The 112,665-nt window shown below is 65.4% G+C and carries 105 protein-coding genes and 1 riboswitch (2 of these 106 only partly in view); of the genes, 42 read left to right on the top strand and 63 right to left on the bottom strand.

Translation table 11 applies throughout. The features are described from left to right. On the bottom strand, positions 1 to 229 hold the start of the coding sequence (locus AAFN84_RS20290; RefSeq protein ID WP_347516501.1) for an isocitrate lyase/phosphoenolpyruvate mutase family protein. The gene continues 644 nt to the left of window position 1, outside the view; only the first 229 of its 873 coding nucleotides appear in the window; it begins with the start codon at positions 227 to 229; its stop codon lies beyond the left edge, outside the window. 659 nt (positions 230 to 888) lie between these two features. Here AAFN84_RS20290 and AAFN84_RS20295 point away from each other — a divergent pair. Next, on the top strand, positions 889 to 1,971 hold the full coding sequence (locus AAFN84_RS20295; protein ID WP_347516638.1) for a DSD1 family PLP-dependent enzyme: 1,083 nt from the start codon (positions 889 to 891) through the stop codon (positions 1,969 to 1,971). Positions 1,972 to 2,001: 30 nt separating this feature from the next. Here the strand turns inward: AAFN84_RS20295 and AAFN84_RS20300 are convergent, their stop codons facing one another. The 6 genes from AAFN84_RS20300 to AAFN84_RS20325 all read right to left on the bottom strand — a co-directional run bounded on the left by AAFN84_RS20300 (position 2,002) and on the right by AAFN84_RS20325 (position 9,966). Next, entirely contained in the window at positions 2,002 to 3,600 is a 1,599-nt protein-coding gene (locus AAFN84_RS20300) for an FAD-dependent oxidoreductase (RefSeq protein WP_347516502.1), read from the bottom strand. A 29-nt stretch (positions 3,601 to 3,629) separates the two neighbouring features. Next, positions 3,630 to 5,081 carry an aldehyde dehydrogenase family protein gene (locus tag AAFN84_RS20305; RefSeq protein WP_347516503.1) on the bottom strand — a complete coding sequence of 484 codons (1,452 nt, stop codon included), beginning with the start codon at positions 5,079 to 5,081 and terminating at the stop codon, positions 3,630 to 3,632. A 10-nt stretch (positions 5,082 to 5,091) separates the two neighbouring features. Next, a complete protein-coding gene (locus AAFN84_RS20310; RefSeq protein WP_347516504.1) occupies positions 5,092 to 6,108 on the bottom strand; it encodes an amidohydrolase family protein in 1,017 nt (338 codons plus the stop codon). Positions 6,109 to 6,202: 94 nt separating this feature from the next. Beyond that, on the bottom strand, positions 6,203 to 6,973 hold the full coding sequence (locus AAFN84_RS20315; protein ID WP_347516505.1) for an IclR family transcriptional regulator: 771 nt from the start codon (positions 6,971 to 6,973) through the stop codon (positions 6,203 to 6,205). Next, positions 6,970 to 8,904: a TRAP transporter fused permease subunit gene (locus tag AAFN84_RS20320; RefSeq protein ID WP_347516506.1), complete on the bottom strand. Its 1,935-nt coding sequence runs from the start codon at positions 8,902 to 8,904 to the stop codon at positions 6,970 to 6,972. The genes AAFN84_RS20315 and AAFN84_RS20320 overlap by 4 nt, the downstream gene beginning before the upstream one ends. Positions 8,905 to 9,009: 105 nt before the next feature. Further along, complete coding sequence (locus tag AAFN84_RS20325; protein WP_347516507.1) at positions 9,010 to 9,966, bottom strand: TAXI family TRAP transporter solute-binding subunit; 957 nt, start codon at positions 9,964 to 9,966, stop codon at positions 9,010 to 9,012. Between the two features lie 239 nt (positions 9,967 to 10,205). Between AAFN84_RS20325 and AAFN84_RS20330 the strand changes: the two genes are divergently transcribed. Both AAFN84_RS20330 and AAFN84_RS20335 read left to right on the top strand, forming a co-directional pair. Further along, positions 10,206 to 11,936, top strand: coding sequence for a thiamine pyrophosphate-requiring protein (locus AAFN84_RS20330; protein ID WP_347516508.1), 1,731 nt, complete (start codon positions 10,206 to 10,208; stop codon positions 11,934 to 11,936). Positions 11,937 to 11,972: 36 nt separating this feature from the next. Beyond that, the gene (locus AAFN84_RS20335; RefSeq protein WP_347516509.1) at positions 11,973 to 12,728 is read left to right on the top strand and encodes a sulfite exporter TauE/SafE family protein; all 756 of its coding nucleotides are present in this window, start codon (positions 11,973 to 11,975) and stop codon (positions 12,726 to 12,728) included. 24 nt (positions 12,729 to 12,752) lie between these two features. On the opposite strand, the gene AAFN84_RS20340 is transcribed toward AAFN84_RS20335, so the two are convergent. Then, on the bottom strand, positions 12,753 to 13,721 hold the full coding sequence (locus AAFN84_RS20340; RefSeq protein WP_347516510.1) for a helix-turn-helix domain-containing protein: 969 nt from the start codon (positions 13,719 to 13,721) through the stop codon (positions 12,753 to 12,755). A gap of 263 nt (positions 13,722 to 13,984) precedes the next feature. Here AAFN84_RS20340 and AAFN84_RS20345 point away from each other — a divergent pair, with 263 nt between their 5' ends. The 3 genes from AAFN84_RS20345 to AAFN84_RS20355 all read left to right on the top strand — a co-directional run bounded on the left by AAFN84_RS20345 (position 13,985) and on the right by AAFN84_RS20355 (position 15,496). Further along, the gene (locus AAFN84_RS20345; protein ID WP_347516512.1) at positions 13,985 to 14,341 is read left to right on the top strand and encodes a hypothetical protein; all 357 of its coding nucleotides are present in this window, start codon (positions 13,985 to 13,987) and stop codon (positions 14,339 to 14,341) included. 8 nt (positions 14,342 to 14,349) lie between these two features. Then, complete coding sequence (locus tag AAFN84_RS20350; RefSeq protein WP_347516513.1) at positions 14,350 to 14,550, top strand: hypothetical protein; 201 nt, start codon at positions 14,350 to 14,352, stop codon at positions 14,548 to 14,550. Between the two features lie 178 nt (positions 14,551 to 14,728). After that, positions 14,729 to 15,496 (top strand): hypothetical protein, encoded by a 768-nt coding sequence (locus AAFN84_RS20355; protein WP_347516514.1) that lies wholly within the window; start codon positions 14,729 to 14,731, stop codon positions 15,494 to 15,496. A gap of 3 nt (positions 15,497 to 15,499) precedes the next feature. On the opposite strand, the gene AAFN84_RS20360 is transcribed toward AAFN84_RS20355, so the two are convergent. Beyond that, positions 15,500 to 16,018 carry a hypothetical protein gene (locus AAFN84_RS20360; protein ID WP_347516515.1) on the bottom strand — a complete coding sequence of 173 codons (519 nt, stop codon included), beginning with the start codon at positions 16,016 to 16,018 and terminating at the stop codon, positions 15,500 to 15,502. A 16-nt stretch (positions 16,019 to 16,034) separates the two neighbouring features. Then, on the bottom strand, positions 16,035 to 16,325 hold the full coding sequence (locus tag AAFN84_RS20365) for a hypothetical protein (RefSeq protein WP_347516516.1): 291 nt from the start codon (positions 16,323 to 16,325) through the stop codon (positions 16,035 to 16,037). A gap of 297 nt (positions 16,326 to 16,622) precedes the next feature. On the opposite strand from AAFN84_RS20365, the gene AAFN84_RS20370 reads away from it, so the two are divergent. Next, positions 16,623 to 18,149, top strand: a complete 1,527-nt coding sequence (locus tag AAFN84_RS20370) for a hypothetical protein (protein ID WP_347516517.1) — start codon at positions 16,623 to 16,625, stop codon at positions 18,147 to 18,149. A gap of 25 nt (positions 18,150 to 18,174) precedes the next feature. Here AAFN84_RS20370 and AAFN84_RS20375 read toward each other — a convergent pair whose 3' ends face one another. Further along, positions 18,175 to 18,609: a hypothetical protein gene (locus AAFN84_RS20375; RefSeq protein ID WP_347516518.1), complete on the bottom strand. Its 435-nt coding sequence runs from the start codon at positions 18,607 to 18,609 to the stop codon at positions 18,175 to 18,177. Between the two features lie 193 nt (positions 18,610 to 18,802). On the opposite strand from AAFN84_RS20375, the gene AAFN84_RS20380 reads away from it, so the two are divergent. The 4 genes from AAFN84_RS20380 to AAFN84_RS20395 all read left to right on the top strand — a co-directional run bounded on the left by AAFN84_RS20380 (position 18,803) and on the right by AAFN84_RS20395 (position 22,077). After that, on the top strand, positions 18,803 to 20,500 hold the full coding sequence (locus AAFN84_RS20380; RefSeq protein ID WP_347516519.1) for an alpha/beta fold hydrolase: 1,698 nt from the start codon (positions 18,803 to 18,805) through the stop codon (positions 20,498 to 20,500). A gap of 171 nt (positions 20,501 to 20,671) precedes the next feature. Further along, the gene (locus AAFN84_RS20385; protein WP_347516520.1) at positions 20,672 to 21,076 is read left to right on the top strand and encodes a hypothetical protein; all 405 of its coding nucleotides are present in this window, start codon (positions 20,672 to 20,674) and stop codon (positions 21,074 to 21,076) included. Positions 21,077 to 21,092: 16 nt separating this feature from the next. Next, positions 21,093 to 21,530, top strand: a complete 438-nt coding sequence (locus AAFN84_RS20390; RefSeq protein WP_347516521.1) for a hypothetical protein — start codon at positions 21,093 to 21,095, stop codon at positions 21,528 to 21,530. Between the two features lie 43 nt (positions 21,531 to 21,573). Then, positions 21,574 to 22,077, top strand: a complete 504-nt coding sequence (locus AAFN84_RS20395) for a DUF3592 domain-containing protein (RefSeq protein ID WP_347516522.1) — start codon at positions 21,574 to 21,576, stop codon at positions 22,075 to 22,077. Positions 22,078 to 22,084: 7 nt separating this feature from the next. Here the strand turns inward: AAFN84_RS20395 and AAFN84_RS20400 are convergent, their stop codons facing one another. The 6 genes from AAFN84_RS20400 to AAFN84_RS20425 all read right to left on the bottom strand — a co-directional run bounded on the left by AAFN84_RS20400 (position 22,085) and on the right by AAFN84_RS20425 (position 27,136). Beyond that, on the bottom strand, positions 22,085 to 22,822 hold the full coding sequence (locus AAFN84_RS20400) for an SMC-Scp complex subunit ScpB (protein WP_347516639.1): 738 nt from the start codon (positions 22,820 to 22,822) through the stop codon (positions 22,085 to 22,087). Positions 22,823 to 23,022: 200 nt separating this feature from the next. Beyond that, the gene (locus AAFN84_RS20405; RefSeq protein ID WP_347516523.1) at positions 23,023 to 23,787 is read right to left on the bottom strand and encodes a 3-oxoacyl-ACP reductase; all 765 of its coding nucleotides are present in this window, start codon (positions 23,785 to 23,787) and stop codon (positions 23,023 to 23,025) included. A gap of 13 nt (positions 23,788 to 23,800) precedes the next feature. Continuing rightward, positions 23,801 to 24,607 (bottom strand): bifunctional hydroxymethylpyrimidine kinase/phosphomethylpyrimidine kinase, encoded by an 807-nt coding sequence (gene thiD / locus AAFN84_RS20410; RefSeq protein ID WP_347516524.1) that lies wholly within the window; start codon positions 24,605 to 24,607, stop codon positions 23,801 to 23,803. Then, a complete protein-coding gene (gene thiE, locus AAFN84_RS20415) occupies positions 24,604 to 25,242 on the bottom strand; it encodes a thiamine phosphate synthase (protein WP_347516525.1) in 639 nt (212 codons plus the stop codon). The genes thiD and thiE overlap by 4 nt, the downstream gene beginning before the upstream one ends. After that, positions 25,239 to 26,042, bottom strand: a complete 804-nt coding sequence (gene thiM / locus AAFN84_RS20420) for a hydroxyethylthiazole kinase (protein ID WP_347516526.1) — start codon at positions 26,040 to 26,042, stop codon at positions 25,239 to 25,241. The genes thiE and thiM overlap by 4 nt, the downstream gene beginning before the upstream one ends. 50 nt (positions 26,043 to 26,092) lie before the next feature. Next, positions 26,093 to 26,189: riboswitch (TPP riboswitch) on the bottom strand. Positions 26,190 to 26,239: 50 nt separating this feature from the next. Beyond that, a complete protein-coding gene (locus AAFN84_RS20425) occupies positions 26,240 to 27,136 on the bottom strand; it encodes a LysR family transcriptional regulator (protein WP_347516527.1) in 897 nt (298 codons plus the stop codon). Positions 27,137 to 27,251: 115 nt separating this feature from the next. On the opposite strand from AAFN84_RS20425, the gene AAFN84_RS20430 reads away from it, so the two are divergent. The 4 genes from AAFN84_RS20430 to AAFN84_RS20445 all read left to right on the top strand — a co-directional run bounded on the left by AAFN84_RS20430 (position 27,252) and on the right by AAFN84_RS20445 (position 31,332). Continuing rightward, positions 27,252 to 28,265 (top strand): D-cysteine desulfhydrase, encoded by a 1,014-nt coding sequence (locus AAFN84_RS20430; protein WP_347516529.1) that lies wholly within the window; start codon positions 27,252 to 27,254, stop codon positions 28,263 to 28,265. 41 nt (positions 28,266 to 28,306) lie between these two features. Then, positions 28,307 to 29,017 (top strand): amino acid racemase, encoded by a 711-nt coding sequence (locus AAFN84_RS20435; protein WP_347516530.1) that lies wholly within the window; start codon positions 28,307 to 28,309, stop codon positions 29,015 to 29,017. Then, complete coding sequence (locus tag AAFN84_RS20440; protein WP_347516531.1) at positions 29,004 to 30,029, top strand: putative sulfate exporter family transporter; 1,026 nt, start codon at positions 29,004 to 29,006, stop codon at positions 30,027 to 30,029. Before AAFN84_RS20435 ends, AAFN84_RS20440 begins: the two co-directional genes overlap by 14 nt. 115 nt (positions 30,030 to 30,144) lie before the next feature. Further along, positions 30,145 to 31,332 carry an amidohydrolase gene (locus tag AAFN84_RS20445; protein WP_347516532.1) on the top strand — a complete coding sequence of 396 codons (1,188 nt, stop codon included), beginning with the start codon at positions 30,145 to 30,147 and terminating at the stop codon, positions 31,330 to 31,332. A 16-nt stretch (positions 31,333 to 31,348) separates the two neighbouring features. Here AAFN84_RS20445 and AAFN84_RS20450 read toward each other — a convergent pair whose 3' ends face one another. From AAFN84_RS20450 to AAFN84_RS20490, 9 genes are all read right to left on the bottom strand, one after another. Continuing rightward, positions 31,349 to 32,608: an LLM class flavin-dependent oxidoreductase gene (locus AAFN84_RS20450; protein WP_347516533.1), complete on the bottom strand. Its 1,260-nt coding sequence runs from the start codon at positions 32,606 to 32,608 to the stop codon at positions 31,349 to 31,351. After that, positions 32,605 to 33,264, bottom strand: coding sequence for an LLM class flavin-dependent oxidoreductase (locus AAFN84_RS20455; protein WP_347516534.1), 660 nt, complete (start codon positions 33,262 to 33,264; stop codon positions 32,605 to 32,607). Before AAFN84_RS20455 ends, AAFN84_RS20450 begins: the two co-directional genes overlap by 4 nt. A gap of 2 nt (positions 33,265 to 33,266) precedes the next feature. Further along, positions 33,267 to 34,193, bottom strand: coding sequence for an ABC transporter ATP-binding protein (locus AAFN84_RS20460; RefSeq protein WP_347516535.1), 927 nt, complete (start codon positions 34,191 to 34,193; stop codon positions 33,267 to 33,269). Then, positions 34,190 to 34,837, bottom strand: a complete 648-nt coding sequence (locus AAFN84_RS20465; protein WP_347516536.1) for an ABC transporter permease — start codon at positions 34,835 to 34,837, stop codon at positions 34,190 to 34,192. The genes AAFN84_RS20460 and AAFN84_RS20465 overlap by 4 nt, the downstream gene beginning before the upstream one ends. Beyond that, positions 34,834 to 35,457: an ABC transporter permease gene (locus AAFN84_RS20470; RefSeq protein WP_347516537.1), complete on the bottom strand. Its 624-nt coding sequence runs from the start codon at positions 35,455 to 35,457 to the stop codon at positions 34,834 to 34,836. The genes AAFN84_RS20465 and AAFN84_RS20470 overlap by 4 nt, the downstream gene beginning before the upstream one ends. Positions 35,458 to 35,524: 67 nt before the next feature. Then, positions 35,525 to 36,406, bottom strand: coding sequence for a glycine betaine ABC transporter substrate-binding protein (locus AAFN84_RS20475; protein ID WP_347516538.1), 882 nt, complete (start codon positions 36,404 to 36,406; stop codon positions 35,525 to 35,527). A gap of 142 nt (positions 36,407 to 36,548) precedes the next feature. Then, positions 36,549 to 38,129, bottom strand: a complete 1,581-nt coding sequence (locus AAFN84_RS20480; RefSeq protein WP_347516540.1) for an alkaline phosphatase family protein — start codon at positions 38,127 to 38,129, stop codon at positions 36,549 to 36,551. A gap of 68 nt (positions 38,130 to 38,197) precedes the next feature. Then, positions 38,198 to 39,217, bottom strand: a complete 1,020-nt coding sequence (locus tag AAFN84_RS20485) for a TAXI family TRAP transporter solute-binding subunit (protein WP_347516542.1) — start codon at positions 39,215 to 39,217, stop codon at positions 38,198 to 38,200. After that, complete coding sequence (locus AAFN84_RS20490) at positions 39,214 to 41,184, bottom strand: TRAP transporter fused permease subunit (RefSeq protein WP_347516543.1); 1,971 nt, start codon at positions 41,182 to 41,184, stop codon at positions 39,214 to 39,216. Before AAFN84_RS20490 ends, AAFN84_RS20485 begins: the two co-directional genes overlap by 4 nt. Before the next feature lie 117 nt (positions 41,185 to 41,301). Between AAFN84_RS20490 and AAFN84_RS20495 the strand changes: the two genes are divergently transcribed. Then, on the top strand, positions 41,302 to 42,087 hold the full coding sequence (locus AAFN84_RS20495; RefSeq protein ID WP_347516545.1) for a helix-turn-helix domain-containing protein: 786 nt from the start codon (positions 41,302 to 41,304) through the stop codon (positions 42,085 to 42,087). 9 nt (positions 42,088 to 42,096) lie between these two features. Here AAFN84_RS20495 and AAFN84_RS20500 read toward each other — a convergent pair whose 3' ends face one another. After that, positions 42,097 to 42,759 carry a TetR/AcrR family transcriptional regulator gene (locus tag AAFN84_RS20500; protein WP_347516546.1) on the bottom strand — a complete coding sequence of 221 codons (663 nt, stop codon included), beginning with the start codon at positions 42,757 to 42,759 and terminating at the stop codon, positions 42,097 to 42,099. Positions 42,760 to 42,895: 136 nt separating this feature from the next. Between AAFN84_RS20500 and AAFN84_RS20505 the strand changes: the two genes are divergently transcribed. The 8 genes from AAFN84_RS20505 (at position 42,896) to AAFN84_RS20540 (ending at position 50,916) form a co-directional block, all read left to right on the top strand. Next, the gene (locus AAFN84_RS20505; RefSeq protein ID WP_347516547.1) at positions 42,896 to 43,807 is read left to right on the top strand and encodes a shikimate dehydrogenase; all 912 of its coding nucleotides are present in this window, start codon (positions 42,896 to 42,898) and stop codon (positions 43,805 to 43,807) included. Next, positions 43,804 to 44,703, top strand: a complete 900-nt coding sequence (locus AAFN84_RS20510) for an SMP-30/gluconolactonase/LRE family protein (protein ID WP_347516548.1) — start codon at positions 43,804 to 43,806, stop codon at positions 44,701 to 44,703. Before AAFN84_RS20505 ends, AAFN84_RS20510 begins: the two co-directional genes overlap by 4 nt. Further along, complete coding sequence (gene dctP, locus AAFN84_RS20515) at positions 44,704 to 45,693, top strand: TRAP transporter substrate-binding protein DctP (protein ID WP_347516549.1); 990 nt, start codon at positions 44,704 to 44,706, stop codon at positions 45,691 to 45,693. It begins immediately after the preceding gene. 22 nt (positions 45,694 to 45,715) lie between these two features. Further along, positions 45,716 to 46,702 carry a TRAP transporter substrate-binding protein DctP gene (dctP, locus tag AAFN84_RS20520; protein WP_347516550.1) on the top strand — a complete coding sequence of 329 codons (987 nt, stop codon included), beginning with the start codon at positions 45,716 to 45,718 and terminating at the stop codon, positions 46,700 to 46,702. A 73-nt stretch (positions 46,703 to 46,775) separates the two neighbouring features. Next, a complete protein-coding gene (locus AAFN84_RS20525; RefSeq protein WP_347516551.1) occupies positions 46,776 to 47,294 on the top strand; it encodes a TRAP transporter small permease subunit in 519 nt (172 codons plus the stop codon). Next, on the top strand, positions 47,291 to 48,589 hold the full coding sequence (locus tag AAFN84_RS20530; RefSeq protein ID WP_347516552.1) for a TRAP transporter large permease: 1,299 nt from the start codon (positions 47,291 to 47,293) through the stop codon (positions 48,587 to 48,589). The genes AAFN84_RS20525 and AAFN84_RS20530 overlap by 4 nt, the downstream gene beginning before the upstream one ends. Before the next feature lie 3 nt (positions 48,590 to 48,592). Next, the gene (locus tag AAFN84_RS20535) at positions 48,593 to 49,033 is read left to right on the top strand and encodes a type II 3-dehydroquinate dehydratase (RefSeq protein ID WP_347516553.1); all 441 of its coding nucleotides are present in this window, start codon (positions 48,593 to 48,595) and stop codon (positions 49,031 to 49,033) included. Then, positions 49,030 to 50,916, top strand: a complete 1,887-nt coding sequence (locus tag AAFN84_RS20540; RefSeq protein ID WP_347516554.1) for a TIM barrel protein — start codon at positions 49,030 to 49,032, stop codon at positions 50,914 to 50,916. The genes AAFN84_RS20535 and AAFN84_RS20540 overlap by 4 nt, the downstream gene beginning before the upstream one ends. A gap of 1 nt (position 50,917) precedes the next feature. On the opposite strand, the gene AAFN84_RS20545 is transcribed toward AAFN84_RS20540, so the two are convergent. The 9 genes from AAFN84_RS20545 to AAFN84_RS20585 all read right to left on the bottom strand — a co-directional run bounded on the left by AAFN84_RS20545 (position 50,918) and on the right by AAFN84_RS20585 (position 60,507). Continuing rightward, a complete protein-coding gene (locus AAFN84_RS20545; protein ID WP_347516555.1) occupies positions 50,918 to 51,862 on the bottom strand; it encodes an acetamidase/formamidase family protein in 945 nt (314 codons plus the stop codon). 103 nt (positions 51,863 to 51,965) lie between these two features. Then, positions 51,966 to 52,733, bottom strand: a complete 768-nt coding sequence (locus AAFN84_RS20550; protein ID WP_347516556.1) for an SDR family oxidoreductase — start codon at positions 52,731 to 52,733, stop codon at positions 51,966 to 51,968. 12 nt (positions 52,734 to 52,745) lie between these two features. Further along, positions 52,746 to 53,537: an SDR family NAD(P)-dependent oxidoreductase gene (locus AAFN84_RS20555; protein WP_347516557.1), complete on the bottom strand. Its 792-nt coding sequence runs from the start codon at positions 53,535 to 53,537 to the stop codon at positions 52,746 to 52,748. Between the two features lie 8 nt (positions 53,538 to 53,545). Then, positions 53,546 to 54,385 carry a purine-nucleoside phosphorylase gene (locus AAFN84_RS20560; RefSeq protein WP_347516558.1) on the bottom strand — a complete coding sequence of 280 codons (840 nt, stop codon included), beginning with the start codon at positions 54,383 to 54,385 and terminating at the stop codon, positions 53,546 to 53,548. 237 nt (positions 54,386 to 54,622) lie between these two features. Further along, positions 54,623 to 55,939: an amidohydrolase gene (locus AAFN84_RS20565; protein ID WP_347516559.1), complete on the bottom strand. Its 1,317-nt coding sequence runs from the start codon at positions 55,937 to 55,939 to the stop codon at positions 54,623 to 54,625. After that, positions 55,936 to 56,838, bottom strand: coding sequence for an ABC transporter permease (locus AAFN84_RS20570; protein ID WP_347516560.1), 903 nt, complete (start codon positions 56,836 to 56,838; stop codon positions 55,936 to 55,938). The genes AAFN84_RS20565 and AAFN84_RS20570 overlap by 4 nt, the downstream gene beginning before the upstream one ends. Further along, entirely contained in the window at positions 56,831 to 57,901 is a 1,071-nt protein-coding gene (locus AAFN84_RS20575) for an ABC transporter permease (protein ID WP_347516561.1), read from the bottom strand. Before AAFN84_RS20575 ends, AAFN84_RS20570 begins: the two co-directional genes overlap by 8 nt. Beyond that, positions 57,898 to 59,415: an ABC transporter ATP-binding protein gene (locus tag AAFN84_RS20580; RefSeq protein ID WP_347516562.1), complete on the bottom strand. Its 1,518-nt coding sequence runs from the start codon at positions 59,413 to 59,415 to the stop codon at positions 57,898 to 57,900. The genes AAFN84_RS20575 and AAFN84_RS20580 overlap by 4 nt, the downstream gene beginning before the upstream one ends. A gap of 81 nt (positions 59,416 to 59,496) precedes the next feature. Further along, a complete protein-coding gene (locus tag AAFN84_RS20585) occupies positions 59,497 to 60,507 on the bottom strand; it encodes a BMP family ABC transporter substrate-binding protein (RefSeq protein WP_347516563.1) in 1,011 nt (336 codons plus the stop codon). Positions 60,508 to 60,704: 197 nt separating this feature from the next. On the opposite strand from AAFN84_RS20585, the gene AAFN84_RS20590 reads away from it, so the two are divergent. Beyond that, positions 60,705 to 61,073, top strand: a complete 369-nt coding sequence (locus AAFN84_RS20590; RefSeq protein ID WP_347516564.1) for a cupin domain-containing protein — start codon at positions 60,705 to 60,707, stop codon at positions 61,071 to 61,073. Here the strand turns inward: AAFN84_RS20590 and AAFN84_RS20595 are convergent, their stop codons facing one another. From AAFN84_RS20595 to AAFN84_RS20620, 6 genes are all read right to left on the bottom strand, one after another. Next, positions 61,074 to 62,177 (bottom strand): LLM class flavin-dependent oxidoreductase, encoded by a 1,104-nt coding sequence (locus AAFN84_RS20595; protein ID WP_347516566.1) that lies wholly within the window; start codon positions 62,175 to 62,177, stop codon positions 61,074 to 61,076. A 102-nt stretch (positions 62,178 to 62,279) separates the two neighbouring features. Further along, entirely contained in the window at positions 62,280 to 63,146 is an 867-nt protein-coding gene (locus AAFN84_RS20600) for a polysaccharide deacetylase family protein (protein WP_347516567.1), read from the bottom strand. A 40-nt stretch (positions 63,147 to 63,186) separates the two neighbouring features. Then, positions 63,187 to 63,990, bottom strand: coding sequence for an ABC transporter permease subunit (locus AAFN84_RS20605; protein WP_347516568.1), 804 nt, complete (start codon positions 63,988 to 63,990; stop codon positions 63,187 to 63,189). After that, positions 63,983 to 64,810, bottom strand: coding sequence for an ABC transporter permease subunit (locus AAFN84_RS20610; protein WP_347516570.1), 828 nt, complete (start codon positions 64,808 to 64,810; stop codon positions 63,983 to 63,985). Before AAFN84_RS20610 ends, AAFN84_RS20605 begins: the two co-directional genes overlap by 8 nt. A gap of 80 nt (positions 64,811 to 64,890) precedes the next feature. Then, positions 64,891 to 65,883 (bottom strand): ABC transporter substrate-binding protein, encoded by a 993-nt coding sequence (locus AAFN84_RS20615; protein ID WP_347516571.1) that lies wholly within the window; start codon positions 65,881 to 65,883, stop codon positions 64,891 to 64,893. A gap of 48 nt (positions 65,884 to 65,931) precedes the next feature. Beyond that, a complete protein-coding gene (locus tag AAFN84_RS20620) occupies positions 65,932 to 66,687 on the bottom strand; it encodes an ABC transporter ATP-binding protein (RefSeq protein ID WP_347516572.1) in 756 nt (251 codons plus the stop codon). A 241-nt stretch (positions 66,688 to 66,928) separates the two neighbouring features. On the opposite strand from AAFN84_RS20620, the gene AAFN84_RS20625 reads away from it, so the two are divergent. The 4 genes from AAFN84_RS20625 to AAFN84_RS20640 all read left to right on the top strand — a co-directional run bounded on the left by AAFN84_RS20625 (position 66,929) and on the right by AAFN84_RS20640 (position 69,712). After that, positions 66,929 to 67,474, top strand: coding sequence for a flavin reductase family protein (locus tag AAFN84_RS20625; RefSeq protein WP_347516573.1), 546 nt, complete (start codon positions 66,929 to 66,931; stop codon positions 67,472 to 67,474). Between the two features lie 266 nt (positions 67,475 to 67,740). Next, positions 67,741 to 68,304: a MarR family transcriptional regulator gene (locus AAFN84_RS20630; protein ID WP_347516574.1), complete on the top strand. Its 564-nt coding sequence runs from the start codon at positions 67,741 to 67,743 to the stop codon at positions 68,302 to 68,304. Between the two features lie 128 nt (positions 68,305 to 68,432). Next, positions 68,433 to 69,209, top strand: a complete 777-nt coding sequence (locus tag AAFN84_RS20635) for an SDR family NAD(P)-dependent oxidoreductase (RefSeq protein WP_347516575.1) — start codon at positions 68,433 to 68,435, stop codon at positions 69,207 to 69,209. An 8-nt stretch (positions 69,210 to 69,217) separates the two neighbouring features. Beyond that, positions 69,218 to 69,712, top strand: a complete 495-nt coding sequence (locus AAFN84_RS20640) for a flavin reductase family protein (RefSeq protein ID WP_347516576.1) — start codon at positions 69,218 to 69,220, stop codon at positions 69,710 to 69,712. 23 nt (positions 69,713 to 69,735) lie between these two features. Here the strand turns inward: AAFN84_RS20640 and AAFN84_RS20645 are convergent, their stop codons facing one another. Next, positions 69,736 to 70,461, bottom strand: coding sequence for a class II aldolase/adducin family protein (locus AAFN84_RS20645; RefSeq protein ID WP_347516577.1), 726 nt, complete (start codon positions 70,459 to 70,461; stop codon positions 69,736 to 69,738). Between the two features lie 274 nt (positions 70,462 to 70,735). Between AAFN84_RS20645 and AAFN84_RS20650 the strand changes: the two genes are divergently transcribed. Both AAFN84_RS20650 and AAFN84_RS20655 read left to right on the top strand, forming a co-directional pair. Then, complete coding sequence (locus tag AAFN84_RS20650; protein ID WP_347516578.1) at positions 70,736 to 71,212, top strand: MarR family transcriptional regulator; 477 nt, start codon at positions 70,736 to 70,738, stop codon at positions 71,210 to 71,212. Positions 71,213 to 71,364: 152 nt separating this feature from the next. Then, positions 71,365 to 73,296 carry an FAD-binding monooxygenase gene (locus AAFN84_RS20655; protein WP_347516579.1) on the top strand — a complete coding sequence of 644 codons (1,932 nt, stop codon included), beginning with the start codon at positions 71,365 to 71,367 and terminating at the stop codon, positions 73,294 to 73,296. Positions 73,297 to 73,312: 16 nt separating this feature from the next. Here AAFN84_RS20655 and AAFN84_RS20660 read toward each other — a convergent pair whose 3' ends face one another. From AAFN84_RS20660 to AAFN84_RS20685, 6 genes are all read right to left on the bottom strand, one after another. After that, entirely contained in the window at positions 73,313 to 74,215 is a 903-nt protein-coding gene (locus AAFN84_RS20660; RefSeq protein ID WP_347516580.1) for a dihydrodipicolinate synthase family protein, read from the bottom strand. A 28-nt stretch (positions 74,216 to 74,243) separates the two neighbouring features. Further along, positions 74,244 to 76,001, bottom strand: coding sequence for an L-arabinonate dehydratase (araD, locus tag AAFN84_RS20665; RefSeq protein WP_347516581.1), 1,758 nt, complete (start codon positions 75,999 to 76,001; stop codon positions 74,244 to 74,246). Next, a complete protein-coding gene (locus AAFN84_RS20670) occupies positions 75,988 to 77,151 on the bottom strand; it encodes an enolase C-terminal domain-like protein (RefSeq protein WP_347516582.1) in 1,164 nt (387 codons plus the stop codon). Before AAFN84_RS20670 ends, araD begins: the two co-directional genes overlap by 14 nt. 14 nt (positions 77,152 to 77,165) lie before the next feature. Then, positions 77,166 to 78,452, bottom strand: a complete 1,287-nt coding sequence (locus AAFN84_RS20675) for a TRAP transporter large permease (protein WP_347516583.1) — start codon at positions 78,450 to 78,452, stop codon at positions 77,166 to 77,168. 15 nt (positions 78,453 to 78,467) lie between these two features. Continuing rightward, positions 78,468 to 78,989 (bottom strand): TRAP transporter small permease, encoded by a 522-nt coding sequence (locus AAFN84_RS20680; protein WP_347516584.1) that lies wholly within the window; start codon positions 78,987 to 78,989, stop codon positions 78,468 to 78,470. 67 nt (positions 78,990 to 79,056) lie between these two features. After that, on the bottom strand, positions 79,057 to 80,043 hold the full coding sequence (locus tag AAFN84_RS20685) for a TRAP transporter substrate-binding protein (RefSeq protein ID WP_347516585.1): 987 nt from the start codon (positions 80,041 to 80,043) through the stop codon (positions 79,057 to 79,059). A 256-nt stretch (positions 80,044 to 80,299) separates the two neighbouring features. Between AAFN84_RS20685 and AAFN84_RS20690 the strand changes: the two genes are divergently transcribed. Beyond that, complete coding sequence (locus tag AAFN84_RS20690) at positions 80,300 to 81,139, top strand: NAD(P)-dependent oxidoreductase (protein WP_347516586.1); 840 nt, start codon at positions 80,300 to 80,302, stop codon at positions 81,137 to 81,139. On the opposite strand, the gene AAFN84_RS20695 is transcribed toward AAFN84_RS20690, so the two are convergent. Further along, positions 81,099 to 81,845 carry a FadR/GntR family transcriptional regulator gene (locus tag AAFN84_RS20695; RefSeq protein ID WP_347516587.1) on the bottom strand — a complete coding sequence of 249 codons (747 nt, stop codon included), beginning with the start codon at positions 81,843 to 81,845 and terminating at the stop codon, positions 81,099 to 81,101. The genes AAFN84_RS20690 and AAFN84_RS20695 overlap by 41 nt on opposite strands. An 80-nt stretch (positions 81,846 to 81,925) precedes the next feature. On the opposite strand from AAFN84_RS20695, the gene AAFN84_RS20700 reads away from it, so the two are divergent. Both AAFN84_RS20700 and AAFN84_RS20705 read left to right on the top strand, forming a co-directional pair. Further along, the gene (locus AAFN84_RS20700) at positions 81,926 to 82,786 is read left to right on the top strand and encodes an SMP-30/gluconolactonase/LRE family protein (protein ID WP_347516588.1); all 861 of its coding nucleotides are present in this window, start codon (positions 81,926 to 81,928) and stop codon (positions 82,784 to 82,786) included. 21 nt (positions 82,787 to 82,807) lie between these two features. Beyond that, complete coding sequence (locus AAFN84_RS20705; protein WP_347516589.1) at positions 82,808 to 83,521, top strand: FadR/GntR family transcriptional regulator; 714 nt, start codon at positions 82,808 to 82,810, stop codon at positions 83,519 to 83,521. Between the two features lie 5 nt (positions 83,522 to 83,526). On the opposite strand, the gene AAFN84_RS20710 is transcribed toward AAFN84_RS20705, so the two are convergent. Then, entirely contained in the window at positions 83,527 to 84,159 is a 633-nt protein-coding gene (locus AAFN84_RS20710; protein WP_347516590.1) for an SGNH/GDSL hydrolase family protein, read from the bottom strand. A gap of 65 nt (positions 84,160 to 84,224) precedes the next feature. Here AAFN84_RS20710 and AAFN84_RS20715 point away from each other — a divergent pair, with 65 nt between their 5' ends. Then, a complete protein-coding gene (locus tag AAFN84_RS20715; RefSeq protein ID WP_347516591.1) occupies positions 84,225 to 85,232 on the top strand; it encodes an aldose epimerase family protein in 1,008 nt (335 codons plus the stop codon). Between the two features lie 12 nt (positions 85,233 to 85,244). Here AAFN84_RS20715 and lhgO read toward each other — a convergent pair whose 3' ends face one another. Beyond that, the gene (lhgO, locus tag AAFN84_RS20720) at positions 85,245 to 86,426 is read right to left on the bottom strand and encodes an L-2-hydroxyglutarate oxidase (RefSeq protein ID WP_347516592.1); all 1,182 of its coding nucleotides are present in this window, start codon (positions 86,424 to 86,426) and stop codon (positions 85,245 to 85,247) included. A gap of 329 nt (positions 86,427 to 86,755) precedes the next feature. Here lhgO and AAFN84_RS20725 point away from each other — a divergent pair, with 329 nt between their 5' ends. Then, entirely contained in the window at positions 86,756 to 89,716 is a 2,961-nt protein-coding gene (locus tag AAFN84_RS20725) for a DUF4214 domain-containing protein (protein WP_347516593.1), read from the top strand. Here AAFN84_RS20725 and AAFN84_RS20730 read toward each other — a convergent pair. Genes AAFN84_RS20730 through AAFN84_RS20760 form a run of 7 tightly spaced genes read right to left on the bottom strand, consistent with a single transcriptional unit; the run spans position 89,713 to position 98,755 of the window. Continuing rightward, a complete protein-coding gene (locus tag AAFN84_RS20730) occupies positions 89,713 to 91,146 on the bottom strand; it encodes a mannitol dehydrogenase family protein (protein ID WP_347516594.1) in 1,434 nt (477 codons plus the stop codon). The genes AAFN84_RS20725 and AAFN84_RS20730 overlap by 4 nt on opposite strands. After that, entirely contained in the window at positions 91,143 to 92,558 is a 1,416-nt protein-coding gene (gene uxaC, locus AAFN84_RS20735) for a glucuronate isomerase (protein ID WP_347516595.1), read from the bottom strand. Before uxaC ends, AAFN84_RS20730 begins: the two co-directional genes overlap by 4 nt. Beyond that, on the bottom strand, positions 92,555 to 93,769 hold the full coding sequence (gene uxuA, locus AAFN84_RS20740) for a mannonate dehydratase (protein ID WP_347516596.1): 1,215 nt from the start codon (positions 93,767 to 93,769) through the stop codon (positions 92,555 to 92,557). The genes uxaC and uxuA overlap by 4 nt, the downstream gene beginning before the upstream one ends. After that, positions 93,766 to 94,791, bottom strand: a complete 1,026-nt coding sequence (locus AAFN84_RS20745) for a Gfo/Idh/MocA family oxidoreductase (RefSeq protein WP_347516597.1) — start codon at positions 94,789 to 94,791, stop codon at positions 93,766 to 93,768. Before AAFN84_RS20745 ends, uxuA begins: the two co-directional genes overlap by 4 nt. Next, positions 94,788 to 95,816 (bottom strand): Gfo/Idh/MocA family oxidoreductase, encoded by a 1,029-nt coding sequence (locus AAFN84_RS20750; protein ID WP_347516598.1) that lies wholly within the window; start codon positions 95,814 to 95,816, stop codon positions 94,788 to 94,790. The genes AAFN84_RS20745 and AAFN84_RS20750 overlap by 4 nt, the downstream gene beginning before the upstream one ends. 16 nt (positions 95,817 to 95,832) lie before the next feature. Then, positions 95,833 to 97,710 (bottom strand): TRAP transporter large permease subunit, encoded by a 1,878-nt coding sequence (locus AAFN84_RS20755; RefSeq protein WP_347516599.1) that lies wholly within the window; start codon positions 97,708 to 97,710, stop codon positions 95,833 to 95,835. 10 nt (positions 97,711 to 97,720) lie between these two features. Further along, positions 97,721 to 98,755 carry a TRAP transporter substrate-binding protein gene (locus tag AAFN84_RS20760; protein ID WP_347516600.1) on the bottom strand — a complete coding sequence of 345 codons (1,035 nt, stop codon included), beginning with the start codon at positions 98,753 to 98,755 and terminating at the stop codon, positions 97,721 to 97,723. Between the two features lie 134 nt (positions 98,756 to 98,889). Between AAFN84_RS20760 and AAFN84_RS20765 the strand changes: the two genes are divergently transcribed. Then, positions 98,890 to 99,606, top strand: a complete 717-nt coding sequence (locus AAFN84_RS20765) for a GntR family transcriptional regulator (RefSeq protein WP_347516601.1) — start codon at positions 98,890 to 98,892, stop codon at positions 99,604 to 99,606. 44 nt (positions 99,607 to 99,650) lie between these two features. Here the strand turns inward: AAFN84_RS20765 and AAFN84_RS20770 are convergent, their stop codons facing one another. The 3 genes from AAFN84_RS20770 to AAFN84_RS20780 all read right to left on the bottom strand — a co-directional run bounded on the left by AAFN84_RS20770 (position 99,651) and on the right by AAFN84_RS20780 (position 106,384). After that, on the bottom strand, positions 99,651 to 101,387 hold the full coding sequence (locus AAFN84_RS20770; RefSeq protein ID WP_347516602.1) for a methyl-accepting chemotaxis protein: 1,737 nt from the start codon (positions 101,385 to 101,387) through the stop codon (positions 99,651 to 99,653). 545 nt (positions 101,388 to 101,932) lie between these two features. After that, positions 101,933 to 105,352 carry a VCBS domain-containing protein gene (locus AAFN84_RS20775; protein ID WP_347516603.1) on the bottom strand — a complete coding sequence of 1,140 codons (3,420 nt, stop codon included), beginning with the start codon at positions 105,350 to 105,352 and terminating at the stop codon, positions 101,933 to 101,935. 414 nt (positions 105,353 to 105,766) lie between these two features. After that, a complete protein-coding gene (locus AAFN84_RS20780) occupies positions 105,767 to 106,384 on the bottom strand; it encodes a TetR/AcrR family transcriptional regulator (protein WP_347516604.1) in 618 nt (205 codons plus the stop codon). A 137-nt stretch (positions 106,385 to 106,521) separates the two neighbouring features. Between AAFN84_RS20780 and AAFN84_RS20785 the strand changes: the two genes are divergently transcribed. The 3 genes from AAFN84_RS20785 to AAFN84_RS20795 all read left to right on the top strand — a co-directional run bounded on the left by AAFN84_RS20785 (position 106,522) and on the right by AAFN84_RS20795 (position 109,992). Then, positions 106,522 to 106,998 (top strand): MarR family transcriptional regulator, encoded by a 477-nt coding sequence (locus AAFN84_RS20785; protein ID WP_347516605.1) that lies wholly within the window; start codon positions 106,522 to 106,524, stop codon positions 106,996 to 106,998. After that, positions 106,995 to 108,206, top strand: coding sequence for an HlyD family secretion protein (locus AAFN84_RS20790; protein ID WP_347516606.1), 1,212 nt, complete (start codon positions 106,995 to 106,997; stop codon positions 108,204 to 108,206). Before AAFN84_RS20785 ends, AAFN84_RS20790 begins: the two co-directional genes overlap by 4 nt. Before the next feature lie 247 nt (positions 108,207 to 108,453). Continuing rightward, positions 108,454 to 109,992, top strand: coding sequence for a DHA2 family efflux MFS transporter permease subunit (locus AAFN84_RS20795; protein ID WP_347516607.1), 1,539 nt, complete (start codon positions 108,454 to 108,456; stop codon positions 109,990 to 109,992). A 247-nt stretch (positions 109,993 to 110,239) separates the two neighbouring features. On the opposite strand, the gene AAFN84_RS20800 is transcribed toward AAFN84_RS20795, so the two are convergent. Continuing rightward, positions 110,240 to 110,473 (bottom strand): WGR domain-containing protein, encoded by a 234-nt coding sequence (locus AAFN84_RS20800; protein ID WP_347516608.1) that lies wholly within the window; start codon positions 110,471 to 110,473, stop codon positions 110,240 to 110,242. 348 nt (positions 110,474 to 110,821) lie between these two features. Between AAFN84_RS20800 and repA the strand changes: the two genes are divergently transcribed. Together repA and repB are read left to right on the top strand one after the other, a co-directional pair. Beyond that, a complete protein-coding gene (gene repA, locus AAFN84_RS20805; protein WP_347516609.1) occupies positions 110,822 to 112,036 on the top strand; it encodes a plasmid partitioning protein RepA in 1,215 nt (404 codons plus the stop codon). Positions 112,037 to 112,175: 139 nt separating this feature from the next. Beyond that, positions 112,176 to 112,665 carry the start of a plasmid partitioning protein RepB gene (gene repB, locus AAFN84_RS20810; protein WP_347516610.1) on the top strand. The gene runs 572 nt beyond the window's last position, so 490 of the gene's 1,062 nt are visible here — the first part of the coding sequence; its start codon is at positions 112,176 to 112,178; its stop codon lies beyond the right edge, outside the window.

Here is a 112,665-nt window from a genome sequence, read left to right on the forward strand (position 1 = left end):
TCGGCAGGTGGATGCGGTCGCGCACGACAGCGACCGTATCGGCCACCTCGCTCATCGACACGAGCCCGATGTCGGAACGCCCGAAGCGGGTGTAGGCGATGGAGGCGCCGGAGAGATAGACGGCCTCCGCCCCCGCCTGCTCGGCGATCAGGGCCGAGAGTGCATCGTAGACGCCCGGCGCGACCAGGATCCGATCTTCGGCCAGGCGCTGTTTCAACGTTGTTTTCATTGGGGCCGATCTTTCCCGCGCTGGGCTGCAACGCGCGTCGTCAGAAGGGGAAAGAGCCCCTCGTCTGAAAGCATTGAAACTTGGGATATGTGTCGTGAATGCACCGGCACCTTCGTGCCGTCGACGGGTGCAGCGCGGCAAGCCACTTCAAGCTCGCCACCGACTGCGTAAGCCAGAATCTCGTACGGCAGGGTAGCGGCCATTCGATGCATTTTCCGTTCGTGGCAGCGTCGGCTGTGCCGACCGGCGGGACCATCACCCCACCAGCCAGACCAAGCGCGTACCACGTCTTCCCTCTTCTAACTCTAATGGTATATCAATATACCATTATGTCAATTTCCCCCGACAGCGATACCGGGGTTTCGGGCTCTTCACAACCTAGGGGGACGAACGGCTCTGCAGCGATCGAGCATGTGCGGGGCCGGCGATGTCGACGCGACTGCCTTCAAGCCATTCGCAAACGGGAATTGGCGTCGCTCCGGTCGATCGGCACGACATGCTGACGACGCCTCTATCTTTTGGGTGGCCACTTTGGAAAACTGCCCGCTGCGGCGACCACATCGTCCGCGAATCGCCAAGGAGAAGTGTGCGTGCACCATTCGATCCATCCGTCCCTCGCCGGCGCAGAACCCGGTTTCGATGTTCCCGCACTGCCCGGCATGGCCTTGCACGAGATCCAGACCCCTGCCCTGATCATCGATCTCGACGCGATGGAACGCAATCTGGACCGGATGCGCCAGGCCGCCGAGCCGAAAGGCGTGCGTCTGCGCGCGCATGCCAAGACGCACAAATCCGCGGACATCGCGCGGCTGCAGATGGAGCGTGGCGGAGCCTGCGGCATATGCTGCCAGAAGGTGTCCGAAGCAGAGGCCATGGTCCGCGCCGGCATCACCGACATTCTCGTCGCCAACGAGGTTCGCCAACCCGCGAAGCTGGCGCGTCTGGCCAAGCTCGCCGAACGCGCTCGTATTCTCGTCTGCGTTGACGATCCCGCAGCGGTTGGCGATCTGTCAGCCGCCGCCGTCGCTGCGGGTACGACGCTCGAAGTTCTGGTCGAAATCGACTGCGGCGCGGGACGCTGTGGTATCGCGCCGGGCGAAGCAGCCCGCGACCTTGCACTGGCGATCGACGCGGCTGCCGGACTGCGTTTTTCCGGCATCCAGGCCTATCACGGGCGGGCCCAGCATCTGGCGACGGAATCCGAACGCAGGAATGCCATCGCGCATGCCGAAGCGCTCACCAAGGAGACGGTCACGCTGATCGCGGCGAGCGGACTGGAATGCGACATCGTCGGCGGGGCGGGCACCGGCACCTATCCGTTCGAGGCCGCGAGCGGCGTGTGGAACGAGCTTCAGTGCGGCTCCTACGTCTTCATGGATGCGGACTATCGCCGCGCTCTGGGCGAAACGGCCAATGACGGCTTCGAGCACGCGCTGTTCGTGCTTACGTCGGTGATGAGCGTTTCGTCCGGCAGGGCCGTGGCGGATGCCGGGCTCAAGGCGCTTGCTGTCGACAGCGGGCTGCCGACGGTTCACGGCATCGACGGCGTGACCTGCACCGGACTGTCGGACGAGCACGTGCAGTTCGCCGATCCCGCAGGCCGGTTGCGCATCAACGAGCAGGTGAGACTCGTGCCTGGCCATTGCGACCCGACTTGCAATCTTTACGACTGGTATGTCGGCATGCGGGGCGACCGCGTCGAAACGCTCTGGCCGGTGACGGCGCGCGGCAAGCTCTACTGACGGTCAGCCAGCGCTGCGCAACTGGCCCACCTAATTGTCCGACATGCTGCCGCTGGCCTGCCGAAGCAGCGCGTCCGCATCCGCCGGTGGCGTATCGGAGGCCCAGGCGACGAACTGGTCCGGCCGCACCAGCACGTAGCGCGCCTTGTACTTGGCGCATTCCCCGTCGGCGGTGTCCCGCATCAGCGCCAGAGGAATGCCGCAGGCCTTAGCGGCTGCCTCGAAGGCCGCGGCCACGCCCGCCTCGCCATCGAACGTCAGCAAGGTGAAACCCTCGCCCAGCGTCTCGTAGACATTGCGCCCATCCGACAGGACGAGCGGCGCCAGATGATGCCCGGCCCGCGCTTCGAAAACGTGGCTGCCGACGGCATTCGTTTTCGCGCCAGGCGTGCCGGCGACGATCGGCGAGCCGCGATAGTTCGGCTCGAAGGCATTGACCTCTCCTCGGGCCCCGGAACCGCGCTCGGCCCATTCGGCCTCGAACGCCTTGCGATCGCGCTCAGGATCATGGGTCGCCAGAAAAGACCGGTCGCTTTCGATCGCCTTTTCGATGAAGTCGCGTGCCGTCGAGGCGAAGACCGGGCGACGTTCCGCATCGTATGTGTCGAGCAGGCTGGCACCACCCCAGCCCTGCAGCGTGGCGGCAAGCTTCCAGCCGAGGTTGCGCGCGTCCTCCAGGCCGGTGTTGATGCCATAGCCGCCATAGGGCGGGTGACTGTGCGCGGCATCGCCGGCGATGAAGACGCGGCCGTTGCGGTAGCTGTCGGCAATGGCGACCCGCAGGTCCCAGAAACCGATATGCTCGAACTCGACGTCGAACGGCGCGCCGACGGCGCGGTGAAGATACGATTCGAAGTCGAAATTGTCGGCGGTGGTTCCCGGCGGCACCGGGGCATGGAAGAACCAGGTGTTTCCCAGGTCGACGCGCCCGAAGAACTGCCAGTAGCCTTCGAGGTCCGGGTGCAGCACGTTGTAGAAGCTCTTGCCGGGAAAACGCTTGAGCAGTTCATGCAGCCCGGTCGAGCGGAACACCAGCAGCACCATCAGCCGGTCGTGGTCGGAGCGCGTCTGGGTGATGCCCGCAGCCTCGCGCAGCGACGACTTGCTGCCATCGCAACCCACCGCATAGTCGGCGCGTATCCTGATGCGCTCCCCGCTCTCGCGGTTCAGCGCGGTCACGACCACGCCGCCGGTGTCCTGCTCGACGTCGTCGCCGCTCCATCCGTAGAGGAGCTCGATCGAGGGCAGTTGTGCCGCGCGCGCGCGCAAGACCTCTTCCGTCGCATATTGCGGCAGGCGCTCGTTGTCGGTGAGGTAATAGGGCCGAACGAGTTCGCGCTGCAGCCAGTCATAGTGGTAGTCGCCGAGCAGGGTTCCGTATGCTGTCAACCCGCCAATGCCGTATTCCTTCGGCACGGTGCGTGCCGCGCGCAGTTCCTTTTCCGCATGCCAGAAATGGAAATGTTCCATGGTGCGCTGGGTCAGGTTCTGGCCCTTCGGCACCGGCTGCGGTGTCGGGTACTTCTCGACGACGACGACGGCAACGCCGCGCTGGCCGAGCTCGATGGCAAGTCCCATCCCCACCGGGCCGCCGCCGACGATGACGACCTGCGTTGCTCGTTCCTGCATGATCATGCTCTCAGGGCTGCGGCGGGCGGTCAGACCGCGCCCGCCTCCAGATAGACGTGTTTGGTTTCGAGGAAGTCGTTGAGCCCCTCGACGCCATGAAGCCGACCGAGACCGGAATGGCGATAGCCGCCCGTCTCTCCCTCGGCGAAGAGCCGTCCGTGACAATTGAGCCAGACGGTGCCGGCGCGGATGGCGCGCGAGATCCGCGTTGCACGGTTCAGGTTCTGCGTGAACACGCTGGCGGCGAGCCCGTAGCGCGTCGCATTCGCCTTGGCGACCGCTTCCTGCTCGTCCTCGAAGGTCTCGACCGAGACGATGGGGCCGAACAGTTCTTCCTGGACCAGCGGCGACCGGACATCGTCGATGCTGAACAGCGTCGGGGTGATGAAGGCACCCTTCGCCAGCGGTCCGTTTGGTGCGCCACCCTTGAGAATGAGCTGGCCCTCGTCGCCCGCCTGCTCCACCAGTTGCGCGACGCGCTTCTGGTTCGCATGGTCGATGAGAGATCCCATCTGGCTCGCAGGATCTGCGCCCGGTCCGGTCCTGACGGCCTCGAAGGCCGCCTTGACCCGCGCGGTAAACGCCGCCTCGATCGGCTTGGCCACCAGGAAACGCGTCGCCGCGACGCAGATCTGGCCGGCCATCATCAGCGAAGCGGCAGTCAGTTCACGCACCGCCTGGTCGAGATCGGCATCCTCGAACACCACGGCCGGGGCCTTGCCGCCAAGCTCCAGCGACAGCCGCTTGAGCGTGGGCGCGGCGCCCGCCATGATGCGCTTGCCGGTGGCGCTGGAACCCGTGAAGGAGATGACGTCGATGTCTTCCGAAGCGACCAGCGCCTCGCCGACCTCGATGCCGTTCTCGTTGACCGAATTGACCACGCCTTTTGGAAGCGACGCGCACCCGTCGACGCAGCGCATCACCAGGGCATGGATCAGCGGCGTCTGCGGCGCCGGCTTGATCACCACCGTGCAACCCGCCGCCAGGGCAGGCCCGAGCGAGCGGACGAGCAGGGTGACCGGGGCGTTCCACGGCACGATGATCGCGGTGACACCGGCCGCTTCGCGGTTCATCATCGAAAAATTGCCCGGCGCTGTTTCCAGCGTTCGCCCGAGTACGGTGCGGGCAAGCCCGGCGTAATAGCGCGTCTCGGAGATCGACCCCATGATCTCGCCGACGGCTTCGCGCTTGAGCTTGCCGTTTTCCGCGACGATCAGGTCGGCCAGTTCGTCCTTCACCTCTTCCAGGCGGTCGGCCAGTTCGTAGAGCGCGGCCGCACGCTGACGCGGCGACGACGACCAGCCAGTGGTCTCGAACGCCTGCTTTGCGCGCGCCACGGCCTGCTCGGCAAGCGCCTTGCTGCCGGGCTGCCAGGAACCCAGCACCGAACCGTCGGCGGGGTTGACGCTGTCCGAACTGGCGGCTCCGGCGATCCATTCGCCGCCGATGTAGTTTCGGGCTTCGGGGTATGTTGCCGTCATGATCCTACCCTCACTGCTTCAGGCCGAGCAGCGTCTGCGCATTGCCGTGGAAGAGCTTGGCCCGAACCTCCTCCGAGACGTCGAGGGCCTCGAGGATCTTGATCGTCTCGCGGATGTACATCGGACCGCCCTCGGGATCGAACGGCGCGTCGGAGGCGAAGAGAACGCGGTCCTCGCCGAAGAACTCCATGGCGTGCTCGATCGCCTTGCGCGAACCGAACGAGGCGGTATCGGCATAGAATTCCTTGAAATAGTCGAGATGCGGACGCTTCAGCGCCTTGCGGACTTCCGCCAGATCGCGGTCCGTCGTTCGCTTGCCCATCTGGTCCCAGCCGGGGCCGACACGGCCTTCGAAGAACGGCACCATGCCGCCGGCATGGTGCGTCACGACCTTCAGGCCCGGGAACTTGTCGAAGAAGCGCGAGAACACCATGCGCGCCATCGCGGCCGACGACTCGTAGGGCCAGCCGAACGTCCACCAGATTTCGTATTCCGAGCGCTTCTCATTGGAATAATCGCTGAAGTTCTCGCCGCGGGCGGGGTGCAGGAAGACCGGCTTGCCGGACTTCGCCATGTATTCGAAGAAGGGCTCGTATTTCGGCAGGTCGACCGGATCGCCGGCGATGTTGGTGAAGATCTGCATGCCGACGGCGCCGAGATCCTCGATCGCGCGGCGGCTTTCCTCGATCACCGAGTCGAGGCTGTTCATCGGCGCCGTGCCGATGAAGCCGGGGAAGCGTTCCGGATACTTCTCGACCAGCTCGGCCATAGAATCCGATCCGATGCGCGAAAGCTCCAGCGCCTTTTCGGGACCGGCCAGCTTCTCGAGCGGCGGCGAGGCGAGCGAGAGCACCTGCTGATACTCCTCGCCGAACATGTCCATCACTTCAAAGCGGCGGTCGAGCTCGGTCATCATCGGCACCGCGCCGGAGCGCATGGTGATGTCCGTCATCGTGCCGATATGGTCGATCAGGGCGTCAAAAAAGGGCTTTGGCCAGATGTGGTTGAATGCATCGATCTTTTTCATGGGGAAGCTCCTCCTTGCACGCTCGCTGATGCATGCAAAATGCGCACCTCTCCCGCAGAAGTCAATTCCATTCTCACGTTATGAGATTAGTGAATCAGTTCTTGTGGCGGTTGCGAGACAGCGCGTCGCTGATATCGGCGGCCGCCTGCCGCACCTGGCCGCTGATCTGGTCGATCGCATTGCCATCGACGAGATTGCCCTTGATGGTCACGCAGATGCTCGCGACGGGGCTTTGGCCGGCATCGAAGATCGGCGCGGCGATCCCCACGACGCCGGGCGTGACCTCGCCGAACGCCACGGCGCAGCCGGCCTTTCGAACGCGGCGCAGGCTTTCCACCACGTCCTCGATTGTATCGCCGAGGCCCACGGCGCGGAACTCGTCGATGCTCTGCTGGATGAGCGGCAGAAGCCTGCGCTTCGGCAGGAAGGCAAGGATCGAGCGTGCGATCGCGCCCCTGCCCAGCGGCATCGGGCGGCCGCGCGGATAGCTGCTGATCGGGTTCTTCGTCGAGGAAACCGAGTCGACGCAAAGGATGCGCGTGCCGTACCAGCGCACCACGAGCGCCGTGCACGAATACTGGTTGGTGAGATTCTCGAGATAGCCATGGCCGCGGATGATGACCGGATCCGACTTGCGCATCAGGTAGTCCATCTCGACTACTTTGGGACCCAGCGTGAAGCCCGCATTCGGCATCGAGACCAGCAGGCCGGCATCCTTCAGGGTCTTGAGATAGCGATAGAGCGTGGGCCGGCTATAGCCCAGCTCGTCCATCAGTTCTTCCGGCGTCCATTCGAGACGATCCTCGCTGAAGACCTCCAGCACCGCGAGCACGCGCTCGAGACTGTTGGAAGCCTTCTTCGTCAAGACACCGCCTGTACCGATCGGGCCCGCCGCCAGTCTGCGGCCATCAACAGCAGGCCGCCGATCACACCGACGAGGTCCGTGTATTCGGCTCCGGGGAACGTCCCTGCGGGGACGAGTGCCAAAAGACCGAAGAAGATGAAGAGCGCACGATATGCCAGCGAGAGCTTGGACATGAAATAACTGGCGAGGCCAGCCGAGACGAGCCAGACGCCCAGCGTCGCCGTGACGATCGCGACAGCAATGTCGACCGGTTCTCCGACCATGATCAGCGTCGGGGAATAGACGAACAGGAACGGTATCACGAACGCCGCCCAGCCGAACTTCATCGATGCGAAACCGGTTGCCATGGCGGAGGCCTTGGCGATGCCCGCGGCCGCGAAAGCCGCGATGGCGATCGGAGGTGTGATCATCGACATCATGCCGAGATAGAGGATGAACAGGTGAGCGGCAATGGGATTGATGCCGACTTCGATCAGTGCGGGCGCCACCAGCGCGGCCAGCAGCACGTAGACGCCGAGTGTCGGCAGGCCCATGCCGAGCACGATGCAGATGACCGCGGAAAGCAGCAGAAGGACGAGCTTGTTGCCGCCTCCGAGCTGCACCAGCGCATAGGTCAGGTTGAAGGACAGACCCGTCACGTTGAGAATGCCGATGACGATGCCCGCCGCCGCCGAGATCAGGATGATCTCCACCACGTTCTGGCCGGTGAGCGGGATGGTGCGCAACACCTCGCGTAGGCTGGGCCGGGTGGACTGGTAGCCGAAGATGAACGAGGTCAGGATCACGACGAGGCACGAAACCAGCGCCGCCCGTTCCGGCTGCCAGTTGAGCGCGAACAGCCCGTAGATCAGGACCGCGAAGCCCAGCACGAAATGCCAACCGCTGAGGACCGACTTTCTGTCGGGAATGTCGGACTTGGCCACGCGGGAAATGCCCAGACGCGCGGCGTCGAGATCCGCCTGGATGAAAAGCGCTGCGTAGTAGAGCAGCGACGGCACGACGGCGGCCACGACGACCTCCGCATAGGACATCTGCAGGAATTCCGCCATCAGGAAGGCGGCGGCGCCCATCACCGGCGGCATCATCTGGCCACCGGTCGATGCCACCGCCTCGATCGCGCCGGCCTTGTGAGCCGGATAACCATCGCGCTTGATCATCGGGATGGTGACGATGCCGGTGGCCACGACGTTGGCCACGGCCGATCCGGAAATCGAACCGAACAGCGCCGATGCCACCACGGAGATCTTCATCGAGCCACCGCGGAAGCGGCCCATGCCCAGCAATGCGGCGTCGGTGAAGAACTTGGAACCGCCGGTCGCCGCCAGCAGGTTTCCAAACAGGATGAAGGTGACGACGACGGTGGCGGCGATGCCGAGAGGCAGGCCGAGGATGCCGTTGGAATCCAGCGCCATGTAGCCCGCCAGCCGTTCCCAATCCTGGGATCGCCCTTGCAGGCGGCCGGGCATGAGGTGGCCCAGCAGGCCATACAGCAGGAAAACGGCGATGATAATCACCAGCGCCCAGCCCGTTGCGCGGCGCACGGCCTCGAGCAGAAGCAGAATGACGACGATGCCCGGCAGCCAGGCCTGGATCGGACCGGCGAAGATCAGGTTGACGATCGCGGGATAGTTCCAGGTGATGTAGGCGAGCGCTGCAAACGACGATGCGGCGGCCAAGAGGTCGTACCAGGGAACGAGCTCTCGCTCGGTCCCGCGTCGCGCGGGCAGGATCAGGAAGGCGAGCGGCAAGGCAAGCGCCAGCATGGCGCCCATGAACTGCTGCGGATAGACCGCGATGCCGAGCGCACGCGGAATTGACAGCGCCCAGGCGACCGCGAGCAAGGTCAGGCAAATGGCCAGCCCGTCGGCGATCGGCCGCCAGACGCCCACGGGCAGCGCCGCCCCGAAACTTTGCCGTTCGTTGGATGTCATCTTCGCTCTTTTCCGGACTTCGAATCGTTCCGCGGTTGCGATACGCGCGCTACCCGGCCACGTACCGAAGCGGCGCCGCTCTCGCGAGCAGCGCCGCCCTCGGTGCTATTCCTGCCAGATGCCGACTTCCTTGTAGAAGCGGATCGCGCCCGGATGGAACTCCGATACGCCGATTTCGCCGGCCATGTCGTCCGGATTGAACGCGTTGAAGGGCGGGAAGGTCTGCGCCATCTGTTCCTTGCCTTCATACATCGCCTTGGTGAGCTGGTAGACGGTTTCCTCGTCGACGCCCGCATGGGTGAAGATCACCTGCGGGTAGGCGAAGTAGGTCGAGGTTTCCTCGACGCCCGGCGCGTTCGGGCCCGGCTCCATGGTGGCGAAGAAGCCGACTGGCCAATGCTCGCGAATGGTGGCGAGGTTTTCGTCGTTCTCCTCGATGGACAGCGCGCGCAGGCCGCCCACGGCCGCGTCCGCTTCACGCACCTTGCCCGCGCCATGGGCGAAGATGAAGCCGACCGCGTCACCCGCGATGAACGCATCGGCGCCGCCGACCACGCTGGGAACGTTCACCGGCTGCATGTCGGCTCGCGTCATTCCCGCGGTGGCGTACATGGCGTCGAGCTGGGGCAGGATGGTGTTCTGGGCGGTGTAGCCGTCGACCATCGGCTGGCCGCGAAGATCCTCGATCGAGCGGATGTCGGAGTCGGCCCGCACGAAGATCGCCTCGACCAGAGGCATCACGAGGCCGACGATCCGCAGGTCGGGATTGACCGATCCTTCGAACCATTCCTTGCCTTCGAGGGCGTAGTTGACTTCCTGGAGATTGGCGGCGCCAAACTCGATCCCGCCAGACGCCACGAAGGGAATGTACTGGTTGGGGCTGGTGGCCGGCTGGATGGTGGCGTTGATCCCGGCACGGTTGGCGGCATTGGCCACCGCGGTCCCGATATTGTGAAAGATCGAGCCGGGGTTCGACGTCGCAAAGCCGACCGTCTGGGCTGACGCTGCGCCACTGAACGCGATTCCGGCGGCAAGCACGACAGGTGCAAGTAGGGCTTTCATAGGTTCTCCTCCGTTGATTGCGCCTGTATCGCCCACTCCTTGGCGATACAAAATCCCATAAAAAGAGATTATTGACGCAATATGCACTTGCAATCGCCGTCATTACAAGGGCATTTTTTTGCCGCGCCGCATCGCCCCTGCTCCGCATGGCTCGATCCATGGTGGACCGGCCGAGCGCTTCCGGGACCGCCAGGCACGCTCGCGGTGCGACGGATTTGAGACTGTGGAGGAGTTTTCGGATGACCAACGACACTGCGGGGCAGGCCCGCTACACCACCCGTGCCGGGTTGACCGGTGCCGAAACACTGCTGCTCGGGCTCAAGCGTGCGGGCATCGACTACGTCTTCGCCAATGCAGGCACCGACTTTCCGCCGATCATCGAAGCCTTCGTCGCGCTCGACCCCGCCTCCGTGCCGCAGCCGGTGACCGTGCCGCACGAGACCGCCGGCGTGGCGATGGCGCATGGCTACTATCTCGCCACGGGCACGGTGCAGGCGGCGATGGTGCACGTCAATGTCGGGCTGGCCAATTCCGCGATGGGCATCATCAACGCCGCCAGCGACAACGTGCCGGTGCTGATGATGTCGGGGCGCACGCCGATCACCGAAAGCGGCCGGCTGGGCGCACGGATGACGCCCATCCAGTACGGCCAGGAGATGTACGACCAGAACTCGCTGGTCAGCAACGTCACGAAATTCTCCTACGAGATGCGCTATCCCGAGCAGGGCGACACGCTGGCCATTCGCGCCACCACGCTCGCGATGAGCGAACCGCGCGGGCCGGTCTATGTCAGCCTGCCGCGCGAACCGCTGATGGAAAAGGTTGCGGAAAAGGCGGCGCGGCCGACCGCGAGCCAGGTGGCGTCTTCCGCGCCATATCCGGATCCCGCTCTCATCGAGTTGGCAGCGGGTTGGCTCTCAGCCGCCAAGAACCCGCTGATCGTGTGTCAGCGCGGTGACACCGCCGGCCGCGTCGCCAGGGCAATCGAGCAACTCGCCACGTCGCACGCCATTCCGGTCGTCGAACCGTTCACGATCCGAAACGTCATGCCGTCCGACCACCCGATGTTCCTCGGCTACGACATCAAGGCGCCGCTCGCGGAGGCCGACGTCGTGCTCGTCGTCGACAGCGCGGTCCCGTGGATGGAGGCCGTACATCGTCCCGGCGACGAGACGAAGGTCATTCATATCGGCGCCGACCCGCATTTCCAGCGCATGCCGGCGCGGGGCTATCAGGCCGACCTTGCCATCACCAGCGATGCGGCGGCGGGCGTCGAGGCCCTGGCACGCTCCATGGAAGCGCCGGGTCCCCAGGTCGATGCCAGGCGGTCACAGATCGAGGCACTGTCGAAGGCGCGGGTGGCGGCGGCCGACGACCTCGCAAACCAAGGCCGCGCTGGCCCGATGAGCGCCGAATGGCTGAGCCGGTGCATCTCGGACGTGATGGACGATCGTGCCATCGTGTTCGGCGAGCTCGGTGTGGTGCCGAGCGCGATGCGCGTCAAGAACGCCAACCAGATAATGACCAACCCGCATTCCGGCGGGCTCGGCTGGGCGATGCCTGCCGCCCTCGGCGCACAACTTGCCGACCGCGATCGGCTCGTCATCGCCTGCATCGGCGACGGCTCCTACATGTTTGCCAACCCCACCGCTTGCCACCAGATCGCCGAGGCGCTAGGCCTGCCGATACTGACGATCGTCAAGAACAATGGAATGTGGAACGCGGTGCGGCGATCGGTGATCAACAGCTACCCCGACGGCCTCGCCGCCAAGACCAATGCGATGCCCCTCACCTCGCTTGAACCCGCGCCCGACTACTGCATGATCGCGGCCGCCAGCCGCGCGCATGTGGAGAAGGTCGAGCATGGCGACGACCTGCCCGCTGCCCTGGAGCGCGCCCTTGCCGTGATCAGGAACGAACGGCGGCAGGCCTTCATCGAGGTCCGCGCCGCAATATCGGACAAGCATTGATGGGCGCGCCCTGCCAGAAACCATGAAGACGACACCATGACCATAGACCCGGCGCAGTTCGCGATCGTCTTCGTTTGCCTCGCGCTTGGCGGTGTCCTGAAGGGCGCGACGGGCGCCGGCGCGCCGATCCTGGCTGTGCCCGCGCTGGCCGCCGTCTTCAACGTCAAGCTGGCGGTGGTCATCATGATGATGCCGAACCTGCTGCCCAATGTCTGGCAATGCTGGCGGTTCCGGGCCGACCGGCTCCCGAACAACTTCGCCTGGATATTCGCCGTGGCTGGCGGCGCCGGCGCGTTCGTCGGCACCGCCATGCTCGCAGCGCTGCCGCACGAGACGCTGTCGCTGATCGTCGCCATGGCGGTCTTCGGTTATGTCGTATTGCGCCTGGCCAAACCGGACTGGAAGCTCGCCTTCGAAACCGGAATGCGCTTCGCCGCGCCGGCCGCCTTCGTGGCGGGCATTCTCCAGGGCTCGTCCGGCGTCTCGGCGCCCGTGTCCATTTCCTACCTGAACGCGCTGCGGCTGAAACGTGAGACCTACATCTTCACGATCTCGGTGTTCTTCACCGCGATGACGCTTGTGCAATTGCCGGCCCAGGCCTGGTTCGGCATGCTGACGCCAACGCTGATCGGCCTCAGCCTCGCCGCCGTGGTGCCGATCCTCGCTTTCATGCCCGTCGGCGCGGCCCTGGCACGCCGCATGTCGCCGGCTGCCTTCGACCGCGCCATCCTGCTGCTGCTGGCGGCTCTTGCATGCAAGCTCGTCTACGAGGCGCTTGCCGGGGCAGCCTGATCGGGCTCGTCGAATACCCGCGAGCTACGGGACTGCGCCGCCATCGGCCCTGACGTCCGTCGGGGTTCGTCCAAAACGGCGCTTGAAAGCATGGTTGAACCAGGACAGGTCACTGAAGCCGCAGCCATAGGCGATGGCGCTTATGCTTGATCGCTCCGTCGTGCGGTCGCTCAAGCGCCGGAAGGCGGCGAGCAGCCGCTGCTCGCGCACATAGTCGGTGAAGGCGATGCCGCCCGAATTGAACAGGGCACGAATGTAATGCGGCGAGATCGAATGGCGCGCCGCCATCGAATCGATGGAAAGAGCCGGGTCTGCGAGGGATTGCAGCACGTCACGCTTGATCGCATCGAGCCTGGCTGCGCGCACCCCGCGTGAGCCCTCGCGCTGCGTCGCACCCGCCTTCGCTCCCAACGCCGCGATGATCAGGTCGCGCATGTGCGAGCCGGCCAGCATGGCGATCTCGGGAGAAAGCGCGGTGTCGGCCATCAGGCCTTCGGCATAGCTTGTCAGCAGGGCCAGTTCCATGGAGGACGGTAGCGGGTCCCGCAGCACCGCATCGATGTCGGCGACCACCGGTTCGACAAGCCTGCGCGGGATGGCAATGTTGAGGAAATGCGCTCCCTGCGGCGCGACAGCGACCATCCTCTTGTCGTTGAGCCAGAGATAGGCTTCGCCGGCGCCGAATTCCGCCTCGCGTCCCGGTTGCTGGGCGGCGATCCCGGCGCGCCTGGCGATCGTCAGCACGAAATCGTCGTTGCCGTCGATCGTCTGGGCGTGCGTGCGTTCGATGCGGTACGGCGAGGTCGAGATCGCGGCGATGCTCAGTCCCGGAAGCAGACGCAGCGACATTTCGACCTGCAAAGGAGCATCGCCGGCCGGTGCGATGTTCATGCGCGTCACGCTGGCATAGACATCCTCGACGCTCGCATCGCCCCGCGCGCCGCCACCCATGCCATTGGTGGAAAAACGGACCAGCCCTCCAGCGTCGTCCATGGCAGCTCCAGCACAGATCCGGCGCGTTCCCTGCCTGGAATGATCAAGCAGGACCGGATGCATGCTATTACGCTGCGTAACGAGAGCCAAGCAAATATCACCGCGCGCTGTGCGGGGCATCACGCGCTGCGATTGTCGTCGTCATGATTGCGACCGCGCAACACTCCTTCGAACAGGCGATCGCTTCATACCCCCGCCGGGGTATTCGGCACCGGCCCGCCGCATCTAGGCTTGCCCGTGAAGCATCAGCCGCGAGGAAGAGCATGAAGGCGCCCAGGATTGTTGCAGCGGTTCTTGTCGGAAGCCTCGGATCCGGCCTTGCCCACGCTCAAGCGCCGGTCAATCCCTACAGCTACACGTGCGGTGCCTACATCGCTGCCCAACAAGGGCAGGAACGGGGTCCGGCCAATGCCGTGCTTTACTGGGCGATTGGCTACCTGCAGGGCCGGCTGCCGCCATTGCCCACCAACCAGTATACTGCTGAAACTTTCGGCAAGGGCCTTCAGGAGGTCCATGTGGCGCTGATCCGTTTCTGTCCCAACATTCCCAACATGGTCATTGCAGAATTCATGAACAACCTGGCCGGCGACGTCGAGAAGTCGGCCACGGCTCAGCAGTAGGCTTGGCCATGGGCTTCCCCTTCAAGCTCTGGCTGGCAGCGATGATCCTTTGCCTCGGTTCCGCGCCACATGCCCTTGCGCAGTCACGGTCGGGCGTCAAGCATGGCGAAGGCTGGAGCGTGGAGCAGCGCCACCACACGGCGATCGAACCCTATCGGCTGGCGGCCGTGTGGGCCGCGCGGGCCAATCAAGCAGCGGGGACCAGATGACGTTTCCACATAGAGGTCCGCCCGGCCCTTGGAAAAGGCGCTTTGCGATCCTGCCGATGGAACTGACCTACGGCCCCGACAAGGGCAAGGAAGTGTGGCTCCGCTGGTATTATGCGCGATGGCGCTGGTTCCTTGGTGCGCAGGTGCTCGACCGCACGCTGCAGCCGATCGACTGATCGTGCGGTCGATTGGACAACGAAGCGGCGCGACCGCGGCACGCCTGGTGCGCATCGCCTTGTGCGGGATCATTCTCGGATCGGCTCTCCCCGCCATTGCCAAAGATGCGCAGCCGGGTGTCTTCGAGGATTGCGAGACGCACCTCGCGGCGAGCGGGCTGCAATTCACCATCATCGAGGCCACCGACCCGCATGGCTATCCCGGCGAACGAGGTAGCCTGGAGATAGACCATGCCGGCGCGCTTCAGCCGGTGTGCCTGACATGGCGCTACGAGGACGGCTCCATCCGGCATGGTCTGGGACTGACGCTCGCCCAGAGCGGTGTTCTCGCGGCCTTCTTTGGCGACGGCATCATGCGCATTCACGTTTATCGGCGTGAAGGCGGGGTTCTCGACGGGATCTCGGCAACAGCCTCGACGGACGCGGCCACCGCAGCCGTCAGGATGACCGAGACCGCCAGGCGCGAGGTCTACGACATCGACGGCGGTGACCGGTTCACCATTGCGAGGTTTCGAGGCGAGATTTCCACCGTCACATGGCACACGCCGCAAGGCGACATGCCCGGCATGGCGCTTGAACACGGCGCATACCTTGCCGCAATGGCGATCGATCCGGCACGCCACCATGGACTGGCTCTCTACGTTGCAGACGCCGATGGCGGACAGGCAACCGGACGCTGGACATCGAAAGGCGCCTGGGGGGTCGGGACCGAGACGCTGCACGTCCATGGGCCCTCCGACGCAGAATCGTTCTTCGAGCCAAATCGGTAGGTTCTATCTGCACGCGGTGTGCTCGCCGGTCGCGGCATCGTAGTCACGCCTGCAGCCGTCGAGCCCTCCTGCCGCCACCCAGAGACCGGTCGCGAATGCCAGACACCCGAAGGCGCACGCACCGAACGCATATGTCCTGCCTGCAAGGCGTGCGAGGTTCCAGATGACGACGATCAACGGTCCGAGAATCAGTGCAAACTGCATCGGCTCACGAGGCACGCGGAGGCCGTTGCCGGGGCCGGTCGACATGATGATGGCGAGCATTATGCAAACCGCGCCCGCGATCGTCAGGCCCACGACCAACGCCCGGCGCACCGCCATCCGCTCTTGCCAGCGCTGCGGCAGAACCACGGAAGCCAGAAGCGCGACCAATCCCGGCAGCGCCAGCAGGTTGAAGGCGGCGCCAAGCCACTTCTCCTCGGCAATCAGTTGCGGAACTGCCACGAAAAGCATCGGCAGCACACCGGCCACGAGAAGCGCCGGCAGCAGCAACACCACCTGTATCAAGACCCGCGCGGTCATGTTTCCGGCCGATACCTCAGTCCGTCCGCTCTATCGTGCTGACCGCGAAGGCGACCAGGATGAACATGAGAACCACGCCCCCCAGCAGCAGCAGCATCGTCCGTCGCATAGACTGCGTCCGGCCGTCGCGCGCGACATTCAGGTTGGTGATGGTGTGAAGCATCATGGCCCAGCGCGGAAAGCCCGTGCGGTTGACCAGGTCCGGAGAACGCTTCTCGATCCGGTATGAGAGAAGGATGGCCCCGATGAAGAGAGAGATCGTGACGAGTGGCCATATCGACATGAACGCGGATACCAGTGGCGTCATTGGCAGGCCCTCCTGAGAAGATTCCCCGGATCCCCCGGAATGCGGTGGGACGCGATATGCGAAGTTGCGTTCGCAGCCGCGCGTTTCCCTCTTGTGCCCAGCCATCGTCGACACTCGTCCTCCCATAGCCGACCGTCATACCCTTCGCGGGGTATGCCCCGTCGAAGGGGAGAATGAAGAATTGCCGGACGATTATCGAGGGACCAGATCATGCGCACCGGCAAGTGCCAGCTATCCTGGAGCGACCGCGTCGCTCGCCACTCTCGCGCGTTGCCAAGGCCTCGGCGTGGCGGTCTGTTGGCCGTCATCCTGATGTCCCTGGTGATGTTCCACGGGCCAGCGACCGCCCAGACCCCGCAGCAGAAGGCCGACATCGCGAGTGCCGTCGGTGAGCAGACGGCCGATGTCATCTTCACGGTTCGAGAGGCCATCAATGCGCTGGGCTCCGGCTGGGCCAATTCGCAGTTCGAAAGTGATCGCGCAGCCGAGCTGGCGGAGAGCTATCGATCGAGCGCGGAACTGGCGCTAAGCCTGGCCCGGCAATCGCTGTCGAAGAACGAGCGGACCGTTCGTGTCGTTGCCGCGGCGGAGATGCTGGTGAAACAGTCGGCCGCCCTCGTCGACTGGATCAAGACGGGCGATCGATCGCCCGCACCGAACTATGCCGTCATGCAGATGACGACCGATGCATTGCTGCTCGGTCAGAACGCGACCAGCGCGCCGCCGCAGGCAGCCGCGCAGAGGCAGGAAGTGTCGCTGCGCATCGTCAGGTCTCAGGCGCCAAACGGCGCCGCTGGCGATCTTGGAACATTGTCGGTGGTCCACACCGGCGTCACGGTTCCGGAACGGCTCAACTGGACCTATGAAGATGGTTCGGCCGATGAGGGCCTCGGCGTTCCTTTGCCTGGAACCGGCATGCTGGCCGCCTCTTTCGGGACCAGGGTCAAGAGCATCCATCTTTACCAACTGCGCGAGCCGGGCGTCGACGGACCTGCCATAGAGGGGCGCTGGGCGCCGGCGCAGTCGGGAACCACGATCCGCTCCATTCGAATGACGGCGGCGAACGATGCGATTCTGCCAACGGAATTTTCGATCGAGGGCGGCGGCACGTTTTCGATGCAGAACCGTGCGACGGGGGTGCCCCTTTCGGTCAAGTGGACGTTTCCCTCGGGGGCAATCTCCGGCGTCGGCGTGATGTCCGGCAATTTCCTTGCCGCCATCGCCACCGATCCCGGCGAAAGCAATGGCGTGGCCCTCTACAGCATGGCGCCTGACGCCTCCCGGGCGACAAGCCGCTGGGTCGTGACGGGCTCGCCGGGAGTGGGAGCGGAGGAACTCGTGGTGACACGAATTGCCGGCGCGAGCCCCCCTATCGAAGCACCGACACCGGCAAGCGCCCCTGCTCAAACCGGCGTGTCGATCGATCCTGTGTCGGAGATCCGGCAGATCGCAGAAGCTCTGCGTGACGACCTTGGAAACGCCTCGCAGTGGAGACCGACGACCTCGCAGATCAACGCCATCTCGGCCACCAAGGCCGACGCCGACAAGCTTCGCGCCTATGTCGAGATGGTCTATGCGGACCTCTCCCCCGGCCGGGCGGCAGCCAAGGGAGGGCAGACCGAGGTGGTCGTCACCGGCCCCGACTTGAGGGATCTGGCAGGCGGGTATCGCAAATATATCGAGCATTTCCGGCCCGGTACGACGATCTACGGCTTCAAATACGTCAAGCCGGGCGAGGACAGCGGCATGCGCTATGACGGCATCATCCGCGTCAACGACGCCTGGATATTCATACCCAAGGCATGGCGTGCATTCCGCGACTAGTCTTGACGCCATATCGGAGCTGCGCTCAGCGCCGGGTACCAGGAACAGGCTTCGGCCCCGCCGTCGTGGTGCGGTTCTCCCGGCTCTGCTCGGCGCGCGACAGCCGCACGATATTGTGGCCCCTCAGCGGAGCATTGTAAGGCTCGGCGACAAAGCCACCGAAACGTGCCTCTCGCACAATCACTTCGCGATTGCGGATCAGGCAAACTACCGCTGCACATTCAACGGCGCGTTCCGGGGCGTCCGCGTAGCGCCAGCTCATGCCACCCAGTGGCGCGGGGGACTGGAAGACCAGCCGCCGCCCCTGATGATCCTCGGCAAGCTTCAGACAGTCGGCGCAGAAATACCACGGATAGCGCGCAACCAATTGCTGGCGCGTACCGCAACCCGGGCAGAAATGGTCATCGTCGCCGCCCTCGCGCCGCCATGCGCTTGTCCCGACTTCCGGTACTTTTGCCATGAACCCACCCGCGCAACGCGCCCCAATTTCGCGATGAGAGCGCAGCAAACGAAATGCCGCGCAACGCGCGCTCGATCATACCCCCGGCGGTATAGTTTTTTCCTCGAAGCAACGGTTCTTGCTCCAATCCGCGACCAATCGGCGACCGGCGCGGCCTATTCTCGCCTTCCAACCAACTCAGCGGAGGCAGGGCGTGGAGGGAACACCGAGGCTCATCGATCTCGTCTATGCATCGACCATCGACCCGCATCGCTATGACGACCTCATGGCTTGCTGGCAGGTGCATCTCGACGAGGCGCTGTCGTCATCGCCGGAACCGGAGACGATCGATCCCGATGCCGGGCAGGAGGAGATCGAGCGCCACTTCAACCGGGCCTTCGCCATTCTCGAGAGGCTGGGCCGTCAGGGCACGGAAGCGCAATCCTTCAGCGCGCTGGTCGATGGAGAGTCCCGGCCGGCGGTGCTGGTGGATGCGACGGGTCGCATCGTCGCCGCGAACGGACGGGCGATTGCGCTGTTCGGCGTTACACCCGGCGACACGATCGATGTCCTCAGCCTCGAAGCGGCTGGCCTGAACAACATCCGAAAGGCGCTGTCGCGCATCTCACGCGAGCTGCCGGGCCGGTTGTTGACCGTCACGCGCGTGCTTTCCCCCGCCGACGGCACCACGCCGATCGTGGCGCTGACACGCGCGCCGGCGATCGGCGACAGGCCCGTGGCGCTGCTTTCGGTCGCCGACATCGCGTGGAGCGAGCGGATCGGCGACCTGCTGAGACAGGTCTTTGGCCTGACGCCGACGGAATGCGAAATCGCCAGGGGCATCATCGCGGGGCTGCCGCCACATCGGCTCGCCAGCGCGCGCGGCCGATCCGAGCAAACCGTGCGGACCCAGATGAAATCCGTGCTGCGCAAGCTTGGCCTGCGCAACCAGGCGGAACTGGTGCGCATGATCGCCGGCCTGATGCAGATGGACGCCGCGCCGGAACTTATGAACAGCCGGCCCGACAGTGGCATCGATGGTCGCTCGACCCTGATGATCGGCGGCACGCGTCTTCTGGACGTCGCCGTCATAGGCCCGGCGAACGGGCGCCCGGTCCTCTTCATCCATGGCATGCTCGACGGGCATGGGGTCTCGCGGACAACCCGCAGGATTCTCGACGAGCGCCGCATCAGGCTGATCTGCCCGGTGCGCCCGAACTTTGGCAGGTCGGCTCCCGATGGCGCCGCGCCCGGCGCACCGGATCGTTTCGCGCGGGATGCGGCCGCGGTCCTCGACCATCTCGGCATCGCCTCGTGTCCCGTCATCGGCCACATGGCCGGGTCGATCCACGCATTCGCGATTGCTGCGCGGCTGGGCCCCCGCATCACGCATGTCGTCAATGTGGCCGGCGGCGTACCGATCGTTTCGACCTCCCAGTTCGCACTGATGTCGCCACGACAGCGCGTGGTGGCGCATACGGCGCGTTTCGCGCCAAGACTTCTTCCGTTGATCCTGCGCGCCGGCATCGCGCTTCTGGATAGCGGCGGCGACGCTGCCTTCATGAAGGCGCTCTACAGTGCCGCGCCACTCGATTTCGGCGTGGCAAACCATCCCGAAATCTCCGCCATTCTCAGGGACGGCTACCGGTTCAGCATCGCGCAGGGCCACAGGGCGTTCGAGATCGACGCTCACCATGTCGTCCAGGACTGGACCGACCTTGCCGCCGCGTCGCGCCAGAATGTGCTGTTGCTTCATGGCCGGCATGACCCGGTCGTCGGCATGCAGACCGTGCGCGACTTTGCCGGGCGCCTGGGCGCACGGGCGGAGCATGTCGAGCATCCGGCGCAGGGTCAGTTGCTGTTCTACGCCGATCCCGCCTTCGTCTTCGACGCGCTCGAACGCGTGGTCTGATTCGAGCGTGGTTACGAGCGCTGCAGTTGGGTGACGGGACTATATCGAGCCGCAGGCGTCGGCGCATCGCGCCGCCTCGGCCAAAGCGACCTTACACGCGCCCTACACCGCCAAGGGTATGACGATGCTCGACGGTGATGGCTGAGTGGGACGGTAAAAGGAGAACGGGCGATGAGAATACTGCGGCTTCTTTCGGTGATTGCGATGGCGACGTTGGTCCCCGTGGCCCCAGCCATCGCTCAGGCAAAACTCGTGGCAAGCGAGCGGATAAATGGCGAAGGGGTCGCCTTCCAGTCCCGCAAATTCGGCCAGTTGCGGCTCGTCAAGATTTCGGTGCGCGATGACAACCGCCCGAAATGCATGGTCAGCCTGGATGGCGTGGAGGCCGTTCTGGCCGAGGCGCAGCGCGCGAAAAGCCTGGTGCCTCGCCGCATGCCCGGTGGCAACGGCGTCATCATCACGATCTACCTCAAGTTCAACTCCACGCCGTCCGTACCGACCTGCGACCGTCCCGGCGAGGACTGCCAGCTCGACATCGTGGTCAAAGACGCGAAATCGCTACTGGGTTCCATCTGATCTGGAGGAAAGCGCCATGAACAGGCGACATCTCATGCTTGCGGCAACAGTTGCGGCGGCGCTTTCGGCGCCGACGTCCCTGCGGGCCGAAACCTATCTGACGGGCGCGGAAATCAACGAGCGCGGCGCCCGCTTCACGCTCGCTCCATTCGGCGAGATGAGGATTTCGGGCATAAGCCTCGGTGGACGCAAGAGCAATGACTGCCTGGTCCAGGTCGAAGGCATGAAGAGAACGATCTCGGGGGCGATCAAGACCCGGACCCTGGCCTATTCGAAGGGCTCGGGACGCGGCATAACGATCACCATCGACATGCAAAGGGTGCTGGATCAATGCAAGCACCCGCAGACCGGCGATTTCACACCCTGCTGCCTTGGCAGTGGCGAAGGCTGCCGGGCCACCGTGGAAGTGCCGGACGAGGCATCGATCCGGATCATGAATGCCCTGGGTATCTGACGGCATTCCGGCGTTGCCCGCGGTCTGCTGAGTTCTCGGACCGATGACCAACCTGACGCAATCGGATGGCTTGCGCTGGCTGACGGCTGGCTGTTCGTTGATCCTCGTCTGCGCGGTGATGCTGCCGGTCGCATTGATGGACCTCGGTCACGCCCGGCTGCCGGAGGACTGGCCCGCTACCGCCGGCATCGTCGAGCAATCCGGGATCGGCTCGACATCGACCGGTTCGGGACGGCTCGGTGTCGACTGGTCGTACTTCCCAAGCATTCACTACCGCTATTCGGTGGGAGGACAGACCTATCTCGGCAATGTCGTGTATCGCGGCAAGGGCCCGGCAGGCGAAGCGGCGGTACGCGCGCTGGTAGAGCGCTATCCGGCCGGCGCAAGCGTGAACGTGTTCTACGACCCGCGAGACCCGACCCAGGCGGTGCTCTTGCCCGAGGTGCAGCTCAAGAACTACCATGCCATTCTAGCGATGACGCTGGGTCTCGTCGCAGGCATAAGCTGCCTGTTGCGGTTTCGCGCGATACGCCGCCGGGAGATCTGAGCCGGTTTCACTCGGGGTCCGGCGACCCCTCCGCCTCGTCCCTGTCTCCGTCGTCGTCGCCGATCTCGGCCTCGTCTCCACGCTCCTGCGACGATGCGACGGGAATATCCCCCTCCGCCAGCGATCGCCGGCTCAGCAGGCCGGCATCCTCCAGCGCCTCGTGGTCAGGCAGGTCTCTTAACGTATCCAGCCCGAAATGCGACAGGAACGTCTTCGTGGTGACGTAGGTGTAGGGTGCGCCAGGCTGCGGCGCGCGCGGACCGGATGCGATGAATCCCGTCGAGCGCAGGGTGGCGATCAGGTCGCGCGAGATTTCGCGGGCGAAGAAGGTCGACAGCTCCATCCGCGTGATCGGCTGGAAATAGGCGATGGTCATCAGCACCAGCGCTTCCTGCTGGCTGAGGTCCACGATCTGCTCGGCCGCGCCTGAAGCCGTGCGGATCGCGTCGGCGAATGACGGGCGCGTGCGATGCTGGAACCCGCCGGCAACGGCGACGATGTCGTAGGGTCTGCCGCGCAGCTCTTCACGGATATCGTCCACCAGGAGATCCAGGCTGCAGCCCTTGCCGACGACACGGGCCAGCGTTTCGCGGGGCACCGGTTCGCCAGAGGCAAAGATCACCGCCTCGACCCGGCCCATCCATTCGCGCCACCGTGCCTCGGGTGGCAGATGATCCAGTTCCGGGTCGAACAGCGGGCTTTCGCCCGTCCGCGCCCTGCCCTTGCGATTGACCGCCGCTCCCATCGTCAGGCCGGACCGGATCGGGCGCTCGACCGCCCGTTCCGGCCGCGCGGGCCCGCTGACGCCGTCGTCGACGACGCGCACAACACTACGTCCGGACACATGGGATGCTCGAGAATCATGGCCGCGAGAATGAATCGCGGCGCATCATTCTGCAACGCAAATGCACACAATCCAAAGCGTTGACGAGCGTGCCGTCGCGCTCAGTTGAAGACGAGCCCGCCGTCCACCACCAGATTCTGCCCGGTAATCGCGCGCGCCCAGGGGCTGGCGAAGAACAGCACCGCATCGGCGGCTTCCTGCGGGGTCGTCACGCGGCGCAGCGGCGTACTGCCGGCGATGAGGTCGAAGACGGCTTGAGGTGTCGCCGCGCTTGCGTCGGTGGTGCGCAGGAGCCCGCCCGACACCATGTTGACCGTGATGCCCGACGGTCCGAGTTCGGCCGCCGCCGTGCGGGTCAGCGACAGGAGCGCGGCCTTGGCTGCCGTATAGTCGTGATAGGGCACGACTGGGTTCTGGAAGAGGTTGGTGCCGATGGTGACGACGCGGCCGAAACCGGCCTGCGCCATTGCCGGCCGAACGGCACGGAGCAGGTTGAGCGCGCCCTTCGTTGCCGTCTCGAAATGGGGTGCAATGTCCTCCCACGACAGCGCGTCGAGCTTCTTGCGCGCATCGCCATTGAACGAGAAATCCGCGAGCGCATTGTGGACCACCGTGGTGGGGCTGCCAAGCGCGGCCGTCACGTCGGCAACCATTCGGTCGACCTCGCCGGCGTCGCGGACATCCGCGCCGAACGCGCGCGAACGGGTTCCCAGCCTGTCGGCCAGCGCTTCGGCCTTGTCCCTGCTGGTGCGGTAGTTGATGGCCACCCGGGCGCCCTCGCGCGCAAAGGCTTCGGCGATCGCGGCCCCAAGGCCCCGCCCTGCACCGGTGACCAGGACGGTCTGCTCGCTGATCGGCAATGTCATTGATGTATCCCTCTCACGATTGTTGCCAGAACTGATGAAAATGATGGACCGGCCCATGGCCCGAGCCGACCGATAGCCGCTCGGCATCGACGATCGCGCCGGCCAGATAGGCCTTCGCTGCTTGTGCCGCGCCGACGGGCGGCATCCCCCTCGCAAGAGAGGCGGAGAGTGCGCTGGACAAGGTGCAGCCGGTGCCGTGCGTGCTGGCGGTGGCGATGCGCGGTCCTTCAAGCCATTCCAGCTCCGTTTGGCTCGAGAAGACATCCGGGCTGTCGTTCCCGCCGAGGTGGCCACCCTTGAGAAGAACGGCGTGCGCTCCCGCCGTTCGCAACTGACGGGCCTGTTCGGCCATCTGTGCGCGGGTTTCCGCGACCGGCACCCCGATCAGCGCCGCTGCCTCCGGCAGGTTGGGCGTGATGATCGTCGCCAATGGAAGCAGCCTTTCGACAAGTGCGGCCACCGCGTCGGGGTCGAGCAGGCTTGCGCCGCCCTTGGCGACCATCACCGGATCAAGCACCACCGGCAAATTCGGATGCGGCGCCAGCGCGTCGGCAACGGCCTCGGCGATCCCGGCGCTGGCGACCATGCCGATCTTGACGGCATCGACGCGGATGTCGGCGAAAACCGCCTCGATCTGCCGCGCGACGAATGAAGGCGGCACGAGGTGAACTCCCGAGACGCCTTGCGTGTTCTGCGCCGTCAGCGCCGTGAGGACCGCCATTCCATAGACGCCGCAGGCGGAAAACGTCTTCAGGTCCGCCTGGATGCCGGCTCCGCCCGAAGGGTCGGAACCGGCAATGCTGAGGACGTTCCGGATCATCGGCATGCCCTTTTGATCGCGCCGGCGATGTCGCGGGCCGCCGCATGCGGATCCGGCTGGCCGCAAACCGCCGAAACCACGGCCAGACCCCTGGCACCGGCCTTGAAGACGTCGTTCGCATGACGGGCTTTCAGGCCGCCGATGGCGACTGCCGGAACGGGACAGGCCTCCACCATTCGCGCCAGCCCGTCGAAACCGATCGGCGGTTTGTGGTCCGGCTTGGTGGGCGTCGCGAAGACCGGCCCGATACCGGCATAGTCCACGATGGCCGTATCGAGCGCGGCGGCCAGGGCGGCCGTCTCCACCGTGACGCCGAGGATCATGTCGGGCCCTGTGCGGGCACGCGCGAGAGCCACATCGAGATCGCCCTGGCCGATATGCAGGCCATCGGCCCCGATCGCAACTGCCGCGTCCGCGTCGTCGTTGACCACGAGCAGCGCGTCTGTGCCCGCCAGTGCCTGCTTCAATGCACGCCCGGTCTCGACAAGTCGCGCCGTGTCGGCCTGCTTGTCGCGCAACTGGATCATGGTCGCTCCGGCCGTCGCCGCCTGGCGCGCTGTCTCGACCATACCAAGGTCGCCGCATAGCGCGGGATCGAGCACGAGATAGAAGGAGAGGTCGAACCGGGGTCTCATGCTGCTGCGACCCGCGAGCCGGCGTCGAGCGCATCACCGTCGACGGCTGCGAGCGCGTCGAGGAAGCGCCACCCGAACGAGCCCGGCCCCGCCGCATCCCTGGCGGCCTTTTCACCGGCGACGGCAAAGTGTGCCAGAGCCGCCGTCGTCGCCTCGAGAGGGTTGCGCGGAAATGCGGCGGCGAAGGCGCCGACAAGGCAGGTGAGCGAGCAGCCCAGCGCCGTGACTTGCGGCATAAAGGGCGAGCCACCCTCGACGCGGTAGGCGCGCTCGCCATCGGTGACGAAATCCACCGCGCCGGTGACCGCGACCACCGCGCCGTGCATGCGGGCGATGGACCGGGCCGCATCCTCGGCGGCCGTGACCGTGTCGCGGCTGTCGACGCCGCGCCCGTGGCCCGTGGCGCCCGACAGCGCGATGATCTCGGAGGCGTTGCCGCGCACGATGTTTGGCGACAGGCCGAGCAGGTCCAATGCCGCCTTGCGGCGGTACGCCGTGGCGTGGTGGGCGACCGGGTCGAGCACCCATGGGCGCCCGGCCTGCCGCGCGCCGTCCACGGCGGCGTGCATGCCTTGAAGCCATACCGGCGACAGCGTTCCGATATTGATCGTCAGCGCGCCGGCGATCGCCGCGAATTCCCCCGCCTCGGCCTCGGCGTGGATCATCGCCGGGGAGGCGCCCGCCGCCAGCAGCACGTTGGCCGCAACGTTCATCGCGACGAAATTGGTGATGCAGTGGACGAGCGGCGTCTCGCGCCGCATCGCCGTCAACATGGTTCCGGGGGAAAGGTCGTCCGTCATCTTGCTCCTTTCCAGCGGAGCAGAAGACGGAAGGGTACGAGCAACTCAAGCGGCCGACCCAAGCGACTCCCTCCGCCGGCATTATCCGGTTCAGGTTCGAAGGGTGCTTCTCAGCCCGCCTGTCGGCGAGCGCCCCTGTCTCTCATCCGGGTAGTGTTGCAAAGCGGGAAGGCATTGTCACGCGCAAATCGGTGGCGTCACCGCGATCGGGTCAACTGGTCCCAAAGGAGCTGCTCGGTGGCGGACGCGGCGCCAAGCGCACGCACTGCCGTCACCTCCAGCTCGCAATGTGGTATCGTGCGCGACAGATCCACCAGCCTGCCGTCGTCGAGGCGATCACGCGCCAGCGAACGGGGCACCCAGGCAACCGCAACCCCGACCGCGGCCAATTCGAGCGCCGCAAGGGTGAGCGACGTCTCAACCTTGGCCATAAGCTCGACCGTCGGCCGCAGACGCGCCAATATCTGACGTTCCATCACCTGTCCCATGAAGACGTCCCCTGGATAGGCGACATAGGGCAATCGGCCCTGCCTCATGAGGTCGAGCACTCGATCGTGGTGCCCTGCCCCGATCACCGGCACGAGCGTATCGGAGCTGATCGCGGCGACCTCGACAAAGTCCGCACGAACGGGATGTTCGGTTCCAGGCAGCCGGTAAACGATGGCGACGTCAGCCTCCCTGGCCAGCAATTGGGCGAAGCAATCGTCGAGGTTTGCGGAGCGGAGCCTCAGGAATATCCCGTCATTGCGGGACTGTATTTCATCGATGATGCCGGGCGCGATCGCGGTCGTCAGCGCATGCTGGCTGACGATGACGATGCGGTTGGCGGAGGCCCGTTCGCCCGAGCGGAGATCGAGCACGAGCTGCCGCAATCGTTCCGCGATGCCCTCGATGGCGTCGCGATGTTCAGCCGTCGCGCGGCGAAGCTCCACCGGCTTGCGGGAGCGATCGAAAAGTTCGATGCCGACATGCTCTTCGATGTTCTGGACACGCCTCGAAAACGCCGACGCCGTCAGCCCGCGACGCTGCGCGGCTTCTCCGAACGAGCCTGTCTCGGCCACCGCGAGGATGTCTTCCAGCCATTCGAGCCGCACAGCAGATTTCCTTAACTTGCATGGTATGCATCTTGTTTCAAAAATTTCGACCTTGATGCTGGAGGCATCGTATTGGATATGTCGCTCCATGCAACTTTTCTGATTGGAGACAGCCATGCACCTCTCCCGCTACCCCCGTGTCTTCCTGGCCCACCTGCCCACTCCGCTGGAGCGTCTCGACCGCTTGTCGGCTGAACTCGGAGGTCCGGAAATCTGGATCAAGCGGGACGACTGCACCGGGCTGTCGACAGGCGGCAACAAGACCCGCAAGCTCGAATTCCTGATGGCCGAGGCCATGCAGCAGGGCGCCGACATGGTGATTACGCAAGGCGCCACCCAGTCGAACCATGCGCGCCAGACGGCCGCCTTCGCCGCAAAGCTCGGGCTCGCATGTCACCTCCTGCTGGAAGATCGGACCGGCTCCAACGATGCCAACTACAACACCAACGGCAACGTGCTGCTCGACCATCTGCATGGCGCCACGACCGAGAAGCGGACGGGCGGCGCCGACATGCAGGGCGAGATGGAGAAGGTTGCGGAACGCTTTCGCGCCGAGGGCCGCAAGGTCTACCTGATCCCCGGCGGAGGGTCGAACGCGACGGGTGCGCTCGGCTATGTGAACTGCGCCTTCGAACTCGTCGGCCAGGCGAATGACCGCGGGCTGGTTATCGACCAGATCGTCACGGCGACCGGCAGTGCCGGTACCCAGGCCGGCCTCGTCACAGGACTCAAGGCCATCAATGCCAATATCCCGCTGCTCGGTATCGGCGTGCGCGCGCCAAAGGAGAAGCAGGAAGAAAACGTCTTCAACCTGTCGCTGAAGACCGCGGAAAAGCTCGGCTGCCCGGACGTGGTATCGCGCAGCGACGTTGTCGCCGACTGCAGCTATGTCGGACCGGGCTATGGCATCCCTCGCGCCGATACGCTGGAAGCGATCCGCATGTTCGCCGAACTGGAGGGCATCCTTCTCGACCCGGTCTACTCCGGCAAGGGCGCAGCCGGCCTCATCGACCTGTGCCGTAAGGGGACCTTCAAGAAGGGACAGAAGATCGTCTTTCTGCACACTGGCGGCTCGGCAGCCCTTTTCGGCTACGACGCCGTCCTCGCTGGCGAAGCTTCGGCCCAGTAGCTCGGACATCTCTCACCATTGGAACGAGCGGGATGAGCGCCATGAGCCTTCGCAAGATCGGCATTCTCGGTGGGATGGGGCCGGAAGCAACGGTGCTCTTCATGCAGAAGACCCTCGCGGCGGTGCCCGCGCGGGACGATGTCGACCATATTCCCCTGCTCGTCGACCAGAACCCGCAGGTGCCGTCGCGCATCCGCCATCTGATCGAGAAGCGTGGCGAAAGCCCGGCCCCGGTGCTCGCCGCGATGGCGCGGGGGCTCGAAGTCGCCGGCGCCGAGGCGCTCGCCATGCCCTGCAATACGGCCCACCACTACGCACCCGACATCAGATCGGCGGTCGCGATCCCGTTCATCGACATGGTCGCGCTGGCGGCCGACAGGGCACTGGAACAGGCGGGCGCGGGCGGCCGGGTGGGCATTCTCGCCTCGCCCGCCACGCGCCTAGTGGGATTGTTCGACCAGGTCCTCGCTGCACGCGGGCTCGAGGCGGTTTATCCGGCGCGCGACGAGGACGCGCTGGCGATCATTCGGCGCATCAAGGCAGGCGATCTCGGCGCCGAGACCCGCGCCGCCCTGCGCGCGCTGTCGAGCGGATTGCTGGAACGGGACGCCGAGGTCCAGATGATCGCCTGCACGGAGTTCTCGCTCATCCCGGATGCGGTCGATCCGCGCGCGCGCTGCTTCGATACGCTCGACCTGCTGGTCGACGCCGTCGTCGGGTTCTCGCGCTCGACGCCCGATGACCGGTCCTGAGCCTTTGCCGGAACGCTTTCAGGCCCAAAGCAGCCAGATCTTCGCTTGGATCGCGCTGCACAAGCGCGGGGTGGTGCTCGCCGCCACCATCGCGCTGGCCGCGAGTTTCCTGTCGGAGCACTACGGCGCGCCGGCCATGCTGTTTGCCCTGCTGATCGGCATGGCGTTCAACTTCATGACGGAGAATCCGGGCACGGCACCCGGGGTGGAGCTCTGCTCGAAGACCATCCTGCGGATCGGCGTCGCCCTGCTGGGGCTGCGGCTCACGTTCGCCGACGTGTCGCAACTTGGCCTTTCCAGCATTCTCGGCGTATGTGCGCTGACACTTCTGGTGCTGGCCAGCGGCACGCTGATCGCCAGATTGACGGGCCGGCCGATGGCGTTCGGCCTGCTGACCGGCGGCGCGGTTGCCATCTGTGGCGCATCGGCTGCCCTGGCAATCGCTGCGGTCATTCCGAAGCGGCATCTTCGCGAGGAAGACGTCCTCTTCACCGTCGTCGGCGTCACCGCGCTGTCGACCGCTGCCATGATCCTCTACCCGATCCTCTTCGCAGCGCTCGGCCTGTCGGAACTGGCCAGCGGCTACCTCATCGGAGCAACCATCCACGACGTCGCCCAGGTGGTCGGCGCTGGCTATTCGATCAGCGATCCGGCCGGCGAGATCGCGACCTTCACCAAGCTCCTGCGGGTGGCGCTGCTTCCGGTGGTGCTCGTCGCCGTCGGTCTGTGCTACCGGCGAGAGGCAGGCGGCGGCGTCTCGATGCCCTGGTTCGTCGTCGCGTTCATGGCGTTGATGCTGCTGCGCAACCTCCTTCCCCTCAATGAAGCCATCCTCGACATCCTCAACGAGGCGTCCCGCTTCATGCTGCTGACGGCAATCGCGGCGCTGGGCGTCAAGACCTCGCTGGCAAGGATATTCGCGGCCGGCAGCGGCGGAATGCTGATCCTGGGGGCAGAGACGATCTTCCTCCTCGGCCTCGCCCTGGCGTTCGTCTATCTCAATTTTGCCTGAACGCCCCGGGCTCAGATGCGTTGTCCCTGTGATTTCCTCAGCCGCGCCTTGCTGCGGCTAGCGCTTTGGTGGAAAAGTCGAGGTGCCGCGATACGACGATACCGAGGATTCCTTCATGCCATCCAGACCCATGCCCGCCGAGATCGAAACCCACCTGGCCGAGGCTCTCCCCCGGTTGGTGGAACTGCGGCAGGACCTGCATCGCAATCCCGAGATCGGGTTCAAGGAAGTGCGCACCGCCGGGATAGTCGCCGAACGGCTGCGCGAACTCGGGCTCGAGGTCAGCGAAGGCATCGGCGGCACCGGTGTGGTCGGCACCTTGCGCTCCGGCACCGGCAACCGCGTCATCGGCTTCCGCGCCGACATGGATGCCCTTGCGATGCAGGAGGCGACCGGTCTTCCCCATGCGTCCGAGATCGCCAACATGATGCACGGATGCGGCCATGACGGCCACACGACGATGCTCCTTGGCGCGGCCGAGATGCTGGCGCGGAACCCGGTCTTTTCCGGCACCATCCATTTCATCTTCCAGCCCGCCGAGGAGGGGCTGGGCGGGGCGCCGGCGATGATGCGCGACGGGCTGTTCGAGCGCTTTCCGGTCGACGCGGTCTATGGGCTGCACAACAAGCCCAACCTGCCGGAAGGCTCGTTCAACGTCGCCATCGGCGCGATGCTGGCGGCGGCCGATACGTTCACCGTCGCCTTCGGCGGGCAGGGCGGCCATGGCGGATCTGGCGCGCACCTGTCGATCGACCCGACGCTTGCGGCCGCGCAGTTCGTGACCAACCTGCAGGCCATCGTCGGGCGTAACGTCTCGCCGTTCGACCAGGGCGTCATCAGCGTCGGCCATATCAGCGGCGGCAACTACGATGCGCCGAACGTCATACCCTCCCGCGTCGTGGTGCGCGGCACCGTGCGCAGCTTTTCACCGGCGACCCGCGATCTGCTGGAGCGGCGTCTCAACCAGGTTGCCCGCGCGGCGGCGGACGCCTTCGGCACGACACTCGACGTCACCTATGAGCGGCTCTTCCCGTCGCTTCACAACCCACCGGAGGCCACGGGCAGGATCGTCTCCGCCCTGCGCGACCGTTTCGGCGCCGAGCGGGTGGACGACAAGGCGACGCCCGGCACCGGCGCGGAGGACTTCGCATACATGCTGGAGCAGTCGACCGGCTGCTTTTTCTTCCTCGGCGCCGGCAACGGACCAGCGCTGCATTCCGATCGCTACGACTTCAACGACAACATCCTTGCCGATGGCGTGCGCTACTGGGTGACGATCGCCCAGGAGGAATTGGCGGCCTAGCGAGGGCTGCCGGGCGTCAGCCCGGCGTTGCCAGTCCCAGATTTGCCCGCAATGTCGAGCCTTCATAGGCGGTGCGGAACAGTCCGCGCCGCTGCAGCTCGGGAATGACCAGATCGACGAAGCTGTCGAGTTCTCCCGGGAAGAAGGCGGGCATCACGTTGAAGCCGTCGCAGGCGCCACCGGTAAACCAGGCTTCGAGTTCGTCGGCGATGTCAGCGGCGGTGCCGATCAGCCGCCAGTGGCCGCGCGCGCCGGCGAAATGCTGCGCCACCTGCCGTATGCTCAACCCTTCGCGCCGCGACTGGTCGATCACGAGCTGCTGCCGGCTCTGCATGCCTTCGCTCGCCTTCAAGTCCGGCATCGGCCCGTCCAGCGGCAGGCCGTCCAGCGCGTCGGTCGCCAGATAGCTTGCCAGAAGCGCGAGGCCGACCTCGTCGGGAATCAACGCCTGGAGTTCGTCGAATTTCGCCTGCGCCTCCTCGCGGGTCCTGGCGACCACGGGCGAAACCCCCGGCATGATCTTCAGATGGTCGGGATTGCGCCCTGCGGCCTTCACCCGGGCCTTCACGTCGTCGTAGAACGCCTTGGCGGCATCGAAGGTCTGTGTCGCGACGAAGACGACATCGGCGGTGCGCGCCGCGAGATCACGGCCGACATCCGACGAGCCCGCCTGCACCACCACCGGCGCGCCTTGCGGGGATGCGGGTATCCCGAGCCCCTGTGCCACCATAAAGCTCTCGCCTTCATGGGCGATGGTACCGGTGCGGTTGGCAGGATCCCAGAGGCGCGCCACGACGTCAGCGAACTCGCTTGCCTTGGCGTAGCGGTCACGATGCGCGCGCAGGCCCTGTGCGCCGAAATTGGCCGCCTCGATCTCGCTGGCCGATGTGACGAGGTTCCATCCCGCCCGGCCGCCGCTGACAAGGTCGAGCGTGGCGAAGGCGCGCGCCAGCGCGTAGGGCTCGTTGTAGGATGACGACGCGGTGGCGACGAGGCCGACATTTTGCGTATTGGCCGCGAGCGCGGCAAGCAGGCTGATCGGCTCGAAGCCGATCGAGCGCGCGGCCTGCGATGCGAGTTCCACACGCGCCTCGCGCACGCCTGCGGCATCCTCGAAGAAGACGAGGTCGAAAAGGCCGCGTTCCGCCGTGCGGGCGATCGCAATCATGTGGTCGACATTGATGCCGGCGTCGGCTGCCGCCTGCGGATGCCGCCAGGCGGCGATGTGATGGCCGGTCGGCATCAGGAAGGCGCCGAGTTTCATCTGCGCGCTCATCGGCTCCACCCCTCGGTCAGTTTGGTGGCAGACCTCGCACTATCGATAACGACCGCGTCGCCAAGTTCGTTGTCGCGCAACAGGTCCGGCCTGCCGCGCGGCGAGCGCATGACGTTGAGCGGTCCGCGCACCGAAAAATACGCGCCGCGGTGATCGAGCGTGTGCATGGATTGGGGGTTGAAGAACCGCGCATTGTAACGGTCGAGCAGCAGCGCATCGCCATCCCAGCTTTCCCACAGGCCGGACACCACGTCGACGAACTCCTGCTGCCTTGCGCCGAAGTCCGCCCCCTCGAGGCGGGCCTTGCCACTGAACGCGGCGTAGGCGTCGCCGACATGCCCCTCGTCGACCACCCAGCCGGAACGGCCCCGGCTGATGAGTTCGAGCGACGCAAGGCGCCGGGCAAGATTGTATGGCTGGTGACCGAGAGTGGACACGCGCGCCAGCAGGCGTATGCGCGACGTCTTCGCCGCGAGCCAGCCGATCAGGATTAGGGCGTCGGGCCACGCCTCGCCGCCGTCTTCGGCTGCGATATCGTCGGGCAGGACCAGCGATCGGACGCCGGCTTCTTCAGCACTGGCGGCAAATTTTGCAAGCTCGTCCAGAGACCAGCCGCTGAATCGGCCCTGGATGACAATCGTTTCGGGAATGCTCATTCTCACACTGACATTATCTTTTCACGGCTGATGGTGCCGACGACCGTGCCCGCCCCATCCACGACCGCCGCTTCCTCGGCCCGTGCCGCGATGATGGCCGACAAGGCGTCGCGCAGGTCGCTTTCGGCCTCGACGCGCGGCAATGAGGGCGAAGCGTCGCCCGGCTCCATTTCATCCGCAACGCTGAACAGCGTCAACCGTTTCAAGGCGCGGTCGGCCCCGACGAAATTCTCCACGAAAGCATCGATCGGCCGTGACAATATCGTGTCGGGGGTATCGTACTGCACGATGCGTCCGTCGCGCATGATGGCGATGCGGTCGCCGAGGCGCACAGCCTCGTCGATATCGTGGGTCACCATCACCACCGTCTTTCTGACGCGCTGGAGAATCTGCTTGAACTCGTTCTGAAGCCGCATGCGGGCGATCGGGTCGATGGCGCCGAAGGGTTCGTCCATCAGCAGCACGGGCGGGTCGGCAGCCAGCGCGCGCGCCACGCCGACGCGCTGGCGCTGCCCGCCGGAAAGCTGGCGCGGATAGCGGTCGAGCATCACCGCGTCCAGTCCCACCAGTTCCATCAGCTCGCGATTGCGCTTGTCGATCCGCCCCTTGTCCCAGCCGAGCAGGTTGGGGACGGACGCGATGTTCTGCGCGATCGTCATATGCGGGAAAAGGCCCACCTGCTGGATCACATAGCCGATATGACGCCTCAACAGCACCGGGTTCCCGCTGCGCACATCCTCGCCGCCGACGCTGATCTCGCCGCTGGTCGGCTCGATCAGGCGGTTGATCATGCGCATCGTGGTCGTCTTGCCGCAACCCGATGGGCCGACGAGCGCGACCGTGATGCCGTCCGGCACTTCGAGCGTCAGGTCGTCCACCGCCGCACGGTCGGAGCCGAAACGCTTGGTGACGTTCTTCATGATGATCATGCGGCGCGTCTTTCTCCAAAGAAGATCCGCTCGGCCAGGCCAAGCAGGAATTCGGTGCCGAGCGCCAGCATCGCGATCGGAATCGCGCCAACCAGCAGGCGCGACTGGTCCATTCCCGCGATGCCCACGGCGATGAAGTCGCCGAGTCCTCCGCCGCCGATGAAGGGCGCGAGCGTGGCGCCGGCCAGCACCTGTACCGATGCCGTGCGCAGGCCGGCGAACATCGCCGGCGCGGCAAGCGGCACCCTGATCTTGCGCAGGATCTGTCCGTTGCTCATGCCCATGCCGGTGGCCGCCTCGATGGCGTCGGGCTCGACGTCGCGCAGGCCGACATAGGCGTTGATGAGGATCGGCGGCAGCGCGAGGATCGTCAGCGCCACGATCGAGGGCCAGAGCCCGATGCCGAGGATCGGCATCATGATCGCGAGGATCGCCAGGCTCGGCAGCGTGCGCAGCCCGTTGACCGCGTTGATCGCGACAGCCGCCCACCGGGCGCGGCGCAGGATGATGACCGCCAGCGGCAGGCCGATCGCAAGCGCGAAGGCGATCGCCGCCCCGGACATCAGCAAGTGCTGGTAGAGGGCACGGTTGAACTCGGCCGGATTCTCCAGAATCCAGGTAAAGGCTTGCGACAGCAGGTTCACGCCTGCCTCCAGCGCTGGAGCCGCCGCTCGAACCACGTCAGGAGGAGATCGAAGAATATGGCGATGAGCGCGGTGAGTACGCCACCGACAATGATCTTTTCCGGCCAGCTCTGGTCGATGCCCTGGAGGATTATCGAACCCAGCCCACCGGCATCGATGAAGGCGGCGATCGTGGCGATGCCGATGACCGTGACAAGCGCGATGCGGATGCCCGAGACGATCAGCGGCAGGGCAAGAGGCAGCTCGACCTTGACAAGGCGCTGCCAGCGGCTGAAGCCCATGCCGTCGGCCGCATCCAGCACGTCGTCGGGAATGCTGCGCAGACCCGTCACGACATTCCGCAGCAGGATGAGCAGGCAGTAGGACGACAATCCGGTCAGCGCCGGCTTCATGCCAAGCCCCATGATCGGGATCAGGAAGGCGAAAAGCGCCAGACTGGGAATGACGAATATGATGCCGGCGATGGTCAGGAAGACGACGTAGAGCCGCGGACGGCGCGCCGAGACGATGCCAAGCACGAGCGCCAGCACGCAGCCGATGAGAACCGCCAGGAACGACAGCAGGAGATGCTGCCCCGCCGCTTCAGCGATCAGGCCGAGGTTCTTGTGTGCCCAGGTCAAGCGTGGACCACCATCTCAATTCTGGCAAAGGTGACGTCCGCCCGCGGTGGCGGGCGGACATCCGTTATCAGAGACCTTCGGCGGCAATGAATTCGGCGGCGACTTCCGCCGGTTCCTTGCGGTCACGTTCCACCGCGGCATTCATCGCGCGCATCTTCTCGTTGGTCAGCAAGGGCGCGATCTTGTTCAGCACCTCGGCGATTTCGGGATTCGCGCTCATCGCATCCTGACGCACGATCGGCACCAGATAGTAGGGAGGGAACAGGTTCTTGTCGTCTTCGAGGACGGCCAGCTTGCTGTCCTCGATCTGCCAGTCGGTCGAGAACCCGAACGACACGTCGATCTGCTCGCTCGTCAGCGCGCTGTAGCGGATGCCGAGCTTGGCGAACTTGACGAATTCCTTGAACTTGATGCCGTAGACCTCTTCGAGACCGGGCAGACCGTCCTTGCGTTCGCCAAAGGTGCCCTCAGCGCCGAAGGTCAGGTCCTTCGAAGCGGGCCCCAGGTCGGACAGGGTCGTCAGCTTGTATTCCTCGGCCTTCTCGGGAAGCAGGATGATCGCATAGCCATTGTTGATCGCCGTCGGCTCCAGCAGCGTCAGGTCGAGCTCGTTTTCATAGTAGGTCTTGACGTCGGAATAGATCTTGTCGGCGTCGCTGGTGAGTTCACCCTTCACCACGGCGGCGAGCGCGGTGCCCGTATATTCGGGGTAGAGATCGATTTCGCCGCTGGTCAGCGCGGTATGGGCGATCTGGGTCGCGCCGAGATTGAGGCGCTTCTCGACCTCGATGCCGGCCTTCTCGAGTGCCTGCGCGTAGATCTCCGCGACGATGAACTGTTCGGTGAAGTTCTTGCTTCCGATCTTCACCGGCTCAGCATGTGCGAAGGCGGAAAGCGCCACTGTGAGGCCGAGGCCGAGCCCGGCCGCTTTGAGTGTGCGAGAAATCATGATGGACTCCGTTTGAAGACAGACACGTTGTCCCTAGACTGACACCGTCTTGCCCGCGTCGCCATCCCTTTTGTTGCACGGATGCGAAAAATGTCAGACGTGCTGACCTATGGTGACAAACGGCAAATCGCCCCTGCCGGTCTCACCACACTCCGAAATAGAACCCGCGCTGCTTGTGATTGTCGGTGCGCCTCTCGACCTCGGCGTCCGATATGGTCACCCGCATCTTGCGCGTCCGGATCCAGTCGAACAGACGCTCGCGCAGAAGCTCGCGCACCGGCTCGAGCGTGGGGTCCTCGCCGCGATCCACGAGTTCGTCCGGGTCCTCGACCAGATCGAACAGTTGCGGACGGTAGCCTTCGAAGTAGATGTATTTCCAGCGCTCGGTGCGCACCATGTAGGCGCGGGATCGCGAGGGTTCGGTCCCCAGTTGCAGGCGCGCGCCGCGGAACGCGTAGTCACACTCGCTGACGACGGCGCTGCGCCATTCCTCGGGCGCGATTGCGCCCTGCGCGCGTGTCAGCCGCAGCAGCGACTGGCCCTCCAGAATGTGATCTGGCGGTGTGCCGCCGGCAAATTCGACGAAACTCGGCGCGAGATCGATCGCCGCCACGAGCAAATCGCTCGATGTCCCGCGCGTCGCATCGGCGGCGGCGTCCGGATCATAGACGATCATCGGAACTCGCACGCTCTGCTCGTGGAACATCTCCTTTTCGCCGAGCCAGTGGTCGCCGAGATAGTCGCCATGGTCGCTGGTGACCACGATCAGCGTGTTTTCGAAAAGGCCGTGTTCTTCCATGAAGCGCCACAGGCGCGCCAGATGGTCGTCGACCTGGCGGATCAGTCCCATATAGGCGGGGATGACGAGGCGGCGCACCTCGTCCTTGGCGAAGTTGAGGCTCTCTTCGTGCTGCATGTAGGCGCCCAGCACGGGATGCGGGTTTTCGCGCTCCGATGGATCGCGCACCGCGTCGATGACGTCGTCGGCCGAATACATGTCATGGTAGGGCGCGGGCGCGATATAGGGCCAGTGCGGCTTGATGTAGGACAGGTGCAGGCACCACGGTTCGTCGCCAGCCTCGCGCATGAAATCCATGGCGCGATCGGTCATGTACGCGGTTTCGGAGTGTTCCTCCTTCACCTCGGCGGCAAGTCCGGCATTGCGCAGGTACCAGCCGGACTGCACGTCGCCCGCTTCGTCCCGCCCGGCATTGGCATAGTCGTGCCATGGGTTCTCGACGTTGTAGCCAAGCGAGCGCAGGTAGCGGTTATAGGGCAGGTCCTCGGGCACGACCTGGTCGGGCCACAGCCCGTCATCGCGTTCGTAGGGCTCGAAGCCGCATTGGCTGGCCAGCACGCCCTCGATCGAATTGGGGGCAACGCCGAGGCGACGCATGCCCTCGATGTCGGCCGCCATGTGGGTCTTGCCGACGAGCGCGGTGCGCAGGCCCAGCGGCCGCAGATGGTCGCCGATCGTCATCTCGCCGACGCGCAGCGGCACGCCGTTGAAGGTCGATCCGTGCGAGCTCATGTAGCGGCCGGTGTAGTACGACATTCTCGACGGACCGCACACCGTCGCTTGCACATAGGCCCGGTCGAAGCGGACACCGCGAGAGGCCAGCCAGTCCATGGCCGGCGTCTGGAGCTTCGGATGGCCGTAGCACGACAGGTAGTCGGCCCGCAGTTGGTCGGCCATGACGAATAGGATGTTCTTCTTGCTCATGTCTGCCATTCGCTCGATCGGAAAATGCCGGCGATGCCGCAAGGTCCCTGCGGCATCGCCTTCTGGTCTCAGTCGACTGCCACGAGTTCTTCTGGAATGTCCATGCCGATTTCGCGGTAGTAGCGTTCCGCGCCGGGGTGCAGCGGCAGGTTGAGGTCGACAAACGCGTTCTCGAGCGTGATCTGGCGCAGCCACGGCGTCCGCTCGCGCGTTTCCTCCACCCCTTCCCAGAAGGCCTTGGTGACGGCATAGACCGCATCGTCGGAAAGATGGGCGCCGGTGCCGACACCGACGATGGAGCCGAGGGTGCGCGCATCGTCCTCGTTGACCTGGTTCTCACCATAGGTTCCCGCCGGGATCGTGCCCTCGACACCGCCCGGCCGGTTCAGGATCGCCTGAACCTCGGGCTTGGCGAAGTGCTCGTCGGTCAGCGTGATGAGCCGGATGGCGCGCGAGATCGCGATCTGCTCGATGACCGGGCTCGGCGGGATCGTCGGGTTGATGTAGACATCGATGCGCCCATCCTGGAAGGACTGCATGGCAGCCTCCCATCCGACGCTCACCTGCGTGTAGTCCTCATTGGCGACGTAGCCGGTGGCGGCCTCGATGATCTGGCCCATGATGACGGTCGCTCCGCCGCCGGGCGGTCCGAGAAACACGCGCTTGTCCTTGATGTCCTCCAGCGTCTCGATGCCGGAATCCGCATAGGTGACGATGTGGTAGAGGCCGAGCGGGAACGCGAAGACGGCGCGCAGGTCCTCCGACAGTTCGGGCGCCTGCGGAATCTGCGCATACATGTTGGCGCCCTTCTGCATGGAATCATGCACGCTTGCCGACCACATGAAGAAATCGAGCTGGCCCTGCGCGGTCTCGATGGCGTGCTGTGTGGCAGCGCCCGTCGCGTTGACCTGAACCTGTCCTTCGATGCGCTCGCCGACGATCTGGGCAAAGGTGCTCATGACCATGTACGGCGTGGAGCCGGGACCCAGCGTCGCCAGCCTGTAGAAGTCTTGCGCCATGGCGTGGGACGGTGCCGCCAGCGTTGCCGCCGCAAATGCGCAGGCGGCCAGTTTCGAAAATGCGTTCATGTCGTTTCCTCCTTGTTGGCTCCCAGGTCGATTGGTCTTCTTGTTGGCGAGATGTCGTCCGCCACGCTTGGTCTCCCCATGGCAAGGTCGCGGTACGCCACCAGCGCCGCCAGCAGGGCTGCGGCGACCTCCAGCCACAGGAACGGGATCAGCACGGCGAGCCCCAGCACGACGCGGACAATCCTCCAGCCGAAGGTCAGCTTGCCGCTCGCATAGCCGGTGAACGCCGTCGAAAAGAGCCAGATCGCAAGCGACAGGCGCAGCGCCACCCAGATGAAGCCGGTCACCGTGAAATCGACGACCAGGGAGAGGGACGGATTGTAGACCATGACGAACGGGATGACGAAGCCGATCAGCGCCACCTTGCAGGCGTCGAGGCCGATGAGGATGGGGTTTGCCCTGGCGATTGGCGCGGCGACGAATGCGGCCAGTGCCACCGGCGGCGTGATCGCGGAAAGCACGCCGAAATAGACGACGAACAGATGCGCGATGATCGTCGGCACGCCCATCGCCTCGATGGCGGGCCCCATGACGAGCACGATGATGAGGTAGGCCGGCACGGTCGGCATGCCCATGCCCAGCACCAGCGAGCCGAGCATCATCATGATCAGCGCCAGGAAAAGCGACTCGCCCGCGACGTCCAGCATGACGCCGGCGAACCGCAGGCCGAGGCCGGTCATGTTCATGACGCCGATCAGGATGCCGATGGCGCCGACAGCGATGAGGACCTGCGCGGCTGCAAGCCCGGCGCTGCTGAGCGCGGCAAGGACACGCGCGGGATTGCGCCTCAGGTCGGGATTGAACAGGAACCCGAGAACGACGGCGGAGATGACGGCGTAGAACCCCGCCAGAGCCGGTGACCGGCCGGAAACCAGCAGTGCCACCACGATGACGAGCGGCAGCACGAAGCAGAGCGACATCAGGTAGTCATGCGCGGTCAAGGTGGGGCGCTCGGAAGCCGGGATCGGCTTGATGTCGCGCTTGACCGCTTCCAGGTGCACCGAAACGAAGAGGGCCAGGTAATAGAACAGCGCCGGCACCAGCGCTGCCAGGCAGATCGTCAGGTAGGGGATGCCCGTCACGTCGGCCATGATGAACGCGACGGCGCCCATCACCGGCGGCATGAACTGCCCGCCCGAGGATGCGGCGGCTTCGATGCCGCCGGCATAGCGGCCCGGAAATCCGCGCTCGCGGATCATCGGGATGGTGATGACGCCGGTGCCGACGACGTTGCCCGCCACCGAGCCCGACATGGTGCCGAAAGCGGCACTGGCGGCGATCGCCGCATGCGCCGGGCCACCGCGCGAGCGGCCCGTCAGCGCGAAGGCGAACTTCAGCAGGACCGCGCCCGCGCCGATGCCTTCCAGCATCACTCCGAAGACGATGAAGACGAGGATGAGGCTGACGACGACCGACATCGGCCCGCCGAAGACCCCGTCGAACGAATACCAGACGACCTGCATCACCTGCTGGAACGAGAACCCGCCATGGCGCAGGATGCCAGGCAGCCCATCGCCGAAAACCGCATATCCGATCCCCGCAAGGCTGATCAGGAACAGCGGCAGACCCAGCGATCGTCGCGTCAGCTCGAGCAGCACGACGAGCCCGATCGTTCCGATGACGATGTCGGTGGGCGTGAACATGTAGAGGCCGATCTGCAGCGCCTCGCCGATCTGCATGTATCGGACAATGGCGACGGCGAAGCCGACCAGCAGGATGAGATCAACGATGATGCCGAGGCGCTTCCAGCCGCCCTGCTCGTTCCGGAGCTGGACGGATTCCATCAGCAGCAGGACCGCGCCGAGTGCAAACACGCCGACGCGCAGCAGCGTTTCGTCGAGCACCCCCACGCCGGCAATGTAGAGTCCGAGAAGACCGATCGCCCCGCCCAGAAGGCGCACGAGAAGTCGAAGCGGGCCGGCGAAACGCCGCCCGTCGCCTGCGCCATTCGAATTGGCGTCGAGCATCGGATACCTCCCTGACCATCCTCCGAAGGTCACCATGAGGATGATCAATGTGGCCGCGAATGAAAACATCCGTCGGACATGCTTTCCGCCAGGCGGAATCTTCAGTAGGCTAAATGGATGTCGAAAAACGAGACCATAAGGGCGCTGTCGCGTGGGCTTGCCGTGCTGCAGGCGGTGCAGCATGCGGCCGGCCTGTCGTTGCATGACCTCGCCCTGACGACCGGGCTGGCGAAGCCGACGCTAATGCGCATCCTGCGCACCCTGGAGGCCGAGGGCTACGTGCGGCGCGGCCTGACCGACCAGCTCTATCATGCCAATCTTCGCGCGGCGGCCACTGGCGAAGCATTGCAGCACAGCGTTCTCACCGAAGTTGCCGCTCCGGTGCTGGACCGGCTCTGCCAGGAAGTTCTGTGGCCGTCGGACCTTGCCGTCTATCGGGATGGCGCCATGCGTGTGCAGGAAACGTCGAGGCGGCAGTCGCCATTCATGATGAACCGCGCCGTCACGACGTTCGAGATTCACATGCTGCAGTCTGGCATGGGGCGCGCCTATCTTGCCTATTGCGCCCCGGAAAAGCAGGCGGAGATCATCGATCGGCTCGCGGTTTCCGGCGACCCGCGCAATCGCCTTGCGAAGCAACCCGCGAAAGTCATGAGGATGCTCGGCGACATCCTTCGCAAGGGCTATGCGACGCGCGAAACCGGCTACTTCGTCACGCAGCCGATGGAGGCGCGGGTCAGCGCCATCGCCGTCCCGGTGACGACGGGCGACGAGGTGCTGGGCTCGATCAACCTGGTATGGATTTCGCAGGCCGCGAGCGAGGAGCAGTTCGTGCAGCGGCACCTCGCGCGACTGCTCGAGGCGTCGGCTGAGATAGCGGATCGCTACGCACAGCGTGCGTGACGGCGGCCCTCAATCCGCGGCAACGAAGCGCAGCACCATCTCCACCGCGCTCTGCCTGAGCCTGGCCTGTTCGTCCGGCGTTCCGATGTCGCGCCCGAAGATGCGCGAGAAGGTCGCCCGGTTGGATACGTTGAAGAAGCAGAGCGCGCTCACCTGCCAGTGCAGTTCGAGCGGGTCGAGGCCGGGGCGAAAGACACCCTCTTCCACGCCGCGGCGATAGATCGACGCGATGTGGTCGATGGCGGTCTCGTTGAGGCCGCTGATGACATCGGAGCGTTCGAGATATTGTCCATGATGGATGTTCTCGATCATCACCATGCGGATGAACTCCTCATGCTCATGGTGATGATCGAAGGTGAACTCGACGAGACGCCGCAAGGCTTCGACCGCCGGCAGACCGTCGGTATCGAGACCGTCCTCGCCCTCGCGCACCGTGCGATAGGCGTTTTCCAGCGCCCGCAGGTAGAGACCCTCCTTGTCGCCGAAATAATAATAGATCATGCGCTTGGACGATTTCGTTCGCGCGGCGATCTCGTCGATGCGGGCTCCCGATAGCCCGTTCAACGCGAACTCCCTCGATGCCGTCGCGAGGATGTCCTTGCGCGTCCCGTCAGGATCCTGAGGGCGCTTGGACGGTTCTCGATCCTTTCGGACGGGTTTGACTTGCGACATCGATTCCTCACTCGCCATGGCCCGGCGTTGACAAACTAACCAGTTCGTACATTATGGCTTTCAAGACCGCTCCCGTTTTACCGGCGGCGGTCGGATAAACACAAGCGTTGCGTGACGCGGCGTTTCGGGAGGAAGCATGCAGGACAGGGTCGACGCGATCGCGAGGGCGATCGAGGTCTTGCTCGCGCGCCGGTTCGATGAACTTGGCGGGCGCGCGGATGTCATCGTCGGGCTGGTCGGCCGTGGCATCCAGTTGTCCCGCACGCCGGCCATGCACGAACGTGAAGCAACCCGGATCGGGCTTTCCTGCGCCTATGTGCTGATCGATTTCGACGCGATGGGCCTCGCCGACGCCGATATCGCCGATGCGCTCACCGCAGCCGCGAAGGTCGGCTTTAATGGCGTCAACGTCACCTACCCCTACAAGCAGATGGTGATGCCGCTGCTCGACGAGGTCGCTCCGGAAGCGCGCATGATCGGCGCCGTCAACACGGTCGTCTTCGGCCCCCGGACCATCGGCTACAACACCGACTACTGGGGTTTCGCGGAAAGTTTCCGCTCGCAGATGGATGGCGCGGTGCTTGGAAGCGCGATCATGTTCGGCGCGGGCGGCGCAGGCTCGGCGGTCGGTGCCGCGCTCATCGGTCTCGGCGCCCGGCAGATCGCCATCGTCGATACCGATCCGTCGCGCGCGGATGACCTCGCGGGGCGCCTAGCGCATATGGATGCGGCCACCATCGTCGTCGCACAAGACATACGCGCCGCGATCACGGCAGCCGATGGCATCGTCAACACGACGCCGATCGGCATGGCGAAGCACCCCGGCACGCCCTTCCCCAAGGAATGGCTCAAGCCACACCAGTGGGTGGCGGACATCATCTATTTCCCGCGCGAAACGGAGTTGTTGCGTCATGCCCGCGAAATTGGCTGCCGCACGCTGCCGGGCATCGGCATGGCCATAGGGCAGGCCGTCCGCGCCTTCGAACATTTCACCGGGCGCCCGGCCGACATGGCCGCAATGGCAGGTCATTTCGAGGCCGCGGCATGAACGCGATCGTGCCGCCACTGTCGATCGAGGCCGTCGTGCGCGGCGGCGACCAGCTTGGAGAGACGCCCCTGTGGTGCGACCGCACCCGCAAGCTCTGGTGGCTCGACATCGAAAGGCCGAAGCTGCAGAGCTTCGACCCCGCGACCGGCGCGCACGAGACGATCCCGCTAGAAGGGACCTTTGCCGGGACACAGGCGCTGACGCATCAAGGCGATCGCCTGCTGGCCCGCGATTTCACCCTTTACCGCCGCGACATGGACACTGGCGCGAACGCCGATCTCGCCACCGTCGAACATGGCCTCGACAACCGGCTCAACGACGGACGGGTCGATGCGCGCGGTCGGTTCTGGGTCGGCACCATGGACAATGCCCTGCATCGCCCCAATGGCGGTCTCTACCGGATCGATCCCGACGGCAACGTGGCAAAGCTCGACGAGGACATCATCGTCTCGAACGGCATCGCCTTTTCGCCGAGCGGCGACACCCTCTACTTCACCGATACACGCCGCCATCTGTGTTATGCCTACGCGCTCGACCTCGACGACGGCGCAATCACGAACCGGCGGGTTTTTGCCGACCATACCGGTAACGGCGACCGGCCGGACGGCGCCTGCGTCGACGTCGACGGTTGCATCTGGATGGCGTTCTTCGCCGGCGGCCGCATCGTCCGGCACCGGCCGGACGGCACCGTCGATCGCGTCGTTCCCCTGCCGGTCACGAACCCGACCTGCCTGTGTTTCGGCGGAGAAGACCTGCGCACGCTCTACGTGTCGAGCGCCACGAAATTCCTGTCCCCTGCCCAGCGCGCGATGGAGCCGCTGGCTGGATCGCTGTTCGCGATCGAGGGCCTGGGACAGGGTTTGCCTGAACATCGATTTGGCCAAGGGAGGAAATGAATGGCTTTGAATATTGGACGACGGATGATGATGGCGGGCGCGGCCGCGTTTGCGCTGTCGATGGCGGTCGGTGCCGCGATGGCCGAACCGATCAAGTTGCGCTTCGCCGATTCCACTACCGCCGACGCGCCGCGTTCCGTGGCCCTTGTCGACATCTTCGCCAAGGAACTCGGTGACGATTTCGTCTTCGAGCCCTATTTCGGATCAACGCTCTACAAGCAGGGCACCGAGATCGTCGCGGTTCAGCGGGGCAATCTGGAAATGGCGTTGATGCCACCTTCCGATTTCGCCAACCAGGTGCCTGCCTTCTCGATCCTGACGGCAGCCTATCTCGTGCGCGACGCGGCACACCTCAAGGCAATCTTCGACAGCCCGGTCGGCGATGAATTCAAGCAGATGGCGCGCGAGCAGATGGGCGTCGTCGTGCTCGCTCCTGCCTATTACGGCACCAGGCACATGAACCTGAAGGGCGACAAGAAGATCATGAAGCCGGAGGACCTGGCAGGCGTGAAATTGCGCATGCCGGGCGGCGAAGCGTGGCAGTTCCTCGGCGAGTCGATCGGCGCTAGCCCGGTCGCGATGGACTATGCGGAGGTCTACACCGGATTGCAGACGGGGGCGATCGACGCCCAGGACAACCCGCTTCCCAACAACAGGCTGATGAAATTCCACGAGGTCACCGACCAGATCGTGCTCACGGGGCACAATGTCGGTTTCGGTCTGCTGCTGATCAATGGCGATCTGTTCGACAAGCTGACACCCGAGCAGCAGGCGCGGATGCAGGCGGCGGCCGACAAGGCCTTTGCCTGGAGCGACGCGGAATATCTGAAGCAGGAAGCCGAGCTCATTGAATATTTCAAGGGCGAAGGTCTGGACGTCTACGAACCCGATGTCGCTGCGTTCCGCGATTATTCCAACAAGAAGTATCTCGAATCCCCCCTCTCGGCAGACTGGCCCGAGGGGATGATTGACCGCATCAACGCACTTTAGCTTTCAACAGGGAGGAATAAACATGACCATCAACACCACACGCCGCACGTTTCTCATCGGCACCGCCGCCGCAGGGTCGCTTGCGGCATTTCCGAGCTTTGCCCAGGACAAGCCGAAGCTGCGCTTCTCCGCCGTGTTTTCCGAGCAGGACATCCGCGCGCAGATGATGCAGCAATTCGCCGACGCGATCGCCGACGACTACACGTTCGAAGGCTATTATGGCGGCAACCTGTTCAAGCAGGGCACCGAACTCGTCGCCTTGCAGCGCGGAAACCTGGAGATGGGCAACATCGCGCCACAGGACATCTCCAACCAGATCCCGGCATGGTCGATCCTCACCGCCGGCTACCTCTTCCGTGACGCCGCGCATCTCACGAGCTTCTTCGCCAGCGAGGCCGGCACCGAAATGAAGGCGATGACGGAAGACCAGCTCGGCGTGAAGGTTCTCGGCCCGACCTATTTCGGCGTGCGCCAGGTCGGCCTGAAGGTCGACAAGGAGATCAAGACGCCGGCGGACATGGCCGGCATCAAGCTGCGCATGCCGGGTGGCGACGCCTGGCAGTTCCTCGGCGAGGCGCTCGGCGCCAACCCGACGCCGATGGCCTATGCGGAAGTCTATACCGGCCTTCAGACCGGGGCCATCGATGGCCAGGACAACCCGCTTCCCAATGTCGAGAACATGAAGTTCTACGAGGTGATGAGCCAGATCGTGCTGACGTCGCATCTCGTCGGCTTCGACCTGCTGACCATCTCCAAGACCGCATGGGACGAGATGGACGGCGAAAAGCAGGCGGCGTTGCAGGCGGCAGCCGACGCTGCCATCGAGTTCTCGACCCAGGAGCACCTGGCGCGCGAGACGGCACTCGTCGAGCAGTTCAAGAGCGCCGGGCTCAAGATCTACGAGCCTGACCTGGATGCGTTCCGCAGCCACGTCCAGGAGCAGTATCTCGCCTCCGACCTGGCCAAGAGCTGGCCCGAGGGCATGGTCGACAAGATCAACGCGCTCTAAGGGTTCATCGATCGGGGCCGCCGGCGACACTGCGCCGGCGGCCTGAATTTCTTGCCATGCGGGAGACCGAAGTATGCTTGAACGAATGCGGCCGCTGGCGGGCTGGCTCTACCGGCGTGGCGAGAACCTCATCGTCATCATGATCGGCGTCATGTTCGCCGCCTTCCTGCTTCAGGTCATCTTCCGCTACGTGCTCAACTGGCCGACGGGATGGAGCAACGAGCTGACGGTGGTCCTCTGGATCTGGATCGTGCTGTTCGGCGCCGCCTTCATCGTGCGCGAAGAGGAAGAGATCAGGTTCGACCTCGTCTATGGAGCGGTCCCGCCGCGCGTCCGGCGCGCCATGGCGCTGCTCTCGGCTGCGGCACTGATCGGCCTTTACGCCTACTCCTTTCCGGCCGTCTACGACTACGTCACCTTCATGAAGGTCCAGAAGACGGCCTATCTCAAGATCAGGTTCGACTGGCTGTTCTCGATCTACGTGATTTTCGTCATCGCGGTCATTGCGCGCTACCTCTGGATCGCATGGGACGCGCTCACCGCATCCACGTCCGAAGGCTTCGATCCCACCAAGGCAAGTTCGGGCGTATGATGCTGGACCCTTTCACGCTTTCACTCGTCGCGATCTGCGTCCTCGCGCTGCTCGGCCTGCCGATCGGCCACGCGATGATCGCCTCCTCGATCCTCTATCTGTGGATGGCGGGCCTCGACATGGGCACCGCCGCCGAGCAGATACTCAACGGCCTCTATTCCGGCTACCTGTTGCTCGCGGTGCCGATGTTCATCCTCGCCGCAGAGATCATGAACGCCGGCACCATGACCGAGCGGCTCCTGCATTTCTGCAATGCGGTGGTCGGGCGGTTTCGCGGCGGCCTGGCCCAGGTCAACGTGCTCCAGTCCCTGATCTTTGCCGGCATGTCCGGCTCCGCGATCGCAGATGCCGCCGGCACGGGCCGGATGATGCAGAAGCTGATGACCAAGGACGACAAGTACCCGGCCAGCTATGCCGCTGCGCTGACGGCGGCGACGGCGGTGATCGGGCCGATCATCCCGCCATCGATACCGCTGGTCATCTATGCGCTCGTGTCGGATGCCTCGATCGGCTTCCTGTTCATAGCCGGCATCGTCCCCGGCTTCCTGCTGGCGGTCGGGCTGATGGGCGTCGTCGCGATCGACGCCCGGCGCAAGAACTTTCCGGTGGAGGAACCGGTGCCGCTGCGCAAGCTGCCGGGGCTGACCTTCCGCGCGCTGCCGGCGCTGATGCTGCCGGTGGTGCTGCTGGTGGGTATCCGTGGTGGCGTGATGACGCCTACGGAAGCGGCAGGCGTGGCGGCAGGCTACGCCTTGCTGATCTCGGTGGTCATCTACCGCAGCGTCACGCTCTCGCAGTTCTACAGCGCGTTGCTCAACAGCGGCCGCACGACCGCCTCGATCGGCATGCTGCTCGCCGGCGCCATGGTCTTCAACTACGTCGTCACGGTGGAAAACATTCCCAACGCGCTGTCGGCGATGCTGACCGCGACGGACCTGACGCCGACCCAGTTCCTGATACTCGTCAACATCCTGCTGCTGCTTCTGGGCTGCGTGCTGGAAGGCACGACCATCCTGCTGGTGATCGTGCCCGTGCTGATCCCCACGGCACAGGCACTCGGCATCGACATGGTCCATTTCGGTGTCATGGCAGTGCTCAACATCATGCTGGGCCTGATCACGCCGCCTTACGGCCTGCTGCTGTTCATCATGACCCGCATCGCCGAAGTGCCGCTTCGCGACATCGTGCGCGACGTGATGCCGTTCCTGTTCGTCATGTTCGGAGCGCTGGCGATCGTCACCTTCGTGCCGGACGCCGTGCTGCTGCTGCCTCGCCTGCTCGGATACCAGGGGTAAGTCATGAAACCGCTCTTCATCCTCAACGGACCCAATCTCAACCGTCTCGGCAAGCGCGAGCCGGACATTTACGGCCATACGACGCTGCAGGAGGTGGAGACGATCTGCCGCCAGGCGGCTGGCGAATGGGCCATCCGCTTCCACCAGACCAATGCCGAGCATCAGCTCGTCGAGTGGGTCCACGAGGCCATCGACGACGGTGCCGGCATCCTCATCAACCCGGCGGGACTGAGCTTCCGGTCGATCCCCTTGCTGGATTCGCTGAAGATGTTTCCGGGCCCGATCGTCGAGTTCCACATCTCCAACATTCACCGCCGCGACGAAATCTACCAGCATTCGCTGGTGTCGAAGACCGCCACCGCCGTCATCGCCGGGCTCGGCGCGCGCGGCTACGGGCTCGGCGTCCGTGCCCTCATCGAGCTGATCGAGCAGCAAGGGGCATGAAGACCTCGATCGCGACCGTCTCGATCAGCGGCGATTTGCGCGAGAAGCTGGCGGCGATCGCGGCGGCCGGCTTCGACGGCGTCGAGATATTCGAGAACGACTTCCTCGCCTTCGACGGCACGCCCGCGGAAGTCGGACGAATGGTGCGCGATCACGGGCTCGAAATCACGCTTTTCCAGCCGTTTCGCGACTTCGAGGGCATGCCCGAGCCGCACAGGCAACGCGCATTTGATCGCGCGGAACGCAAGTTCGACCTGATGGCGGAGCTGGGCACCGACCTCATGCTGGTCTGCTCCAACGTGTCGCCGGTCTCTCTCGGTGGTATCGATCGTGCCGCTGCCGATTTCCATGAACTGGGCGAGCGTGCGGCGGCCCGCGGGCTGCGCGTCGGCTATGAGGCGCTCGCCTGGGGCAAGCATATTGCCGACCACCGTGATGCATGGGAAGTGGTGCGCCGCGCCGACCACCCCAGCATCGGCCTCATTCTCGATTCCTTTCACACGCTGGCGCGGAAGATCGACCCCGACACCATCCGCTCGATTCCCGGCGATCGCATCTTCATCGTCCAGCTTGCCGATGCGCCGAAGATCGACATGGACCTGCTCTACTGGTCGCGCCATTTCCGCAACATGCCGGGCGAAGGCGACCTTCCCGTTGCCGACTTCATGCGGGCGGTGGCGGCGACCGGCTATGATGGCCCCCTGTCGCTGGAGATCTTCAACGACCAGTTTCGCGGTGGTTCGCCGAAGTCGATCTCGGTCGACGGCCGGCGCTCGCTGATCTACCTGATGGACCGGGTCGGGCGCTCGGAGCCCGATATCAGGATCGCGGTCCCCGCGATGCCAGACCGGATCCTGCCGACCGGGGTCGAGTTCGTCGAGTTTGCCGCCGACGAGGCGGAGGCCGAGGAACTCGGTGCCCTGCTCGCCGCCATGGGCTTCGTTCTAAGCGCCCGCCACCGCACCAAGGAGGTGGCGCTCTATCGGCAGGGCGGCATCAACATCGTCGTCAATACGGAGAAGGAAGGCTTCGCGCACTCCTCCTACGTCGTTCACGGTCTTTCCGCTTATGCGATCGGCCTGCGGGTCGAGGACGCCGCTGCGACCGTGGCGCGCGCGCGGGCGCTGGGCGCCGAGACGTTCGAGCAGCGCCGGGGGCCGGGGGAACTCGCCATACCCGCGATCCGGGGTGTCGGCGGAGGCGTCATCTATTTCATCGACGACAAGAGCGGACTTTCCAGCGTGTGGGAAGTCGAGTTCGAGCCGACGGGGAACGTGGTGCGCGACGCCGGCCTGACGCGCATCGACCATGTCGCCCAGACGATGAACTACGAGGAGATGCTGACTTGGCTGCTCTTCTACACGTCGATTTTCCGCACCAGCAAACTGCCGATGGTCGACGTCATCGATCCGGCAGGGCTTGTGCGCAGCCAGGTGATCGAGAGCGAGGACGGCGCCTTGCGGCTGACGCTCAATGGCGCGGAGAACCGCAGGACGCTCGCCGGACACTTCATCGCCGAGAGCTTCGGCTCGTCGGTTCAGCACCTCGCCTTCGCCTGCGACGACATCTTTGCCACGGCGGCGAAACTGACGGCCTGTGGCTTCATTCCGCTCGAGATCAGCCGGAACTATTATGACGATCTGGAGGCGCGTTTCGGGCTCGACCCTGATCTGGCCGACCGCCTCCGTGAGGCCAACATCCTGTATGACCGCGATGGCGACGGCGAATATTTCCAGCTCTACGGCCGCACTTTCGGCGAAGGCTTCTTCTTCGAGATCGTCGAGCGGCGCGGCGGCTACAAGGGCTACGGCGCCCCGAACGCGCAGTTCCGCATCGCGGCGCAGAAACGCACCATCAGGCCGGCCGGCATGCCCCGCGTCTGACCTACGAGAAGACGACGCGCGGGAAATAGAACGAGACTACCCAGTTCGGCTGGTCGACGATCTCGCTGATGCGCAGGTCGCCACACACCGAGCACAGCATGTAGGCGTCCTCGGGTGAGAGCCCGCGCCATTTGCCCAGCAGGTCGATCATGCCCGAGACCGCCGCCCGGGCCCCTTCCATGAGATCCGAACCGACCCCGGTGGTCACCTCGTAACCGTCCACGTCCAGATGCCGTGTCACCGGACCGGGCGTCGAGAAGCGCGGCATCGCAAGATTGGCATCCTTGACGAGTTCCAGCCGAAGGGCAACGTCCATGGCGCTTTCGATGGCGGTGCCGCAGACTTCGCCATCGCCCTGCGCGGCATGGGTGTCGCCGATCGAGAACAGCGCACCTTCGACCTCCACCGGCAGGTAGAGCGTGGTTCCAGCGGCAAGATCGCGAATGTCGAGATTGCCGCCGACGCGGCGCGGCGGCACCACCGAGAGCAGCCCTGCCTCGGCCGGCGCGACCCCGATCGTGCCGGCAAACGGCTTCAGCGGCACCTTCGCGTGGCTGCCGTACAAGGCCGGGGCCAGCGAAACGGCATCATAGGACCACAGCGCCAGTGCAGGGTCCGGGAACTGGTCGGCGAGCAGGCCGAAGCCGGGGATGTTCGCCGTCCAGCCGAAACCGGACGGCGTGAAGGACAGGATCTCGATCTTCAGCGCGTCGCCGGGCTGGGCGCCATCGACATGGATCGGCCCGGTCACCGGATTGACCTTGCCGAAATCCATCGACGAGACATCGGCCACCGTGCTGTCGCGCGTGAAATGGCCATTGCCGGAATCCAGGCAGTTGAATTCCAGCGTGGACCCGGGCGCCACGCGCTGGACGGGGGGCAACGAATTGTCCCAACCGAAATGATGGTGGCGTCCGTGGATCGTATAGTCGCAATTGCCGCACATCGCCTGCCTCCAGTGTCTATTGCCGGGCCGGATCGCCCCCTTGCGCCATCCTCCATGACCTCCGGCGAAATGTCACCCCGCGCGGTGCGGGGCGGCGAAAACCTCAGAACGGGGTGTCGCCGCCGTCGATGCTGATCGACTGGCCGCGAATGATCGTGGCGGCATCGGAGAGCAGGAATGCGACGACCCGGCCAACCTCGATCGGCTGGATGTGCCGCCCGAGCTGCGCCGGCACCATGGTGCCGAACAGCGCATCACGGTCCTGTTCGAGGCGCGGCGCGAGGAAGTCGGCGACGCTTTTCAGCATGTCGGTGGCGACCCCGCCGGGGCACACCGCGTTGACGTTAATGCCCTTCTCCGCCCATTCCAGCGACAGCGAGCGCGTCAGGCTGATGACCGCCGCCTTGGAGGCGTTGTAGCCGGCCATGTTGCGATAGCCGACCTTGCCGGCATTGGACGCGATGTTGACAATGGCGCCGCCGTCGCTGAAATGCCGCGCCGCCGCCTGGGCGGTGAGCAGCACGCCTTTGACGTTGACCGCAAGTTCGAGGTCGAATCCCTCAGGCGTCGTCTCGTCCGCCGGTCCCAGCCGAACGATGCCGGCATTGTTGACCAGCCCGTGGAGCCCGCCGAACCTGTCGCGCAGCGCCTTCATCGCCGCGTCGATGCCGGCCGGGTCGGTGACGTCGGCGACGAAGGCTGCGACCTTGTCGCCAGCGCCGAGCGCTGCGGCGGCCGCTTCCACCTTGTCGCGGTCGAGATCGATCAGCCCGACGCGCCCGCCGGAATCAAGAATGGCCTGCGCGATGCCGGCTGCGATGCCGCCCGCGCCGCCGGTGACGGCGACGACCTTGTCGTTCAATGCGTTCATGTCGAAATCCTCCTACCAGGTCGGGCGTGTCAGCACGCCGCCATCAACCACGAGATCGGCGCCGGTGATCCAGCGCGCGGCGTCCGAAGCCAGGAACAGGCAGGCATCGGCGATGTCCTCCGGCTGGCCGAGGCGTTTCAGCGGTGCCGCGGCGGTCCAGCGCGCCACCCCTTCCGGCCAGCCCTCCTCGATGCCGTCGCGATGGATGAGGCCGGGGCAGACCGCGTTGACACGGATGCCGTGTTCGCCGAATTCCAGCGCCGCCGCCTTGGTGAACATCAGCAGCGCCGCCTTCGACGTCGCATAATGCCCGTGCCACGGCGCGGGATGATGGCCCTCGATGGAGGCGATGTTGACGATGCTGCCGCCCTTGCCGGCCTGGCGCAGCAGCGCGACCATGGCCTGAACGAGCAGGAACGGACCGGCCGCGTTGGCGGCCATCATCTCGTTCCAATCCGCTTCGCTCACCTCGGCCAGGGCTTTGGCGGGTTGCAGCCCGGCATTGTTGACCAGGATGTCGAGCCCGCCAAAATGGGCGGCGGCGTTGGAGACCAGCTTCGCAGCGCCCGCCTCGCCGGAGATATCGGCCTGCATCGCGATCGCCGTGCCGCCCGCCTCGCTGATCGCTGCGACCACGCTGTCGGCCGCCGCGCGGTTGGCGTTGTAGTGGCAAACGACGTTGGCGCCCGCCTCCGCAAAGCGGCGCGCGATGCCGGCACCGATGCCGCCGCTGGCGCCTGTGACGAGCGCGGTCTTGCCGCTCAGGTCGAGAAGCCCGCTTACGGGATGTATCTTGTCCGTCATCTGTCCACCTATGCTTTCGGCAGCGTCGGAAATGCATGCCGCAGTATCGTCTCGATCTTGACGCCGCACACGGCGGCCATGGCAACCACGGCTTCGATCGTGTCCGGCTCCTGGTCCTCGCCGCCGGTGGCGGCGTTGGTGATGGCCGACAGGCCGAGCACCTTCATGCCGGCATGGTTGGCGGCGATCACTTCCATCACCGTCGACATGCCGACCGCATCGCAACCGATCGACCGGTAGAAGCGGCGCTCGGCGGAGGTTTCCAGTTCCGGGCCGTTCAGGCCGCAATAGATGCCTTTGCGAATGTCGGTTCCCGTGGCGGCGGCTGCCTCCTGCGCGACAACGCGCAGCGCGGGGTCGTAGAGGCGCGACTGGTCCGGGAAGCGCAAGCCGATGGATTCGTCATTGTGCCCGATCAACGGGCTGGTGCCGGTGAGGTTCAGATGATCCTCGATCAGCATCACGTCCCCGGCGTCGAAGTCCGCGTTGAGCCCGCCGGCGGCGTTGGTGACCACGAAGGTCCCTGCCCCAAGCGCCTTGAGCAGATAGACGGCCAGCGCGATGTCGCGCGGATGCCAGCCTTCGTAGAGGTGCAGCCGCCCCTGCATGATCACCGTGCGGCGCCCATAGAGCGTGCCGATCACCAACTGCCCCTTGTGGCCGGGTGCGGTTGAAACAGGAAACCCCTCGATGTCGCCATAGGGGATCACGGTCGCGTCGCTCACGGCATCAGCGAGCTGCCCAAGCCCCGATCCAAGCACGAGCGCGATTTCGCACGGCGCTCCGGCCCGCTCGCTGATCGAGGCATGGGCGCGCGCCACGCGCTCCGCCGGGGTTTCGGTATTCATTCTGGGTGCTCCTTATTGATGTGGTGTCGGCGCTCCGTCGCACCCCCCTCTGGCCTATCGGCCATCTCCCCCTCAAGGGGGGAGATCGGCTTGCATGTCGCCTTTCGCCAGCCGCCTAAGGTTGGCGAAAACAATGCGGTAGTCCAATCTCCCCCCTTGAGGGGGAGATGTCCGGCAGGACAGAGGGGGGTGTGCAAGAGCGCAATCATCAACCGTAACCACCTGGCGACATCGTCTTCAGGCGATGCTCGCCCTGATCTTCGGCACGAGGGCGTTGACCTCGTCCATCGTCTCGCCAATGTCGAGGCGCGTCAGGGTACCGTCGCGCACCACCTGCTCACCGCCGAGGAAGACGTGGCGGACATCAGACTTGTTGGCGGAGTAGACCAGATGCGTCAGCGGGTCGAACATCGGCACCGCATGCGGGCGGCGGAGATCGACCATGACCATGTCGGCCAGCTTGCCCTTTTCGAGACTGCCGATGCGGTCGGCCGCGCCCAGCGCCTTCGCGCCGTTGATGGTGAGCATGTCCAGCGCCTGCCGTGTCGAGATGATTTCAGCGCGGCCGGTGTGGCCCTTGTGGATGGTGGCGGCCAGCCGCAGCGCCATCCACATGTCGAGATCGTTGCCTGAGATCGGGCCGTCGGTGCCAAGCGTCACGTTGATGCCGCGCTCCAGCATCTCCGGCACGCGCGCGAAGCCGGAGGCGAGCTTCAAGTTCGACATCGGGTTGTGCGCGACATGGGCGCCGCGCGCCGCCAGGATGTCGAGCTCCTCGTCGTCCAGATGCACGCAATGTGCCAGCACCGTGCGCGCGTCGAGGCAGCCGAGATGGTCGAGATGGCGCACCACGGTGCGGCCGTAGCGCGCGACGATGTCCGCCTGCTCGGCCTTGGTCTCGGCACAGTGGGTGCAGAAGATGCCGCCGCATTTGTGCGACACGGCATGCGCTGCCTTGAGATTCTCCGGCCCGACCGTATAGGTGCCGTGCGGCATCACGGCGGCAAAGACGTCATCCGCGCTGCCGAACTCCTCGAAGAAGCGCTCCGCCTCGGCCACCCGTTCGTCGATCGACAGAGCGGTCACGCCCGCGGGATCGAAGAAGATGCCGCCGGTGGAGACGCGCAGTCCCACCTTGCGCGCGGCGCGCACCGTTTCGGATGGATACCAGAACATGTCCATCACCGAGGTGACGCCCGACAAAAGCAGTTCGGCAAAGCCGAGCACGCTGCCCAGATGCGACGTGCGCGGGTTGAGGATCGCGGCCTCCGCCTTCCACACGGTCTGCAGCCACGGCTCCAGCGGCAGGTCCTCGACAAGCCCGCGAAACAGGCTGTCGGCGGCGTGGCAATGCGTGTTGATGATGCCCGGCATGAGGATGTGGCCGGTCCCGTCGACGACACGCCTGGCGCGCTCGGCCAGAGGCGCAAGATCGGCCGCGGTGCCGACCGCGCTGATGCGTGTGCCCTCGACCGCCACCGCGCCGTCGTGGATGACGGAGCCCGCACTGTCGGAGGTGACGACAATGGCGTTGCGAATGAGCAGATCGGTCATGACTGCCTCCTCCGGTGCCACCAGGACAGGCCCGTCAGCGCGATCAGCGTCGCGAGGTACGGCATCATGTCGGTGAATTGCTGCGGCATGCCGAGCCCCTGCACGCGGAAGGACAGGCTGTCGACGACGCCGAAGAGCACGGTGATGAACAGCAGCGGCCACGGCCGCCCACGCGTCAGCAGCACCGCCACGACCGCGATCCAGCCGCGTCCGGCGCTCATGTTCTCGACGAACAGGTTGACGTTGGCGATGGAAAGCTGCGCGCCGGCCAGCCCGCACAGCGCGCCGCACATGGCCAGCGCCATCAGGCGCACACTGTTGGGGCTGACGCCGCCGGCCGTCAGCCCGGCCGGGTTCTCGCCAGCCGCGCGGATGCGCAGGCCGAGACGATGGCGCCCGAAGAAGAGATGCAACAGCACCACGGCGGCAAGCGAGAGATAGAACAGCGGCGACTGGCCACTGAAAAGCGGCCCGAGCACCGGCACGTCGCGCAGCAGCGGGATGTGGATGACCCCGAAGCCGGCGATGTCGGGGCTGTTGAAGGCGCCATTGGCGTCGAAGATGGCGCGCAGCAGGAACGCCGTCAGCCCAGCCGCCAGCAGGTTTATGGCGATCGAGACGACGATGGCGTCGCCGCCGCGCCGAAGGTTGAACTCCGCGAAGACAAGGCCCATCGCAGTGCCCGCCAGCGCTGCCAGCAGCGCGCCGGCATAGGGCGATCCGGCGAAATAGGCACCGACGACGGCCGCGAATGCGCCGGTCAGCATCATGCCTTCCAGCCCGATGTTGAAGACGCCCGCCCGCTCGCAGATCGCGCCGCCGAGCGCCGCCAGCAAGAGCGGCGTGACGAAGCGCGGCACCGAGGCGAGGAAGGACGGGTCGAGCAGCATGTCAAGCATCGCCGTCGGCCCCCTTGTCCTTGCCGCGCGGGGAGGCCAGCGACAGGGACATGCGGCTGGCGACAAAGAGGATGATGACCGCCTGCATGACCAGCGCGATTTCCTTCGGCACCTGCGCGGCGCGTTCCATGCCGGCAGCACCCGTCTGCAGCGCGGCAAAGAAGAAGCCGGAGAACGGCACCAGCCACGGGATCATGCCGACCAGCAGGACGGCGACGATGCCGGTCCAGGCATAGAGCGGCTGCACCAGCATGCCGTCGATGAAGCGGTGGTGGACGCCGAGCACCGCGATGGCGCCGACGAGGCCGGCGATCGCGCCGCTCATGGCAAGCGTCTGCAGCGTCAACCGGGCGACTGGCAGGCCGACGGCGCGCGCGAAGTCCGGTGACAGCCCGTTCAGCCGCGCGCGGTATCCATGCAGCGTCTTGTGGCTGTAGACGACCGCCAGAACGCTGACGAGAACGATGAACAGAATGCCGATATCGAGGCGCAGGCCGGGGAAATAGGGCAGCCAGCGTTCCGTCGGCACCAGATGCGACTGCAGCATGCCCGACGGCACGTCGCGGAATGGATGCGCGACGAGATAGGACGCGACCGAACGGATCGGAAAGTTGAGCAGCAGCGAACCGACCAGCAGCGGCACGCCGACATAAAGGTACAGCACGCCGGCCAGCAGCGCCCATGCCGCGCCCGCCGCCATGCCGGCGAGGATGGAAGCCGCGATCACGAGCAATGGCGGGCCGGGCAAGGCCAGCGCAACGAGCGCGGAGACAAGACCGCCGGCGACGAGTTGCCCTTCCCCGCCGATATTGAAGAGGCCGGCGCGAAAGCTCAGCATCACCGACAACGCCATGCCGACGATCAGCGAGGCGCGGCTCAGCGTCTGCATCAGGAACGCATAGCGGCGCCCGCCGAACGCGCCCTGGAAGAAACCTTCGATGGCCGCGCCGAACGGAGCGGACACCAGCAGCATCAGGATCAGGAGGATCCCGAGGATCCACGCCAGCGTGGAGATCCACGGCAGCAGGTCGCTGCGCATCCAGTTGTCTTCCGGTGCGCTCATGCGGCGTTGCTCCCAAGGCCGGTCCGTGAGGTCATCAGCGCGCCGATGCGATTGCGGTCGGCCTCTGCGGCCGCGATCGGTTCGGACAGCGACCCGGAATACATCACCATGATCCTGTCAGAGAGCTTCAGCACTTCGTCGAGTTCCGTGGACACGAGCAGCACGGCGTGGCCGGCATCGCGCATCCGCATCAGCTCGGCATGGATGAGTTCGATCGCGCCGATATCGACGCCCCAGGTCGGGTTCTCCGCGATGATCAGCGGTGTGGCGCGCGACAATTCGCGGCTGACCACCAGCTTCTGCTTGTTGCCGCCCGACATGGTCGAGACCAGTGCCTGCGGGCCCGCCACCTTGATGCGGTAGCGTTCGATCAGGTCGCGGGCGTAGCGCGCCATCGCGGAACGGTCGAGGAACGGTCCCCTGGTGAAGTGGCGCGGATCGTCATGCCCGGCGCTCGCATTGTCCGCCACGCTGGCGCCGAGCGCCAGTCCGACCCGCTGCCTGTCCTCGGGAATGTAGCTCTGGCCGGCAAGTCTGCGTTCGCGCACGCCCAGTGTCTCGACCCGCGTGCCCGCCAGCGAGATCATGCCCGCCTTGGCCGGGCGCAGGCCCGTCAGGGCCTGGATCAGTTCCGACTGGCCGTTGCCGCTGACGCCCGCAATGCCGACGATCTCGCCCGCGCGCACGTCGAAGGAGATCGGCCCGATGTCATGGCCGCGCGCGGCGACGTGCAGCCCGTCGACGCCGAGCACAACCTCGCCCGGTTCACGCGCCGCGGCCCTCAGCGCAGGTGGCAATTCGCCGCCGACGATCTCGCGCGACAGCCGATCCTTCGATGTCTCGCCGACAGGCAGCGACGAGACGAGCCTGCCGCCGCGCATCACCACCACGTGGTCGGCGATCTCCATCACCTCGTCCAGCTTGTGGGTGATGATGACGACCGCCTTGCCCTGTTGTGCGAAGCCACGCAGGATCGCGAAGAGCTGGTCCTTCTCCAGCGGCGTCAACACGGCGGTCGGCTCGTCGAGGATAAGCAGCGAGGCGTCGCGGTAGAGCATCTTGAGGATCTCGACCACCTGCTTCTGGCCGACCGACAGGCTGCCGACCCGGGCGTCGAGATCGATCGAAATGCCGTTCTGGGCAAATCCGTCCTCGAGCTTGCGCCGGGCGACCGCGAAGTCGACGAAGCCGAAGAGCCTGACCGGCTCGCCGCACAGCACGATGTTCTCCAGCACCGTCATCTCTTCCTGCAGCATGAAGTGCTGGTGCACCATGCCGAGCCCGGCGCGGATCGCGTCCTGCGGCGAGGCCCAGCGGCGCGGCTGTCCGTCGACGACGATTTCGCCGGCTTCGGGCTGGAACAGCCCGAACAGCGCATTCATCAGTGTCGACTTGCCGGCACCGTTCTCGCCGACGACCGCCAGCACCCGGCCGGCCTCGATGTCGACGGAGACATCATCCACCGCCACCAGTTGGCCGAAGCGGACGCGAATGCCGCGCAGGGATGCATGCATGGACGGGGTACTCTCACACGCCCGGAATGCGTCCTGGCGGGCCGCTCCGGTGAGAAGCGGCCCGCCGGACGTTTCCGGAGGTCAGTTGGCCTGCATCGGGTCGGTCAACTCGATCGAGCCGTCGGCGATCCCGGCGGCAACTTCACGCAGCTTTGCCGCCACTTCGGGGTGATCGGCGATCAGGCAGCCGCTGTCGGCGATGCCCGCCTCGTCGAGCGCGATGGCGCCGACGCCGCCTTCCTTGATGCCCAGGGCCGAGAACGTCTGCGGCTGGCCTTCCAAGATCGCGTCGACCGCCGCGACGAGCGCCACGTCCACCTGCTTCAGGCTCTGGTCGACGATCACGCCGGGCTGCGTCGGGCAGTGGTTGATGTCGACCGCGAAGGTCTTGAAGCCCTCTTCCTTCGCGGCTTCGAACACGCCGAAATCGCCGCCCGAGGTTGCGGTGTAGATGTAGTCCGCGCCGGCCGAATGCAGCGCCAGCGCCTGTTCCTTGGCGCGCACCGGATCGGAGAACGGGTTCTCGCCGCCGACCCAGCGCACTTCGACGGTCGCTTCCGGATTGACGGACTCGACGCCCTGGGCGTAGCCGTCGGTGTAGCGATGCAGGAACGGGATATCGAGCGCTCCGACGACGCCGACGGTGTTGCTCTCGGTCAGCATGCCGGCGGCCACACCCATCAGGTAGCTCGCCTCGTACTCGCGGAACACCGCGCAATGGACGTTGTCCGGGCGGTTCTCGATGCACTGGTCGACGATGAGGAACTGCGTGTCCGGGGCGGTGGGAGCCAGTTCGGCGACGATGTCGTTGAACTCGAAGCCGAGCATGACGACGATGTCGGCCCCTTCGTTCACGGCAGCGCTGACATTGTCGCGCCGTTCGGCCGCCGTGCTGCTCTCATAGGTCTTGACGTCCATGTCGTGCTTTTCGCCCGCGGCCTCGATGCCGGTCTTGCCCATGGCAAGGAAGGCATTGACGCCGATCGGGTCGGGCGACACATAGATCAGCAGGCCTTCGGCGGAAGCCTGGCCGGCGGCAGACATCATCGTCGCCAGCGACAAGGCAGCGACACTCTTGTTCAAGAAACCCATATCGATCACTCCGTCTGGCGATGCCGCATGGCACCGCATCCCGTGTTCCTGCGGTCCGAAACCGGCATGCGTGCCGGCCTCCGCCCCCCTTGATCCTGCCCGCAGAGTGGCCGCAAGATCAAGCCTTTGACGGGAAAAGCATGGTAGACTAGCATTTGTCAGTGTCAATCGACATTGTCTAATGGAGCGTGGGAACGATGGTCGGGGACTTCTTCATAGCGACGTCGGGCCAGGCCGAATTCTGGACCGAAGAGCGCTGCTTCATTACCGAACTTCACAATGACGCTGCCTCTCCGGAGGCCTCGCTGGCGATCGCCCGCGTCGAGCCCGGCGTCACCACCCAACTCCACCGTCTCGACGGCATCTGCGAACGCTATATCGTGCGCGAAGGCGAGGGCATCGTCGAAGTCGACGGCAAAAGACAGCACCTGCGGGTCGGCGACCAGGCGGTCATCCCGGCGGGCGCGGCGCAGCGCATCGAAAACATCGGCCCGGGCCAACTCGTCTTCTACTGCCTGTGCACCCCACGCTTCGTGCCGTCGAGCTACGTCAACCTGGAGGATTGATCAGACCCTCAGACCCGCCTTGGCGAGAATCGGCATCACCTTTTCCACCAGGATGGGAAGGTCGGCGACATAGTCGAGCAGGCCGATGCCCGCGCCGCTGAAGCCGGCTTCGTGCAGCGCGATCAGTTCGTCGGCGACATCCTTCGGGCTGCCGACCAGCGGGAAGTTGGTGTTGCCGCCGGCGATGCGGGTGCGCATCTTGTAGATCGCCTCGGGCAGCATCGCATTGGTCTGGCGGCCGGCGATCCAGTAGTCGACCGCGACGTTGTCGGCATTCTCCTCTGCATAGTAGCGATGGAATGCCTCGGCTTCCTCTCGGGTCTCGCGGCAGACGGCGTAACACACGGCGATCGGCTTCAGCGGCTCGGCGCGGGCACCTGCTCCCTCGAGGCTTTCCAGCGCTGCGATTTCCCTGCGCGCGGCGTCGAGGTTCTCGGCAACCGTCAGGAGATAGTCCGACGTCTCCATCGCAAAGGCGCGACCAGCAGGCGAATAGGCGGCGGAGATCACCAGTGGCCAGGGGCGCTGGACGCTGCCGGGCCGCGCCGCCGCCTTGCGGATGCCCTTGAAGTGGTCGCCGTCATAGTCGAAGGGCTCGAACGAGCCGCTCATCAGCCGCGACCAGATCTCGAACCACTCCCGGCCGTGGCGGTAGCGCTCGTCATGCGGCAGGCCCTCGATGCCGAACATGTCGAAATCGTCCTGGTTCCAGCCGCAGACGATGTTGACGCCGGCGCGGCCGTGCGAGGCATGATCGATGGTGGCCATCATCTTCGCCGCGATGACCGGGTGGATGATCGGGGTATGGACGGTAGAGAACACACCGATGCGCTTGGTCCTTCCCGCCAGCGCGGCGGAATGAGCCAGCGTCTCGAACGACCATGTCCGCTGCGGAATCTCGCCGGGGATGCCGGTCCACCGTGCATAGGGCAACAGGAAGTCGAGCCCGTTCTCGTCGGCATAGGTCGCCATGCGGGCAATGTCGTCCCAGGTCGCCGACCAGCGTTCCTTGACGGTCGTAAGACTGACGCCGCCGTCATGCAGATAACCGAACAGGCCGACCTTGAAGGCCGACCCGTCCTGCATGAATATGTTCTTGTCCATGAAATCCTCTCAACTGTTCGCGGCTGCATTTTACCAGCCTGCGGTGGCGTCGAGAGGATTGGTGCTTACCTCGGCATGCACGAATGTTTGCGCATGCCGGACTTAGATGCGCTCGCCCAGGTCGACGCCGTCGACCTTTGCGGCCCAGCGCGCCACGTCACCCTTGCGCGGAAACCACACGCCCTCGTGCTGGCGTGCATAGGCGATGCAGCGGCGTACTGTCGGGATCAGCGTCGGCCGGCCGCCCATATGGGCGTGGAGCACAATCTCCACCCATTTCGGGCTGCCCTTGACGCCCTCCGAATAGAGCTCGTCGAACGTGTCCTTGAAGCTCTCGAAGATGACGCTGGGCGGATTGTTGGCCTTCGCCCACATGATCAGGTCGTTCTGGGGCATGTTCACGCGCGGCAGGATCATGATCGGCCCGTTGCGCGTCGGAACGCTGTAGGGCAGGTCGTCATTGGCCTGGTCGCCGTTCCAGATGTAGCCCTCGCCCACCAGCAGGTCGAGCGTGTTTTCCGAGCCGGCCGAGCCGGGGCTGGTCCAGCCCACCGGCCTGACGCCGGCAGCCTCGGTGATCGCGGCGGTGACACGGCGGATCTCGTCGCGCTCGCCTTCCGGGTTGGCGTCCTCGTTGAGGATGTCGTTCTCCCAGCCATGGCCGACGACCTCGTGGCCCGCCTGCGCCGTGGCCCGCACCGCGTCGGGGTAGAGCTCGGCCGCCTTGCCATTGATCGACATCGACGCCTTGAGGCCGAGCTCGTCGAGCAGGTCGAGGATGCGCCAGATGCCGGCCCTCGCCCCATACTCCGCGTAGGAGAGCGAGAAGTGGTCGGTCTTGCCGGGCCGCGCCTCCAGGGTGAGCTGGCTCTTGTGGCGGAACGCCTCCAGCGCCAGGTTCACCGACACGGCAATGCGCGCGCCCTCGGGAAGCTTCCAGTTGGGTCGCGAAGGACGTTGGAAATTCATGTCATGTGCCTCCCTCAGGGATGATGGACCGGATAAGCGGTCAGCCGTTTCCGGACGACGACGTTCCGCTGCTCTCGCCCTTGACGATCAGGCGCGCCAGCGGCTGCAGGATGATCCGCTGCCCGACGATGACGAAGATGACGATGGCGATGCACAGCGCCAGGATGCGGTCTGTCTGGCCGAGATCCTGCGCATGCTGCATCATGTAGCCGATGCCCGAACGCGCGCCGAACAGCTCGGCGATCAGGCTGATCTTCCAGCACACGCCGTAGGAGATGGTAATCGCCGACATGAAGAACGGGCTGAGCAGCGGCAGTTCGATGCGCCAGAAGGTCGACAGCCGGTTGCGGGTGAAGCTGCGCCCCATCTCCACCTCCTCGGCCCCGATCGCCTTGGCGCCTTCGGCGACGTTGACGAGCGCGAACGGCAGGATGATGAAGAACTGCACGACGATGACCGCCTGCGTGGTGACGCCGAACCAGACCGTTCCGAGAATCGCCCATGCGAGGCCCGGGAACGAGCTGAAGAACGGCACCAGCACGTCGTCGACGATCCCGCTGGTGGCGGGCACGTAGCGCGGCATGATGCCGATCAGCCCGCCGACAAGCGTGGCGGCGACGATGGCGATGACGATGCGGCCGAAGGTGATCCCGGCATTGAGCCAGAACTCCGGATCGATCGCGAACTGCCCGAGCGTGACCGCGATGGTGCCGATCGACGGGAAGATGCGTTCCGGCATCGTCCGCGACGTCAGCCACCAGCCGACGATGATGAGGACCACGAAGCCGTTGGCGACGAGAGCCTGGCGGCCGAACAGCGCGTTGGCGAAGGTGCGGTCAGACATTGTACACCTTTCCGATCCGGTCCTGCATCCGGGCCAGCACCAGCCGGTCCACGAGGTAGACGACGACCAGGATGAGGATCGCCACCGCGAAGATCATGTCCGTCCAGTATCGCGAGCGGGCGAAGTTGATGATGCTGCCAAGCCCCTTGGCCCCGCACAGGAGCTCGACGATCAGCACGATCTGGAACGAGACGCCGAAGCACAGCCGCAACGAGGCGAAGAAATAGGGAAACAGCATCGGCAGGATGATCAGCCGGATGCGCCGCATCGGACTGCGGCTGAACGACACCGACATCTCGATCGTCTCGCGATTGAGCTCGCGCAGTCCGGCGCCGATGTTGATCATCGCCAGCGGCAGCATCGCCGCAGTGGCCGAGAAGATCACCGCCTGGCTGTTGATGCCGAGCCAGATCAGCGCCAGGAACGCCCAGCCGATGCCGGGAAACGAGTTGAGGAACGGCGCGAGCCTGCCATAGACGGCGGTGTCGAGAACCGGGAAGAAATACACCAGCAGCGCGATCGTCAGTGCCAGCGAAAAGGCCAGCGTGACGGAAGCCAGCACGTGCTGAAGCGTATAACCGGCATAGAGCAGGAAGCCGGGGTCCGACCACATCGTGTAGAAGCGTCCGGCGACGCGCAGCGGCGAAGGCACCTGCACCGGCGGCACGAACAGGGAATAGATCTGCCATGCGACCAGCACGAACGCGATGAACAGCACCGTTGCGATCGTCCGGCGCGCCGGTCGCCAGCGTTTGCCGGCCGGCATTGCCGTTCTGTCGTCCCCGGTCGGTTCGCTCAGCCTTTCAGCGGCCATCTGCATTCGACATCCATGTGTGAAGGGTCAGGGAAATGCGGCGGCCTCCGCCTGCGCGGAAGCCGCCATTGTCTCTCAGGCGTGGCTTATTCCGCCATCACCGCCTGAGGCGCGATGAAGTCGTCGACGGACTCGGGTGCCGCCGTAAGAATGCCCAGCTTCACCGCCGTGGCCCATGACTTCACCATCACGTCCTTGTCGCCCTCGGTCAGGCTGTAGGGCATCTCGGCGAACTCGTTGAACCAGCCCTGCAGCGCCGCCGGGTCCATGTTGTACTCGGGTGCCACCTCGGCGAAGATCTCGTCCTGATGCTCCTTGAGATACAGTGCCGACTCGTTCAGCAGCTTGGCCGCCGCTGCGATCGCCTCGGGCTTCTCCTCGGACTTCGTCGTGTAGAGCAGGATGGCGGGCAACGGCGCGCCGTAGAGTTTCAGCAGGTCGCTGCCGCCGCGCATCACCGCGCGATACTCCGGCGACTTGTCGATCTCGTAGGCCTTGACGTTGGAGAAGGAAGCCGCATCCACGCGACCCGCTTCCAGCGCCGCCTCGAACTGCGAACCGGGGATCTCGACCCAGTTGAAGTCGCCGCCGATGGCGTCGACATTGTAGCCGTAGATTTCCTGCATGATGGCGCGGCGCGAGACGACGTCGCCGGCCGACACCGACTGCACGGCGATCGACTTGCCCTTCAGGTCTTCAAGGGTCTGGATCGGGCTGTCCTTCAGCACCCAGATGCCAGGCTGAACGACGTCCTCGCCCGGCAGGTAGCGGATCACGGTGCCCAGCACCTTGACGGGCAGGCCCTGCTCGGCGAGGGCCGGGATCGCGTTGGTGCCGTTGGGCATGATGTCGTATTGCTGCGACAGCGCGGCCTGGTGCGCCGCCGGAATCGGCATGAATTCCACCGTGACCTCGACGCTCGGGTCGCTGACCTTGTCGTTGAGGATCGCCCACATGGCGGCGTGATAGCCGGGATCGGAAATCATCCCCACCGTCACCGTTTCCTGCGCGAGACCGGCGCCCGACGTCGCAAGCAGCGACATGGTGGCGCCGACGAAAGCTCCAAACCTGATGTTCATGGCAGTTCCCTCTATTATGGATATGGGTTCACGCTCGTCGGTCGCGTTCTAGTGAACCGACGGATCTCCGATGAGCCGGCGAAGTTTCTCGTGCACGGCGCGCATTTCGGGCGCTTCCAGGTCGCGCGGACGCGCTTGTTTCAGCTCGACGATCTCGCGGACCGTCGTCGGCTTGCTCGACAGCACGACGATGCGGTCGGCCAGTTCCACGGCCTCGTCGACCTCGTGGGTGACGAAGATGATCGTCTTGCCGGTTTTGCGCCACAGGTCGACGATCTCGCGGCGCATCTTGTGCCGCGTCATCACGTCGAGCGCCGAGAACGGCTCGTCCATCAGGATGATGCGCGGCTCCACGGCAAGTGCGCGGGCGATCGACACGCGCTGGCGTTCGCCGCCCGACAGCATGGACGGCATCTTGAGCCGGTCCCGCCCCAGGCCGACAAGTTCCAGCAGGGACTGGGCCGTCGTCTCCATCTCGGCACGCGTGCGCTTGTTGCCGAAGCGAAGCTGCTGGCCGAGCACGACGTTTTCCTGCGCGTTTCGCCACGGAAGCAGGCGCGGCGACTGGAACACGTAGGCGATGTCGTCCCATGCCTCGTGCGCCGGCCGCTGGCCGACCGTCACCTGGCCGGAATCGACCTTCAGCAGGTCGCCGATGACGCGCAGCAGGGTCGACTTGCCGCAGCCGCTCTGGCCGACGATGCAGAGGAATTCGCCGTCCCGGATGTCGAAGGACAGCCGGTCGTAGACCGTCTCCCCCGAGAAGGAGACGCTGATGTCTTTGAGTTCAACGATCGCGTTCAAGTGATGCTCGCCCTGCTGGGCCGCCTCGTTTCGGGCAGCCGTTATCCGCTCGCGACGCTAGGCATCCGGGCGGGAGGAGTCACCGAAGTGCGCTGCAGCAGAAAAACGAAAGTGCACGCTCGATAAATACGCGGCGTCCAGCGGGCGCGCGTTTTCAAGCGGGAGCATTAGTGATTGCCGGCGCGCGCAACCGGTTCGCCTGATGCTTGATGTGCCGCCACGGCTCCATCACATTCGGCTCATGAACAGATCCGACAATGACGAGGACCAGACCATGACGATCCACGTGGAAGCGGTGGCGACGCCGGATATGGCGATAGACGACGGCGCATTCCGCTCCATCATGCGCACCATGGTGAACGGTGTCACCGTCATCACCACATCGCATGACGGCCACGTGCACGGGATGACGGCCACTGCCTTCTCCTCGGTTTCCGCGGAGCCGCCAACCGTGCTGATCGTGCTCAACCGCTCGACGCGCACGCATCCGCTGGTCAGCGCCAGCAGGCACTTCGTGGTCAACCTGCTGTCGCAGGACCAGGCCGAGGTAGGCGCCCGTTTCGCCGGCAAGCTCGACAACCAGTTCGACGGCGTGCCGCACCGGCTCAACGAAGAGGGTATTCCGCTGATCGATGATGTCGTCGCGACGCTCGAATGCGAGACCATCAACGAACTCGCGGTCGGCACCCACACCATATTCATCGGCCGCGTCATCCGTGGATCGCGCTCGCATACCATGCCGCTCGTCTACCACGACGGCAACTTCAAGGCTGTCGCAAGTTCGTAGCGGCTTTACACTCCGGCTGGACTGGGCATTCACGCATGCAACCTTGGCATCCGTTGGCAGAAGTCTGTGCCGCGATGTGGAAATAGACGGCAACACTGCGGCTGGAGTTTGAAGAAGCCGCGCCGCGCGAATCTGTGCTAGGCTGGTGCTCCACCAGGCGCATGCCCGTTCCCGCAGGGTTGATGCATGCGCCACGGCGGAGTACGGAGCCGAACGCGCATCGTCATGGCGATGGCGTCGAGCGGGATCAGGGAAACGCGGTTCACATGACAGCAAGCAAGCCGCGCGCCAGCGATCGGGTCGAACAGGCCACAGGCGCGGCGCCCCGGGCCAAGGGAGCGACAACGGCGCGCAAGGCGGCGTCATCCGATGAAAAGGAGAGCACCTTCGTGCTGCACAAGACGCCCAACTATCTGTTCTGGTGCCTTCACAAGACGTCGATGTCCGTGGTGACCGAGGAACTCGAGCGCGCCGGTACCGACATTACGCCGGTGCAATATGCCGCCCTGATCGGAGTCCAGTCCTATCCGGGCATCGACCAGGGCTCGCTCGCCCAGATCATCGGCTACGACCGGGCAACGATCGGCGGCGTCATCGACCGGCTGGAGAAGAAGGGCCTCGTCGACCGCCGCATCCATGAGCAGGATCGCCGGGCACGGGTGTTGTTTCTCGCGCCAGCCGGCGAGGAACTGTTGCCGAGGCTGGAGGACAAGGTGGCCGAGGCGCAGACCCGCATACTCGCCCCCCTGCCCGAGCATGAGCGCGACCGGTTCCTGTCGATGGTGGCGAAGCTGCTCAGTGACGATCTCCCGCATGCCGTAGGCGAGTGACCGGCGCGCCGGTTCCGCGAGGCTGCCCGGGTTCTGTTCCGAGCGTGCCCGGGCACGGCCATGCCATTGCCGCACGGCGTCCGGGCTGCTGATTGAAGGGCTGAGAAACCTTCAAGAGGCGTTCATCCATGGTACGGCAATCCCCCTCCGCAATCGTCACCGGCGCAGCACGCGGCATCGGCTTCCACACGGCGCGCGCGCTCGCCGAGGCCGGCTTCCGCGTCGGGCTGCTCGACATCGACGCGACACAGGTGGCGCAGGCCGCCGCCGACCTGCAGGGCAAGGGCCTGTCCGCCGTGCCGCTCGTCTGCGACATCACCAACCGTGCGATGGTCGACGAGGCGGTGGCGGACTTCACGGCCGGTTCGCCGCTGCGCGTCCTCGTCAACAACGCGGTCTTCCTGCGTTTCGAGGCATTCGAGGCACTGTCCGAGGACAATATCGAACGCAGCATCGCGGTCGGCCTCAAGGGCTCGATCTGGTGCATCCAGGCGGCGTTGCCGGCGCTTCGGCGCTCGGTCGCGGACACAGGCGATGCGGCCATCGTCAACGTCGCTTCGGGCGCGGCGATCCAGGGAACGGTCGGCTTTTCCGCCTATGCATCGCTGAAAGCGGGCCTGACCGGGCTGACCCGGCAACTCGCAGTCGAACTCGGCCGAGACGGCATTCGGACAAATGCCGTCGCCCCCGGCCCGATCCTTACCGAAGCCGCGATCGCGGAGGCCGGCAAGCCCGCGGACTGGGAAGAAGCCACCATCAGGCGCACGCCGCTCGGGCGCATGGGCCGTCCCGAGGAAGTCGCCTCTGTGATTGCCTTCCTGGCGTCCGATGCGGCAAGCTGGGTCAACGGTCAGGTGATCTCCGTGGACGGCGGCAAGTCGATCACTGCGCACGATTTGCGATAGGAGGCATCATGGACGCCATCGATCCGAAGACGTTCTGGAAGGCGATGGGCGCGCGCCCGCTCGGCGTGCCGGTCGTCGCGGCAAGGGGCAGCGATGGCCCCGCCGGCCTGCTCGCCCTGTCGGTGAGCCACGTCACCGCTTCACCACCTTCGATGCTGGTATCTGTCGGGCATTCGACCGGCGCGCATGCCGCCATCAAGGCGTCGGGCGCCTTTGCGATCAGCTACCTGCCCGAAGGCGCGGAGGACGTCGCCGAGATTTTCGGCGGGCGGCGCGGTCTTTCCGGTGCGGCGCGGTTCGATGCGTCGCAGTGGACGAGCGGTGCCACCGGCTCCCCGATCTTCGCAGCAGGGACGGCATATTTCGACTGCACCATATCGTCGATCTTCACCTACGAAGATACCGACATCATCGTCGGCCGGATCGAGAGCTTCGCGGCCGACGCGGCAGCCGCCCCGCTGGTGACGTTCGGTGGCGGGTACCGGCGGCTGCTGCCCGCGTGAGGCGAGTGCAGCCCATGCCGGCGTCAGATACCGGCGAAGCCGGCGCGCGCGGTGTAATAGGCCCAGGCGCGTTCCATCGGCAGGTCGCTCAGCATCATCTCGGCGGTCTTTTCCACCTCTCCGGGCGTCAGGTAGGTCGGCGTGCCGTGCGGAAGCGTCTCGAGCAGGACCCGCGCATTCTCGGCCAGATAGACCGAGATGAAGCACACCGCCGCCAGCGTCTGCGCGGCGCACACCGAGCCATGACCGCGCAGGATGGCGCTGGTGCCCTGGCCCAGCACCTTGGCCAGCGAGTGTCCCTTGGCGAGGTCGTCGACCAGCATGTCGGTGTCACCGAACTCCGCCTGGCTGTCCCATTTGGGCACCTCGTTGCCGATGACGGCGGCCATGTGGAAGACCGGCCGCAGCACGAGGTCCGTGATGGTGAAGGGCAGCACCGATCGCGCATGATGATGCGCCACGGCATTGACGTCGGACCTGTCCATGTAGATGGCGCCGTGCAGCGCACGCTCCTTGTAGAGCTTGCGTGTCTCGGGATGGACGGGCGTGCCGTCGAGTTCGAATTCGACGATGTCGTCGACCGTGACGATCTCCGGGCTGCGCGACCGCGCCAGGAAGTAGCGGTCCGGCCGATCCGGATGACGCACGCTGACATGGCCGAAATCGTCGATGACGCCCTCATGGGCAAGAATCCGGTTGGCGATGACGAGATCGCGGATCGTCGCTTCGGTGGTCCTGTTGTCTGGCATGGCATCCTCTCCGTGAGGCCAAGACAGATGCGCGCCCGCGCCGCACCCTGCAACAGGCGAGTTTTCAGTCAGCGCCCCGGTTTTTTCCTCGCCGCGTCATCGCCGGGTTTTAGGCTGAATGAAACGAGCACGGCCGCCCCGACCTCGATAGATACAATGCTGGACCGCGTGCACCGCGCGCGGCCGCGACAGATTCTTCGCTACACCGGGGCTTCGCCATATGGTTGAAATGGTTACGATACGAAGCACTGAGACGGCGGAGGAGGCGCGCCCGGTGAAAGACATCTATGAAATGCCGGGCCATCTGGTGCGGCGCTTCCAGCAGATCGCTGTGGCCATCTTCCATGCGGAAGTCGGCGAGGCAGGCAGCGACATGACGCCGGTGCAATACGCCGCGCTGGTCACGCTGATCAAAAACCCCGGCATCGACCAGGCGACGCTCGCAGGCCTGATCGGCTACGACCGCACCACGATCGGCGGGGTCGTCGACCGGCTGGTGCAGAAGAACCTCGCCTCGCGGGAAGTCAACGGCCGCGACCGCCGGGCCCGTTCGCTGCGCATCACGCAGGAAGGCATCGAGACCGTCGAACGCTTGGAGCCCGCGGTGCTCGCGGCGCAGAAGATCATGGTTCGCGGGCTGAGCGAGCAGGAGGCCGAGACGTTGATCTACCTGCTGGCAAAGGCCATCAACGATGCCAATGATCTCAGCCGCGCGCCGCTTCGTTCCCCCGGATCCCCCGATCTCGGCTGATGCCGCCCGCCGAGACGCCAGAGCGATACGGCATGTGGCGGTCGCGCAAAAACCAGGTGACAAGTATACTGATCATAAGTATACATTCTAAAAATTGACGGTCTCGGGCGGGCCCTGCATAACCCGCCGCGCAAGGGAGGCAACGACGTTTCATGCAATTCCATCTGAATGGCTTCCGTCTCGGAGATCCGCTCGTCGCCGAAGCCGCGCAGGGCGCGGCGCGGATTGAGCAGGCGTCCCTGCCCGCGCGGACCGACGTCCTGATCGTCGGCTGTGGTCCCGCCGGGCTGACGCTGGCGGCGCAGCTCGCCGCCTTTCCCGGCATTGCCACGCTGGTTGTCGACCAGAAGTCCGGACCGCTGCAGCTCGGCCAGGCCGATGGCGTGGCATGCCGCACCATGGAGATGTTCGAGGCCTTCGGCTTTGCAGAGCGCGTGCTCAAGGAAGCCTACTGGGTCAACGAGACGACCTTCTGGAAACCGGAGGACGGCGACCCGTCCCGCATCGCGCGCAGCGGCCGCGTGCAGGACACAGAGGACGGCCTGTCGGAGTTTCCGCACGTGATCCTCAACCAGGCGCGCGTCCACGACTTCTATCTCGACGTCATGCGCAATTCGCCGACCCGGCTGGAGCCCCATTACGACCGCAAGCTCATCGACGTGACGATCGACCCGGCGCTGCGCGGGCAGGCCGGTGCCTATCCGGTGACCGCCCGTTTCGAGCGTCTCGATGCCGGGCATGAAGGCGAGATCGAGACCGTGGAGGCGCGGTACGCCGTCGGTTGCGACGGCGCGCGCAGCACGGTGCGCAAATCGCTCGGCCTCGAACTGAAGGGCGACTCCGCCAATCACGCCTGGGGCGTGATGGACGTTCTGGCCGTCACCGATTTCCCCGACATCCGCTTCAAGTCGCTGATCCAGTCGGCCAGCGAAGGCAGCATCGTGATCATCCCGCGCGAGGGCGGCTATCTGGTTCGCTTCTATATCGAGCTGGACAAGCTTTCGGCCGGCGAGCGCGTCGCATCGCGCAACATCACCGTCGACCACCTCATCGCCGCCGCCCGACGCATCCTCAACCCCTACGAGCTGGACGTGCGCGAGGTGGCGTGGTGGTCGGTCTACGATATCGGGCAGCGGCTGTGCGACCGCTTCGACGACGTTTCGCCGGACGAGACGGGGACGCAGCTTCCGCGCGTCTTCATCGCCGGCGACGCATGCCACACCCACAGCCCCAAGGCGGGCCAAGGCATGAACGTCTCGATGCAGGACGCCTTCAATCTCGGCTGGAAGCTGGCCGCGGTGCTGCGCGGACAGGCCGCGCCGCAATTGCTGCGGACATACTCGACCGAACGGCAGAGCATCGCGGCCGAGCTGATCGGCTTCGACCGTGAATGGGCGAAGATGCTGAGCATGCCGGCAAGACGGCCCGGCGATCCCGATGGCGTCGGCGTCGATCCGGCAGAAACCCAGCGCTATTTCGTCCAGCACGGCCGCTACACCGCAGGCACCGCAACCGTCTATTCGCCGTCGGCGATCACCGGCGGGACCAACCACCAGCATCTCGCGCGTGGCCTGCCGATCGGCATGCGGTTCCACTCGGCGCCGGTCGTGCGGCTGGCCGACGCGAAGCCGATGCAGCTCGGCCACGTCGCGCGCGCCGATGGCCGCTGGCGCATCTTCGCGTTTGCGGGAGCCGAAGCGCTGGCCGGGGTGGGCGCGCTGTGCGCCTTCCTGGAAAGCGCCGAGACCTCGCCGCTGCGCCGCTTCACCCCGGCCAGCGCGGATGTCGATGCCGTCATCGACCTGTGCGCGGTGTTCCAGCAGCCCCATACCGGTTTCGCGCCGGGCGACCTGCCCTCACTGCTGCTGCCCGCGAAGGGAACGCTCGGCCTGCGCGACTACGAGAAGGCGTTCTGCGCCGATCTCAAGGGCGGCGACGACATCTTCGACATGCGCGGCATCGACCGCGAGGCCGGCTGCATCGTCGTGGTTCGACCCGACCAGTACGTCGCCCACGTGCTTCCGCTCGGCGCCCATGCCGAACTCGCTGCCTTCTTCGACGCCTTCATGACGCCGGCAGCGTAAAGCCTGCGGCGTCGGGTCAGCCGATCAGGCCGTTGCGCTTGAGGAAGGCGTCGAGCTGCCCGGCCTGTCGGGCGGTCAGCGGCCATGCAGAGGGCGGCCTCGTCGGGCCGCAGTCGATGCCGAGCGCGATCAGCGCCGACTTGACGCCGGTCACGTTGGTGCCGTTCAGCTCCTCGGCCCGGATGATCTCGAACTCCTTCATCGCCGAGATCAGCCGTCGTGCGGTGGCATAGTCCCCGGCTTCGAGCGCCGTGTGGATCGCGACGGAGTGCTCCGGCCAGACATTGATCAGGCCGGAGGTGAAGCCGCGTGCGCCGGCGGCGTAGAATGCTGGCGCCCAGACCTCCGCCAGCCCGCCGACCCAGACGATGTCGTCCGGGCTCGCCTCGATCGCCTCCGACAGGCGCAGCGCGTTGGGTGTCGCCCATTTGACGCCCTTGACGCCGTCGATCGAGCAAAGCTCGGCGATCGTGTCGAGACCGATGGCGTCGTTGCGCATGTAGAGCACCAGCGGCGTGCCGTCGCCTGCCTCGGCGACGCGCTTGACGTAGTCGACCGTGCCGCGCGGCGAGACGAACGGGTCCGGCGGCTGGTGGACCATCAGGCCGGCCGCCCCCGCCTTCTTCGATTCCGCCGCAAGCCGGCACGCATCCCTGACGCCGCGCCCGACGCCGCCAAGCACCGGCGCGCGCTCGCCCACCAGTTCCACGACCGCGTGCACCATGGCCACGGCTTCATCGATGGTCAGCGCGTAGAACTCGCCGGTGTTGCCGTTGACGACCGGCATGTGCACGCCGGCCTCGATCACCTTGTCGATGACGGGGGCAAGCCGCGCCGGCGCGATCTCGCCGTCACCGTCATAGGGCGTGACGAGAATGCCTGAAATGCCGGTCAGAGCGGCTTTGAAGCGATCGGACATAGTCGTTTGTCTCCAGTCGGGAATCGTCTCAGTTGATCGCGGGTTCGCCGGCGGCCGGCCCGTGCCCGCGCGTGAGATAGTCGAAGTCGCAGCCCTCATTGGCCTGCATCACATGGCTTTGGAACATGTAGCCCCAGCCGCGCTGATAGCGCGGTGCCGGCTGGACCCAGGCGGCGCGGCGCGCCTCCAGCTCGGCCTCGTCGACCAGCATGTCGAGCCGGCGGTTGGCGAGGTCGAGGCGGATCGTGTCGCCGGTCTTCAGGAGCGCTAGCGGTCCGCCGATAAAGGCTTCGGGCGCCACATGAAGGATGCAGGCGCCATAAGAGGTGCCAGACATGCGCGCGTCGGACATGCGCAGCATGTCGCGATGCCCCTTTTTAATCAGCGCCTTTGGGATCGGCAGCATGCCCCATTCGGGAAAGCCAGGTCCGCCATGCGGCCCGGCATTGCGCAGTACCAGCACATGGTCAGGCGTGACGTCGAGGTTTTCGTCGTCCACCGCCTTCTTCATCTCTTCGTAGCTGTCGAAGACCAGCGCCGGACCTTCGTGCTGGTGGAATTTCGGATCGCACGCCGCAGGCTTGATCACCGCCCCGTCCGGGCAGAGATTGCCCCGCAGCACGGCAAGCGAGCCTTCCTGATAGATCGCATTGTCGAGCGGGCGGATGACGTCGTCATTGTAAACCTCCGCGCCTTCGAGCGTCTCGGCCAGCGTCAGGCCGGTGCAGGTCGTCACCGAGGTGTCGAGCTTGTCGCCGAGCTGCTTCATCAGCCCGCGAATGCCGCCGGCATAGAAGAAGTCCTCCATCAGGTAGGTCGTGCCGGATGGCCGGACATTGGCGATCACCGGCGTGGTGCGGCCCAAAGCGTCGAGGTGGTCGAGCGTCAGCTCGACGCCGGCGCGCCGCGCCATCGCCAGCAGGTGGACGACGGCGTTGGTGGAACAGCCCATCGCCATGGCGACGGTCACCGCGTTGCGGATAGCGGCTTCGGTGACGATTTCTTCCGGCGCGAGATCGTCCCAGACCATGTCGACGATGCGCCGCCCGACCTGCGTGCTCATGCGCTGGTGGCCGGCATCGGCGGCGGGAATCGACGAGGCGCCGGGAAGGCACAGCCCCATCGCCTCGGCGATCGCCGTCATGGTCGAGGCCGTGCCCATGGTCATGCAATGGCCGTAGGAGCGCGCGATGCCGCCTTCAAGCCCGCCCCATTCGGCGTCGGTGATGTTGCCGGCGCGGCGCTCGTCCCAGTATTTCCAGGCGTCGGAGCCCGAGCCCAGCACCTTGCCGGCGTGGTGGCCGCGCAGCATCGGGCCGGCCGGCAGGAAGATGAAGGGAACGCCGGCGCTCAGCGCGCCCATGACGAGGCCGGGCGTGGACTTGTCGCAGCCGCCCATCAGCACCACGCCATCGATCGGATGCGAACGGATGGTCTCCTCGGTCTCCATCGCGATCATGTTGCGGTAGAGCATCGAGGTTGGCTTGGTGAAGCTCTCGTCGATGGAGATGGTGGGGATTTCCAGCCCCAGCCCGCCAGCCTGGGCGACGCCGCGCTTCACATGCTCGGCGCGCTCGCGGAAATGTGTGTGGCACGGATTGAACTCCGACCAGGTGTTGAGAATGCCGATTATCGGCTTGCCTTCCCAGTCGGCGGGGTCGAGCCCCATCTGCATCATGCGCGAACGGTGGCCGAACGAGCGCAAATCGTCGGGCCCGAACCAGCGGGCGCTGCGCAACTCTTCAGGCGTGCGGCGCGCGCGCTTCTTTCCGTCAGTCGGAGACATAGCCGGCTCCGTGTGCGGCGCGGTCCCATTCGACCAGTGGCGCGCGCAGGTTTTCCAGCGCATCCTCGTCGAGTTCGACGCCGAGGCCGGGACCATCCGGCACCACCAGGCGGTTGCCCTCGAAGCGCACGCGCTCCTTCACCACGTCCTCGACATAGAGCAGCGGCCCGACCGTATCGGAGGCCGAATGCAGTTCCGGCACCGAAGCGCCCAGATGCACGTGGGCGGCGCTGCCGATGCTGAGTTCCTGCGTCGTGCCGATCAGCACCCTTATGCCGGCGATCTCCGCCAGCGCCATCAGCTTCTTGACCTGCAGCAGGCCGCCGGAATTGACGGTGATGTTGAAGATGTCGACGGCGCCGGCGCGCAGGAGCTGCATGGCCTGAGCCGCCGACGAGCAGTGTTCGGCGACATCGACCTCGACGCGCCTGCGGATTTCCGCCATGCCCTCGAAGTCTTCGCGCCAGCTCGGGCTCTCGATGAGTTCGAAGCCGAACTGCTTGAGGCGTTCATAGGCACGCAGCGAGTCCTTCCAGTAGTGGCGAGCCTGGAAGTCGAGCGCCTTGAGGATGACATTGTCGCCGAAGCGGTCGCGCACCGCGCCGAGAAACTTCTCGTCCTTGGCGAAGTCGACGCCGACATAATAGCGGAAGCGGGTGATGCCCTGCGCCGTCAGCTCCTCGATATAGCCGAGGTTGCGCTCGTAGTCGGCTTCCGCCTTCACCTGAAACAGCGGATAGCAGATTTCCATCGCGTCGCGGCACTTGCCGCCGAGCAGGTTGTAGACCGGCGTGTCGAGTGCGCGGCCGACGATGTCGAAGCAGGCCATGTCGATGCCCGCCGCGATCTGCGAGGCGGGCGTGAAGGGCGGATAGCTCGGCGCGGAGGCGAAGTAGTTGTGGAGGTACTTCTCCATCTCGTTGTGCATGGCCTGGATCGCGAACGGGTCGCGGCCGAGCACGATCTTCTCGATGCCGACGCGCACCGCTTCCACGTCGGGCATATACATGCGGTAACAATCGAGATCCGAGATTTCACCCAGCCCGGTGATACCCTCGTCGGTATGCATCTGCAGGATCAGGTGCGACGAGATCGAGCCGGTGCGGCGGTGCGTCTGGATGGGCGTAAGCGTGATACGGGAGATTTTCATGGGATGGGAACTCTTCAGCCGGCGAGCAGCAGGCTAGGCAGCCAGAGGGAAACGGCGGGCACGTAGGTGACAAGCATGAGGACGACGAAGATCGCGAGATAGAACGGCCAGATCGTCCTGACCGTCTGTTCCATGCGTATTCCGCCAATGGTGCAGCCAAGGAACAGGCACGCCCCGACAGGCGGTGTCGTCAGGCCGAGGCCGAGGTTCATCATCATCAGGATGCCGAACTGAACCGGGTCCATGCCTGCCTGCACGGCGACCGGCAGGAAGATCGGCGTGCAGATCAGGATCAGCGCCGCCATGTCCATGAAGCAGCCGAGGACCAGGAAGGCGATGTTGATGAGGAGCAGGATGACGATCGGGTTGTCGGTGACGCCGCTCAGCGTCGCCATCACCAGTTCCGGCATGCGGTAGATCGACAGCAGGTAGGCGAAGGAGGCGGCCGTGGCGACGAGGATCATCACCATTGCCGTGGTGCGCACGGTGGAAACCAGCGAATCGACCAGCATGCGCATGGTCAGCGTCCGATAGAGAAGCGCGATCACAGCCAGCGCATAGATCACGCCGATCGCCGAACTCTCGGTGACCGTGAAGATGCCCGACAGGACGCCGCCGACGATGATGACGCCGGTGAACATCCCCGGAAGCGCCTGCGCGGCATAAAATACCGTAGTGCGAACGCCCGGGAACGGCTCCGAGCGATAGCCGCGCTTCACCGCCACGACATAGGCGGCAACGCACAGCGACAGGCACATCAGCACGCCGGGAACGACGCCTGCGATGAACAAGTTGGAGATCGAGGCGGCACCACCGGCCGCCAGCGCGTAGAGCACCATGTTGTGGCTGGGGGGAATGACGATGCCGGCAAGCGACGAGGTGACGGTGACGTTGACGGCATAGTCGGTGTCATAGCCGGCCTTCTTCATCACCGGTATCAGCATCGAGCCAAGCGCCGAGGTGTCGGCGACAGCCGAGCCGGAGATGCCGCCAAAGACCATGCTGGCGATGACGTTGACCTGGCCGAGCCCGCCGCGCACGCGCCCGACGAGGGCGAGGCACAGATTGACGAGCTTCATGCCGATGCCGCCGCGCAGCATCAGTTCGCCGGCGAAGATGAAGAACGGCACGGCCAGCAGCGAATAGATGCTCAGGCCCCCGATGACGCGCTGGAAGGCGATGGCCGGCGAGATGCCTTCATAGAAGAAGGTGATCAGCGAGGCGAGGCCGAGCGCATAGGCGATGGGCATGCCGAAGCCCATCAGGGCGAAGAACAGCACGAAGAGAATGGTCAGTCCCATGGTGGATCCTCGGGATCAGAGCGAGAATGGAGCGGATTGCGGCTCGGAAGCCCGCTTCGGTTCGGCGATCGCCCAGGCGACCTTTTCGGCCACGAAGATCACCGTCAACACGCCCGAGATGGCGAGCGGCAGGTAGGTGTAGGCGCGGCTCCAGCCGATCAGCGGGATCGTCTGCGCGGCGGTGCGCGTCATCAGCTCGATGCCGGCGTCGGCCATCACCCAGCCATAGAAGCCGAGCCCCAGGAGGACGAGGACCTCCTGCCAGTAGCGCCAGCGCGGCGACAATATGTCGGGAAACATCTCGACCGCGAGGTGGAACTTCTGCCTGATGCCGACGGCGGCGAGCGGCAGCGAGATGTAGAGGATCAGGAGCAGTGCGGCCTGCTCGGTCCAGGTCGGCGAGCTGTTGAGGACGTAGCGTCCCCAGACCTGCCAGCCGGCGAAGATCACCAGCAATGCCATCATCAGCGCCGACAGCGCATAGATGACCCAGACGGCCGCGTCGAGGACGCGGGTGACGGCACGAAGGATGGACATCACGATGCTCCGGAAGGATGCGGGCAGGCGACGGCCCGGCGCTTGTTGCGCCGGGCCGCTGGTCTGATTACTCGACCTCCTGGATCTGGGCGAGAAGCTCGCGCAGCGCGTCGGTGTTCACCAGCTTTTCGTAGGCCGGCGCCATCGCGTCGATGAAGGGCTGCTTGTCTTCGATAGTGTTCACCGTGACGCCCGCCTCGGCGAGGATGGCGTTGGACTTCTCCTCGCGCTCCGCCCACAGCTTGCGCTGCAGTTCAGCCGACTCGCGCGCCGCGTCGCGGAAGATCGTCTGGTCTTCCGGCGACAGGCTGTCCCACAGCGACTTGGAGATGACCAGCGCCTCGGGAACCATCAGGTGTTCGTCGAGGCTGTAGAACTTCGCCACCTCATAGTGACGCGTCGATTCGAATGACGGCGCATTGTTTTCTGCGCCGTCGATCACGCCGGTCTGCAGCGCGGTGTAGACTTCGCCGAAAGCGAGCGGCGTCGCGTTGGCGCCCAGTGCCTCGACCGTCGAGACGAAGATCTCGGCGTCCGGGACGCGGATCTTGAGGCCTTCGAGGTCCGCTGGCGTGTTGATCGGCTTGCCGACCGTGTAGAACGAGCGCGATCCGCCCGTATACCAGGCCAGGGCCACCATGTTGTGGGGCTCGAGCGCGGCGGACAGGCGCTCGCCGATCTCGCCGTCGACGACCGCATACATGTGCTCGGCCGAACGGAAGACGTACGGCATGCTGACGATGTTCACCTCATTGGCGAAGTCGCCGAGGCTGCCGCCGCTGAAGACGGCGAAGTCGATGCCGTCAAGCGCGAACTGCTCGATGGCGAAGCGCTGGTCGCCGAGCTGGCCGTTGTGGAAGACGGAGCCGGTGTAGCGGCCCTCTGTGCGCTCTGCGAGCAGTTCGCCGAACTTCTCCATCGCGATCGAACCCGGGTAATCCGGCACGTGCAGGTTCCAGCCGCGCAGCTCGCGTGCTTCGGCGGTGTAGCTGAAGGCGACTGCGCTCACAGCAGCCACGGCGGCGATGCGGCCAAGCCGCTGAACGATGTTCATGATTCCTCCATTCAGGTCTTGTGAAACGTGCCGGAGACTCCTCCCGGCTCGGAGCGGCATCATAGGCAGGCCAAATTAGTTGTCAATTTATTTTATATCTTTGCTCACAGAGAGGACCCATTTCGGCGAACTCGACTATGCAGTAGGGCAATTCACATATGACTTGTAAATATCAATTACATTCGCTAGCCATTCATGCGGCTCGCCTCCCCGTCATGCCGGTATGCGGGCCAGGAGCATTCCGGAGGAGATCGGCATGTCCGACATAGCCGCGCTGCCGCGCGCGATCCTGGTCACCGGCGCCGCCGGCCAGCTTGGCCGCGAGGTGACGCAATATCTCGCCGGCGCGCTTCAAGGCGGACGCATCGACCGGCTGCGCCTGCTCGACATCGCGCCGATCGGCATTGCGGGACCGGGCATCGAGACCGTCCAAGCCTCTCTCGCCGAGCGCGAGGTCGCGTTCGCATCCGTCGAGGGCATGGACGCCGTCATCCATTTCGCCGGCATTCCGACAGAAAACGAGTGGGACAATCTCATTCCGGCGAACATCGCCGCCAGCGCCCATCTGTGGGACGCCGCGGTGGCGCATGGCGTCGACCGCATCCTGTTCGCCAGTTCCAACCATGCGGTCGGCATGTACCCGGTGGACGAGAGGATCGACCACACCGCCCCGCCCCTGCCCGACAGCCGCTACGGCCTGACCAAGGCGTTCGGCGAGGAATTGGGCCGGCTCTACGCTCACAAGACGCCATTGCGCAGCTATTGCATGCGCATCGGCAGCAGCTTTCCCGCCGTCACCGCCGTCAGGCACCTGAAGACCTACCAGTCCTTCGCCGACATGGTGCGCATGGTCGAGGTCGGGCTGACCGCGGACTACCGCTTCGAGATCGTCTACGGCCTGTCCGACATCCCGGACGGCTACTGGGACAATTCCAATGCGTTCCGGCTTGGCTACGCGCCGGCCGACAGGCCGGAGGATTTCGTCTCCGGCGCGCTTGATCTGTTCGAATGTCGCTGGCAGGGCGGCTCGACCGCGACCGACCCGCTGCCCGGCATCACATGGCCCCCTGGTCGATCACGCGATAGCGGACGCTGACCAGATGGTAGTGCATGAACAGCTTCGCCAGTTCGCCGTCGCCAAGGCTGATCGCCTCGAGGATGTTCTGGTGCTCCTGGATCACCGTGGTCTTGCGGCGCTCCGTGCCGGCACGCGTCAGGTCGGCGGCGATGTTCATCATGCCCATCATGTCGGGCTTGAGCACCATCAGGTGCTTTTCGAACAGGTCGTTTTCCGACGCGCGCGCAATCTCCAGGTGAAACTGGAAGTCGGCCTCCTGGACGCCGACGCCGGTGCGCATTGTGTCGATCATCGCGTCGAGCGCGTTGTTCAGCCGGCGCAGGCTGGCGCGGTTGATGCGCTGGGCGGCCAGACGCGCGGCCTCGGTCTCCAGGCATTGCCGCACCTCGTAGGCACGCATGTACTGCGCCACCCGCGCATCGTCGCTGTAGCGCGCCATCTCGCGCGGTGGAAGCCGCAGCACGAAGGTGCCGGAACCGCGCCTGGCGTCGATCAGCCCGTCATTCTGCAGATATTGCAGCGCCTCGCGCACCACCGGCCGCGACACGTCGAACATGGTCGCCATCTCGTGCTCGGTCGGCAGGCGCTCGCCCACCTTGTAGCGGCCGGTCGAAAGCTGCAGCAATATCTGGGCGTAGATCTCGTCGGCCAGCCGGCGCTTGCGCAGCGGCTTTACCGGCAGCTCGGCCTCCTGGTCGCCCGGTCCGTTGCGTGGGTCCTGCATCGCCGCCTCGCTTCGAATTGTCAATTTGTAATCAATATGGCACCTGATTTGTCAATCTTCAATCGCGCAAGGAGACTGGCGTGAGCGTCGAGGTCGTTCTTCGCGCGGGCGCCGCGGTCGGCGAGTCGCCCGTCTGGTGCGAGCGGCGCGGGGTGTTGTGGTGGGTCGACATTCCCGCCGGCACGCTGCACGCCTTCGATCCGCTGTCGCGGACGAACCGGAGCTTCGACATGGGCCAGCCGGTCGGCTGCGTGGGGCTGACGACGGGCGATGCGCTGCTTGTCGGGCTGGTCGACGGCATCTTCCTGTTCGATCCCGCGTCCGGCGCCCGCACCCTGCTTTCCCGCCCCGAGGCGCATTTGCCATGCAACCGTCCCAACGACGCCGCCATGGCGCGCGACGGGCGGTGGTTCGTCGGCACGATGGCCCAGAAGCCTGACGGCACGCCGCGCGGCAATCTCTACCGCATCGACCCTGACGGCAGCGCCCATCACCTGCTCGACGGGCTGCACGTGCCCAACGGCCTTGCCGTCAGCCCCGACAACCGCACGCTTTACCTGTCGGATTCCTGGGCGTCGGTGCGCCGCATCTGGGCGTTCGACCTCGACCAGGGCGGCGGCATATCCAACCGCCGCCTGTTCTTCGACACTATATCGCGCCCCGGTCGACCCGACGGAGCCTGCATTGATGCCGATGGCGGATACTGGAGCGCGGGCATCGATGGCGGCGAGCTCCTGCGCATCGCGCGCGATGGCGTCGTCGACACCGTTATCGGCCTGCCGCTGAAGAAGCCGACCAAGCCCTGCTTCGGTGGGCCGGATCTTTCGACGCTGTACCTGACGTCGCTTGGCAACGGCGACGACAGCGACTGCGCCGGCGCGCTGCTTGCGGTGTCAACGGGCCGGCGCGGCCTGCCAGAGCCACGCATGCGGCTCGGCTGAAACGAGGGAGGAGAACGGCACATGGCGGCAGAACCGGAAACGACGCGCAAGGCGGCCGGCACGCTCAGCGACCAGGTCTACGAGCAGATCTATCAGGCGATCAGCCACGGCTACTGGAAGGTCGGCGAAAAGATGCCCACCGAGGTGGAACTTGCCGAGCGCTTTGGCGTCTCGCGGCCGGTGCTGCGCGAGGCGCTGATGCGGCTGCGCATCGACGGCGTTGTGGAAAGCCGCCAGGGCGCCGGCACGCGGGTGGTCAGCGCGCCGAGCCGGTCGGTGATGGAATTCGCGGAGCCCGGCAGCATCGCCGACTTGCAGCGCTGCTACGAATTTCGTGTCGGCGTCGAGGGCGAAGCCGCCTTCATGGCCGCCGAGTGCCGGTCGGAAGCGCGCATCGCGGACATCGCCGAGGCACTGGAAAAGCTGCTTCCTTCCGGCGAGGAGCAGGCGCTGCCCACCGCCGACCACGACATCGCCTTCCATGTCGCCGTCGCCCGCGCCACCGAAAACAGCTACTACGCCCAGACGATCGAGGCGATTACCCAGGCGCTGCACGTCGGCACCCGCATTGCTCGCGTGCTGTCGCACTGGTCGGAAGACCACCGCCGCGACATGCTTCATACCGAGCACAAGCGCATCTACGATGCGATCGCGGCCGGCGAGCCCGAACAGGCGCGCCAGGCAATGCGGGCGCATATCGAAAGCGCGCGGCGGCGCGTCTTTCTCGGCCAGTAGCCGTGTCAGCCCAGGAAGGCGCGAACCGGCTCGACCAGCGCGGCACCGATGGCGCTGGTGTTGGCGGCATCGAGATGCACGCCGTCCGAACCATGCGCCGTGGCTACGCTCGCCGCATCGAAGAAGCCGCAGCCGCCGGCCAGCGCCAGGGCGCGATAACCCTCCGCCAATTTGTGCGATTCCGCCACGCTGCGGCCAGAGGCCGGCCCCTCTCCGCCGAAGCAGGGCGTGAAATGCGGTGGCGAGACGATGAACACGGCCGGCGCCCGCATGCCCCAGGCGTAGGGGAAGCTGCGCACGATCTCGACCAGCCGCGCCATGCCGGCGACGGCGCCATGCGCGGTGGGGCAGATCTGCGCCTTCAGGTCGTTGGCGCCGAGCATGATGACGACGAGATCGAGCGGCGAATGCGTCGCCAGCAGCATCGGCAGGGCCTTGGCGCCATTGCGCTCGAAAGCTGCGGCGTGGTCGTCGAACACGGTGGTTCGTCCGCCCAGCCCCTCCGGGACGACGCGGTGGCCCTGCCCCAGGCCGGCTTCCAGCACGCTCGGCCAGCGGTGCTCATAGGCGTGCCTGCCGCCGCCATCCGGATTGGTGCCCCAGGTCAGGCTGTCGCCGAAGGCCATCACCGTGCGCATGATAAATTTGTCCTTTCGATTGACAAACAAGCACTAGCGAAACCCGACCCGGGCGGCAATATCGGATGAACCTCACGCTCTTCGGAACCATGCCGGAAGGAACCCCGGTCTACGAAGCGGTGCTGCGGAGCGGGCCGTTCACGGCGAAGATCATCGGCTGGGGCGCGGTGCTGCGCGACCTTCGCATGGCGCTGCCCGAAGGCCCCCGCCCGCTGGTGCTCGGCTTCGAGCGTCTGGCGCATTATCTCGACCATTCCCGCAACCAGGGCGCCAATGTCGGGCGCTATGGCGGGCGCACCCGCGACGGCCGGCTGGTGATCGACGGGCAATCCTTCCCGCTCAGCCGTAACCTCGACGGCCGCCATCACCTGCATGGCGGCTTCAACGGTCTCGGACGACGCAACTGGACCTTCCTGGAGGTGACGCCGTCTTCCACGACGCTCGAAATCCACTCTCCGGATGGCGACGAGGGCTATCCCGGCAATCTCGTCTTGCGCTGTCGCTACGAGCTCCACCGATGGGGCCTCGGCGTCGAACTGGCGGCAACGACCTCGGCGCCGACGCCGGTCAACATCCTGCATCACAGCTACTTCAATCTCGATGGCGAGGGACAGATCGCCGGCCACAGCCTGCAGATCGAGGCCGAGAATTATCTGGAGTTCGACGCCGAAGGCCTGCCGACCGGGCGCCTGCTGCCTGTCGCCGGCAGCGCGCTAGACTGCCGTTCGCCGCGCCTGCTCGTCGCGGATGAGCGCATCGACGCCAGTTTCGTCGTTGCACCGCGTCCGCTGGCAACCCCGGCCCACGTCGCGACGCTTCTGGGAAGCCGGCGAGATCTGCGCATGCATGTGCGCACGACCGAACCCGGCCTGCATGTCTATAACGGCTTTGCCGCGGCCGCTCCCGTGCCGGGGCTCGACGGTCGCCCGCATCTTCCGTCGTCCGGCCTGTGCCTGGAAGCCACGCGGTTCAACGATGCCGTCAACATTCCCGCGCTCGGCGACGTCATCCTGCGCCCCGGCGAGACCTATCGCCAGGAAACCCGGTTCGCCTTCGAGCCGGCCCCTTCCTGAGGCGCCATCCTCTCAGTCGAACTTGCCGGCGATCATCCGGCCGATGGGGATCGCCGAGGTGGCGGCGGGCGATGGCGCGTTGCAGACATGCAGGACGTTGCCGGATTTGCGGAACAGGAAGTCGTGCACCATCGTGCCGTCGCGCATCACAGCCTGGGCGCGGATGCCGGCCCGGTATGGCAAAAGGTCGTCGAGTTCGAGCGACGGGCAGTATTTATGGCATTTTTCGAGATAGCTCGCCTTGAAAGCCGAATCCTTCATCTCGCCAAGGCCGGAGCGCAAATTGCGGCCGATCAGACGCCAGAACCCTGGAAAGCGTGCGAAGCTGGCGACGTCTGCGATGTCGAGCGCCAGCTTCTCGTAACCCTCGCGCGCCAGCGCAAGCACGGCATTGGGTCCGACGGTCAGGCTGCCGTCGATCATCGGCGTCAGGTGGATGCCGAGGAACGGCAGCGCGGGATCGGGCACCGGATAGATCATGCGCCTGACCAGTGCGCGCTTTTCCGGCCGCACGGCGTAATATTCGCCACGAAACGGCACGATGCGGAAATCGATGTCGACGCCGGAGGCGGCGGCCAGCCGGTCGGCCTGCAGCCCGGCGCAGGCGATGGCGTGCCTTGCCTCCCATGCCTGCCCGCCGGCGACGACGCGCACATGGTCGCCGCGCTCCTCGATCCGATCAACCCGGGCGCTGCGCACGATCTGCCCGCCCTGCTTTGCGATCACCGCGCCCATGGCACGCGCGACCGCGCCATAGTCGACGATGCCGGACGCCTCGACCAGCAGTGCGCCGAGCCCGACGATGCCCGGTTCCAGTTCGCGCAGTTCGCCGCCGTCGACCCGCCGCAGCGCGATGCCGTTCTTGCGCGCATTGGTTTCCAGCGCGCCGAGGCGGTCGAGCTCCATCCGGTCGGTGGCGACGATCAGCTTGCCGGGAACGGCAAAAGGAATGCCGTGCTCAGTGCAGAAGCGCTTGGTCGCTACCTCGCCCTCGCGGCACAAAGTCGCCTTGAGACTGCCCGGCGCGTAATAGACGCCGGCATGGATGACGCCGCTGTTGTGGCCGGTCTGGTGGCTGCCGAGCGCGTCTTCCTTCTCGACCAGCACCAGCCGCGCACCCGGCCGCGTCTCCAGCACCGCCATTGCCGTCGCCAGCCCGACGATGCCGCCGCCGACGATGCAGAAATCATACATGCCCATCCCCGATCCAGTCCGCGCTCAGTTCATCCGAACTATTCGCAAACCTGCAGGGGCCGCAAGACGTGAGGCTCAAGTCGTTTGATTTCGCGCTTTCATATCGACGGGCGATTGTCGGTTTGTAAAATACACTTGCATTCTGAAAACATTGTGCAACATTGATTGCGGACTGGCCACAGCCTGGGGAGGGCAGGCCGCTCAACACAGATGCGGAAAACGTTGCGTTCACGCTGGTCGTAAGCCGGCGGGGGTAGGCGTGTGTTTGAGACAAGGCCGGCGGTGCGCATTCGCATGAACTGGCCCAGTGGCAGGGTGGGAGTTTCTACATGGCGACGATCCAGGGCATCTATCTCGCATTGTTCGGCCGTCCCGCCGACCCCGCAGGTCTCGCCTTCTGGGAGGCGGAGACCAATGGCGGTACCGACCTGTCAGCGATGATCGGTGCGCTGACGGGCACCGACGAGTTCATCGGCCGCTTCGGCGAGGACGCATCGCCCTCGGTGGTCGTCACCGCCATCTACCAGTCGCTTTTCAACCGCGATCCTGATCCGGAAGGGCTGGCCTTCTTCCTCGAGCAACTGGAAAGCGGCGCGCAGACGATCGAATCCATCGCCGTCAACGTGCTCGATGGCGCGCAAGCCGCCGACCTCGACACCGTCAACGCCAAGATCGCGGCTGCGAACCTGTTTACCGAGCGCCTGGACCTCGATGAAGAGGTCGAGGCCTATGTTGGCGACGACGCAGCCCAGGTCGGCCGCGACTACATCGAGAGCATTGACACTGCCAATCTCGGCACCGAAGGCAACGCCGACGTCGCGATCCTAGAGCTGTTCCCCGACGAGGGTCAGAACCCCGGCGGCGGTGGGGGTGGTGGCGGTGGAGCCGGCAACACGCAGGCGCCAGTGGCACTCGACGTCTCCTTCGGCGAGATCGGCGCAGGCGTCGACGTCTTCGCCAGCGCTGCCGACCTCGTGGGCAGTTTCGCCACCGATGCCGACAGCAATCTCTCGGCGTCGTCGCTGACGTTCCTTACCGCCAGCGTCGGCGGGGTCGAGATGAACCTTGCGGATGCCGGCTTCAGCTTCACCGCTGGCAGCGGCGATGCCGGCGGTCTCGGACTGACGACCGAGGGGATCGCGGCCTTCGCCGGCCTTGCCGACGGCGAGATCATTTCGGTCGAGGTAACGTTCGAGGTCAGCGACGGCACGTTCTCCGATATCGGAACGCTGAGCTACCAGGTGGTCGGCGGATCGCTCGACTACGATGTTGCGCTCGACGTCGGAGGATCGGGCGCCGGAAGCCGATCGACTTCCGCCACTGCGGAGGAGGGAGAGACCGAGATGGGCGTCGCCGTTGGCGGCGCGATATCTCTCGCGGACGCGTTCGGCGCCATCGATTTCACCGAGGCTGCGGCGGACAGCTACGCCGCGCTTGTCGACATCGACGGGCTGAATCTCGCTATCGCGGTCGCGGAAGATGACTCGGCGGCGACCGCGACAGCCACCAATCAATCGACGGCGATAGCAGAGGCCACGAACCTCTCCGATGCCACCGCCGCCGCGGTTGCCGCCTCGAAAGCGACCGCCACGGCAAGTCACAATTCCATCTCCAGCGCCCAGGCTTCGGACAATTCGGAGGCCAGCGCCACCGCGTCGGCCGACAGCACCGCAGAGACGGTTTCTGTTGACGCGTCGGATTCCACTGCCGTTGGCCTGAATGACGCCGATGCCTTTGCAGGCAGCGCCGGCAGTTCTTCGTCGACCGCGACAGCGGAGGGTGGCGAGGCTGGGCACAGCGATGCCTCCGCGATTTCCTTCGACAATTCTACAGCGACAGCAACTGCCGAAGGCAACTCGGATGCTACAGCTCTCGGCACGGAGAGTTCGGAGGCCATCGCCTTTGCGACTATCGATTCGTCCGCCGCCGCATCGGCAGATGCGGCTTCCGTGGCGAACGCTGTCGCTGGCGATGACTCACGAGCGACAGCGAATGCTTCTGAGGAGAGCGACGGGCTGGCCTTCGCTGACGACAGCTCGGTCGCCAACGCCAGCGGGACGAATGGAAGTTCGGCCTCGGCGACGGCCGAGGGCAGTTCTTCGGCGGCGGTCTCTTCGGACGGGAACAGCACCGCCACTGCGTCGGCAAGCGATGGGTCGGCGGCAGACGCGCAAGCGACCGATGAGTCGGTGGCATCCGCTGAAGCCACCGAGTCATCGGTATCCACGGCGGTCGCGGACGATCTCTCCGCCACGTCCGCGAACGCACTCGACAGTTCAGCGGCAACGGCGTTTGCGGCAGGCGAGTCCGCAGCGGATGCGACCGCATCTAACAGTTCGGTATCGAGTGCCGTGGCCTATCTGCAAGCCGTCGCGAGAGCCTTCAGCAGCGGCAATTCGGATGCGCTGGCAGTGGCGCAGCAGGGCTCCGCCGAGGCGACCTCCAATGTATCAAGTTCGGCGAGCAGCGCCGCCGGCAACGGCGCCAACGCGAAGTCGACGGCGGACACCAGCTCGACAGCGGTCTCGGTCGCGGCGCATGACGGCGATGTGGTGGCGGATTTTCATGCTGTGAGCGACGCCGCTGATTCGTCGGTCGCACTGGCGCTGTCGCTCGATGGCGCGCTGGCCGAGGCGCTGGCCGAGAACGGGTCGGCCGCGCGCGCGGCCAGCGATCTCGGGGCGATCCTCATCGATATCAGCGGCAACCAGGCACACAGCTCCGAGACCACGGGCGGCGAAACCTGGGAGTTCATCGGCGATGACGGCTACGATCTCAAGCTGCTGATCGCCGAGATTACCGGCCATGTGACCGTATCGAAGGCAGTCCTTTCCGATGTCGCTATGAATGCGATCACTGAGTACGAGAACGGCGTATCGGGGCTATCCGATTATCGCCCCGTGGTGGAACGCTTCTTCACCGACCCAGACGAGGAGCAGATCATCACCGTGGGGGTCAACGATCCGGAGGTGGTGGAGGGAGAAATCCTCACCTTCACCCTGACGCGCGACGACAGCGACCTGTCGCCGATCACGGTTTCGTTCTTGCGCTTTGGCGATGCGGAGGCAGCGATCTACAATCCCAGCCCGAATGAGGGTGACGACTATACCGGGCCACGCAATGTCTCGTTTCCGTCCGGGCAGACATCGGCCACGGTTGCCTTCCAAACGCTCGTTGACGCACTGGACGAGGGCACGGAAAGCGTCGTCATCTATCCCTACATGATCGGCACGGAGCTAATCGGGATCGGTCTCGGCTCGATCGCCACCGGCTACATTACAGAGGCCTAGCCAGCCCCTCCCCGCAACAACTCGTCCAGCCGCGTCGCCACTTCGCGGCGCCAGTCCGGGCTTGCGCGGAGCGGTTGCGGGAACAGGCCGGGCAGGTCGATCAATGCGGCGGCGATCGTGTCGGCGGTGCGCGGGGTTTGCGCCAGTGCTGCGGCGATGTCGGTCTCGCGCGGGTCGCGCAGCGCGTAGGGCGTGCCTTGTGCATCGACGCCCAGCGCGTAGCGCATCCAGGCGGCGGTGGCGCGGGCGAAGGGCCGCCACTCGCCGCCGCTTTCCAGCATCTCGGCCGCCGGCTCGAAGATGCGCGGCGGCAGCTTCTGGGTGCCGTCCATGGCGATCTGGTAGGTGCGGTGGGCGATGGCGCGGTTGGCGATGCGGGCCGCGAGATCGTCGGCATAAGGCGATAGGTCGACGCCTGGCACCGGGTCGAGCGTGGCGGCTGCGCAGGCCAGATGCGCGCGCGCGGCTGCCGCGATCGCCGGATCGGCCATCGCGTCGCGCATGAATTCGTGCCCGGCGACGAAGCCGAGATAGGCGACGAGCGAATGCGTGCCGTTGAGCATGCGCAGCTTCATTTTCTCGTAGGGCGACACGTCGGCGACCATCAGCGCGCCGGCGGCTTCCCAGTCCGGCCGGCCGGAGGCGAACCGATCCTCGATCACCCATTGCGCGAACGGCTCGGTCTCCACCGCCGCCTTGTCCTGCCTGCCCGTCAGGTGCTGTGCATCGGCATAGGTGGTGTCGGTGCTGGCCGGCGTGATGCGGTCGACCATGGTCGAGGGGAACGGCACGTTGGCGTCGATCCACGCCGCCAGATCGCTATCGCGGAGGGCGGCGAAGCCGACGACCAGCCGCCGCAGCACCGCGCCGTTCTCCGGCAAATTGTCGCATGACAGCGGCGTGAACGGCGCGATGCCGGCCGCGCGCCGCCGCGCCAGCGCCTCGACGATCAGCCCGCCCGCGCTGCGCGGATTGTCGGGTTCGGCGAGATCGGCGGCGACGTCCGGGTGGCCGGCGTCGAGGTCGCCGGTGGCGGCATCGCGCGGATAGGCCTTTTCGGTCAGCGTGAGACTGACGATGCGGATGGCGGGGTCAACGAGCCGCGCGAGGATTGCCGACGGCGGATGGGCGGCGACGATCGAGCCGACCACCCTCGCCTGCGTCGCCTCGGCGTCGCGCACCAGCAGCGTATAGAGCCCGTTCTGCGCGCTGAGAATATCGACCGTGTCGCGGCTGCGCAGGCCGGCGGTCTCGATGCCCCAGTCGCCGCCGGCGTGCGCGATGGCGGTGTCGGTGTAGGCCGCGAGATGGGCGCGCATGAAGGCGCCCGGCCCGAGATGGAAGATGCCGGGACGAAGGCTCGCGCGGTCGTAGCCGGGCGCCTCCACCGTGTCGGGCAGGCCCTTGGTCGTGGTCAGCGGCGTCGTCACAGGTGGTAGGCTCTCTTTGCGGCGTGATAGCTCATGTCGGCGGCCAGGTCCCCGGCCGCACTTTTCGACAGCCGGTGGTCGGCGACCAGCCGGGCGAGGAAGCCGCAGGCCTCGCGCCGCCAGACGTCGTGGCGGGCCGGGATCGACAGCAGCGCGCGGGTGTCGTCGTTGAAGCCGGCGAGGTTGGCGAAGCCCGCCGTCTCCACCACCCTGTCGAGATAGCGGCGGATGCCTTCCGGGCTGTCGTGGAACCACCAGGGCGGCCCGATCATCAGGCACGGCCAGTAGCCGGCCATCGGCGCGAGCTCGCGGGCATAGGTGGTTTCATCGAGGGTGAAGACGATGACGCGCAGGCCCGGCGCGTCGCCATGGCGGTTGAGCAGCGCGTCGAGCTCGCCGACCCAGTCGGCGCGGCCGGGCATGTCGGCGCCCATGTCGCGCCCGCGCTGCGCGAAGATGGCGCGGTCGGTGTTGCGGCGCGAGCCGGCATGGATCTGCATCACCATGCCGTCCTCGACGGAAAGCCCGGCCATTTCGGTGAGCATCTGGGCGCGGAAGAGTTCCGCCTCGGCCGGCGTCAGCGCGCCCGCAACCGCGCCGTCGAGCAGGCGCTGCTTTTCCGTGTCGCCGAGGTCGGCGGTCATCGGGCTCGGCACGCCATGGTCGGTGGCGGTCGCGCCAAGGCGGCGGAAGTCGGCGCGGCGGCGGCGATGCGCCTCGATCATGCCGGCCCAGCCGAGCACGTCGGTGCGCGTCATCTCGCCCAGCGCCATGAGGTCGGCGCGGAAACCGGGCGCCTGCGGGTCGGTCACGGCATCGGGGCGATAGGTGGTGCGCACGCGCCCGATCCAGCCATCCTCGGCCAGCCTGCGATGGTGGTCGAGCGGGTCGAGCGCGCCTTCGGTGGTGGCGATGGTCTCGACGCCGAAGCGGTCGAGCAGCGCGCGCGGGCGGAATTCCGGCAGCGCGAGCTGCGCGTTGATGTGGTCGTAGAGCGCGTCGGCGTTGCCAGCTGTCAACTTTTCCTCGCAGCCGAGCACGGCCGACATGGCATGGTCGACCCACAGGCTGGACGGCGTGCCGGCATAAAGATGGTAGTTGCGCGCGAATGTGCGCCATGCCTGACGCGCATCGGCGACCGGCCCGCCATCGGCGCGCGCCACGCCGAGATCGTCATAGGCGACGCCGACGCTGCGCATCATGCGCAGCAGGTAGTGGTCGGGCGTCACCAGCAGCGCGGCGGCGTCCTGGAAGGCTTCATCCTTCGCGAACCAGGCCGGGTCGGTGTGGCCGTGCGGGCTGACGATCGGCAGGTCGCGGACGGTTTCGTAGAGGTCGCGCGCGATGGTCCGCGTGCCGGGCTCGGCCGGCAGCAGGCGGTCGGGGTGCAGGATGCCGTCGCCGACGCTCATATGCGATATGCTCCCGTCGCCGCCAGCGCGCGCTCGACGCCGCGCAGTTCGGCCAGCCCCTTGAGGCGGCCGACGATCGGGTAGCCGGGCTGGGCCCGCCTGCCGAGGTCGTCGATGATGTCCTGACCATGGTCGGGACGCATCGGGATCTCGGCATCAGCCCGGCCTTCCCGCCGCCGCCTGTCCTCCTCGCGCAGGATCGCGCCGATCAGCGCGACCATGTCGGTGTCGCCTTCCAGATGTTCGGCCTCGAAGAACGATCCGGCAATCGACTGTCCGTCGCGCTTGACGTTGCGCAGGTGCAGGAAGTGAACCTTGGGCGCGAACCTGTCCATCATCGCCGGCAGGTCGTTGTCGGGCCGTGCGCCGAGCGAACCCGAACACAGCGTCATGCCGTTCGACGGGCTGTCGACCGCACCCAGCACGGCGTCGTAATCCTCGGCGGTCGACATGACGCGCGGCAGGCCGAGAAGCGGAAACGGCGGGTCGTCGGGATGGCAGCACAGGCGGATGCCGGCCTCTTCGGCGACCGGGACGACCTCCGTCAGGAAGTCGATGAAATGGCCGCGCAGGCGCTCCGACGAAACCGCGCCATATTCGGCGAGGTGCTCGCGAACGCGGCCAAGGTCCATCGTCTCGGTCGAACCCGGCAGGCCCATGGTGATGGCGTCGCCCAGCGCCTTCCTGGCGCAATCATCCATGGCGGCGATGCGGCGTCCCGCTTCATCGGCCACCTCCGGCGCGAAGTCCTGCGCGGCGCCGGGGCGCTCGAGAATGTGGATGTCGAAGGCTGCGAAATCCATGATGTCGAAGCGCATGCAGGTGGCACCGGACGGCACGCGCCAGCGCAAATCGGTGCGGGTCCAGTCGAGCACCGGCATGAAATTGTAGCAGACGATCTCGATGCCGGACGCGGCGAGGTTGCGCAGCGACTGCTTGTAGGCATCGACATGGGCGCGCCAGTCGCCCTTCTGCTTCTTGATGTCCTCGCTGACCGGCAGGCTTTCGACAACGTCCCATGTCAGCCCCGAAGGCGTGCCGTCGGAGCGCCGCGCCACCTCGGCGTGGCGATTGTCGATCTCCTGGCGCGTCCACACCGCGCCGTTGGGCAAATGATGCAGCGCGGTGACAATGCCGGTGGCACCGGCCTGGACGATGTCCTCGATCTTCGCCTGGTCGCCGGGACCGAACCAACGCCAAGTGTGCTTCATCGCATGCCTCCGCCGCGCCGCGCTGCAATCTGAGCCTCGATGGCCAGTCTCGTCACCTTCAGGGCGTGGCCCTGCGGCATGGCGGTCGCCGCACGTGCGCGCACGTCGTGCAGGAATTTTACGAAATAGGTGAGCGTTTCCGCGCTGGCGTCGATGTGGCGTACGCCGTCGCGATTGGAGAGAAACACATGATCGGTGCCGGGCCGGCCGGCAATGTCGATATATTTGCGCAGTTCCAGCGTGCCTTCGGTGCCGAGCAGGAACAGCCTGCCGTCGCCCCAGGTCGGCAGGCCGTCGGGCGTGAACCAGTCGACGCGGATATAGCCGGAGGCGTCATCGCTGCGCAGCAGGATCTCGCCGAAATCCTCGAAGCCGGGGATGTCCGGCGTGCCGCGATTGGCGACCGAGCTCGCGACGAGCTCGGCATCGCCGGCTCCGGTGAAATACAGGAACTGGTCGATCTGGTGCGAGGCGATGTCGACGAGGATGCCGCCGAACGCGTCGTTGTCGAAGAACCAGCCGGGGCGGATGGCGCGGTTCAGCCGGTGCGGGCCGAGCCCCACGGTCTGGATGACGCGGCCGATTGCCCCTTCGGCGACGAGGCGCGATGCCGCCTCGCAGGCGCGCACCACGAAGCGTTCGGAAAAGCAGATCGAGAAGATGCGCCCGGTCTCGCGCGCCGCCTGCTCGATGTCGGCGACCTGATCGAGGCTGGTGGCGCCGGGCTTGTCCACCATGACGTCCTTGCCGGCGCGCATCGCGCGCACGGCGATCGCGGCGCGGTCGCGCGGGATGGCGGCGCAGACGACGATGTCGATCGACGGGTCATCGAACAGCGTGTCGCGGTCGACGGCCCGAAGCTGCGGGAAGCGTTCGCGAAAACCGTCCATGACGCGCGCGTCGCTGGTCTGCGGGCAATAGCCGGCGCATTCGGCGCCCTCGGCGATGAGTTCGCCGACGAGGTGGTAGATGTGGCGATGGTCGAGGCCGATGGCCGCAAAACGCAAGGGACGATCGCTCATGACGCAATCCTCACGGCCGAACCCGTGCGCCCGGTCTCGATCAGCGCGTCGATGAGGCGGTGCACGCGCAGCGCTTCCTCGCCGGTGACTTTCGGGTCGCGATCCTCGCGGATCGCCTGGGCGAAGTCGGCCATCACGGCGCGGTGGTAGTCGTGCGGGAAGGCCATCGGGTCGGCGCCGGTGCCGCCGGCCGAGCGGTCGGGCTCGATCGCGATGCGGCGCCCGTCGTGAAGCTGCACCAGCAGTTCGGTGCCGCGCAGAAGCGCGGTGCCGTTCTCGCAGGTGAAGATGATTTCCTCGAGAAAGCCGGGATAGGCGGCGGTGGTGGCGTCGATGGTGCCGATCGCGCCATTGGCGAAGCGCGCGGCGGCGCACACCATGTCTTCCGTTTCCATGCGGTGCACCGGCGTGGTGGCGGCAAACCCCGTCACCGCCTCGATCGGCCCGGCGAGGCTCATCATCAGGTCGAGCGTGTGGATGCCCTGCGAGATCAGCACGCCGCCGCCGTCGCGGGCAAACGAGCCCCTGCCCGGCTCATCGTAATAGCTCTGCGGCCGCCACAGGCGGATGATGGTCGAGCACCCGACGATGCCGCCGAGTTCGCCATCCGCCAGCAGTTGCGCCAGCTTCATGCCGGCCGGGCGGAAGCGGTGTTGCAGGACGACGCCGAGCTTGACGCCGGCATCGCGGCAGGCGGCCACGAGCTGCTCGGCGCGCGCCGTGGTGATGTCGAGGGGCTTTTCCATCAGCACGTGCTTGCCGGCGGCCGCACATTGCATGGCGATGTCGCAATGGGTGTTGGCCGGCGTGAACACCGCCACCGCCTCGACGCTGTCGTCGGCGAGAATGGTGTCGAGGCTGTCGCACAGCGGAAACGGAAACCGCTCACCGAAGGCGCGGCGGCGCGGCTCGCTCGGGCTGAAGGCGTGCACGACCTCGATGTCTTCGGCAAGATCCATCAGGCCGCGAGCGTGCGGCGTGACGGCCATGCCCAGACCGATGATGGCGATGCGTGTCTTTGTCACTGCGTAGTCTCTCTGCTCAAGGTCCGAACCAGCTTACCGGCAACAGCGTCAGCGCGGGCACGAACGTGACCAGCAGCAGCACGCCGATCAGCGCGAGCACGAAGGGTATGACGGCGCGGAACGTCTCGGCCTGATTGGCGCCGCCAACGCGCGCGGTGGTGAAGACGAGCACGCCGAGCGGCGGCGTCAGCGCGCCGATCACCAGGTTCATGACGATGATGATGCCGAAATGCACCGGGTCGACGCCGGCGGCGACGGCGAGCGGCACCAGGATCGGCACGAGGATGACGAGCGAGGCGATCATCTCCATGAACAGGCCGACGACGAGCAGGAACAGGTTGATCGTCAGCATCAGCAGCACCGGCTGAGACACCAGCACGCTGAGTTCCTGGGCGATCTTCTGCGGCACCTGCTCAAAGGCCAGCACCCAGGCAAACGGCGCGGCGGTGGCGATGATGATGACGATGACGACGGTGTCGAACACCGCCTCGCGGATGGCCTCGACGAGATTGGCGGCGGTGAGCTTGCGATAGAGCAGCGCGCCGCACAAAAGCGCGTAGATGAACGCGATGGCGCCGGCCTCGGTGGCGGTGAAAACGCCGAAGCGCACGCCGCCGACGATGATGACAGGCAGGATCAGCGCCGGGATCGCCAGGCCGAGCGACGACATGCGCTGCGACAGCGACGTCTTTGGGATGTCGCCGCCGAACCCGCGTATCCGGGCCACGACATAGACCACGATCATCAGCGCGGCGGCGACCATCAGCCCGGGCACGATGGTGGCGACGAAGATCGCGCCGACCGACACGGAGGCGAGCGCGGCGTAGATGATCAGGCCGAGGCTCGGCGGTATCAGGTTCGCCAGGATCGACGAAGCGGCGGTCAGCGCGGCGCTGAACGGACGGCTATAGCCGTGCCTGGCCATTTCCGGCACCAGCAGCTTGGCGATCGTCGAGGCATCAGCGGTCGAAGACCCTGAGATGCCGGCAAGCATGGTGTTGGTGACGACGTTGGCTTGGCCGAGGCCGCCGCGCAGATGCCCGACGAGTTGCATGGCGAGGTCGACCAGCCGCGGCGTGATGCCGCCGGCATTCATCACCGCTGCCGCGAGGATGAAGAAGGGAATGGCCAGAAGCGTGAACGAATTCAGCGATGCCGCCATGTTCTGCGAAATCGTCACCAGCAGGATCTGGCTGAACGGCGCGAAGGCCGCGAACGCCCCGAAGGCAAGCGCGAAGGCGACCGGCACGCCGATCACGATGCCGACCATGCCGACCAGCACGAGCACGATGGCGCTGCCGCTCTCGCCATAGAGGCTCGAAGCCCCGTAGCGGATGGCGAGATAGATCAGCGCGCCGCCGACGAGCACGCCGACGCCCTGCATCAGGCTGCGGCCGGCCTTGGGCCACGCCAGGAAGACGAGATTGAGCGCGCCGCCGACGGGCACGGCAAGGAAGAAGTATTTCATCGGCCACTGCAGGGCCGGCGACGCCGCGATGGCGCGGTTGACGTAGTCCATGCCGTGGACCAGCAGCATGATGCTGGCCGCCGCCATCACGCAGCGGTTGAAGAACTCCAGCGCCGAACGCGGCCGGTGGGGCAGCAGGCGCAGCACGACGTCGATCGAGATGTGGGCTTCACGCCCGGTCGCCACCGCCATGCCGATGAACACCGCCCAGGCGAACACCCAGGTCGCGAATTCCTCCGGCCATGGCAGGCCGGAATTGAACACGTAGCGCAGCACGACCTGCAGGCACGAGACCGATACGGCGGCCAGCATCAGTCCGATGCACAGCACTTCCAGCACACGGTCCAGGACCAGCAGGGCGCCGGTGTTCGGCGTCCCCGAAGCCGCACCTTCCGGCGCGGCTTCCACCTCGGCATTGGCATTCATGATTCCGCTCTCAGCCCAGCGCCCGGATCTGCTTGATCATCTCGGCGGTTTCCGGGCTCTTGGAGCCGAAATCGTCGTAGAGCTTCGCGGTCTTCTCTTCCATCTTGGCGAGCTCTTCGGCCGGCAGCGACTGGACGTTGACGCCGAGGCCCTTCAACTGCTCCAGCGTGTCGGAGGCCATAGAACGGTTGACGCGGCGCTGCTCGGCAAAGGCTTCCTTGGCCGTCTCGCGGAACATGGTGCGCAGGTCCTCCGGCAGGCTGTAGAGCCAGGCGGCATTGACGCGCACCGCCTTGGGCAGGAACCAGTGGCCGGTCAGCGTCAGGTTGTTGGCCTGCTCGTTGAACTTGAAGCCGACGATCGAGAAGACGTCGGAGTCGATGGCGTCGATGATGCCGGTCGACAGCGCCGAATACTGCTCGCTGTAGGGCAACGGCGTCGGCGCGGCGCCGAGCAGCTCCCAGAAGTCGACCCAGATGCGCAGTTGCGGCACGCGGATCTTGACGCCGGCAAGGTCGTCGAGCGACGCGACCGGGTTCTTCGACAGGATGTGGCGGAAGCCGGTCTCGCCATAGGCGACGAATTCCACGCCGGTCTTTTCGCGGGCGATGTCGGAGCATTTCTGGCCGAGCTCGCCCTGGAGCACGGCGTCGACATGCGCCTCGTTCTTGTAGATGAAGCCCGGCGCACCGCCGAAAGCGGCGATTTCAGGCGCGATCGCCTCTTCGGAATCCGGACCGGCCGTGGTGACCTGGATGGTGCCGATGCGGCTGCCTTCCAGCGCTTCGGCAAGGCCGCCGAGCTGGGCCGCCGGGAAATGCTGCGCGTCGATGCGGCCTTCGCTGCGCTCGTTGAGGACCTTGGCCCACGCGTCGAACGCGTTGGTGATCGGCGTGCCGATGCCCTCTGTATGGGCGATCTTGCAGACGAACTTTTCCTGCGCGAAGCCGTGCTTCGCGATTGCCGGCAATGCCAGCGCGGTCGCGCCGGCCTTGATGAACAGGCGGCGGTTCAGTCCCGGCCGAAGCCCGGTTTTCGCTTCCATCGTAGCATCCTCCCTTGGTGCCTGTGGGTGCGGTGCCTGATCTCCCCCAACACTTGCGGTATGGCACCATACCGGTATGATACAGCCTGTGATTTTGTTGACAAGCGCCAATCTTGCTGACACGAGCAAAAACCATGGACGCGCCGCTTCGCCTCAAGGATCCCATCGCCCCGCAACTGGTCGGCCTGTTGCGGCAGGCCATCGCGCATATGCGCCTGCGGCCCGGCGAGGCACTTTCGGAAAAGGACATCGCGGCGCGCTTCGGCGTCTCGCGGCAGCCGGTGCGCGAGGCGTTCATCAAGCTGTCGGAAGCGGGGCTGGTCGAGATACGTCCCAGCCGCGGCACCTTCGTGATGAAGATTTCGGTGCGCGAAGTGGCCAATGCCCGCTTCGTGCGCGAGGCGATCGAAAGCGACATCGCCCGGCACGCGGCCCGGTTGGCGACGGCGGACCACATCGCCAGTCTGCGCGCGTTCATCGTCGAGCAGAAGCTGGCGGCAGCAGACGCCGACTACCAGCGCTTCAACGATAGCGACGAGGCGTTTCACCGCGCCATAGCGGCCATCGTGCAGAGCGACTATGCCTGGCGCATCGTCGAGGCGGCGCGCTTCCAGACCGACCGCGTGCGGCTCTTGTCGCTGCCCGACGCCTCACCCTTGCCGCTGCTCATCGAGCAGCACGAGGACATTGTCACGCAACTGGAGCGGCGCGACGCGGAAGGTGCGGCCACGGCGATGCGGCGGCACCTTCGCGAAATCCTGCGGGCGCTGTCGCAGATCGCCCAGGACCATCCCGAGTTCTTCGCCGACACCGAACTGCCGGACCACACGAGGGACCTCGTGCCGTCCTGAAGCACCTCCGCGCCACATCGGGGCGCGGAGAAGGCGATGGCCGGTCAGGCCGATTCGCGATACTCGATCTCTTCGGGCTCGTCCCTGGCCGACTTGTCGGCGAAGGCCTGCGCCCTGCCCTGCTGGGCATGGACCGACTGCGCCGCCTGGGTAGGCTTCCTGGTGTCCGCCATGTCGGTGCGGAAGAAGGCGATCGACGCCTGCAGTTCCTCGGCCTGCGCGGCGAGTTCTTCCGAGGTCGCCGACATTTCTTCCGAGGCACCCGCGTTCTGCTGCGTGACCTGGTCGAGCTGCTGGATGGCCTCGTTGATCTGGCTCGACCCGATGTCCTGCTCGCGGCAGGCCGCGCTGATCTCCGAGACAAGCTCGGCGGTCTTGCGGATGTCGGGCACCAGACGCGTCAGCATCTCGCCAGCCTCGGTCGCCACGGCAACGGAATCGCCCGAGAGTTCGCCGATCTCGGTTGCCGCCGTCTGGCTGCGTTCGGCGAGCTTGCGGACTTCCGAGGCGACGACGGCAAAACCCTTGCCGTGCTCGCCAGCGCGTGCAGCCTCCACCGCCGCATTGAGCGCCAGCAGGTCGGTCTGCCGGGCGATCTCCTGCACGATGCTGATCTTGTCGGCGATGGTGCGCATAGCATCGACAGCTTTGCCGACCGCCTCGCCGGAGGCTTCCGCATCCTTGGACGACTGGCGCGCCATCTTCTCGGTCTGGGCGGCGTTGTCGGCGTTCTGCTTGATGTTGGCCGCCATCTGCTCCATTGACGACGACGCCTCTTCTGCCGCCGATGCCTGCTCGGTCGAGCCTTGCGAAAGCTGTTCCGAAGAAGACGACAGCTCCTGGCTGCCGCCCGAGACGTTCTCGGACGCGGCCGCCGCATCGCCGACGACGGAACGCAGCCGCTCGACCATGCTTTCCAGCGCCTGGCCCAGCGTGTCCTTGTCCGACAGCGGCTTCGGCTGCACGGTGAGGTCGCCTTCGGAAATCTTGGCGGAAATCTCGGCTGTGTCGCGCAGGTTGGCGGTCATCGTGTTGACGTTGTCGACGAGGTCCTTGATCTCGTCGTTCGTGGTCACCTCGACCTTCTGGTTGAGGTCGCCGATCGACACCGCCTTGGCGAGCCCGATCACCCTGGTCAGGCCGCGATTGATGCCGAGGCCGATCCACAGCGCGATCGCGATGCCAGCAACCAGCGCGATGCCGGTTACGGTGAGGACGATGGCGCGGGTCGTCTCATACTGCGCGTTGGTCGCCCGGTCGGCTTCCACCATGCGCTGCTTGTTGGCCTGCACGCGGGTGTCGACCAGCGCCTCGATGGCGTCGATGATCGGCCGGCCCTCCTGGCGCACGAGGCTGACGGCAGCGGCGATGTTGCCGCTTCTGGCCATGGTGCGGATGCGGTCGTCGACATCGACCAGCCGCGCGAACTGCGCGCGCACGTCGTCCCATTCGCGCGCCGCCGCGTCGGAGCCGGAATTGTCCTGCAGCCATTGGACCGTCTCGACGAAACTCTGCCGGTTCCGGTCGCTGACATCGGTATAGGTCGTGCGCTCGGCCGCCGTCTCCGCATTGGCGAGGTTGAGCTGGGCGCGCGCGATGCGCAACTGGTAGTCGCTCAGGTTCTGGGCGCGCTCCAGCCGCGCGGCGGGCCCCTGCACCATGTTGGTGACGGCCGTGTTGAGGTTCGACAGGCTGTAGATGCCGTAGCCGGCGGTAATCGCCAGCATCAGGATCAGCAAGCCGAACCCCAGCGCGAGTTTCATCTTGATGGTAAAGCGCATTTTCTTGCCCTCATAGGAAGATCGTCGAAAGACGAATCGCGGCGAGCCGGGTCACGGCACGTCGATGTTTGCGAAGATTGTCCGTAGACCGGGATTTTTCAGCAGCCATGCGCCCCGAGGGCCGGCATGACATTCCGGAACTTCCATCACTGTCCGTTTCACTGACGTGCCGGTGCTACGTCGCGTGTGCCCAGCCCGTCAGCGACGGGCCGGCCGATGGTCATTCGGCCGAACGCACGGCGTCATGCCGCGTATGCAGGTGGGCAAGGAATGATGGCGCAAACGCCGACACGCGACGAAAACGATCCGCCGCGCCGATGGATCGACCTGATCCTGACTGATCAAGCCCAAGTCGATCCTCTCCGGCCCCCGCCCCGAGATGACCATAGGCTAGGTGACTTAGCGTTAACAAATTACTTAGCGTGAGTAATTTTAGAATGCGGGAATATGACGGAGTGCTTAAGAAGGCCGGGACTCAACGCAGGAAAGGGGCGGCATTGAAGCCGCCCCTTTCCGACAATCGATACTGGCCCGAAGGCGGCGCGCTACGCGTAGATGATATTGTTCTCGAGATCGAGCGGGCTGCTCCCGATCAGTCGGATCTGCATTTCGTAGCCGCTGAGGTCGGCACCCGAGGGCGGAGCTTCGCCCACGGTATTGATGTAGAGACGGCTCTGGTTTGTGCCGTCGATCGTTTCGTAACGCAGGTCCTCCGACGTCACGCCCGCCAGTCCGGAGAGATCGATCATATCCCAGAGAGGTCTAAAGAAGATCTCGTCGATCAATACGCCGTCGTCAGTATCATCATTCTGGCTGTCGGAGGCATCGTTGTAGATGAAGGTGGCAGAGTATGATCCCGAAAGCAACGCTACGTCACCTAGTCCGCCACCCGTGAAGCTGAGATCCGCCGTGATGTCGCGGACATCATCGTAAGAACTTGTGCCCACCACGACCAAGGGCTGACCATCGGTGGTGGGAATGTCTCGCATCCAGACGCCAAAATCGACCGCGGATGCCGCGTTATTTATGAACTCGGCTCCACTTAGGAACGTACTGTCGTAGAACTCGTAAGCCGAGTAGCCAGTGGATGCAGCATTGCCGCGAAACTGCGCAATGGAGCTTGATTCTTCGTATAGGAACGCTACTTCGGTGAAATTTTCGGCAACATTGTCGACTACGATTACACCCTCGGCACCCAGCGCTGATATACTGTATTGCACACCATCGATTTTGTTGGCATCAATCGTTGTTCCCACCGAAGCAAACGAATAGATGCCGTACAGCGGGCCATCTTCGGCTAGCATGTCATCATCAAGCTCGGGCGTTTCTCTCCCAACGGCGAAGATCTGGTTGGATTCCAGCACAAGATCCCTGTTTTGACCTTCCGAGATTCCATAATCGACGCCGGAAAGGTTGAGAATTGTGTTGCCCTCGACCCGTCCAGTCACTTCAAACAGTTCCATCCCGAAGAAGCCGAAGTTGCCGTCAACATCTCCGGCAACAATCACATTGTTCTCGATGGTAACGTCGGCGCCATAGGCCGCGACTCCGTAGAACCCGGTGTCCTCAATGGTGGAGTTGGTCAGCGCAAAGGGACGGAGACCCTCGAGGTAGCCTTCAGCAAGACCAGTGTCCTCATATGCGTTAAACACAAGCACGCCGGACTGCCAGGCCTCGGATGCGGGGTCTTCATCGCTGATCCGTATCACCCCTACGTCATCAACCGTGCCTGACGCGCGCACATATCCTATGCCCGTGAAATATGGTGCGTCGGTCCCCTGCCCACCATTGGCGGCGGCGCCATTGTTGTCGCCATCGACGGTAACGCCCGAGATGGTGACGTTCATCGCATCAACGGCCTGGACCACGGCGAACACGTCGTCGCTCGATGCGCCAGCCTCGTAGATGGCGGTGGCAGTCTTGACGACGTCTTCAGGCGCGCGAATGATCACCTGGTCGCGACCAACGCCTCTCAGTTCCAGATCGTCGATGTCGTCGATGACGACCTGCTCGACATAAGTGCCCGCGTTGATCTGGATCGTCGTCGGGGCATTGCGTGCATCGGCGGCGTCCACGGCTTCCTGGATGGTCTGATAGCGGCCGATGGATTCATCGGTAGCCTGTGAACCATCGACGGTCAGGTCCGCCGGTCCTACTGTTTCGACGACCACCTCGACCGTCCGGCTGGATGATTCATCGATGCCATCGGATGCGCGTACGATGAGTTGGTAAGTTCCTTCCTCGACTGGCTCCATGAGGGTGATCGTGCCGTCCGCGCCTACTGCAAACGGCGCCGGACCCATCACGAGGTCGAACGTGAGTATCTCGGAGTCGACGTCGGTTGCGAGGATCGTGCCGACCGCGCCGGCTGCGCCGTTGCTGCTGAACGACTGTCCCATCGTCACCACCGGTGCATCATTGTAGCCGGTGACGTTTATGGTAACCATCCCCTGCGCGGAGCCGCCCTGACCATCGACGATGTCATAGGTGACGATGGCGGTAGCCTCCTCACCTTCTGCGAGGTGGTCGACATCCTCTGTGCGGATTGCGAGGCGGAAGTCAGGCGTGATCTCATAGCCAAATTCGGAATCTTCGAAGACCGCCTCGACGTTTTCCACCGCGAGAGTATCTCCATCTGCGTCGGTGGCGGTCCAGAGCAAATCCACCGAATATGAGTTGAAGAACTCATTCTCCAGGATTCCGACCGTGATCGGCCCAGTCACCGGCGCGCGGTTGAAGTCGTAGCGCACGGCGCTGTCCAGCACCTCGAGCCAGCCGCCGTCCTGGGAACCGATCGGGTCGGCGTCCTCCCAGTCCCAGCCAAGATAGACGATTTCGCCCTGCCCCTGCTTGATCGTGGCGACGGTGGCGAATTCGCCGATGTCGGTCTCGTACATGACGATTGAAGCTTCGGGCAGGGACCCGATATCGATGCCGCTCATCGCCGTGTTGCCCAGAAGGGTGGCGGGATCGTCGGAGAAACTTCCGGACGCGTCATCGGTCTTCGTCGAGGCGCCGACGTCGAATTCCTCGGTCAGGTTGAGACCGAAGATGTCATTGACGACGCCCACACCGCTTTGGTCGGTCGGCTCGTCGCCGTGGATGATGAGCCGTCCGCCATTGTTGACGAAATCCTCGATCACCTGCTTGGCTTCGTCCGAAAGGTCATTCGCAAGAACGCCTGCAACAGAGCTCGTTTCCTGCTCGGGCAACAGCAGCACGTCCTTGCCGGCAAGCGCGGCTTCGAAGGACGCAGCCGACAGATCGACGACCGTCGATACCTCAAAGCCCCTTGCCGCAAGACTTGCCTGGACGTTCGTGGATTCCTCGCCGACGCCGTCTTCGCCGGAGTCGACGTAGTCCGAATTGTCGAACACCACGACCTTGAGCGGCTGGTCCGGAGGTGGATTGTTGTTGCCGCCGCCGCCACCGCTGGGACTGCCGCCGCCCTGCGGGTCCTCGAACAGCAGCAGGATATTCTCGTCGGTCAGTCCTTCTCCGGCGGGATTGTCGGCATCGACGCCGGCAAGGAAATTCACACCGACCTCGGCCGCGTCCATGCCGACATAGGCCTCGACCTCGGCATCGAGATCGAGGCGCGCGGTGAACAGGTCTGCGGCGTCGAGCTTGGCGTCCAATGTCGCCAGGTCGGCGCCCTGCGCGCCGTCGAGAATGTTGATGGCGATCGTCTCGATCGTCTGACGGCCTGCCTCCAATTCGCCCAGGAAGAAGGCGAGCCCGTCTGGCTCGGCATCGCGGCCGAACAGCGACAGGTAGATCCCGTTGATGATCGCCTCGTTCGACATGCCGTCGAAGCGGAGCGCGTATTCCTCGGTGCCGGTCAGCGTGCCGATCATCGCGCTCAGATCAGCGCCGCCTCCCGTCTGCTCTTCCCAGAAGGCCAGCCCGTCCGGATCGGCCGGCCGGCCAAACAATGCAACATATACGCCCTGAATCTTCGCCATACTCAATTCCACCCTGCCTGGTCGGCTGCTGCGAGCCCGCGGGCTTCAGCGCCGTTTGTTGCCAAGATACGACTCACCCGCGCCGGCTCACGGCCAGCGGGATCGTCCTGGTTCACACGTCATGATCGGCGGCCTGGTCCCATGCAGTGGCCGCGTTCGGCTACACTTGCATGTAATTTTCAGATTGCAAGCGACTTAACGATACGTAAACCATTTTTCGGGAAGGCAGTCGTTTTGCGATGAGCAAGAAATGCGAGGACACTGGCGCAAAGCCCGACGGAAGGACTTCTTCAAGCCATTGTTTTCGTTGTTAAACAGAGACCTTTTGCAGGCGGCAACCAGCCATTCCGCGCGGCGCAGCCATCGCGGTTAACCATTTGCTAAAATGGAAGGCGGTGGTGGGCCGGAGTCGGCCTATTTCAGGTCCGGATCTTCGTAGTGCGCGTTGTAGGATGCCAGGATGCGGTCCAGCGCGGCGCGCGTCACCTTGTGGTAGTCGCCGGAGAAGCCGAGCGTGGCGACCATTTTCCAGTGCCCGTACATCAGGCTGACAAACAGGAAGCCGATCTCGCGGCACGCATTCTGGCTCAGGCCGGGATTCGAGATCTGGACTTCATGGGCGATCGTCCACTGCAGCAGGCTGTACTGGTCATGCAGGTTCTTGCGGATCGGCTCCGAGGCGACGGACAGCGAGAACAGCGCGTCGTAGACGGCATCGTCGGCCGGCTTTCCGAGACCCTTGCCCGACAGGAAATCGAAATAGAAGTCGAGGAACATCGGCAGCCGTTCGGTGACGTTGGCGTCAAGGATGCCACGCATCAGAAGTTCTCGGTATTTTGCCGCCAGCGCGTCGCCCAAGGCGACAAGCAGGCTCTCGATCGTCGGAAAGTAGTGCCGGATCAACTGCCGCGACATGCCCGCTTCGCTGGCGATCTGGTCGTAGGAGGGCATCGGCAGGCCGTGTTTCTTGATCGCCGCGAAAGCGGCGTCGATGATTTCCGGCTTGCGGATCTCCGAAATGGGTTTGGGCATGCGTCCTCGCTCGTTCTGCGATTCCTTTCTAGTTGATCGCAGACGTGGATGAGAAGCCGCAAGGATTAAGATTTCGCTTGATAACATAAGCGCGCTTATTATATACGGCGCTCATTATAAGCGACGTAGGCAAAACCATGCCATCCGATGAAACCGAACGCCTGGGCTTTCTCCTGCATGACGCGGCGCGGCTGTTGCGCCGTGCCTTCGAGAAGCGTGCCGACCAGCACGGCCTGTCCGCCGCACATTGGCGGCTTCTGGTGCGCGTCTTCAAGGAGGAAGGCGTGGCGCAGGCGCGGCTCGCCGAGCTGCTCGAGATCGAGCCGATCAGCGTCTCCCGGCTGATCGATCGCATGGAGGAGGCCGGCTGGATCGAACGCCGCGCCGACCCCGGCGACCGGCGGGTGCGCACAATCTACCTCACCGACCGCAGCCGCGCGATCTTCGGCGACATGCGCGGCGTTGCCGACGACGTCTATGAAACGGCGCTGGCCGGCCTCGATGCCGACACGCGCCGCACCACCATCAATGGCCTCAAGGCCATCATCCAGAACCTTTCCGACGACGACCAGAAGGCCGCCGCCAATCCCGTGCAGAAGGCCTCCCGATCATGAGCAGCACTATCCAACCCGTCGCCAACGCCAATGACGACCAGCGCGCGCCAGCCGCGTCGCCGCAGCCCCTCACCCCGCCCGACGCGCGCGCAAGGGAGGCGGCAGCACCGTCGCCCGAACCCCAGGCCTCACCCGCTGTCGACGCGCCACCGAAGCGCAGACGTGGCCGGCGCATGGTGCTGATGCTGCTCGTGCCGCTGCTGCTGGCCGGCGGCGGCGCCTATGTCTGGGCCACGGGCGGCCGCTACCAGGAGACCGACAATGCCAATCTGCGCCAGGCGCGCGTCTCCGTCGTCGCCGACGTGTCGGGCCGCATCGTCGAGAGCAATGTCGCCGACAACGCCGCTGTGAAGGCGGGCGACGTCCTCTTCGTCGTCGATCCCGAACCCTATCGCATCGCGCTGGCGCAGGCCGACGCGGCACTCGCCTCCTCGCGGCTGCAGGTCGAGCAGTTGCGCGCGGCGCTCAGTCAGGCGCAGGCCAAGGCCAAGACGGCCACCAACGACGCAGCCTATTTCGACGAGCAGCTCGCCCGCCAGAAGGATCTGGCCGGCAAGGGTGTCGCCACCCAGGCGTCGCTCGACGCGGCCCAGCGCGACCTCCTGACCGCGCAGGACGCGCAATCGTCGGCAGACCAGGCGGTGACCAGCGCGCTGGCTGCGCTCGGCGGCGATGCCACCATCGACACCGATGCGCACCCGATGGTGCTGGCCGCGCTGGCCGCCCGCGACAAGGCCGCCTACAACCTCGCCCAGACCACCGTGACCGCGCCTGCCGACGGCGTCGTCTATCAGGCCGCCTCGTTCCAGAAAGGCCAGTTCGTCTCCGGCGGCGCGCCGCTGTTCAGCCTCGTCGAAACGGGCGATAGCTGGATCGACGCCAACTTCAAGGAAACCCAACTCGCCCACATGCAGGAGGGGCAGACGGCCGAAGTCTGGCTCGACGCCTTCCCCGACCATGCATTCGAAGCCACCATCGAGGCGATCGGCGCGGGCACCGGCGCGGAGTTCTCGCTGCTGCCGGCGCAGAACGCCACCGGCAACTGGGTCAAGGTCACCCAGCGCATTCCCGTGCGGCTCAGGCTCGAAGGCGACGAGGAGGGCGCGCGGCTGCGCACCGGCATGAGCGCTCTTGTCGAAGTCGATACCGGCCACGCGCGGGGCCTCGGCTCGCTGTTCGGAACCGCGTTCGCGGGCGCTGCCGAGTAGTCTGCCGGGTCGGCCATCCATTCTGCCTCCTAGCCGTGAGCGGATCGACCCCCGCTCCGTCCCGCTGCGCGGGCCACCTCTCGCCCGTTCGATGGGGGAGAGGAAACGCGCTGCCGCAGTCCCTTGCGATTTCCCGCTTGGGTTCCTCTCCGCCGGGCAGGGGGAGAGGTGGTCGGCAAAGCCGATCGGAGTGGGGTGTTCACACTCGTCGAGACATCCCGCCGCATGACAAACCGGAAATGACGCCATGAGCAGCGACACCCCCTCCCCCGTTGAAATTCCGCATCGCGGCCTGATCACCATGTCGATCATGCTGGCGACGATCATGCAGGTGCTCGACACCACGATCGCCAATGTCGCGCTGCCGACGATGACCGGCGATCTCGGCGCCAGCCAGGATACGATCAACTGGGTGCTGACATCCTATATCGTGGCGGCCGCGATCATGACCCCGGTGACCGGGTGGCTGTCGGACCGGGTCGGGCGCCGCGAGCTGTTCCTGACCTCGATCGTCGGGTTCACCAGCGCCTCGATGCTGTGCGGCCTGTCGTGGTCGCTTGAATCAATGGTGTTCTTCCGGGTGCTGCAGGGCCTGTTCGGCGCCGCGATCGTGCCGTTGTCGCAGACCTTCCTGCTCGACATCAACCCCAAGGAGCGGCACGGCCAGGCGATGGCGATGTGGGGCGCCGGCATCATGGTCGGCCCGATCATCGGCCCGACGCTGGGCGGCTGGCTCACCGAGACGCTCGACTGGCGCTGGGTGTTCTTCATCAACCTGCCGGTGGGCATCGTCGCCTTCCTCGGCTCGGCCGCCTACCTGCCGAGGATCGCCCGGCGCCTGCGCGGCTTCGACTTCTTCGGCTTCGCCATGCTGTCGCTGGGCGTCGGCGCGCTGCAGCTCATGCTCGACCGGGGCGCGGAGGTCGACTGGTTCGCAGCCGCCGAAATCTGGTTCGAGCTCGGCCTGGCGATCACCGGATTCTGGATCTTTGCCGTGCACCTTGCCACCGGCCGCGACACCTTCATCGATCCGAAGATCTTCGCCGACCGCAACTTCGTCACCGGGCTGGTGTTCATCTTCGTGGTCGGCGTGATTCTGCTCGCCAGCCTCGCACTGCTGCCGCCGATGCTGGCGCGGCTGTTCAACCATTCGACGACTCTGACCGGGCTGGTGATGGCGCCGCGCGGCGTCGGCACGATGATCTCGATGATCGTGGTGGGACGGCTTGTCCAGCGGCTCGACGCGCGCATGCTCGTCGTCACGGGCCTGTGCCTGACTGCGTGGTCGCTGCACATGATGACCGGCTTTACGCCGCAGATGGACGACCGCCTGATCATCGTGTCGGGTGTCGTCCAGGGGCTCGGCCTCGGGCTGGTGTTCGTGCCGTTGTCGACGGTGGCGTTCGCGACGCTGGCACCGGAGTTCCGCACCGACGCAACCGCCCTGTTCAGCCTGGTGCGCAATATCGGCTCGTCGATCGGCATTTCGGTCGTCACCGTGCTGTTGACGCGCAACATCCAGGTCAACCATGCCGAGCTGTCGGCATTCGTGTCGCCGTTCAGCCAGAACTTGAAGGCGCTGTCGCCTGCGGCGGCGTCCGGCGACCCGGCGGCGCTGGCGCAGATCGACCAGCTCGTCCAGCAACAGGCGACGATGATCGCCTATGTGAACGACTTCAAGCTGATGCTGCTGGTGACGCTCGCCGCTGTGCCGCTGGCCCTGCTCTTGCGCAAGCCGAAGCCGGCGCCGGGCGCCGGTCCGCCGGCCGCCGCGCATATGGATTGATGTTCAGCCACACTTTTGTCTGGCGTTCCGGCATGGATCCCCGGGTTTCCCTCCGCTTCGCTCCGGTCGCCCAGGGATGACGAAGGGAATGTCGCTAGAATTCGTCGACCCAGAAGACTAACGTGAACTTCTGATCCCAGCCGTCATCCTCGGGCGAGCGGAGCGATGCGGAGGGAGGCCCGGGGATCCATCCCGTACCACGGCAGGATCTGGTGTCGATGACGCCCGTCTCATCTACATCCCGCTATCACACCCGATACCCTCGCCGCAGCTTGATGCGGCGGTGATGTTCGAGCGCGCGCATGGCCCCTGCCCTGTCGGCGTGCAGCTCGATGATGCAGCGCCCGTGGGTGCCGAGGCGGCCCCAGCGGCGCACGAGCGCGACATCTCCGAACAAGGATGGCTGCAACGCCAGAGCATAGAAGCGCGCCATATTGCGCGCGGGATCGGTTCGGTAGAGCATGATGCCATCGTGGTCCATGCAGGCGAGTCTCGCCCCGCGATGCGAGGCGGTCCAACGCATAGTATGAATCGGTTCCCCGTGATCGATTCACCCGCGTGATGGGTGGCAGTGCCGCCGAGTTGACAGCTGTCAACTTTGCCCCGGCCGGGTGCAGGATGGTTAATTTCCGTTAACCCTCTTTTGCTTGACAGGAATCGACGTTTCCCACAGCCTTGCTACGGTTTCAGCCGATGCAGCGCGTTTTTTCCGTTAATCGCGGTAGCGGCTGTCAGTTCTGGTTCCATCGCGTAGAATTAACCCAGCGAAGTGAGTCGCAGTCCCCGTCAGGGCGGCTGCTTACATTCGCGCATCATGCAGGCAGGTACCGTGTTGACGACTAACCCCGCATCGCAGAACCAGAAGACCGCGGACCGGCAGATCGCAGCCGATGCGGAGCTGTTGTCGGCGCAGCTTTCGGCATTGCGTGGCCGGCTGTTCCCGCCGAGCGCGCAAAAGACGCTACGCACGTTCACCAGCGGCGAGGCCGCGAAGCTGATCGGTGTCAGCGACGGCTATCTGCGCCAGCTCTCGATCTCCGGCGAAGGCCCCTCGCCCGAAACCGGTTCCGGTGGCCGGCGGCACTACACGCTCGCCGACGTCAACGCGCTGCGTCATCATCTTGCCGGCCAGGGTGGGGCCAAGGCGCGGCAATATCTGAAATGGCGCCAGCCCGACGAGCACCTGCAGGTCATCGCCATCACCAATTTCAAGGGCGGCTCGGGCAAGACGACGACGTCGGCCCACCTGGCGCAATACATGGCGCTGCAGGGCTATCGCACGCTGGCGATCGATCTCGACCCACAGGCCTCGTTGTCGGCGCTGTTCGGCTACCAGCCGGAACTCGATCTGGTCGGCAACGACACGCTTTATGGCGCGATCCGCTATGACGAGCAGCGCGTCACGCTCGAGAGCATCGTGCGACCGACCTATTTCGACGGGCTCGACCTCGTGCCGGGCAATCTGGAACTGCAGGAATTCGAGCATGCGACGCCGCAGCACCTGGCGCGGCGCACCGGGTCTGAAGGATTGTTCTTCGCTCGCGTGCACGAGGCGATCCGCTCCGTCGAGGCGAACTACGATGTGGTGGTGATCGACTGCCCACCGCAGCTCGGCTACCTGACGCTGAGCGCGCTGTGCGCGGCGACCTCGGTGATCGTCACCGTGCATCCGCAGATGCTGGATGTCGCCTCGATGAGCCAGTTCCTGTTCATGACCTCGGACCTTCTGTCGGTGGTGCGCGAGGCGGGCGGGGCGCTGAACTTTGATTTCCTGCGCTACCTGATCACGCGCTACGAACCCAATGACGGGCCGCAGACGCAGATCGCAGGTTTCCTGCGCACCCAGTTCGGCGAGCGTGTGCTGACCGCGCCGATGCTGAAATCGACCGCCGTGTCGGATGCCGGGCTTTCCAAGCAGACGCTCTACGAAGTCGGGCGCGAGAACTTCAACCGGGCCACCTACGACCGGGCCTACGAGGCGCTGACCTCGGTGAACGCCGAGATCGAGGCGCTGATGGCGCATTCCTGGGGGCGAAAGCCATGAGGATGGGCGTCGTGAAACGCAGTGCCCCAGGGGCTGAGTTGACAGCTGTCAACTTTTTCGCGCCGTGTCTGTGTGCCCGCAGGAAACTTTATCCAACCACCTCCGGGATCCCTCATCATGGCGATGAAGGAGGTGCGATATGAACGCACGCAAGGACAGGCTGAAATCTCTGTTTGCCGGCGAGGCGACGGACGACTCGACGGACACGCCGCCGAGCGCCGCGCCGGCCAATCCGGAGGCCGCGCCGAAGCGCGCGACGTCGGCGGCGGTGAAGGCCATGGGCCTGTCGCTCGGGTCGCTGTCTCAGGAGGCGGAGGAGGGGCGCAGACTGCGCGATGCGCTGGCCGCCGGCGAACAGGTCGTCGAGCTGGACCCGGCGCTGATCGAGCGTTCGCCTTTCGCCGACCGGCTCAGCGATGCCGCCGCCAACGATGTCGATTTCGACGCGCTGAAGCGCAGCATCGAGGAGCACGGCCAGCAGGTGCCGATCCTGGTGCGGCCGCATCCCGAGCCGCAGAAGGCCGCGCGCGGCATCTACCAGATTGCCTATGGCCACAGGCGGGCCCATGCCGCACGTGCGCTCGGCCGTCCGATCCGCGCCGTGGTGCGGGCGCTGGACGATACCGAGC

The organism is Mesorhizobium sp. CAU 1741 (genome assembly GCF_039839275.1).
Lineage (GTDB): Bacteria > Pseudomonadota > Alphaproteobacteria > Rhizobiales > Rhizobiaceae > Aerobium.

What these genes read in the sequence shown, in the direction of transcription:
- AAFN84_RS20295 (WP_347516638.1), top strand. Translation starts at nt 889, where the DNA reads ATGGCCTTGCACGAGATCCAGACCCCTGCCCTGATCATCGATCTCGAC.
- AAFN84_RS20300 (WP_347516502.1), bottom strand. Translation starts at nt 3,600, where the DNA reads ATGCAGGAACGAGCAACGCAGGTCGTCATCGTCGGCGGCGGCCCGGTG.
- AAFN84_RS20305 (WP_347516503.1), bottom strand. Translation starts at nt 5,081, where the DNA reads ATGACGGCAACATACCCCGAAGCCCGAAACTACATCGGCGGCGAATGG.
- AAFN84_RS20310 (WP_347516504.1), bottom strand. Translation starts at nt 6,108, where the DNA reads ATGAAAAAGATCGATGCATTCAACCACATCTGGCCAAAGCCCTTTTTT.
- AAFN84_RS20320 (WP_347516506.1), bottom strand. Translation starts at nt 8,904, where the DNA reads ATGACATCCAACGAACGGCAAAGTTTCGGGGCGGCGCTGCCCGTGGGC.
- AAFN84_RS20325 (WP_347516507.1), bottom strand. Translation starts at nt 9,966, where the DNA reads ATGAAAGCCCTACTTGCACCTGTCGTGCTTGCCGCCGGAATCGCGTTC.
- AAFN84_RS20330 (WP_347516508.1), top strand. Translation starts at nt 10,206, where the DNA reads ATGACCAACGACACTGCGGGGCAGGCCCGCTACACCACCCGTGCCGGG.
- AAFN84_RS20335 (WP_347516509.1), top strand. Translation starts at nt 11,973, where the DNA reads ATGACCATAGACCCGGCGCAGTTCGCGATCGTCTTCGTTTGCCTCGCG.
- AAFN84_RS20340 (WP_347516510.1), bottom strand. Translation starts at nt 13,721, where the DNA reads ATGGACGACGCTGGAGGGCTGGTCCGTTTTTCCACCAATGGCATGGGT.
- AAFN84_RS20345 (WP_347516512.1), top strand. Translation starts at nt 13,985, where the DNA reads ATGAAGGCGCCCAGGATTGTTGCAGCGGTTCTTGTCGGAAGCCTCGGA.
- AAFN84_RS20350 (WP_347516513.1), top strand. Translation starts at nt 14,350, where the DNA reads ATGGGCTTCCCCTTCAAGCTCTGGCTGGCAGCGATGATCCTTTGCCTC.
- AAFN84_RS20360 (WP_347516515.1), bottom strand. Translation starts at nt 16,018, where the DNA reads ATGACCGCGCGGGTCTTGATACAGGTGGTGTTGCTGCTGCCGGCGCTT.
- AAFN84_RS20365 (WP_347516516.1), bottom strand. Translation starts at nt 16,325, where the DNA reads ATGACGCCACTGGTATCCGCGTTCATGTCGATATGGCCACTCGTCACG.
- AAFN84_RS20375 (WP_347516518.1), bottom strand. Translation starts at nt 18,609, where the DNA reads ATGGCAAAAGTACCGGAAGTCGGGACAAGCGCATGGCGGCGCGAGGGC.
- AAFN84_RS20385 (WP_347516520.1), top strand. Translation starts at nt 20,672, where the DNA reads ATGAGAATACTGCGGCTTCTTTCGGTGATTGCGATGGCGACGTTGGTC.
- AAFN84_RS20390 (WP_347516521.1), top strand. Translation starts at nt 21,093, where the DNA reads ATGAACAGGCGACATCTCATGCTTGCGGCAACAGTTGCGGCGGCGCTT.
- AAFN84_RS20395 (WP_347516522.1), top strand. Translation starts at nt 21,574, where the DNA reads ATGACCAACCTGACGCAATCGGATGGCTTGCGCTGGCTGACGGCTGGC.
- AAFN84_RS20400 (WP_347516639.1), bottom strand. Translation starts at nt 22,822, where the DNA reads ATGGGAGCGGCGGTCAATCGCAAGGGCAGGGCGCGGACGGGCGAAAGC.
- AAFN84_RS20405 (WP_347516523.1), bottom strand. Translation starts at nt 23,787, where the DNA reads ATGACATTGCCGATCAGCGAGCAGACCGTCCTGGTCACCGGTGCAGGG.
- thiD (WP_347516524.1), bottom strand. Translation starts at nt 24,607, where the DNA reads ATGATCCGGAACGTCCTCAGCATTGCCGGTTCCGACCCTTCGGGCGGA.
- thiE (WP_347516525.1), bottom strand. Translation starts at nt 25,242, where the DNA reads ATGAGACCCCGGTTCGACCTCTCCTTCTATCTCGTGCTCGATCCCGCG.
- thiM (WP_347516526.1), bottom strand. Translation starts at nt 26,042, where the DNA reads ATGACGGACGACCTTTCCCCCGGAACCATGTTGACGGCGATGCGGCGC.
- AAFN84_RS20430 (WP_347516529.1), top strand. Translation starts at nt 27,252, where the DNA reads ATGCACCTCTCCCGCTACCCCCGTGTCTTCCTGGCCCACCTGCCCACT.
- AAFN84_RS20435 (WP_347516530.1), top strand. Translation starts at nt 28,307, where the DNA reads ATGAGCCTTCGCAAGATCGGCATTCTCGGTGGGATGGGGCCGGAAGCA.
- AAFN84_RS20440 (WP_347516531.1), top strand. Translation starts at nt 29,004, where the DNA reads ATGACCGGTCCTGAGCCTTTGCCGGAACGCTTTCAGGCCCAAAGCAGC.
- AAFN84_RS20445 (WP_347516532.1), top strand. Translation starts at nt 30,145, where the DNA reads ATGCCATCCAGACCCATGCCCGCCGAGATCGAAACCCACCTGGCCGAG.
- AAFN84_RS20450 (WP_347516533.1), bottom strand. Translation starts at nt 32,608, where the DNA reads ATGAGCGCGCAGATGAAACTCGGCGCCTTCCTGATGCCGACCGGCCAT.
- AAFN84_RS20455 (WP_347516534.1), bottom strand. Translation starts at nt 33,264, where the DNA reads ATGAGCATTCCCGAAACGATTGTCATCCAGGGCCGATTCAGCGGCTGG.
- AAFN84_RS20460 (WP_347516535.1), bottom strand. Translation starts at nt 34,193, where the DNA reads ATGATCATCATGAAGAACGTCACCAAGCGTTTCGGCTCCGACCGTGCG.
- AAFN84_RS20475 (WP_347516538.1), bottom strand. Translation starts at nt 36,406, where the DNA reads ATGATTTCTCGCACACTCAAAGCGGCCGGGCTCGGCCTCGGCCTCACA.
- AAFN84_RS20480 (WP_347516540.1), bottom strand. Translation starts at nt 38,129, where the DNA reads ATGAGCAAGAAGAACATCCTATTCGTCATGGCCGACCAACTGCGGGCC.
- AAFN84_RS20485 (WP_347516542.1), bottom strand. Translation starts at nt 39,217, where the DNA reads ATGAACGCATTTTCGAAACTGGCCGCCTGCGCATTTGCGGCGGCAACG.
- AAFN84_RS20490 (WP_347516543.1), bottom strand. Translation starts at nt 41,184, where the DNA reads ATGCTCGACGCCAATTCGAATGGCGCAGGCGACGGGCGGCGTTTCGCC.
- AAFN84_RS20495 (WP_347516545.1), top strand. Translation starts at nt 41,302, where the DNA reads ATGTCGAAAAACGAGACCATAAGGGCGCTGTCGCGTGGGCTTGCCGTG.
- AAFN84_RS20500 (WP_347516546.1), bottom strand. Translation starts at nt 42,759, where the DNA reads ATGTCGCAAGTCAAACCCGTCCGAAAGGATCGAGAACCGTCCAAGCGC.
- AAFN84_RS20505 (WP_347516547.1), top strand. Translation starts at nt 42,896, where the DNA reads ATGCAGGACAGGGTCGACGCGATCGCGAGGGCGATCGAGGTCTTGCTC.
- AAFN84_RS20510 (WP_347516548.1), top strand. Translation starts at nt 43,804, where the DNA reads ATGAACGCGATCGTGCCGCCACTGTCGATCGAGGCCGTCGTGCGCGGC.
- dctP (WP_347516549.1), top strand. Translation starts at nt 44,704, where the DNA reads ATGGCTTTGAATATTGGACGACGGATGATGATGGCGGGCGCGGCCGCG.
- dctP (WP_347516550.1), top strand. Translation starts at nt 45,716, where the DNA reads ATGACCATCAACACCACACGCCGCACGTTTCTCATCGGCACCGCCGCC.
- AAFN84_RS20525 (WP_347516551.1), top strand. Translation starts at nt 46,776, where the DNA reads ATGCTTGAACGAATGCGGCCGCTGGCGGGCTGGCTCTACCGGCGTGGC.
- AAFN84_RS20530 (WP_347516552.1), top strand. Translation starts at nt 47,291, where the DNA reads ATGATGCTGGACCCTTTCACGCTTTCACTCGTCGCGATCTGCGTCCTC.
- AAFN84_RS20535 (WP_347516553.1), top strand. Translation starts at nt 48,593, where the DNA reads ATGAAACCGCTCTTCATCCTCAACGGACCCAATCTCAACCGTCTCGGC.
- AAFN84_RS20540 (WP_347516554.1), top strand. Translation starts at nt 49,030, where the DNA reads ATGAAGACCTCGATCGCGACCGTCTCGATCAGCGGCGATTTGCGCGAG.
- AAFN84_RS20545 (WP_347516555.1), bottom strand. Translation starts at nt 51,862, where the DNA reads ATGTGCGGCAATTGCGACTATACGATCCACGGACGCCACCATCATTTC.
- AAFN84_RS20550 (WP_347516556.1), bottom strand. Translation starts at nt 52,733, where the DNA reads ATGAACGCATTGAACGACAAGGTCGTCGCCGTCACCGGCGGCGCGGGC.
- AAFN84_RS20555 (WP_347516557.1), bottom strand. Translation starts at nt 53,537, where the DNA reads ATGACGGACAAGATACATCCCGTAAGCGGGCTTCTCGACCTGAGCGGC.
- AAFN84_RS20560 (WP_347516558.1), bottom strand. Translation starts at nt 54,385, where the DNA reads ATGAATACCGAAACCCCGGCGGAGCGCGTGGCGCGCGCCCATGCCTCG.
- AAFN84_RS20565 (WP_347516559.1), bottom strand. Translation starts at nt 55,939, where the DNA reads ATGACCGATCTGCTCATTCGCAACGCCATTGTCGTCACCTCCGACAGT.
- AAFN84_RS20570 (WP_347516560.1), bottom strand. Translation starts at nt 56,838, where the DNA reads ATGCTTGACATGCTGCTCGACCCGTCCTTCCTCGCCTCGGTGCCGCGC.
- AAFN84_RS20575 (WP_347516561.1), bottom strand. Translation starts at nt 57,901, where the DNA reads ATGAGCGCACCGGAAGACAACTGGATGCGCAGCGACCTGCTGCCGTGG.
- AAFN84_RS20580 (WP_347516562.1), bottom strand. Translation starts at nt 59,415, where the DNA reads ATGCATGCATCCCTGCGCGGCATTCGCGTCCGCTTCGGCCAACTGGTG.
- AAFN84_RS20585 (WP_347516563.1), bottom strand. Translation starts at nt 60,507, where the DNA reads ATGGGTTTCTTGAACAAGAGTGTCGCTGCCTTGTCGCTGGCGACGATG.
- AAFN84_RS20590 (WP_347516564.1), top strand. Translation starts at nt 60,705, where the DNA reads ATGGTCGGGGACTTCTTCATAGCGACGTCGGGCCAGGCCGAATTCTGG.
- AAFN84_RS20595 (WP_347516566.1), bottom strand. Translation starts at nt 62,177, where the DNA reads ATGGACAAGAACATATTCATGCAGGACGGGTCGGCCTTCAAGGTCGGC.
- AAFN84_RS20600 (WP_347516567.1), bottom strand. Translation starts at nt 63,146, where the DNA reads ATGAATTTCCAACGTCCTTCGCGACCCAACTGGAAGCTTCCCGAGGGC.
- AAFN84_RS20605 (WP_347516568.1), bottom strand. Translation starts at nt 63,990, where the DNA reads ATGTCTGACCGCACCTTCGCCAACGCGCTGTTCGGCCGCCAGGCTCTC.
- AAFN84_RS20610 (WP_347516570.1), bottom strand. Translation starts at nt 64,810, where the DNA reads ATGCAGATGGCCGCTGAAAGGCTGAGCGAACCGACCGGGGACGACAGA.
- AAFN84_RS20615 (WP_347516571.1), bottom strand. Translation starts at nt 65,883, where the DNA reads ATGAACATCAGGTTTGGAGCTTTCGTCGGCGCCACCATGTCGCTGCTT.
- AAFN84_RS20625 (WP_347516573.1), top strand. Translation starts at nt 66,929, where the DNA reads ATGAACAGATCCGACAATGACGAGGACCAGACCATGACGATCCACGTG.
- AAFN84_RS20630 (WP_347516574.1), top strand. Translation starts at nt 67,741, where the DNA reads ATGACAGCAAGCAAGCCGCGCGCCAGCGATCGGGTCGAACAGGCCACA.
- AAFN84_RS20635 (WP_347516575.1), top strand. Translation starts at nt 68,433, where the DNA reads ATGGTACGGCAATCCCCCTCCGCAATCGTCACCGGCGCAGCACGCGGC.
- AAFN84_RS20640 (WP_347516576.1), top strand. Translation starts at nt 69,218, where the DNA reads ATGGACGCCATCGATCCGAAGACGTTCTGGAAGGCGATGGGCGCGCGC.
- AAFN84_RS20645 (WP_347516577.1), bottom strand. Translation starts at nt 70,461, where the DNA reads ATGCCAGACAACAGGACCACCGAAGCGACGATCCGCGATCTCGTCATC.
- AAFN84_RS20655 (WP_347516579.1), top strand. Translation starts at nt 71,365, where the DNA reads ATGCAATTCCATCTGAATGGCTTCCGTCTCGGAGATCCGCTCGTCGCC.
- AAFN84_RS20660 (WP_347516580.1), bottom strand. Translation starts at nt 74,215, where the DNA reads ATGTCCGATCGCTTCAAAGCCGCTCTGACCGGCATTTCAGGCATTCTC.
- araD (WP_347516581.1), bottom strand. Translation starts at nt 76,001, where the DNA reads ATGTCTCCGACTGACGGAAAGAAGCGCGCGCGCCGCACGCCTGAAGAG.
- AAFN84_RS20670 (WP_347516582.1), bottom strand. Translation starts at nt 77,151, where the DNA reads ATGAAAATCTCCCGTATCACGCTTACGCCCATCCAGACGCACCGCCGC.
- AAFN84_RS20675 (WP_347516583.1), bottom strand. Translation starts at nt 78,452, where the DNA reads ATGGGACTGACCATTCTCTTCGTGCTGTTCTTCGCCCTGATGGGCTTC.
- AAFN84_RS20680 (WP_347516584.1), bottom strand. Translation starts at nt 78,989, where the DNA reads ATGTCCATCCTTCGTGCCGTCACCCGCGTCCTCGACGCGGCCGTCTGG.
- AAFN84_RS20685 (WP_347516585.1), bottom strand. Translation starts at nt 80,043, where the DNA reads ATGAACATCGTTCAGCGGCTTGGCCGCATCGCCGCCGTGGCTGCTGTG.
- AAFN84_RS20690 (WP_347516586.1), top strand. Translation starts at nt 80,300, where the DNA reads ATGTCCGACATAGCCGCGCTGCCGCGCGCGATCCTGGTCACCGGCGCC.
- AAFN84_RS20695 (WP_347516587.1), bottom strand. Translation starts at nt 81,845, where the DNA reads ATGCAGGACCCACGCAACGGACCGGGCGACCAGGAGGCCGAGCTGCCG.
- AAFN84_RS20705 (WP_347516589.1), top strand. Translation starts at nt 82,808, where the DNA reads ATGGCGGCAGAACCGGAAACGACGCGCAAGGCGGCCGGCACGCTCAGC.
- AAFN84_RS20710 (WP_347516590.1), bottom strand. Translation starts at nt 84,159, where the DNA reads ATGCGCACGGTGATGGCCTTCGGCGACAGCCTGACCTGGGGCACCAAT.
- AAFN84_RS20715 (WP_347516591.1), top strand. Translation starts at nt 84,225, where the DNA reads ATGAACCTCACGCTCTTCGGAACCATGCCGGAAGGAACCCCGGTCTAC.
- lhgO (WP_347516592.1), bottom strand. Translation starts at nt 86,426, where the DNA reads ATGTATGATTTCTGCATCGTCGGCGGCGGCATCGTCGGGCTGGCGACG.
- AAFN84_RS20725 (WP_347516593.1), top strand. Translation starts at nt 86,756, where the DNA reads ATGGCGACGATCCAGGGCATCTATCTCGCATTGTTCGGCCGTCCCGCC.
- uxaC (WP_347516595.1), bottom strand. Translation starts at nt 92,558, where the DNA reads ATGAGCGTCGGCGACGGCATCCTGCACCCCGACCGCCTGCTGCCGGCC.
- uxuA (WP_347516596.1), bottom strand. Translation starts at nt 93,769, where the DNA reads ATGAAGCACACTTGGCGTTGGTTCGGTCCCGGCGACCAGGCGAAGATC.
- AAFN84_RS20745 (WP_347516597.1), bottom strand. Translation starts at nt 94,791, where the DNA reads ATGAGCGATCGTCCCTTGCGTTTTGCGGCCATCGGCCTCGACCATCGC.
- AAFN84_RS20755 (WP_347516599.1), bottom strand. Translation starts at nt 97,710, where the DNA reads ATGAATGCCAATGCCGAGGTGGAAGCCGCGCCGGAAGGTGCGGCTTCG.
- AAFN84_RS20760 (WP_347516600.1), bottom strand. Translation starts at nt 98,755, where the DNA reads ATGGAAGCGAAAACCGGGCTTCGGCCGGGACTGAACCGCCGCCTGTTC.
- AAFN84_RS20765 (WP_347516601.1), top strand. Translation starts at nt 98,890, where the DNA reads ATGGACGCGCCGCTTCGCCTCAAGGATCCCATCGCCCCGCAACTGGTC.
- AAFN84_RS20770 (WP_347516602.1), bottom strand. Translation starts at nt 101,387, where the DNA reads ATGCGCTTTACCATCAAGATGAAACTCGCGCTGGGGTTCGGCTTGCTG.
- AAFN84_RS20775 (WP_347516603.1), bottom strand. Translation starts at nt 105,352, where the DNA reads ATGGCGAAGATTCAGGGCGTATATGTTGCATTGTTTGGCCGGCCGGCC.
- AAFN84_RS20780 (WP_347516604.1), bottom strand. Translation starts at nt 106,384, where the DNA reads ATGCCCAAACCCATTTCGGAGATCCGCAAGCCGGAAATCATCGACGCC.
- AAFN84_RS20785 (WP_347516605.1), top strand. Translation starts at nt 106,522, where the DNA reads ATGCCATCCGATGAAACCGAACGCCTGGGCTTTCTCCTGCATGACGCG.
- AAFN84_RS20790 (WP_347516606.1), top strand. Translation starts at nt 106,995, where the DNA reads ATGAGCAGCACTATCCAACCCGTCGCCAACGCCAATGACGACCAGCGC.
- AAFN84_RS20795 (WP_347516607.1), top strand. Translation starts at nt 108,454, where the DNA reads ATGAGCAGCGACACCCCCTCCCCCGTTGAAATTCCGCATCGCGGCCTG.
- AAFN84_RS20800 (WP_347516608.1), bottom strand. Translation starts at nt 110,473, where the DNA reads ATGGACCACGATGGCATCATGCTCTACCGAACCGATCCCGCGCGCAAT.